Origin of the sequence: Pseudomonas piscis, assembly GCF_009380155.1 — a bacterium.
Classification (GTDB): Bacteria; Pseudomonadota; Gammaproteobacteria; order Pseudomonadales; family Pseudomonadaceae; genus Aquipseudomonas; species Aquipseudomonas piscis.
The window spans coordinates 115,344-230,348 of the sequence record NZ_WHUV01000004.1 but is presented as its reverse complement, the minus strand read 5'-3'; the positions used below and the strand labels follow the sequence as shown (position 1 = coordinate 230,348).

The window sequence follows — 115,005 nt, the reverse complement described above, 5'->3', positions numbered from 1 at the left end:
TGCGGGACAACGTCGACCCCAGCGTGGCGGCCATTTCCGTGCTGCTGATCAGCCTGACCCTGCTGGTGCTCGTCGGCCGCCTGGTGCTGCAGTACTACGCCCAGCGCCGCGCCCGTTCCTGACCCACCTTCTGGTGGCGGGGGCGCTTGCTCGCGCTGGCTGGCAGCGCCGGCCCGATACCTGAGTCCCGGTTCCCAACGACGCGCCGCGGACCCAGGTTCTACGGCCGCTGCGCGCCCGAGGGGAAGCAAGCTCCCTCGCTACAACCGCCTCCGATCACCCGGATTATTCGGCCAGGAACTGACCGAAGTCACTTCTGGCCCCATGGGTTTGGTTCCATAGTGCGCGGCTCGTCCCACGGGCTTGCGCCGTCTCTTCTAGACTCAATGGATAGTCGCTTTCGGAACCGAGCAAGTCGCTTTCGTGCGGAGCAATCAGAGGCAGCGTGTCAAGCTGCCCTTTATGCCCTGAACAGGTGCGGCGACGACCGCACCGGGTACGACAAGATACCCATTCAGGGTGCATGGCTACCGGCCGGATCGCCGCGCTACCGTGACGTGGCAACCAGGGCCGCAGCCGGGACTTTCGGACAACCGACAACCACCAGGTATGTCCGTGACCGTGAGGAATGCTGTATGCCTGATGAATCGCTGCACCTGCCTGTGATCCATACCCTGCTGGAGCGCTACAAGGATGTTCCCGGGGCGCTGCTGCCGCTGCTCCACCAGATCCAGGAAGAGCTGGGCTACATCCCCGACGTGGCCATCCCCGCCATCGCCCATGGGCTCAACCAGAGCCAGGCCGAAGTGCGCGGCGTGATCAGCTTCTACCACGACTTTCGCACTGCGCCGCCCGCGCGGCACATCCTGCGCCTGTGCCGCGCCGAATCCTGCCAGAGCCGGGGCGCCGAGCAACTGGCGGCGCAACTGCGCGAGCGCCTGCAACTGGACGACCATGGCAGCAGCGCCGATGGCCGCATCAGCCTGCGGCCGGTGTACTGCCTGGGGGCCTGCGCCTGCTCGCCGGCCCTGGAGCTGGACGGCCAGCTGCATGCCCGGCTCAGCGCCGAACGCCTGGATGCACTGCTCGACAGCTGCCGGGAGGATGCGTGATGAACCTCTACCTGTCCTGTGACTCCCTGGCCCGCGCCGTGGGCGCCGACCAGGTGGCCGATGCCCTGCTGGCCCGGGCCGGCCAGCGCCAACTGCCGCTGCAACTGCAACGCACCAGTTCCCGTGGCCTGTACTGGCTGGAACCGCTGCTGGAAGTCGATACCCCCGAGGGCCGCCTGGGCTTCGGTCCGCTGAGCGTGGCCGACGTGCCGGCGCTGCTGGACGCCCTGCAAGCCGATCCGGCCAGCCACCCCTTGGCCCTGGGCCTGGTGGAGCAGATTCCCTACCTCAAGAGCCAGCAGCGCCTGCTGTTCGCCCGCGCCGGCATCACCCGGCCGTTGTCCCTGGAGGACTATCGGGCCCACGGCGGTTTCGCCGGCCTGGAGCGCGCCATCGCCCTGGGCGGCGAGCAGACCGTAGCCGCAGTGCTCGACTCCGGCCTGCGGGGCCGGGGCGGCGCGGCCTTCCCCGCGGGGATCAAGTGGCGCACGGTGCGCGAGACCCCGCCGCAGCAGAAGTACGTGGTGTGCAACGCCGACGAGGGCGACTCCGGGACCTTCGCCGACCGCATGCTGATGGAGGGCGACCCCTTCCTGCTGATCGAGGGCATGGCCATCGCCGGCATCGCCGTCGGTGCCAGCCAGGGCTATATCTATGTGCGCTCGGAATATCCCCAGGCAGTGGCCACCCTGCGCGCGGCCCTGGACCTGGCCCGGGACGCCGGCTACCTGGGGGCCGATGCCGGCGGGAGCGGCCAGCCCTTCGACCTGGAAGTGCGGGTCGGCGCCGGGGCCTACATCTGCGGCGAGGAAACCGCGCTGCTCGACTCCCTGGAAGGCAAGCGCGGGATCGTCCGCGCCAAGCCGCCGATCCCGGCCCTGCAAGGCCTGTTCGGCCAGCCGACCCTGGTGCACAACGTGCTGACCCTGGCCTCGGTGCCGCTGATCCTGGCCAAGGGCGCGCCGTTCTATCGCGACTACGGCATGGGCCGCTCCCTGGGCACCATGCCCTTCCAGCTAGCGGGCAATGTCCGCCATGGCGGCCTGGTGGAACGGGCCTTCGGCCTGACCCTGGGCGAGCTGCTGCATGACTACGGTGGCGGCACCGCCAGCGGCCGGCCACTGAAGGCGGCCCAGGTTGGCGGCCCCCTCGGCGCCTGGGTCCCGCCCGCGCAGTTCGACACACCGCTGGACTACGAGGCCTTTGCCGCCATGGGCGCGATGCTCGGCCACGGCGGCGTGGTGGTGGCCGACGACAGCCTCGACCTGGCTCACATGGCGCGCTTCGCCATGCAGTTCTGCGCCGAGGAATCCTGCGGCAAGTGCACCCCGTGCCGTATCGGCTCGACCCGTGGCGTGGAAGTCATCGACCGCCTGCTGGCGGCTCCCGGCCCCGAGGAGCGCCAGCACCAGGCGCTGATCCTCAAGGACCTGTGCGACACCCTGCAATACGGCTCGCTGTGCGCCCTGGGCGGCATGACGTCCTACCCGGTGGCCAGCGCCCTCAAGCACTTCCCTGCCGACTTCGGTCTGCACACCACGGAGGCCGACCAATGATCACGCTCTTCGACCCCGCCAAGGACATCGACCTCAACGCCGTGGACCTGGGTACCCCGGCCCGCGACAGCCAGGTACAGGTCAGCCTGAGCATCGACGGCCGCAGCATCAGCGTGCCCCAGGGCACCTCGGTGATGCGCGCCGCCGCGCTGCTGGGTACCAGCATTCCCAAGCTATGCGCCACCGATAGCCTGGAGGCCTTCGGTTCCTGCCGCATGTGCCTGGTGGAAATCGACGGCATGCGCGGCTACCCGGCCTCCTGCACCACCCCGGTCAGCGAGGGCATGGTGGTGCATACCCAGACGCCGAAACTCTCGAGCCTGCGCCGCAATGTGATGGAGCTGTACATCTCCGACCACCCGCTGGACTGCCTGACCTGCTCGGCCAACGGCAACTGCGAGCTGCAGACCGTAGCCGGCCAGGTGGGCCTGCGCGAAGTGCGCTATGGCTATGACGGCGCCAACCACTTGAGCGACCAGAAGGACAGCTCCAACCCCTACTTCGACTACGACCCGAGCAAGTGCATCGTCTGCAACCGCTGCGTGCGCGCCTGCGAGGAAACCCAGGGCACCTTCGCCCTGACCATCAGCGGCCGGGGCTTCGAATCCCGGGTCGCGGCGGCCGGCGGCGACAACTTCCTGGACTCCGAATGCGTGTCCTGCGGCGCCTGCGTGCAGGCCTGCCCCACCGCGACCCTGATGGAGAAAAGCGTGGTGGAAATGGGCCAGCCGGACCGGGCGGTGATCACCACCTGCGCCTACTGCGGCGTGGGCTGTTCGTTCCGCGCCGAGATGAAGGGCGAGCAGCTGGTGCGCATGGTCCCGGACAAGAACGGCCAGGCCAACCACGGCCACTCCTGCGTCAAGGGCCGCTTCGCCTGGGGCTATGCCACCCACCCGGACCGCATCACCAAGCCGATGATCCGCAAGCACATCAGCGACCCGTGGCAGGAGGTCAGCTGGGACGAAGCCGTGCAATACGCTGCCAGCGAGCTGCGGCGCATCCAGCTCAAGTACGGTCGCGACTCCATCGGCGGCATCACGTCCAGCCGCTGCACCAACGAGGAAACCTACCTGGTGCAGAAACTGGTGCGGGCGGCCTTCGGCAACAACAACGTCGACACCTGCGCCCGGGTCTGCCATTCGCCCACCGGCTACGGCCTCAAGCAGACCCTGGGAGAATCCGCCGGGACCCAGAGCTTCGATTCGGTGATGCAGGCCGACGTGATCCTGGTGATGGGCGCCAACCCCAGCGACGCTCATCCGGTGTTCGGCTCCCAGCTCAAGCGCCGCCTGCGTGAAGGGGCGCGGCTGATCGTCATCGATCCTCGGCGCATCGACCTGGTGGACTCGGTCCACGCCCGCGCCGAGCTGCACCTGGCCCTGCGCCCGGGAACCAACGTGGCCATGCTCAACGCCCTGGCCCACGTGATCGTCACCGAGGGCCTGGTGGACCAGGCGTTCGTCGAGGCCCGCTGCGAGCCCGAGGCCTTCGCCCTGTGGAGCGCCTTCGTCAGCCGTGCGGACAACTCGCCGGAGGTACTGGGCGCCATCTGCGGGGTCCCGGCAGCCGACATCCGTGCCGCCGCCCGGATCTACGCCACTGGCGGCAACGCGGCGATCTACTACGGCCTGGGCGTCACCGAGCACAGCCAGGGCAGCACCTCGGTGATGGGCATCGCCAACCTGGCCATGGCCACCGGCAACATCGGCCGCGAAGGGGTCGGGGTCAACCCGCTGCGGGGCCAGAACAACGTCCAGGGTTCCTGCGACATGGGCTCCTTCCCCCACGAGCTGCCGGGCTACCGGCACATCTCCAACCAGACCGTGCGCCAGGAGTTCGAGCAGGCGTGGAACGTCAGCCTGCAACCCGATCCGGGGCTGCGTATTCCCAACATGTTCGAGGCGGCCCTGGGCGGCAGCTTCAAGGGCCTGTACTGCCAGGGCGAGGACATCGCCCAGAGCGACCCCAACACCCAGCACGTGACCGCCGCCCTGTCGGCCATGGAATGCGTGGTGGTGCAGGACATCTTCCTCAACGAAACCGCCAAGTTCGCCCATGTGTTCCTGCCCGGGGCCTCGTTCCTGGAAAAGGACGGCACCTTCACCAACGCCGAGCGCCGCATCTCGCGGGTGCGCAAGGTCATGGAGCCGCTGGGCGGCAAGGCCGACTGGGAAGGCACCCTGGCCCTGGCGGCGGCCCTGGGGTATCCGATGCACTACGAGCACCCGTCGCAGATCATGGACGAGATCGCCCACCTGACCCCGACCTTCACCGGCGTCAGCTATGCCAGCCTGGACCGTCACGGCAGCCTGCAATGGCCGTGCAACGCCCAGGCCCCGGACGGTACGCCGACCATGCACATCGATGAATTCGTACGCGGCAAGGGGCGCTTCATGCTCACCGGCTACGTGCCCACCGACGAGAAGGTCAACAGCCGCTATCCGCTGCTGCTGACCACCGGGCGCATCCTCAGCCAGTACAACGTCGGCGCCCAGACCCGGCGCACCGACAACGTCGCCTGGCACGCCGAGGACCGCCTGGAGATCCACCCCACCGATGCCGAGAGCCGGGGCATCAGCGAAGGCGACTGGGTCGGCATCGGCAGCCGCGCCGGGCAGACCGTGCTACGCGCCCGAGTGACCGAGCGGGTAGCGCCGGGGGTGGTCTACACCACCTTCCACTTCCCCGAGTCGGGCGCCAACGTGATCACCACCGACAACTCCGACTGGGCCACCAACTGTCCGGAGTACAAGGTCACGGCGGTGGAGGTCAGCCGGGTCTACCATCCGTCCGAGTGGCAGAAGCGCTACCAGGCCTTCAGTGACGAGCAGCAGCGCTTGCTGCAAGCCCGCGACCGGTCCCGGGGCCACAAGGCGGAGGTGCGCCGATGAGCACCGCCAACCTGGTCAAGATGGCCAACCAGATCGCTTCGTACTTCGCCAACGAGCCGGACCAGGCCCAGGCGGTAAGCAGCGTGCGCAACCACATGCAGCTGTTCTGGACCCCAGCCATGCGCCAGGAGCTATTGGCCTGGCACCAGCAGCAACGGCAAAGCGAGCTGCATCCCTTGGTGTGCCAAGCCATCGACGCCCCCGGCAAGGCCACCTAGCCCAGACGCGCCCGGGCCTGCCATCACCGCAGGCCCGGGCGTCATCCCCTCACCGGCCGGAACAGCGCTGCTGCGCCGGCGCGCTGGTCTGCAACGCCAAAGGCATGCTGGCCCCCGGCTTGCTCAGGGGCAGCAGCTGGTACACGGTGAATACGCACAGCGCCTCCACCTCGCCGCCGGCCACCGGAATGTAGTTCAGGCCGGCATAGGCCTCGTAGCTCTTGCCCGGCTCGAACACCACCACCTTCTGTACCTGCGGGCAGGTGCGGTAGGCATTGCCGGTCCCCCCGGCCGCCACCCCGCCGCCCTCCAGCAGGAACGGGCGCCCGGCGGGTACGCGGTATTCGGTGGCGATCTCGGAGTATTCGCCTTCACCGCGGCGAATGGCTCCGGGGTAGTCCGGCAGCTTCGGGGCGAATCGCGGCAGCATGTCGATCTGCCGCGGGGCCTCGGGAAACTGTGGATAGTTGACGTTCGCCCGGTGCTCGCTGCCAAAGCGCCCGGCCTTGGCCAGGCGCTGGTTGTCGCCGATGCAACCGGCATAGGCCCCACCGCGCACTTCACCGTTGGTGATCACCCGCAACTGCGCCACCGATGCGCCCAGGGGCGGCTCCGAATAGGGCTCCACCGGCTTGACGCTGCACGCGCCAAGCGAGCCCAACAACGCCACCAGGGCCAGACTTCTGACATTCATCGCTACTGCTTCCTTTGACTGATTGCGCCTCGTGGCCCGGGCAGGCTATCGGCCGGGATTGCGCAGACTTCATGGCGGTCCGGGCAAGACCACGCCACCGGGCCACTTGCGTGAAAACACAAGCCAGCTTGCGCCTGCCGGGATGTATCCCGGCCAATCCACGATCTACCCTGCGCTCATCTGCCTGCACAACAAGAACAACCAGGGAGCACCCGTTATGGCACTCGATTATGCGGTCATGTTGGTCTACGTCCTGCTGATGGCCGGCCTTGGCTGGTGGGGCATGCGCAAAGTGCGCAACCAGGACGATTTCCTGGTGGCCGGGCGACGCCTGGGCCCGGCGCTGTACCTGGGCACCCTGTCGGCGGTGATGCTCGGCGGCGCCTCCACCATCGGCTCGGTACGCCTGGGCTACAGCTACGGAATCTCCGGGTTGTGGCTGGTGTTCATGCTGGGCCTGGGGATCATCGTCCTGAGCCTGGTGCTGTCCCGGCAGATCGCCCAGCTGCGGGTGTTCACCGTGACCCAGATCCTCGAACAAAGGTACCAGGCGTCGTCGCGCCTGATCGGCGGCTGCGTGATGGTGGCCTACGACCTGATGGTGGCGGTCACCGCGACCATCGCCATCGGCTCGATCACTGAGGTGGTGTTCGACATCCCGCGCATCCCGGCGATTCTCTGCGGCGGCGCGCTGGTGATCTTCTACTCGGTGATCGGCGGCATGTGGTCGCTGACCCTCACCGACATCATCCAGTTCGTGATCATGACCCTGGGCATCTTCTGCGTCCTGCTGCCCATGAGCGTCGGCCAGGCCGGCGGCCTCGAAGCCATGCAGGCGAGGTTGCCGGCGGGGTTCTTCGAGTGGGGCAACATCGGCCTGGATACCATCCTCGCCTACTTCCTGCTGTACTTCTTCGGCGCGCTGATCGGCCAGGACATCTGGCAGCGGCTGTTCACCGCCCGCAGCGAACGGGTGGTGCGCTACGCCGGCCTCGGCGCCGGGGTCTACTGCATGTTCTACGGCGCCGCCTGTGCCCTGGTGGGGGCCGCTGCCAAGCTGCTGCTACCGGACCTCTCGGTGGCCGAGAACGCCTTTGCCGAAGTCACCCGCAACGTATTGCCGGCCGGACTGCGCGGGCTGGTGGTGGCGGCGGCCCTGGCCGCCATCATGTCCACCGCCAGTGCCTGCCTGCTGGCCTCGGCGACGGTGCTCAAGGAAGACATCTACAGCCGCTTCCTGACCCGCGGCCGGGAAAACCACCTGGCCAGCAGCCGCTGGATCACCCTCGGCCTGGGGGTGGCGATGCTGCTGATGGCCTGCCTGGTCAACGACGTGATCGCCGGCCTGAGCATCGCCTACAACCTGCTGGTGGGCAGCCTGCTGGTGCCGATCATCGGCGCCTTGCTGTGGCGCCGGGCCTCGGCTGCCGGGGCCATCGCCTGCATGGTCAGCGGCGGCCTGACGGTGATCGTCTGCATGGCCCGCGACGGCATCCTGGCCAACACCCCGATCTACTACGGCCTGGGCGTCAGCCTGCTGACCTTCGTCGCCGTCAGCCTGGTGAGCCAGCCGGCACCAGCCCTGCGCAGCACCGCCGATTGATCCCTGAATCCACAACGAGGAATCGCCCATGTCCCAGTCTTTCCCGCAGCCGATAGACGCTGCCCTGGTCCCGCGCTTCGCCGGTATTCCAAGCTTCATGCGCCTGCCGCTGTTCGACGACCCGGCGCAGGTGCAGATCGCCCTGGTGGGGGTGCCCTGGGATGGCGGCACCACCAACCGCGCCGGGGCCCGTCATGGCCCGCGCGAGGTGCGCAACCAGTCGAGCCTGATGCGCAAGGTGCACCACGTCAGCCGCATCGCCCCCTATGACCTGGTGCGGGTCGGCGACCTGGGCGATGCCCCGGTCAACCCCATCGACCTGTTGGACTCGTTGAAACAGATCGAGGGTTTCTTCAGCCAGCTGCACCAGGCCGGCGCGGTGCCGCTGTCGGTGGGTGGCGATCACCTGGTGACCCTGCCGATCTTCCGGGCCCTGGCCCGCCAGCGGCCGATCGGCATGGTGCACTTCGATGCCCATTCCGATACCAACGACCGCTACTTCGGCGACAACCTCTACACCCACGGCACGCCCTTTCGCCGGGCCATCGAAGAGGGCCTGCTGGACCCCAGGCGCACGGTGCAGATCGGCATCCGCGGCTCGATCTACTCGGCCGACGACGAAGACTTCGCCAAGGACTGTGGGATCCGCGTGATCCACATGGAGGAATTCGCCGACCTGGGCGTCGAGGCGACCCTGGCCGAAGCCCGGCGCGTGGTGGGCGCTGAGCCGACCTACATCAGCTTCGACATCGATGTGCTCGACCCGGCCTTCGCCCCCGGCACCGGCACCCCGGAAATCGGCGGCATGACCACCCTGCAGGCCCAGCAGCTGATCCGCGGCCTGCGCGGCCTGAACCTGGTGGGCGCCGACGTGGTGGAAGTCTCGCCACCCTTCGACCTCGGCGGCGCCACCGCCCTGGCCGGCGCGACCCTGATGTTCGAGCTGCTGTGCATCCTGGCCGAGTCGGTGGCGAATCGGGGTTGAAACGCGCCCATGAAAAAGCGCCTTGCCCGGCGACGAGTGATCGCCGCCGGGCAAGGCGCCTTGGGTGCCGCGATCAACCTTGCAGGGCTTGCTTGAGCGCTGCCAGGCCATCGGCGTAGATGGTGGTGAACAGCTCGATGGCTTGTTCGTCGCTGATGCCGGCTGGCACGAACGAGCCGGACCACTCGACGCGCGAGCCCTTGCCGTTCTCTACCACGCGCAGGGTCGACTGGTAGTCGCGCACGGGGGCTGGCCCCTGGAGGATGGTGTAGCTGTAGCTGCGACCGGCTTCGTTGAAGTCCAGCAGGCGCTCGATGATGGTGTCGCCTTCGGCGCTCTTGAGGCTGCGGACCCGGCCGCCTTCGCTCAGGGCGCTCTGGGGGATGAAGGGCAGCCAGTCGGGCAGCGAGTCGAAACCGCCGATCAGTTGCCAGACGCGCGCAGCGTCGATGTTCAGTTCGATGGAAGCTTTGGCCTGGGCCATGATGATTTCTCCTGGGGCTACAGCCCCTTCAATAAGGTCGTAAACGCTTGCGACAGGGCCGCCAGGCGGCCCCGCGCGGGTAGGATCACTGGGCTGGAACAGGCGCCACTGGGTTGATCAGGCCCTGCTCGCGCAGGTTCTGCCAGAAGGCGGCCGGGATCACCGCGCTCATGGCGGCGTGGTCTTCATTGGCGTGCAGTGGGCGGGTCGAACCGGGGATCACCGAAACCACCGCCGGGTGAGCCAGGGCGAACTGCAGGGCAGCGGCCTTGACGTCCACATCGTGGGCACGGGCCACGGCGCGGATGCGCTCCAGCTTGGCCAGCACTTGCTGATTGGCCTTCTGGTACTCGAAGTGCTCGCCACCGGCGGTGACACCCGAGCTGTACGGACCGCCGACGACGATGCCGACACCTTGCTCCACCGCTTGCGGCATGACCCGTTGCAGGGCGCGGTCGTGGTCCAGCAGCGAGTAGCGGCCGGCCAGCAGGAAGCCATCGGGACGTGGTTCGTCCAGGTCCAGGGTCAGTTCGATCGGCTCGACGCGGTTGACGCCCAGGCCCCAGGCCTTGATCACACCTTCTTCACGCAGGCGGGAAAGCACGCGGAAGGCGCCGGTACGGGCGATTTCGAACTGGGTCAGCCATTCGTCGCCGTAGAAGTCCTGGGCGATGTCGTGGATCCAGACGATGTCCAGGTGGTCGGTGCCCATGCGCTTGAGGCTGTCTTCGATGGAACGCAGGGTGGCATCGGCGCTGTAGTCGTTGACGATGCGGTTGCGGTTGCCGTGTTCGAACAGGCCGCTCTTCTCACCCAGTTCACGGGCGGCAGGGTCTTCCAGTTCGTCGAGGATGATGCGGCCGACCTTGCTGCTCAGTACGTATTCGTTGCGTGGACGCTTGGCCAGTGCGGCACCCAGGCGGCTTTCGGAGAGGCCGGCACCGTAGAAGGGTGCGGTGTCGAAGTAACGCACGCCGTTGTTCCAGGCGGCGTCGACGGTGGACTGTACTTCTTCGGCGGATACGGCGCGGAACATGTTGCCCAGTGGGGCGCTGCCGAAACCTAGGCGGGTTGGGATCAAGGATTTGAGGCTCATGGATTGCTCCTGGTTGGGGGGAGTCGCTTGTGAACTCCAGTGAGCGCATCCTAAAACCAGCCAACCGAGACCGTCCAAGTCATAATTCGACAGACTTAAGACCAAACAGGTCCAATCGCTCTAGGACCGCTTCCCGCCCCCATCCAGGTCCCTTCAATTTCAGCTTGCCGCCCCTGCCAGCACCATCTCGCGGAAATCCCCGACTATCGGCCGCAGGTCGACACGGTGCCAGGCCGCCCACAGGCCGGTGCTCTGCTGCAACCAGGGCAGTTCACGCAAGACCACGTTCGGATTGCCTTCACCATTGATGCTCTGCTGGATCAGCGCCAGGCCCAGGCCGGCGGATACCAGGCCCAAGGCACTCAGCGGCTCGGCGGCTTCCAGGCGGATCTGCGGGGTGAAGCCCGCGGCCACGCAACTGGCCAGGAAGCGCTCGCGCCGGCTGGGCTGCAACTGGCCTTCGACCATGATCCAGTCCTGCTCGTGCAGATCGGCCGGCTCGATGCTGGGCTTGTCCGCCAAGGGATGCCCCAGGGGCAAGGCCAGGCGCAACGGGTCGTCGAACACCCGGGCGGCCAAAAGCTCCGGATCGTCGGTGGCCGGCGGTTCGCAGACCAGGGCGATGTCCAGGCTGCGTTGGCGCAACCCTTCGAACTGCTCCTGGGCCGACAGGTTGTACAACGCGATATGGATACCCGGGCGCTCCTCGCGCACATGGCGCAAGGCACCGGGCAGCACCCCGGCATGGATCGCATGGCTAACGTAGCCGATGCACAACCCACCCGTCTCGCCACGCCCCAGGCGCCGGCCCAGGGATTCCAGGCGCTCGGCATGCTTGAGCAGGGCCCGGGTCTCGTGGAGGAAGGTGCGACCGTCGGACGTCAGGCGCAGGCGTTGTTGGCTACGCTCGAACAGTTGCAGGCCGAGGCGCTCTTCCAGCTGGGCGATCTGCCGGCTCAGCGGCGATTGGGAGATGTGCAGTTGCTCGGCCGCCTTGCCGACGTGCTCGACTTCGGCGACGGCAACGAAATAACGCAATTGTCTAAGATCCAGCATATGACCCTCAGGGACTCAAGTATGACAAATTAAGTCATATACGATCTTACTGGCGTTCAATAGGATGGCGCCATCTCGAATCGATCACCGGCACAGGTCTTGTGCCCCCCAAGATGAGGAATCCGAACATGCAAATCGATCTGGGCGGCAAGACCGCCATTATCAGTGGCTCCACCGGCGGTATCGGCCTGGGCATCGCCCGTAGCCTGGCGGCCTCCGGCGCCAGTGTGGTCATCGTCGGCCGCAACGCGGCCTCGGTGGCAGAAGCCGTCGCCGGCATCCACGCCAGCAACGGCAGCGCCCGTGGCGTGGTCGCTGACCTCGGTACTGCGGCCGGCGCCGATATCCTGTTCGCCGCCGAGCCCCAGGCCGACATCCTGGTGAACAACCTGGGCATCTACAACGATGTCGACTTCTTCGACACCGACGACCAGCAATGGATGGATTTCTACGAAATCAACGTGCTCTCCGGCGTGCGCCTGTCCCGCCACTACACCCCGGGGATGGTCGAGCGCGGCTGGGGCCGGGTGATCTTCCTGTCCTCGGAATCGGGCGTCGCCATCCCGGCGCAGATGATCAACTACGGCGTCACCAAGGCCGCCAACCTGGCCGTCTCCCATGGCCTGGCCAAGCGCCTGGCCGGCACCGGCGTGACCGTGAACGCGATCCTGCCGGGCCCGACCTTCACCGAAGGCGTGGCCAACCTGGTGGCCGACGCGGTGCGCCAATCCGGCCGCAGCCCGCGGGAAGAAGCCGACGCCTTCGTGCGCCGCGAGCGCCCCAGCTCGATCATCCAGCGCGTGGCCGAAGTCGAGGAAGTGGCCTCCCTGGTGACCTACATCGCCTCGCCATTCTCCTCGGCCACCACCGGCGCGGCCCTGCGCGTGGACGGCGGCGTAGTGGACAGCCTGGCGATCTGAGTCGCCACACCAGGCGCCTAGCCCGCAACCACCACAGGTTGCGGGGCCACCCGGCGCCGAGGCCCGGGCAAAAATAGTCAGTTTTCAGGGGTTTACAGAACCCCGCCAATCGCTATAATCGTCGCCCTAACACGCCGGTATAGCTCAGTTGGTAGAGCAACTGACTTGTAATCAGTAGGTCCCGGGTTCGACTCCTGGTGCCGGCACCATATAAAACGAAGCCCTCGCAGCGATGCGAGGGCTTTGTCGTTTCTGGCATCTGCTCCAAGCTCCCCATCCAGACACGCTTCGTGCTCCAATAGCCGCCGATTCCAGCGCTACCCAGGCACAACATGAAACCCATCGCTGCATCCATCCTCGCCCTGTTGCTCCACTCCATGCTGTTCAGCGCCCCGGCTGTGGCCGGCGATGCCGAAACCGGAGCCAAGTTGTTCAAGCGCTTGTGCAGTGGTTGCCACAATATTGGGCCTTCGGTGCGCAGTTCGTTCGGGCCAGAGCTCAACGGCATCATCGACCGCCCGGCCGGCAGCGCCCAGGACTACCAGTATTCGACGGCGATGAAGTCCTCGGGCATCGTCTGGACCCGGGACAAGCTCACCCAGTACCTGCAAGATCCCAAGGGCGTGGTGCCCGGCACCCGGATGATTTTCTGGGGCTTGAGCGACGAAGAGAAAATCGACAACCTGCTGGCCTATCTACAGACCTTCCCCAATCCCTGATCCCGTTTCGCTTCCCTACAAGGATGTTTCGATGAAGCTTTCCCTGCTGTCCCTGGCGACCGCCGGCCTGGCCCTGGCCGTGCTCGCGCCGCAAGCGGGCGCCGCTGGTTTCGACTGTGCCAAGGCCTCGACCTCGGTCGAGAAGGCGATTTGCAACGCGCCGAAGCTCTCCGCCCAGGACGATGAATTGAATCGTCGCTACAACGGACTCAAGCACCTGCAGGTGTTTCGCCTGCTGCAAGTGCGCTGGCTGCGCGAGGTTCGCGATACCTGTACCTCGGACGACTGCCTGGAGGGGGCCTACCGCGCCCAGTTGAAGATGCTCGCGCCGCTGCCGATCCCCCCGGCCCCGGGCAAGAACCAGTTGCTGCCCATGGACCCGACGCGCCAGTACCGTCTGGATGAAGCCGAGCACTGGCAGCGCTTCCCACTGGCTTCCTTCCCTGCCGTAGCGCCTCGGGGCGACAAGCAGATCGTCGACGCCCAGGTGATCGATGGCGTGTTGCGCGTGGTGCTGTTCACCGGCCTGTACCAGCAGGAGCAAGGCGGCTTTGTCGGGACCCTGTATGAATATGCCGATGACCAGCCGGGCCTGTACCCCATCGCCCGGGACATCGCCTTCACCGGCTGGGCCGCCCAGGGCAACAACGACCAAGGCCTGCGCTTCGCCGGGTTCGACGGTGGGTTGCTGTACTACCGCCAGCGTATCGGTGGCGACTTGCAGCAAAGCATGACCTACCGCCTGGGTTCACGCAGCGCGCCCGAGGCCAGCCTGAAGTCCTACCAGACGCCCTCCAATACCCTGCGCCATGCCCGGGCGCGGGTGGGCCAGGACTTGAATGTGGATAACTACAGCCTGTCCCTGGACTACGACCAGCAGAGCCACAATACCTACAGTGAAAATGTCACCGCGCACAACGACACCGAGGAGGGCTGGAGCATCGTCAACCCGACCTGGAGCGCTACCCGCCCGATCATGTACTTCGACAACGAAGGGCCGCGGGCCTGCATCTGGCGAGTCGACACGCAGTACAAGACCTTGTTCAAGATCGTGCCCGAGCATGAAGCCGTCTCGGCACGCCCGATCGACCTGCATGGCCGCGAGGCGGTGGTCTACCTGGAAGGTGACCAGCTGAAGTTCGCCTTCAAGTACGACGACTGAGGGCAAGTGCCAGGCCATGAACAAGCCTCGCCCATGCCGATCAGTCAAGGCACTGGCAGGAGCGAGGCTTGCCCGCGATGGACTTCAAAGCGCTGCGTTTACTCCGTAAACCACCGCTACCCGACCATCGCAAGCGATCGAGTGTCGACCGGCTGCTCCTACAGGAATCACCTGGCTTCAAGTGAACGGCACTGCGCCAGGCGAGCTGTTTCATGGTGCGACCCGCATCTGCCTCAGGGCAGGCTGATCTTGTACTGGGCCAGCTTGGCCTGATGCTGGGGCTCGACGTACTTCTGGTTCACCAGCTTGGCGAACTTGCTGAAGTCGCTGCGGGCATCGTCGGTCAGGCCCAGTTTGTCGTAGGCAAGACCGCGGTGATAGAAGGCCCAGGCATAGTCTGGCTGGCGTAGCAGGCCGGTGCTGTAGGCTTCGGCGGCCTCGCGGTATTGCCCCAGGTCGTAGAGCGTCTGGCCCAGATGGTAGTAGGTCGGCATGTTGAAGCCGCCGCCCTTGCCCGTCTCGCCCAGGTTGGCGTCGAGGTTGGATTGCACCAGCTCCAGGGACTTCTGCGGGTTGCCCGCCTCACGATACAGGCGGCTCAGGTCCAGCACCGCGCGGGCATCGGGCTTGCCTTCCAGGGCGATGGACTTTTCCTTGGCGGCAATCGCTTGCGGATAGCGCTTGAAGCTGGCGTAGGCATCGGACTTGAGCCAGTACACCAGGCTCTGCATGCCCGGCGGCAACTGGTTCTTCTCCAGGCACAGGTCGGCCTGTTGCAGCACCACGTCGAATTTCTCGGCCTTGGCGGCCTGGCCCACCATGCGGCAATGGGCATAGTTGATCTGGTCCTGGCTCTGCAGGCCGGCACAACCGGTCAGCAGCACGGATCCCAGGAGCAATAGCGCTCCACGAACAGACGATGAAGGCATGGCTTTCAATCCAGCAGATGGGCGTTGAGGTCAGGGCGATAGACTTGCAGCAACGGCGCGGTGACGGTGCCCTGCAAGCTGCAGAAGATCGTGGTGCGGCCGGCGATCGGCTCCTTGTCGATACCTTTGTCGATACTCAGGACCCGCTCGACGAAACCGAACGGCGTAGCCACGCCACCACCGGCCTGGCCCTGGGTCCGCCATTGCAGGATCGGATCGCCGACCCGGCGAATCTCCACTCGGCTGAAAGCACCGCGGTCGTCCTTCAACCGGGCGTTATCCGTTAGCAGCGGCTTGAGGCGCGCGGCCACGTCCTGGGGCGTGCCCTCGGCGACGAAACCCCAGAACAACATGTTGCCCACCGACTTCATCGACATGGCTTCGTTGTAGTAGCCCACCAGGCGCACGCCCTTGACCACCAAGGGCTGCGCGAACGGCTGGTAGCGACCGCCTTCTTGCAGCGGGTTCATGACCTGGGGCGCCTTGACCGCGCCGTACTGGGCCAGGCTCAAGGTGCCGGCCGGCAGTTGGGTGGTGTTCAGGCTCTGGAAGAACTGCGCGTCGCAGCGGGAGAAATCACTCAGCAACTGCTCGGGCGAGGTCGCTTGCTGGCCCTGGGCGATGCTGGCGACACCCAGCAGGCACAGGCCGGACAACAGGGAACGGAACATCAAGATCATCCGTGAGGGGGAAAGTGGGGACGGAATTTAGCAAGATCGATATCAAACGGCCACAAGTCGTCCGCGACCTTATAGGCATGAAAAAGCCCCGAACCAGTCGGGGCTTCTTGCATTGCGCCACCTGTCGCCAGGTGGTGATCAGGCGTTCATCAGAACACGTTGATCGGGTAGTCGACGAATACGCGCAGTTCGTTGCCACCCACGTTGTAGTCGGAAGACTTCTGCGATACGCGCAGGACCGAACTGCGAACCTTCACACTCAGGTCCTTGGCCGGGCCGCTCTGTACCACATACTTGAACTGGTTGAAGATTTCGCGCTCGCTGCCGCCGGAAGACGTAGCGGTGGTGATGTTGTCGCCACGTACATAGGCCACGTTGTAGGTCAGGCCCGGTACGCCGAAGGCGCCGAAGTCCAGGCCGTAGCCCAGCTGCCAGCTGCGTTCGTCTTCGGCGTTGAAGTCGGACCAGTAGGAGTTGGCCAGGTAGATGGTATTGCCGCCATCGCCCACGCGACCTTGATCACGCTGGTAGCCGCCATAGGCATAACCCAGGTGGCTGTCGCCGGTGCTGCGCTGGTGCGCCAGGGTGAAGGAGTGCGGACCAGTGGCGTAGGTGGCCGCCAGGCTCCAGATCTTGTTGTCCTGGCCGCCGGCCTTGGCCTTGTTGGCGTAGGACTTGTCCAGCTTGGTGCGGTAGCCGTTGAAGTCCAGGGTCAGGGACTGGTCGGTGGCCAGCGGGAACACATAGTTCAGGTTCATGTACTGCTTCTTCAGCACGTCTTCGACGTCGGAAGCGTACAGGGCGCCCTTGAACTGCTCGGTGAACTGGTAGCTACCACCCAGGACGTTGATGGACTTCAGGCCACCGCTATCACGACCTTCGTCGCTCTTGCGCGATTCGGCGGTGAAATGACCGGCGTTCAGCTCCAGGCCCTTGATCTCCTTGGAGGTGATCAGGGTGCCGGTGTAGCTTTCCGGCAGCAGGCGCGCGTTGTCGTAGTTCAGTACCGGCAGGGCCGGCATCTGGTCGCCGTAGGTCAGCACGGTGTTGGAAATGCGGAACTTGACCGCGGCGCCGGCCTTGGCCAGGTCGTTGGCGGCCTTGCCGCTGTTGTCTTGCTTGAAGAAGTCGATGCCGCCGGCACCGCTGCGACCCTTGCCGCCGTCCAGGCGCAGTGCGTACAGGCCAAAGGCGTCAACGCCCACGCCCACGGTGCCCTGGGTGAAACCGGAGGAGAAGGTACCGATGAAGCCTTGGCCCCACTCAGCCTTGTCCTTGTTACCGTCTTTGTAGTCACGGTTGATGTAGGCGTTGCGCAGCAGCACTTTCAGGCTGCTGTCTTCAACGAAGCCCTTGGCGTCGGCCTGGCCGTCGGCCATGGCTTGTGTAGCGCTCAAAATCCCCAGTGCAATCAAGCAGATCCGCTGTTTAGACATTTTATTTTCCTTATTACGGTTTGATGACGCGCTGTGAGCTTGTGCGGCTATGGCGCTTGAACGCTCTTCTACCGTCGAAACAAAAAGCCCGCCGACATGGGATAGTGGCGGGACTTTTATCATTCTGAAATATGGCTCTTAGCCACAGGCGTTGGGGCGAATCCTATCTGCGCCCTCAACAACGTGTCAATTTCGTGAATCGTCTTTAAATAGCTGAAAATGTTCTAAGAATAGCGGGCTAGAGCATCGCCAGCTGCACGCTATGACTGTCCACGAACTGCTCGAAATGAGTCACCTTGCCATCCTTTAGCGTCCACAGGTGGGCTACCCGCACATCGATAGGTTTGCCCGAGGCATTATAGATGCCCCGGTAGTTGCCATAGGCGAAGACCTTGTCGCCCTGGGCCACATAGTTCTCGACCTTGAAGGTGAAGTCCTGCCACTCGCTGCCAAGGCGCTTGAAGACATGCTCCAGCACTTCTTCGAAACCGATGTAGGTACCGGCATAGGGAAAGCCCGCCGCTTCGGTCCAGCGCGCGTCGGGGGCCAGGGCCGCCGCGGTGTTGCGCGCGTTTTCCTGGGAGTTGGCGCCTTCGTAGGTGCTTTTGATCAACGCAAGGTTATCCATGGGTGACTCCACTGGGTTCAGGTGAATTCAGGGTGTGCAACCGTCCAGGCCACAGGTTGGGAGCGCACCGGCGCGCACGCCGCTGTCCAGGCCCAGTGAATCCTGCAGCCATCGGGCGAAGGCCTCGGGCTTGCCCAGCCAGGGGCTGATGTCGAGCAACTGGTAGCGCCCGTCGCGCTCCAGGGCCAGGGTCGGGAAGCCCTGGCCGCCAACCTCGGACAGCAGTGCCCGGCTGGCCTTTATATGTTCGTCCACCTCGTGGGCCAGCGCCTGGTCGAAAGCCGTGGCAAAAGCTTCCCGGGAAAAACCCAAGGTTTGCGCCAGCTCCAGCAGCACCTCAGGCTCGGCAATCCGCCGCCCCTCCACGTAGTGGGCGGTTTGCAACCGACCGAGCATTTCCAGGCCTCGGCCAGCCAGGGCCTGGGCCGCCAGTACGGCAGCAATCGGCGGCGCCGAGTCGAAGACCGCCGTGTGATCGCGCAACAGACCTTCGAAATAGGCCTCGCCGAACGGCTGCCCGGTGTACTCGGCAATGCGCCGATCATGGGGCATGACGTAGTCGCGCAATTGCGGCGATACCGGCTGGCGGTTGCGACCGGTCATCATGCCGCCACCATGGGCCACCACCGGCAGCACTGCCTGGGCGGCCTGGACCAGTGGCTTGGCGCCATAGCACCAGCCACACAGGGGGTCGTGAATGTAATGAAGGGTGGCCGAGGACATACGGGGGCTCCAGCAGGATCTTGAAAATTCGACAGGTGCAGCCTATGCCCCAAAGGCCAGGGGAAAAACCTCGAAATGCCTTCCAGACTGTTTCAGGATCCGGTCGAATCGCGCCGCTAGATGCCCATGAATGGACAGGCGGATGCCAGGAGATGAACCGTTACAGTTTTGACATAATTAGAAACAATAGAAGCGAAAGAGTTTTAGCAAATAGTTAACACAAGCAAATAGCAACCATTACCATTCGCGCCTTCCCGAATCACCCCCTCTCGGATGCGCGACAAAAATGCCTGCCCATTTCCGCCTCACTCCCCTGTCCCTGGGACTTTGCACCCTGCTGGCCGCCGGTTTCGCCTGCGCCGCCGGTACCACCCTGCCGACGACTTCCATTCGTGCCCAGGCAGAGTCCGACCCCGATGATCCGCGGGTCAGGGAAGTCAGTACCGCGACCCGCACTTCGACTCCCGCACGCTACGTGCCCCAGGCCATCGACACGGTCAAGACCGCCAACCTGCGGGATTACGGCACCAACGACCTGGGCAGCGCCCTGAGTGGCATCCCCAACGTCAGCAGCGGTGCCGACACCCGCTTCGACAGCGTGCGCATCCGTGGTTTCGACGCCAGCAACGACTTCTACCTGGATGGTGTCCGCGACGACAGCCAATACGTGCGCGACCTGCACAACATCGAGCGGATCGAAGTACTCAAAGGTCCTGCGGCAGTGCTCTATGGCCGTGGCAGCCAGGGCGGCATCATCAACCGGGTGAGCAAGCTGCCCGAAGCCGGCCGCCGCTCCAGCGTCGAAGTCCAGGGCGGCAGCCAGGACCTGCGCAGCCTGTACGCCGATCTCAGCGCCGACCCGACGGACAACATCAGCCTGCGCCTGAACCTGGGCAACGAGGACAAGAACAGCTTTCGCGATGGCATCGACGGCAATCACCGCCAACTGTTCGCCCCCTCGATGAGCTGGCAACTGACACCGGAGCTGAACTGGCTGGTGCAGTACGAGTACAGCCGCTACGACCGCACCCCGGATCGCGGCATCCCGGGCAACCCGCTGACCGGGCGCCCCGCCGACGTCAGCCGCAAGACCACCTACGGCGATACCCAGCGCGACTACATCAACGACCGCGCCCAATCGCTGCGTTCGCGCCTGAACTATGAGCTCAACGAGCAGTGGCAACTGCGCCATACCTTCAGCCTGTTCAAGCTGGAGAGTGACTTCGACAATACCTACCTGACCACCTACAAACCGGCGACGGGCCTGGTGGACCGCCAGCGCTGGCAACAGGACCTGAGCACCCGCAACCTGTACAACACCGTCGAGCTCGAAGGCCATGTCCAGACCTACGACATCGAACACACCTTGCTGGTGGGCCTGGAGATGGGCGAGCAGCGCCGTCACTCGCTGCTCAACCAGGGAGTGGGCGTGCCCTCGGTGCCATTGAGTGGTTCCACGCCAGGTGCCCAGCACAATGGCGCGATGAAAGTGTTCAGCAACAACCTGACCCAGGTCGACAGCACCGGCCTGTACCTGCAAGACCAGATTCGCCTGAACGATGAGTGGCAACTGCTGGCCGGCGCACGCTTCGACCGGTTCGAAGTGGACACCACCAGCAGGCTTTCAGGCCTGCGGGAGAAGCAGGACAGCACCAGCACCAGCCCGCGCGTGGGCGTGGTCTACACCCCCTGGAAAGATCACTCGTTCTACGCGTCCTGGAGCAAATCCTTTGCCCCGGTCGGTGGCGGCCTCATCGGCATCACCCCGGGGGCCAAGGGCAACACCAACCAGACCGATCCGGAGCTGACCCGGCAGAAGGAAATCGGGGTCAAGAGCGAATGGCTCGACGAGCGCCTGAGCACCACCCTGGCCCTGTACGAAATCGAGTTGTACAACCGTCGCACCGAGGATCCGCTGAACAAGGGGACCTACCTGATGACGGGCCTGCAGCGCTCGCGAGGCATCGAGCTCACCGCCACCGGCAATGTGATCGGCAACTGGTATGTGCGCGGCGGCATGGGCCTGCAGGACGCGACTATCGTCAAGGACGACAACGGCAACCAGGGCAATCGTGTCAATGATGTGGCCAAGCGCAATGCCAGCCTGTTCGTCACCTGGAAGCCGGAACTGGGCTGGTATGCCGAGACCGGCCTGACCCTGGTAGGCGACCGCTATGCCGATCCGCAGAACAAGTTCGTACTCCCCGGCTACGGCCGCTGGGATGCCCTGGCCGGCTACCGGCACAAGGACTGGGATGTACGCGCGGCACTGAACAACATCGCCAACCGCGACTACTACAGCTCCGCCACCAGCGCTTCCCAGATCCAGCCGGGCGATCCGCGCAGCCTGGTGGTCACCGGTACCTACAGCTTCTGATCCACCCGGATCATCGGCGAAAAAAAAGCGCTGCCATCCCGGCAGCGCTTTTTCACGATCCTTGTCTTTCTATCCTTTCACCACGTCCCACAACGCTTGCAATTCCGCCTCGCTGAGCAAACCAGCGGGGTAACGCTCAATGATGATCCGGCGCGGATCAGGTTCCCTGATCTGACGCGTTCCATTGGATTTCAACCATTGCACCAGAACTTGCAGCGCTTCATTGCTCATTGCCAAGGGATGCGATGCCCGCTCGCTGATCATATTCATTCCAGCGCTCTCTCCCGGTTTCTGAGCGGCCTAACTTATCCAAGGTTTATGACAGAACATCAGAGTTCCACATGTCTCAGAATCACTACCAGGCAGATACAAGAGCTATGCCAATGTGCCTGGCGCGCCGATGTGCGGCATGAAAAAGCCCGCGGCCCATCTGGGCCGCGGGCTGGCTGGAAGACCCCGGGGCAGGCCCGGGGTCGAGGCCGTCGAACAGGCGACAAGTTCTGTTACAACGGCACTCAAACCCGGCGCGGGGCGGGCTGTTGTTGGGTAAGGCAGTGGATATTGCCGCCGCCCAGTAACAGTTCGCGCCCAGGCACCATCACCACTTCGTGCTCGGGAAACAATTGCTGCAGGATCGCCTTGGCTGGCGCGTCCATCGGATCATCGAAACTCGGGGCGATGATCCCGCCATTGACGATCAGGAAGTTCACGTAGGAACCGGCCAGGCGCACCGATGGGTTGCGCTCCTGGCTGCCGGCCACCACATCGACCCCGGCGCACTCTTCTTCGGTGGCGAACAGCGGGCCGGGAATCGGCATCTTGTGCACCTTGAAGGTGCGTCCCTTGGCGTCACGGGTGTTTTCCAGGACCTGCATGGCCGCCTGGCAACGCGGATAGTTCGGGTCCTGTGGGTCGTCGGTCCAGGCCAGCAGCACTTCACCCGGGCGCACGTAGCAGCAGAAGTTATCCACATGGCCGTCGGTCTCGTCGTTGTACAGGCCATCGGGCAGCCAGACGATCTGCTCCACCGCCAGGTGATCGCGCAACACTGCTTCGATCTGCTCGCGGGACAGGTGTGGATTGCGGTTGTGGTTGAGCAGGCATTCCTCGGTGGTGATCAGGGTGCCTTCGCCATCGACGTGGATCGAACCACCCTCGAGCACGAAGCCTTCGGTGCGGTATTCCTGGCAACGCTCGATCTCCAGCACCTTGCTGGCTACCTGCTCGTCGCGGTTCCACGGCGCGTACAGGCCGCCCTCGAAGCCACCCCAGGAGTTGAAGCCCCAGTGCACGCCACGCACTTCGCCGGCGTCGTTGATGACGAAGGTCGGGCCGGTGTCGCGGACCCAGGCATCGTCGCTGGACATCTCCACCACACGGATGTTGGGTACGTCCAGGCGCGCCCGGGCGTTTTCATATTGAGCCGCGGAGACTGCCACGGTCACAGGTTCGAAGCGGGCGATGGCCTTGGCCACCGCGGCGTGGGCCGCCTGGGCCGGCTTGCCGCCCAGGCGCCAGTTGTCCGGGCGCTCGGGCCAGATCATCCAGGCCTGGGTCTGGGGGGCCCACTCGGCCGGCATGTAGAAACCGTCGGCGCGCGGCGTGCTGTGCAAAGTACTCATAGTGTTCAGGACTCCAGGGAACCGTCGAGGGTTTTCAGGGCGCCATAGAGGTTCGGACGGCGGTCACGGAAACTGCCCCAGGCGCTGCGGATGTGCTCAAGCTCGTCGAGGTCGAAACTGTGCACAAGGATACCTTCTTCGGTCTGGTTGAGCTCCTGGACCTTCTCCCCGAACTGGTTGGCGATGAAGGACGAGCCGTAGAAGGTGATGTCGTAGCCGTCCTGTTCCTCGTTGCCGATGCGGTTGCTGGCCACCAGCGGCATCAGGTTGGCGCCGGCATGGCCCTGCTGCACCCGCTGCCAGTGGTCGCGGGAGGAAATGCTCGAATCATGAGGCTCGCTGCCGATGGCGGTGGGGTAGAACAGGATCTCTGCCCCCTGCAAGGCCATGCTGCGTGCGCACTCGGGGAACCACTGGTCCCAGCAGATGCCCACGCCGATCTTGGCGTAGCGGGTGTTCCATACCTTGAAGCCGGTATCCCCCGGGTTGAAGTAGTACTTCTCGTGGTAACCGGGGCCGTCCGGGATATGGCTTTTGCGATAGATCCCAAGGTTGCTGCCATCGGCATCGATGATCGCGATGCTGTTGAAACGCGCCCGGCCGGCCAGCTCGAAGAAACTGACGGGCAGCACCACCTGCAGCTCCCGGGCAAGCTTCTGGAAATGCGCGATGGCCACATTGGACTCGGCCGCAGCGGCCAGTTGCAGATAGTCCGGATTGGGTTTCTGGCAGAAGTACGGGGTCTCGAACAGCTCCTGGACCAGGATGATCTGCGCACCCTTGGCGGCGGCTTCGCGCACCAGCTTCTCGGCGGTTTCGAGGTTGGCCTCAAGGTCCCAGGAACAGGCCATCTGGGTAGCGGCGACGGTAACGGTACGGCTCATGGATCAACTCCTGGACGAATGGACGCAGTCGATGACGACGGTAATGGGCAGGACACAGCAGTGCGGGCCCGATAACGGCCATTTTATATCCGATAAAAATCGACTTTAGAAGCCTATAAATCAGTCTGTTAAATAAATAATTAATAAAACACAGATATAAATCGATTTTTTGAGTCGCATAATCGGCGGATAAAACATTTGGCCGGCCTCCTCTCCCGCAGGCAGGATGCTGCGGGCGGATGGCCGGCCAGGAAAGGACCGGGATGGGCAAGGATCCTAGAGGTCCTCGTCGAGCACCTTGGACAGCATGTCGACAAAGAAATCGACGCTCTGCCGGGTGGTTACCATCGGCGGCTTGATCTTGAGGATGTTGAGATAGTCGCCGGTGGGCTGCATGAAGATCCCCAGCTCGCGCAAGCGCTCGCAGAGCAGGGCGGTTTCCTCGGTGGCCGGTTCCAGGGTCTGGTGATCGCGAATCAACTCCAGGCCCAGGTAGAACCCCGAGCCATGCACCGCGCCCACCAGCGGATGCCGCTCCTTGAGCGCTTCCAGGCGCTGGCGGAAATGCTCGCCTACTACCCGCGCGTTGTCCCAGAGCCCTTCGTCGCGCATCACATCCAGCACCGCGATGCCGATGCGGCAACTGACCGGGCTGCCGCCGGACGAGGAGAAGAAGTACCCCTCGGCCTCCAGCGCCTCGGCGATCTCGCGCCGGGTAATCACCGCGCCCAGGGGCTGGCCGTTACCCATGCCCTTGGCCATGGTGATGATGTCCGGCACCACGCCTTGCTCCTGGAAGCCCCAGAAGAATTCGCCCATGCGGCCATAACCCACCTGGACCTCGTCGGCGATGCACACCCCGCCCCGCTCCCGGACCCGCTGGTAGACCTCGTGCAAGTAGCCCCGGGGCAACGAGATGCCGCCGGCGTTGCCATATACCGGCTCGCAGATGAAACCGGCCAGCTGGCGGCCCGTCTCGTCGAGCTTGGCCAGTTGCTGGTCGACACTGCGCAGGTACTGTTCCGTGGTGTCCGGGCCACGGAATTGGCCGCGGTAGGTGTTGGGCGCGGTCACCGGATGGACCCAGGCCGGACGGCTGTCCAGGGCCCGGGGGTTGTCGGCGATGGAGGTGGAGACCGCATCGGCGGCTACCGACCAGCCGTGGTAGGCCTCCAGCACGCTGAGCATGTCGCGGCCGCCGCTGTAGGCCCAGGCCAGGCGGATCGCCAGGTCGTTGGCCTCGGTGCCGCTGTTGACCAGGAACACCCGGTCCATGGAGTCCGGGGCCAGGGCCAGCAGGCGCTCGGAAAACTCGGCGATGGCCGCGTAGTGAAAGCGAGAGTTGGTATTGAGCAACGACCACTGGCGCGCCGCCTCGGCGGCCATGCGCGGGTGGCCATGACCGAGCACCGCGACGTTGTTGAGCATGTCCAGGTAGGAACGCCCCTGCATGTCGATCAGGTGGTTGCGCCAGCCACGCTCGATCCGTGGCGGATCGACGTAATAATGCTTCTGGGTACGGGCAAAGCTGGCGTCGCGCCGGGCCAGCAGGGCTTGGGCGTCCATTTCCGGCTCGGCATCGCAGGCCAGCCCCAGCAGCGCTGCCGGCGACGGACACAGGGCCTGCCAGGCCGGGGCCCATGAAGGGCTGCAGAACATCGGCGGCGCGAGCTCGGCACTGCGGCAGAGCTGGACCTTGAGCCGGCCGTCGGCGGCCACTGCTCCCAGCACCTGGCCCTTGACCAGCGCCGCCCCTGCATGCACCGAGGCCTCGACGCCCCACAGGCGCAGGCTCGAGCCCGGGCCGTCCAGGCGTAGCAAGCCATCCGCGGCCGCGTGCAGGACGCCGGCGAACGGCGCCTCCACCGTTGTGCCCGCAGGCACTTGCAACTGCACATGCAACGGGCAGGTCTGGGGTTCGTGCGCGCAGTCGGGCTGGGTCCGGGACAAGCGGTACTGACCGTAGCGGCTGGCGGCCAGGCCATGGGCAGCCCCGGCTTCGGCCAGCAAGCGGTCGTCGATGCCTGGCTGCTCCCAGTTGCCCGCCTCGAAATGCGGGCTGAGCACCCCCAGGTCGATCAGGGCGAACTCACGCCCCACCAGGCTCGGCAACAGCGGAACGAAGCCTTCGCTGGCAATGGCCGGCAGTGCCTGGCCGACGGCGCTGAGAATGGCCGCCTCCATCAGCTCGAACGGCACCGAGGCGGCGACCCGGAAGATCTCCCACTCATGGTTCAAGTTGGCGCGGCTGTATTGGTTGTCCGGGTCGATAGCCAGCTGCTGCTCGCCACTGAGCACCAGCACTGCGGCCCGGGCCACGATCAGCGGCCAGAGTGCCAGCAGTTCCGCCCGTTGCAGCGGATTGACCCGGTGATAAGCCTGGATCGCCGGCAGGATGCGCAGTGGATCGCCCTCGGCATGGTGCAGCAGCGAGGCACAGGTCACCGACAGGTCGGTGATGCGCCAGGTACGGACCAGGTCGCCGAAGTCGATCACTCCCTGCACCTGCCAGTGGCGCGCCACATCACGCTGCCAGACCACGTTGTCATCGGTGATATCCATGTGGATCGCCTGCACTGGCAACTGCTCGACCAGCGGGCGCAGGCGATGCTCGGCGCGCTGGGCGGCAGCGGCGAGCTGGGCACGCTGCTGGGGATCCTCGATGACCGGCAACAGGTGTTCGGTCAGGGTCTGGGCATGCCGGGCGTCCCATTGCAGGGTGCGCTCCAGTCCTGGGTGCTGGAAATCCGCCAGGGCCAGGTCCATCTGCCCGCAGAGCCGACCCAGGCCGGCCACCAGTTCCACCCCCAAGTGCGGCAAGTGGGTCAGGGAGCGGCCGTCTATATAGTCGAGCAGGCGCACATGCAGGGCTTGCCCGGCAATCTCCAGGGTCAGCAGTTCTTCGCCGTTGCTGGCCGGGATGACCCTGGGAACCCGTAGCCCGGGATATTGGCGCAAATGCCTGAGGCCCTCGTGCTGGGCTTGCAACTCCAGGGCGGCATAGTCGCCACGGCAGATCTTCAGGACAAAACGGCCATTGGCAGTGTCGACGCGGTAGTTGAGGTCCTGCTGGCTGCCCAGGGACTGCACGGTGCCGTACAGCCCATAGTGGGCCTGCAGCAACTCCAGCGCCTGCTGCGCCGTGACCTGTGGACTGGGCAGGCTGGCACGATGGATCAAGGTGGCGAGCAACATACGACGACCCCCGGAAATTGTCATTGGCCGCCTATATCGCCACTGGCCGGGGCGTTGCGCAACCCCCGGTCCGTCGAGCGGACGTTGGTTCCGACCGCGTCCCCGGGATATTCAACGCGCCAGGGATGTAATCGATGGGCAGCGCCCTATTGCACCACGGGCTTCGTGCCGACAAGCTATGCTGCATTTTCCGCAGTAAATGATCTTTCAAGGACACAGGCCCTTACACATGCGCATTCTTGTCACCGGCGGAGCCGGCTTTATCGGCTCGGCCCTGGTCCGCCACCTGATCCGGCACACGGAACATGAAGTCCTGAACCTGGACAAGCTGACCTATGCGGGCAACCTGGAATCGCTGCATAGCATCGCCAGCAACAGCCGCTATGAATTCGTCAAGGCCGACATCGTCGACCAGGCCACCGTCAGTGCCGTGCTGGCCCGCTTCCAGCCCCACGCCATCATGCACCTGGCAGCCGAGTCCCACGTGGACCGCTCCATCGACGGACCGTCGGACTTCATCCAGACCAACATCGTCGGCACCTACAGCCTGCTGGAAGCGACCCGCGCCTATTGGCACCGGTTGCCCGAAGCGGAAAAAGCCGCCTTCCGTTTCCACCACATCTCCACCGACGAGGTCTACGGCGACCTGCATGGCGTCGACGACCTGTTCACCGAAACCACGCCCTATGCCCCCAGTTCGCCCTATTCCGCGAGCAAGGCCGCGTCCGACCACCTGGTCCGCGCCTGGCAGCGCACCTACGGCCTGCCGGTCCTGATCACCAACTGCTCCAACAACTATGGCCCGTTCCACTTCCCCGAGAAGCTGATCCCGTTGGTGATCCTCAATGCACTGGCGGGCAAACCACTACCGGTCTATGGCAATGGCCTGCAAGTACGGGACTGGCTGTACGTCGAGGATCATGCCCGGGCTCTGTTCAAGGTGGTTACCGAAGGCGTGGTGGGCGAGACCTACAATATCGGCGGTCATAACGAACAGAAGAACATCGACGTGGTGCGCGGCATCTGCAGCCTGCTGGAAGAGCTGGCCCCACACAAACCCGAGGGCGTGGGCCACTACGCCGACCTGATCACCTTCGTCCAGGACCGTCCCGGTCACGATCTGCGCTATGCCATCGACGCCGGCAAGATCGAACGCGAACTGGGCTGGGTGCCCGAGGAGACCTTTACCAGTGGGCTGCGCAAGACTGTGCAGTGGTATCTGGAAAACCTCGAATGGTGCCGTCGGGTACAAGACGGCAGCTACCAGGGCGAACGCCTGGGCTCCACCGACATCAAGGATCTGATTGCATGATCAAGGGCATCGTATTGGCAGGCGGGTCCGGCACCCGTCTACACCCCATCACCCTCGGCGTTTCCAAGCAGCTGCTGCCGATCTATGACAAGCCGATGATCTACTACCCGATCTCGGTGCTGATGCTGGCTGGTATCCAGGACATCCTGATCATCTCCACTCCCCAGGACCTGCCTCAGTACCGCAACCTGCTGGGCGACGGCAGCCAGTTCGGCGTGCGCTTCAGCTACGCCGAGCAGCCTTCGCCAGACGGCCTGGCCCAGGCCTTCCTGATCGGCGAGCAGTTCATCGGCGATGACCCGGTGTGCCTGATCCTGGGCGACAACATCTTCCACGGCCAGTATTTCGGCGAGCAATTGCGCACGGCCGCCAAGCGCTCCAGCGGCGCCACGGTGTTCGGCTACTGGGTCAAGGATCCCGAGCGATTCGGAGTCATCGACTTCGACAAAGAAGGACGGGCCCTGTCCATCGAGGAAAAGCCCAAGAAACCCAAGTCCAGCTATGCCGTCACCGGCCTGTACTTCTATGACAACGACGTGGTGCAGATCGCCAAGCAGGTCAAGCCTTCGCCACGGGGCGAGCTGGAGATCACCGACGTCAACAACGCCTATCTCAAGCGCGGCGACCTGCATGTGGAGCGCTTCGGCCGTGGGTTCGCCTGGCTCGATACCGGTACCCACGACAGCCTGCTGGAAGCCTCGCAATACGTGCAGACCATCGAGCACCGCCAGGGCCTGAAGGTCGCCTGCCTGGAAGAGATCGCCTACGAAAACCGCTGGATCAGCCGCGAGCATCTGCTCGAGCGCGCGGCCTATTTCGGCAAGACCGGCTACGGCCAGTACCTGTTCACCCTGGCTGGAGAAAACCAATGAAGGTCATTGCCACCGAACTGCCCGGCGTGCTGATCATCGAGCCCAAGGTATTCGGCGACGAACGCGGTTTCTTCTACGAAAGCTTCAATGCCAAGGTCTTCGCCGAAGCGACCGGACTGGACGTTCAGTTCGTCCAGGACAACCACTCGCGCTCGCAGAAGGGCGTGCTGCGCGGCCTGCATTACCAGTTGCAGAACACCCAGGGCAAACTGGTGCGCGTGACCCAGGGCGAAGTGCTCGACGTCGCCGTCGATATCCGTCGCAGCTCACCGCACTTCGGCCAGTGGGTGGCGGTACGCCTGTCGGCGGCCAATCACCGCCAGCTGTGGGTACCCGAGGGTTTCGCCCATGGTTTCGTGGTGCTAAGCGATTTCGCCGAATTCCTCTACAAGACCACCGACTACTACACGCCATCGGCAGAGCGCAGTATCCGCTGGGACGACCCGACGCTGGCCATCGGCTGGGAGCTCCGCGAGCCCCCGCAACTCTCCGCCAAGGACCAGGCAGGAAGCCTGTTGACTGAGGCCGACCTGTTCCCATGAACACTCCACTGAAGATCCTCATCAGCGGCCAGCACGGCCAGGTTTCCCGCGAACTGCAGAAGCGCCTGGGCGACCTGGGCGAACTGCTGGTCCCGGGTCGCGACCAGCTGGACCTGAGCCATCCGGAGCAGATCCGCCAGCAGGTGCGCACGCTGCGCCCCGACCTGATCATCAACGCCGCCGCCCACACCGCGGTCGACCAGGCCGAAAGCGAGGCAGAACTGGCCTACGCGATCAACGCCACCGCGCCCGGGATCTTCGCCCAGGAGGCCTTCGAGCTGGGCATCCCGTTGATCCACTATTCCACCGACTATGTGTTCGACGGCAGCAAGGGCAGCCCTTACATCGAAGAAGACGAGCCCCATCCGCTGAGCGTCTATGGCCAGAGCAAGCTGGCCGGCGAACGGGCCATCAACCTGGTACAGGGCCAGCACCTGATCCTGCGCACCAGCTGGGTCTATTCCAGCCATGGCAAGAACTTCCTGCTGACCATGCAGCGCCTGCTGCAGGAGCGCCCGGAACTGCGCGTGGTAGCCGACCAGGTCGGCGCCCCGACCTGGGCCGGCACCATCGCCAATAGCACCCGGGCCCTGATCGAGCGCTGGCAGGCAGGAAACCCCGGAGCCTGGGGCACCTACCACCTGACCGCCCATGGCGAGACGTCCTGGTTCGGCTTTGCCCAGGCCATCGGCGAGCAGTTGTTGGCCATGGACAAGCCTTGCGCGGTACTGGAGGCCATTCCCTCCAGCGCCTATCCGACCCCGGCGCCACGACCGCTGAACTCGCGCCTGGACTGCAGCCGCCTGGAGCGGGAGTGGGGCGTGATCCAGCCGGACTGGCACACCGCATTGCGCGAGTGTCTTGCCGAGCAGGGCTAGGCATAATGCGCCTGTAACCACAAGCGCCGTTCCCATGACCCCACCCCTTCCCCGTCGTCCCCGCTGGCGCAGCCTGGCCCTGCTGGCGCTGTGCCTGGCTCCACTGCTGTGGCCGCTGCAGCACCTGGCGGAACGCTACTACCGCAATGAGCTGGCCGGGCAGAATCGCCAGACCCTGGACCTGTACGTGGCCAACCTGCTGGGCACCCTGCACCGCTACGAGGTGCTGCCGCAGATCCTCGGCGACCTGCCCGCACTACGGGCGGTACTGGGCGCCCCGGACGATGGCGTGACCCAAGGCAACGCCAACCGCCTGCTGAAGAACATCAGCGCCCAGACCGGTGCCGAGGTCATGTACCTGATGGACACCAGCGGCAATACCCTGGCGGCCTCCAACTGGGACAAGCACGACAGCTTCGTCGGGCGCAACTTCGCCTTCCGCCCCTATTTCAGCGAAGCCATGGCCGGGCGCCTGGGGCGCTTCTTCGGCCTGGGCACCACCTCGGCCAAACGTGGCTATTTCTTCGCCGCCGCGGTGCGCGACGGCGAGCGCATGCTCGGCGTGCTGGTGGTCAAGGTGGACCTGGACCACACCGAGAGACTCTGGGGCAAGACCCCGGAGCAGTTGCTGGTGACCGACCACAATGGCGTGGTGATCCTGACCTCGCGCCAGGAATGGCGCTTTCGCGCGACCCGGACCCTGAGCGAGCAGGAACACCAGGCGATCATCGCCATCCAGCCCTACCCGACCCGCGACCCGCGCCCACTGAACCTCAATCCCGATGCCTGGCTGACCCAGACCCAACAGATCGAGGAGACCGGCTGGAGCGTCAGCATCCTCGCCCCGCGCACGCTCATCGACCGTCCAGTACGAACCGTGGTGGCGGTGGGCGCCGCCGCGCTGCTGGTGCTGATGCTGCTGCTCGGGCTGATGATGCAGCGGCGCCGGCACTACCTGGAACGGATCGCCTTCGAAGGCAAGGCGCGGCGCGAGCTGGAGATGCGCGTGGCCGAACGCACCAGCGACCTGGAAAACCTCAACCGACGCCTGAAACAGGAAGTGCTGGAGCGTGAGAACGCCCAGCAGGATCTGGTGCGCGCCCAGGACGATCTGGTCCAGGCCGGCAAGCTCTCGGCACTAGGCACCATGTCCGCCAGTATCAGCCACGAACTCAACCAGCCCCTGGCGGCGATCCGCAGCTACGCGGAGAACGCCGAGGTGCTGCTGGATCATCAACGCACCGACGACGCCCGGGGCAACCTCAAGCTGATCAGCGAACTGACCGGGCGCATGGCCTCGATCATCACCCACCTGCGGGCCTTTGCCCGGCGCGATCACCACGCACCGGAGAGCGTCGCCCTGCAGCCGGCCCTGGACGATGCCCTGGCCCTGCTGGCCAAGCGGCGCCGGGCCATGGATGTGGAGCTGATCCGCGACCTGCCGGCCGCTACCCTGTGGGTCCAAGCCGGGGAAACCCGCCTGCGCCAGGTGCTGGGCAACCTGCTGGCCAACGCCCTGGATGCCCTCACCGAAAAAGGCCCGCCGCGCAAACTGTGGCTGAGTGCCGAATCCACCGCCACGGGCGTCAACCTGTGCATTCGCGATAACGGCCCGGGCTTCTGCATGGAAGCCCTGGGCCGTGCTGGCGAACCGTTCTACACCACCAAGACGCGCACCCAGGGCCTGGGGCTCGGACTGGCGATCTGCGACACCCTGATGCGGGCCTTCGGCGGCGAGCTGTCGTTCGCCAACCACCGCGAAGGCGGTGCGCTGATCACCCTGCGCCTGCGCGCCGGGGCTCCGGGCGTCAGCCCGCAGCCGTCCGAGGATCGCGGAGTATGAGACACGGCGCAGCCCGCAAGCCGATAATCCATGGACCGGCCTGGCATGGCCGGCCACGACACGATCTGGAAAGCCACCGATGACCCGTCCCGACAGCCTCAACCCCCAGTTGCAAGTGGTGTTGATCGACGACGATCCGCACCTGCGCCAGGCCTTGAGCCAGACCCTGGACCTGGCCGGGCTCAAGGTCTTGTCCCTGGGCGAGGCCCAGGGCCTGGCCGAGCGCCTGGAGCGGGATTGGCCGGGGGTGGTGGTCAGTGACATCCGCATGCCCGGCATCGACGGCATGGAACTGCTGAGCCAGTTGCATGCCCAGGACCCGGAACTGCCAGTGCTGCTGATCACCGGGCATGGCGACGTGCCCCTGGCGGTACAGGCGATGCGCGCCGGGGCCTACGACTTCCTGGAAAAACCCTTCGCCAGCGATGCCCTGCTGGACAGCGTGCGCCGCGCCCTGGCCTGGCGCCGCCTGGTGCTGGACAACCGCAGCCTGCGCCTGGCCCTGAGCGATCGCCAGGAACTGAGCGCCAGGCTGGTGGGACAGTCGGCTTCCATCCTGCGCCTGCGCCAGCAGATCGGCGCCCTGGCGGCGACCCGCGCCGATGTGCTGATCCTCGGCGAAACCGGGGCCGGCAAGGAGGTAGTGGCCCGGGCCCTGCACGATCTGTCAGGAAGACGTAACGGACCGTTCGTCGCGATCAACGCCGGGGCCCTGGCGGAGTCGGTGGTGGAGAGCGAGCTGTTCGGCCACGAACCTGGAGCTTTCACCGGCGCGCAGAAGCGGCGCATCGGCAAGTTCGAGTTCGCCAATGGCGGCACGCTGTTCCTCGATGAAATCGAAAGCATGAGCCTGGATGTCCAGGTCAAGCTGCTGCGCCTGCTCCAGGAGCGAGTGGTGGAGCGCCTGGGCGGCAACCAACTGATCCCGCTGGATATCCGCATCATCGCCGCGACCAAGGAAGACCTGCGCCAGGCGGCGGACCAGGGGCGTTTTCGCGCCGACCTCTACTACCGCCTGAACGTGGCGCCACTACGGATTCCGCCACTGCGCGAGCGCGGCGAGGATGTGCTGATGCTGTTCCAGCACTTTGCCGATGAAGCCAGCAGCCGCCACGGCCTGCCGGCCCAGGAGCTGCAACCCGGGCATCGGGCCCTGCTGTTGCGCCACGCCTGGCCGGGCAACGTGCGCGAGTTGCAGAACGTCGCCGAGCGCTTCGCCCTGGGCCTGGAATTGGCCCTGGACAACGGCGATCCGGGACAGGCCCCGGCCGCGACCGCACCGCTGATCAGCGGCGGCCTGAGCGAACAGGTCGAGCATTTCGAGAAATCGCTGATCGCCGCCGAAATGTCCCAGCCCCACAGCTCGCTGCGCAGTCTCGCCGAGGCCTTGGGCATCCCGCGCAAGACCCTGCACGACAAGCTGCGCAAGCATGGCCTGAACTTCGCAGACAGCGGCGCCGGACAACCCGGCGACGAATCGGAATGAACCACTCCCAGCCAACTCCCGACCCCGAGGCCCATGCATGAACCGCGACAGTCGATACCTGGAATCCATCCTCCACCATGACATTCCCCTGACTCGGGAAATGGGCCTGAAGGTGCTCGACTGGCAGGCGCAGCAACTACGCCTGCAATTGCCCCTGGAAGCCAACGTGAACCACAAGAGCACCATGTTCGGTGGCAGCCTCTATTGCGGCGCGGTACTGGCTGGCTGGGGCTGGCTGCACCTGCGGCTGCGGGAGGAGGGAATCGAGGACGGGCACATCGTCATCCAGGAAGGGCAGATCAGCTACCCGCTGCCAGTCACCGGTGACGCCCAGGCGATATGCGCGGCCCCCGAGGACAAGGTCTGGAAGAAATTCCTGTCGATGTACCAGCGCTACGGTCGGGCACGCCTGACCCTGCACACCAAGGTGGTGAATGCCGGCAGCGAAGAAGACGCGGTACTGTTCGCCGGCCAGTACGTGCTGCACCGCTGAAATCGGCCTGCCCCGGGACTTTACCCGGGGCTCGGCTCGCCTGTGGTATCAGCGCTGCCCGTCCTGGGCGCCACAGAGTTCCAGCAGCCTGGCCCGCCAAGGGGCCTTGGCGGGCAATGCCACGAAGAAATCGTTGAGCAGCGACTCCCGAGGCGGATAACAGAACGGCGCGCCGGCAAGATCCAGCACCTCGCCCCCGGCGCCTTCGAGCACGCCCTGGGCCGCCGCCGTGTCCCATTGCGACGTGGGCGCCAGCCGTGGATAACAATCCGCCGTCCCTTCGGCCAGCAGGCAGAACTTCAACGAGCTGCCGATGTTGGCCAGTTGCAGCTCACCCAGGGTAGCGCTCAAGCCACCGAGCAGGCGTTCTTGCGCCGGGCTCGAATGGCGCCGGCTGGCCACCACGGTGAAGGCCTGGCCCACCGGCTGCTCACGTACGGCGATCGCCTGCAGCGCCTGGCCACGCTCGGCACGCCAGGCACCCAGGCCGGCGCCACCCAGGTAGCAACGGCCATTGGTGGGCATCGCCACCACGCCGAACACCACGCGCCCCTGCTCGATCAGGGCGATGTTGACGGTGAACTCTTCGCTACCGGCAATGAACTCCTTGGTGCCGTCCAGCGGGTCCACCAGCCACCAGCGCTGCCAGCTGGCCCGGGTCGCCTGGGGAATGTCGGCGTCTTCCTCGGACAGCACCGGGATGTCCGGGGCCAAGGCCTTGAGGCCGGCGACGATCAGGTGGTGCGCGGCCAGGTCGGCCGCCGTCACCGGGGATTCGTCGGCCTTGTGCTCGACCGCCACATCGGCGCGCCAGAACGGCAGGATGGCGTCGCCGGCACGCAGCGCCAACTCCATTACCGGAGCCAGGAAAGGATGGGGAAGCGTCATCGGTATCTCACTCATGCTTGAAAGACCCCGCGCTGGCTCAGCAGGTCGCGGGCCAGGTACAACGCGGCCAGGGCCCGGCCTTCGCTGAACTGGGGATTCTGCGCCAGGCCGGACAACTCTCGCAGGTTGACCTTGTCGACCCGCATCGGCTCGGGTTCATCGCCCTCCAGGCGCTCTTCGTACAGGTCGGTGGCCAGCACCACCTGGATCTTCTGGCTCATGTAGCCCGGGGACAACGACAGCTCGGTCAGGTGCTCCAGCTGCCGCGCCCCGAAGCCGGCTTCCTCCTTGAGCTCACGCTCGGCCGCCGCCAGCACGTCCTCGCCAGGCTCGATCAGGCCCTTGGGCAGGGACAGCTCGTAGGCATCGGTGCCGCCGCAGTATTCCTCCACCAGCACCGCGTGCTCGGCATCGAGCATCGCCACGACCATCACCGCACCATAACCCGCGCCCCGCCCCACCAACCGCTCGTAGGTACGTTCGGCACCATTGGCGAACCGCAGTTGCAACTGTTCGACACAGAACAGGCGACTGGAAGCGACGATCTCTCGGGCAAGTACGGTGGGTTTCTGACGCATGGCGGGCTCCTTGGCGATAGCGGGTTACTATACAGCCTGTTTGAAAGTGACTGGGTTGCAGATTGCGGCAGCGCACAGGCGCTGCGAGACCTATTGTTTACTGCATGTGATCGCCCCTGCCGGGGTGTTTTTTTACGCCGGGTGCATGGCCTTGGCCCCTCCCGCTTCGTCGGCCCTGCCGGTCGACCGTTTTCCATTGGAGAAGTAGTCAATGGCCCTGATGCCCTGGCGCGATATCGATACCGTCCTGCTGGACATGGACGGCACCTTGCTGGACCTGCACTACGACAACCATTTCTGGCTGGAGCACCTGCCCCAGCGCTATGCCGAGCTGCACGGGGTGAGCCGGGCCATGGCGGAGCTGGAACTGCGCCCGCTGTTCGAGCGTAACGCCGGTCGGTTGCAGTGGTATTGCCTGGACTTCTGGAGCACCGAACTGAAGCTGCCGGTACGCGAGCTGAAGCTGGAGACCGCCCACCTGATCGCCCTGCGTCCGGACGCCGACACCTTCCTCGCAGCACTGGGACGCGCCGGCAAGCGGGTGATCCTGATCACCAACGCCCACCGCGACTCCCTGTCGTTGAAGCTGGAGCGGATCGAGCTGGCGCCCTACTTCGAACGCCTGATCAGCTCCCACGACTACGGTTTTCCCAAGGAGGACCCGCAATTCTGGGAAGCCCTGCAGGCCGATATCCGCTTCGATCCGACCCGCAGCCTGTTCATCGACGACACCTTGCCGATCCTGCGCAGCGCCCGGGACTTCGGGGTCGCGCAATTGCTCGCGGTCAGCCAGCCGGACAGCCGCAAGGGACCGAAGGACACGGCGGAATTCGCCGCGGTAGGGGATTATCGGGAGTTGCTCGACGGGTTGGCCGAGTAACAGGCCCGCATCCATGCGGGCCTGTTGGCAACCCGGGCTATCGGCTCACTCGGGAATGCGCAGGACCTGGCCCGGATAGATCTTGTCCGGATGGGACAACAGGGGCTTGTTGGCCTCGAAGATCTTGTTGTACTTGTTGGCATCGCCGTATTGCGCCTTGGCGATGGCGCTCAGGGTATCGCCCTTCTTCACGGTGACGAAGACCGCCGTAACCGCGACCGGGCCGCTGACGGTGATCTGGTCCTCGACACTGCCGACACCGGCGATGTTGCCCAGGGCCAGGAGGATCTTTTCCTTCTCTTCCTGGCTCGCCACTTCGCCCTTGACGATGACCTTGTCGCCTTCCACCGTCGCCTGGACGTTGGGGTTGCCCAGGCCGACCTTGGCGATGTGCTCCTTGAGCTGCTCACTGGCGTTGGCGTTACCGGGGGTCAGCAGGTCGATCAGTTTCTCGCCCGCTTCCTTCACAAAGCTGAAAATGCTCATGTCGCACACTCCTTGGTTGATAGATCCAGATGCGAAAGACTAGACCAGCCCGGCCGATCGAGGTTCCCGGCCGACCACTGACCAAGGCCGCGCCGGCACGGTAGAATCCCGGCCTTTTGTCGCACCGGAGCGAAGATGGACATCAAGCAGCTGAAATTCCTCATCGCCCTGGACGAAACCCGCCACTTCGGCCAGGCCGCCGCGCGCTGCCATATCACCCAGCCGACCCTGTCGATGCGCCTGCGCAACCTCGAGGAAGAGCTCGAGCTGCCGCTGGTCAACCGTGGCCAGCGTTTCGAAGGTTTCACCGCACCCGGCGAGCGCGTCCTGGCCTGGGCCCGCACCGTGCTCACCGCCTATGACGGGCTGCTGGCCGAAGCCGCTGCCTGCCGCGGCAACCTGGTGGGCACCCTGCGCCTGGGAGTGGTCCCGTTGTCGAGCTTCGACCCGCAGCCACTGATGCAGCGCCTGCACGCCGAACACCCGCACTTGCGCTTCGAACTCTCGTCCCTGAGCTCGGAACAGATTCTCGAGCAGTTGGCGAGCAATCGCCTGGACCTCGGGGTGTCCTACCTGGAACGCCTGGACGGCGAGCACTTCGACTCCCTGACCCTGGCCCAGACGCATATGGGGCTGCTGTACGACCAACGGCATTTCAGCTTCGGCGAGCAACCGCTGAGCTGGGAGGCGCTGACCGAATTGCCCCTGGGCCTGCTGACCAGCGGCATGCATTTTCGCCAGTCCATCGATCACAACTTCCATATCCGCGGACTGCACCCTCGCCCCGTCCTGCAGACCGATGCCGTCCATCAGCTGGTGCAGATGGTCCACGGCGGCCTGTGCTGTGCGGTGATGCCCCTGGACAGCGGCCTGGAAGCCATGACCGAACACCTGCGCCTGCAGCCGATAGAAGATGCCCAGACCCTGGCCCGCCTGGGCTTGATCATGCGCCGCAGCGCGCCACGCTCGGCCCTGGCCGAGGCCTGCTTCGCCCTCTACCGCAAACTCCTCGACGGTCTTTGATCGACGCCATCTATCAAAGGATCAGTACTAGCAATTAGACGCGACACAATGCCGCGCTTAGGCTTGGCCACCAGTACGCCGCTGATCCCCCGATGAACGCCAAACGCCCGCCCTGCGCAGCGCCAGCTCCTGCGAGGCCCGCCCCCGTGCTCGCTTCTCGAGCTTGCGCCACACCCGGCAAGGGCCGCGTCATCACCGTCACTACCTTGTCCACCTGCCGCATCGCAGCGCACTGCGGCCCGACAGCCCCGCGATGGAGAGTCGCCCGTGAGTACACATAACCAAGCCGACCAGAAACCCGTGGCCCGCTACAAGCCCTACAAGGGACCGGCCGGCGGTTGGGGCGCCCTGATCAGCGTGGCCCAGGCCTGGCTGACCAGCGACAACGCCCTGAAGAACATCCGCATGATGCTCAAGACCAACCAGAACGGTGGCTTCGACTGCCCGGGCTGCGCCTGGGGCGACTCGCCGGAAAGCGGCATGGTCAAGTTCTGCGAAAACGGCGCCAAGGCAGTGAACTGGGAAGCCACCAAACGCCGGGTGGACGGCGCCTTCTTCGCCAAGCACAGCGTCAGCTCCCTGTTGGAACAGAGCGACTACTGGCTCGAGTACCAGGGCCGGTTGACCGAGCCGATGAGCTACGACGCCGAGACCGACCGCTATCGTCCCATCAGTTGGGAAGACGCCTTCAGCCTGATCGCCCGGCACCTGCTGAACCTGCCGAGCCCGGACATGGCCGAGTTCTACACCTCGGGCCGGGCCAGCAACGAGGCGGCCTATCTCTACCAGCTGTTCGTGCGGGCCTACGGCACCAACAACTTCCCCGACTGTTCGAACATGTGCCACGAAGCCAGTGGCGTGGCCCTGGCGCAGAGCGTCGGGGTGGGCAAGGGCACGGTGACCTTCGACGACTTCGAGCACTCGGACGCGATCTTCGTCTGGGGCCAGAACCCCGGCACCAACCATCCGCGGATGCTCGAGCCCCTGCGCGAGGCAGTGAAGCGCGGCGCCCAGGTAGTGTGCGTGAACCCGCTGAAAGAGCGCGGCCTGGAACGCTTCCAGCACCCGCAGAACCCCCTGGAGATGCTCACTAACGGCAACCGTCCGACCAACACCGCGTACTTCCGCCCGGCCCTGGGTGGCGACATGGCGTTGCTGCGCGGCATGGCCAAGTTCCTCCTGCAATGGGAACGCGATGCGCAAAAGGCCGGGACCGCGGCCGTGTTCGACCACGACTTCCTCAACACCCACACCGCCCAGGTGCTGGAATACCTGGGCACCATCGATGACACCCCGTGGGAGCAGATCGTCGAGCAGTCGGGCCTGACCCTGGTGGAGATCGAGCAGGCGGCGCGCATGTACGCCAAGGGCAAGAACGTCATCATGTGCTGGGCCATGGGCATTACCCAGCATCGCCATTCGGTGGCGACCATCCAGGAAATCGCCAACCTGATGCTGCTGCGCGGCAACGTCGGCAGGCCAGGCGCCGGCCTGTGCCCGGTCCGCGGCCACAGTAACGTCCAGGGCGACCGCACCATGGGCATCAACGAGCGGCCGCCGGTGGCCTTCCTCGATTCCCTGGAGCGGCGTTTCCAGTTCAAGGTGCCCAGGGACAACGGCCATAACGTGGTCGAGGCGATCCACGCCATGCTCGAAGGCCGCTCCAAGGTATTCATCGGCCTTGGGGGCAACTTCGCCCAGGCCACTCCGGACAGCGAGCGGACGTTCCAGGCCCTGCGCAACTGCGACCTCACCGTGCAGATCAGCACCAAGCTCAATCGCAGCCACCTGGCCCACGGCAAGGATGCGCTGATCCTGCCGTGCCTGGGCCGCACCGACATCGACCTGCAGGCCGGCGGCCCGCAAGCGGTGACCGTGGAAGACTCCTTCAGCATGGTCCACGCCTCCAACGGCCAGTTGCAGCCGCTGTCGGTGCACATGCGTTCCGAACCCTGGATCCTCGCCGGCATCGCTTCGGCCACCCTGGGCAACCGCCCGGTGGACTGGAGCTGGCTGGCAGCCGACTACGGGCGCATCCGCGACCTGATCGCCGACACCATCCCGGGCTTCAAGGAATTCAACGAGCGGCTCAAGCACCCAGGCGGCTTCTACCTGGGCAACGCCGCCGGCGCCCGCCAGTGGAACACCTCCTCGGGGCGCGCCAACTTCCGCGCCAACCTGCTGCCCAGGGACCTGATCGACGAACGCACCCGGGCCAGTGGCCAGTTGCCGGACCTGATCCTGCAATCGATGCGCTCCCACGACCAGTACAACACCACCATCTACGGCCTCGATGACCGCTACCGTGGGGTCAAGGGTCAGCGCGACGTGCTGTTCGCCAACGAAGCGGACATCATCCGCCTGGGTTTCAAGCCGGGGCAGAAAGCCGACATCGTGTCGTTGTGGAACGATGGCCGCGAACGGCGGGTCAAGGGTTTCACCCTGCTGGCCTTCGATATCCCGGCCGGCCAGGCCGCGGCCTACTACCCGGAGGTGAATCCGCTGGTGCCGCTGGAAAGCACCGGCGACGGCAGCCACACCCCGACCTCCAAGTTCATCGCCATCCGCCTGGAAGCTGCCAGTGACAATGGCCTGATCATGGCCCGCTCGGCCTGATCCACTGCGCTTGCAACAGCGTTGCCCCAGGCACGAAAAAGGCCGCCCCTGCATGCAGGGAGCGGCCTTCGTCAAGTAACCGTAGACCTGCGAAAATCACTTAAGTTCCCCATTAAAAACAATAAGTTACGCGATTGTGTACAACTCGTGCTATTCGTCGGATTTCGTTTGTAAGCCTCGCGGTACAGCCTCAGGATCGCGCCGTCATCCCTTTGAGGCTCATGTATGAAGTTCTCCTCGATTCTCTTGTTGTCCCTTGGCCTGGTCAGCGGCGTCGCCTCTGCCGGTGGCACCACTGAAGCAGGTGTGGGCGGCGCATTGGGCGGGGTTCTAGGCTCGGTGGTCGGCCAGCAGCTGGGCGGCAATACCGGTTCGGCCATTGGCGCGGCCATCGGCGGTGCGGGCGGCAGCGCGGTCGGCGCCGACAAGCGCAGCCGTGGCCAGGCAGCCATCGGTGGCGCCTTGGGTGCGGCTGGCGGCAACGTCGTAGGTCGCAGCATGGGCGGCAACACCGGCAGCCTGATCGGTGCGGCGGCCGGCGGTGGTGCCGGCGGCGCACTGGGTAACTACATGGGTAACGAAAGCGCCCGGGAAGATCGCGAATACCGCCGCGATCGCGACCGCCGCTACTACCGCGACGGCCACCGTGGCCGTGGCCATGCCTATGGCCACCGCAAGCATCGTCATCACGACTGATCGACCCGGTACCTCGTAGCCGCTACCGCTCACTGGGCGCGAGGCCAAGGGCCTCGCCAGACCAGGGGCTGCAGTGCTGACCCCGAGGAAGGCCAGGCCTCTGCTGCGGCGCCGATCCCAGCCTGCGGCAGCGGCTACGGGTCCTGCAGTGCAATCAGGTTTCGAGACTCAGGCCACCAGCAGCTGTTCCAGGGCTGCGCGCAGGACCGCCGGAATCGGCACCGGAAGGTTCGACGCCCGATCCACGAACACATGGACGAAACGCCCCGCCGCGCACGGCTCCCCCTCCCCCAGCTTGAATACCGCCAGCTCGTATTGCACCGAGCTGTTGCCCAGCTTGCCGACCCGCAGGCCGACCTCGATACGTTCGGGATAGGCGACGGACGCGAAGTAATCGCAAGCCGAGCTGACCACGAACCCCACCACCTCACCATCATGGATATCCAGGCCACCCTGCTCGATCAGGTAGGTGTTCACCGCCGTGTCGAAGAAGCTGTAGTAGGTGACGTTGTTCACGTGGCCGTAGACATCATTGTCGTGCCAGCGGGTGGTGATCGGCTGGAAATGGCGGTAGTCGCTGCGTTGTGGCACAGGCTCGGACATCAGGACGGTCTCCCATGGGTTGAGCGATTGGTCGCCGGGCATTTCACCCCAGGCGACTAAGCCTGGGCAAACCCTTTTCCTGCACCAGCCAGATCCTCGATCAACTGCGCCGGCCGCCAATGGGCACCATGCTCGGCTTCCAGGCGCAGCAACTGGCGCCGGACCTGCTCCAGGCCCTGGTTATCGGCCCAGCTCATCGGCCCGCCCCGCTCCTTGGGAAAGCCATAACCGTTGAGATAGACCAGGTCGATGTCATGGGCCGAGCCGGCAATGCCTTCCTGGAGGATCTTCGCCCCCTCGTTGACCAGCGCCAGCAGGCAGCGCTCGAGGATCTCCTCGGGGCCGATGTCCCGCCGCTGGTAACCCAGGCCCTCACTGACCTGCAGCACCAGCGCATCCACTTGCGGGTCGTGTTCGGCCTGGCGGCTACCGGGCTCGTAGTGGTAATAACCATCGCCGCTTTTCTGACCGAAACGGCCCAGTTCGCACAGGCGATTGTCGACCTGGACCTGCGGCGCGTCCTGCCCGGCACCGGCCAGTTGCCGGGCACGCCAACCCAGGTCGATGCCCACCACGTCGTACATGCGAAACGGCCCCATGGCAAAACCGAATCCCTGCAAGGCGCCGTCCACCTGATAGGGAAAGGCCCCTTCCAGGAGCATCTTGCGGGCCTCGAGGACATAGGTGTTGAGCATGCGGTTGCCGATGAACCCGAAACAGTTGCCAGCCACCACGCTGACCTTGCCCATGCGCTGGCCCAGGGCCAGAGCCGCATCCAACACCGTCGGCGCCGTCCTGGCCGCGCGTACCACCTCCAGCAGCTTCATGATGTGCGCCGGGCTGAAGAAGTGCATTCCCAGCACCTGGGGCGCCCGTTGGGTGACAGCGGCAATGGCATCGATATCCAGCGCCGAAGTGTTGCTGGCCAGGATCGTCGATGGCTTGAGGGCGGCGTCCAGCTGGCGAAAGATCTGCTGCTTGAGCTCGAGGTTCTCGTACACCGCCTCGATCACCAGATCCACCTCGGCTAGCTGTGGATAACCTTCGGCAATGCCGATCCGTGCCAGCCGCGCGTCGGCTTCGGCCTGCTCGATACGGCCCTGGCGCACATTGTGGGCATAGGTCTGGGCCACCGCCGCCAGCGCCTGCTGGAGCATCTGCGGATCCTTGTCCAGCCACAGTACCGGCAGGCCGGCATTGGCCAGGCACATGGCGATGCCACGGCCCATGGTGCCGGCGCCAATCACCGCGGCGCGCTGAATATCGAATGCTGTCTGGCTCATGGCGGCTCTCCTTCCTGTAGGTGATCCTGGCTCAGGCACCACCATAGTCAGGCGAGCATCATTTTTGAAATTTATTCCTGTGATGCCCAACATTCAGCAGATGGATCGCCATAAGGAACAAGGCACCCGGCTTCAGGCCGGCAAATGGCTCTCGCACCATTGCCGTACCTCGGCGTAGGGGTAGTCCTCCAACGCGGCGAATCCCGGGATACCACGGACCTTGAGCTTGGTGAACAACGGCACGCTGATGCCACAGAGAAAACGCGTCAGGCGCTCCGCCCCGGGAAGAACCCCGGTGTGCTGCTGGTGCCTGTGGATAAAGTCGCCACACAAGCCGGCGAAGTTCTTATCCACAAGCGCAGGCAGCTCGGGTGGCTCGGGCAAGCGCGCCACCTGGCCCCGGCACACCGAACAATGCCCACACTGCCGAGGTGCCTGCCGGTCACCGAAATACTCCGCCAACCGATGCCCCAGGCACTGCTCGCTGGCGAACAGGTCGAGCATGGCGTGGATCCGCGCGATCTCGCCAGCCTCATGGCGGGTGAAGTAGGCGTGCAGCTCGGCACTTAGCGCCGGCGCATCGAAGTCGCCCTGCAGCAGGCTGTAGACTTCGGTCATCTGCTTGCTTTCCAACTCCACCCAGCCTTTTTCCTGGAAGTAGTCCAGGGCCTTGACCACCCGTTGGCGCGGTGCCTGGCAGTGGTCGTAGAGTGCGTCGAAATCCACCGTGGCCCAGGTCCGGGCGCGGCTGGAGGTGTGCAGGATGGCCTCGACGAAGTCCCGCCGTTCACCTTCGAAACGCCCCAGCAGATCAGCCGGCTCCAGCAGCAACTTGAAGCGGTATTCGGCGAAGTAGGCATAGCGCGGAGCGATCAGACCGCGCAGTTCCAGTTGCACCAGCAAGGTCTTGAGCGGCAACTGGCGAATGTTGCTCTGGTCCGCCAAGGGGCCCAGCAACAGTTCCCACTGCCCGGTGGGCGCTGCGGCCAGCAACTCATCGAGCACGCAACGGATCCCGCTCAGCTCCGGGGTATCGCCATAAACGAAGTTCTCCAGCACGTTGAGACTGTCGCGGTTGGCCAGCACCAGGCAGTCCGAGGGTTGCCCATCGCGCCCGGCGCGGCCGATTTCCTGGCTGTAGTTCTCGATGGACTTGGGCAGGTCGAAATGCACGACGTTGCGGATATCGCTCTTGTCGATGCCCATGCCGAAGGCGATGGTGGCGACGATGCACTGGCTGTGTCCCTGCATGAAGCGGCGCTGGATCGCCTCACGCTGCTCATGGGGCAAACCGGCGTGGTAGGCCTGGGCGGCAATGCCCTGCTGGCCCAGGTACTCGGCGACCTGCTCGGCGGTCTTCTGCAAGGTCACGTAGACGATGCTCGGCTGCCCATTCCGCTCGCCCAACCACTGCACCAGGCGCCGGCGTTTGTCGATCCCGGCGACCGGCTCCACCAGCAGGTTGAGGTTGGATCGATAGAAACCGGTGGTCACCACATCGGTGGCGGCGATGGCGAAGCGCGCCTGCATGTCGGCGATCACCTGGGGAGTGGCCGTGGCGGTCAACAGCAAAGCCTGGGGGATATTGAACTGGCGCTGGTAGTCCGGCAGCTTCAGGTAGTCGGGCCGGAAGTTGTGCCCCCACTCGGAAATGCAGTGGGCCTCATCCACCACCAGCAAGGAGATGGGCACCTGCTGCAGGAAGTTGCGAAAGCGTTCGTTCTTCAGGCGTTCCACCGAGATCATCAGGATCTTCAGTTCCCCGGAGCGGGCGCGGGCCATCACCTGGTTGGCCTCATCGCGACCCTGGGCCGAATCGATGCTCGCCGCGGCGATGCCATGGCGCTGGAGAAAGGCCAGCTGGTCCTGCATCAAGGCCAGCAGCGGCGACACCACCAGGGTCAGGTGCGGCAGCAGCAGGGCCGGCAGCTGGTAGCACAGGGACTTGCCGGAACCGGTGGGAAAGATCGCCGCCGCCGAGCGCCCGGCCAGCACCGCGCTGATGGTGGCCTCCTGTCCTGGGCGAAAGCCTGGATAACCAAAGACCTGTTCGAGGGTGCTGTACATGGGAGTCACTCCTTTGACCGCTGACCGTCGTTGAAGACTAGCGCGGTGGGTCGGCGGATCGAGGAAAGGTCGTGGAGCAAAGCGCTACCGGATGATACCGGCACACCAGGGCGGTGGCCGGTTCATTGGCAAGCAGTGGCTAGCGCAGGCTGCGACAGTCCAGCCATTGCACGCCATTGTGCTGGTTGCCCTCGACCAGCAGCGGTACGGCCTGGGCCGCCTTGGGATGGACGTCGTGGAACAGCACGATGCCGCGCCGCCACAACAGCATCAGCGTCTGTACCCGCTGGGCGGCGGCCTGGGCACTGACCTTCTTGCTCCAGTCCTGGGAATCGATGTTCCACAGCATCAGTTGCAGGCCGTGGCCCTTGAGGAAAACACCAGCGTCGGCGCGACGTTGCCCATAGGGCGGGCGAAACAACGGCAGGTATTCCCCTTCCAGGGAATGGCCGACCAGGCTGGCGCTGTCGACCAGGGAATCCTGCCACCGGCTCCAGGAGGCATGGGACTTGTGTTCCCAGCCATGCAGGCCCACGCATTGACCGTTGTAGAGCTCGCGCAACTGCTCGGTCGAGGTCCGCTGCAAACGCGCCTGGAACGGCGCCCCCAGGACGAAGAACAACCCATGCAGGTCATGGGCCTGCAGCACCGCCGCCAGCTCGTCGCTATGACCACCGCGCGGGCTGGGACCATCGTCGAAGGTCAGCAGGAATTGTCGGTCAGCCAGTTCGTCGCCCAGTCTTTCCGCCGGATCCATTCGCTGGATCTCGCTGCTGACCGTGGGAAACAGGGCCGCCAGGCGCAGTTGCTCATGCAGGTACTGCTGGTGGAAGCGCGAACTGGCCTGGGCCCAGGCATCGTAGGTGTCCTTGCTCTCGCCGGTGAAGCCGGCCACCAGCTGGCGCAACTCGGCGAGATTGCGCACGGGCTGGCAGAACGGTGCGCTGTCACAGTCGTGGCTGGCCAGACGATAGTTGACCAGCAGCAACTCCCAGAAGCGCTGGCGCACCCGGTCGATGGACTTGAGGTCCAGCTGCCGTACCCCGAGACGTTGCTTCAGGGCTCCCTCATCCAGGCTCTCACTGGCCAGCAAAGCCTTGCCGAACATCAGGATTTCCGCCCGGGAGGCGGTGTCGAAGTCCACCGAACTGGTCAGGGGCGCCGGCCAGCCACTGCGGTCGATGGTGGCGAACACCAGAGGGCCTGCCGCCTGGACCGAGACGCTGCACAGGCACAACGCCAACAGCCAGGGGAAAACAGCATTGCGCATATCAATCTCCATGGATGCACGGGACGCTCCTGCCAGCGCGCCGCGCAAAAACAACGTCCAGCCTGGGGCTCAGGGTTTTTGCAGCCGCTCTATGGCCTGGTCGTACACCGGGCTGGCCTTCTGCTCGCGGGCCTTGCGGTAATTCTCCAAGGCCATGGCCAACTGCCCGGCCCCCTCGAAGACTCGACCCATGTCGTAATAGGCACTGGCCCGGATCGTCGCCGCCGCCGGACCGCTGGCCAGCGCGATGGCCTGACGGTCGGCGCGTATGGCCTCGTCGGGCCGGCTGTTCTTGCGCTGGCTCAAAGCCAGGTTGCTGTAGGCCTGGGCAAAACCCGGCGCCATTTCGATAGCTTCGCGGTAATAGATACCCGCCCCGCCGAAGTCGCCCTTGCGGTAGGCCTCTTCGCCCTTGCGGTTGAGCGCCTTGGCTTCGGCTGGGCCCATGTCCGCAGGCACTTGCTGGTCGCTGGTGCGCATCTGCTCGAGCAACGAATTCAGGTCGCTGTAGGTGCCGTTCGGTTCGCTGCTGGTCTGCGCCACCCGGTCGATATCTTCCATCTGGCCATCGGCATTCAGGCGGAACACGGCCCAGAGGTTGCCCTGGCGCTGCTCCGGTACCCGATAGCTACGAATGAGGCTGGCGCCACGGTAGACGAAGACCTGGGCCCGGCTGCGGCCCAGGTGCAGGGACTCGGGATGGTTGCCATGGGTGAAGTCATGCACGGCATACAAGTAGGCCTCGCCGGGCAAGAGCTCATCGATGGTGATGGTCTCCGCGCCCTGATGGTCGTCGCTGGTTCTTTCCAGGCGCGCCCCGGGCCCTTGGCTGGCAACGAACGACAAGGCCTTGCGGGAATAGATCAGCCGGGCATCCAGGTCTTCGCCCGGGGCATCCCAGGTCAGCACCACCCGCAGGCTGGAGGGTTTGTCCATTACCGGACTCAGGGCGTAGACCAGGCCCTGGCAGGGGCATTGGGTTCGCAGGTCGGCGTAACCGGGCTGGCGGATCAGCAGCCCGCCGGCATCGCCAGGGACGTCCAGCACCGCTCGCCCCTGGGCATCGGTAGCCCCCGCGACCAGGTTCGTACCCCGCTGCAACTGCACCTGGGCCTCGGCCACAGGCGAGCCCTTGGCCACGGCGTCCAGCACCTGGATCGACAACGGCTGGGCGTGCACCACGCTTATCACCATCCCTAGCCACAACACCGCCAACAGGCGCATACAAGCCATAGCAAAATCCCTGTAAACGAATCTGGCCGCAGCTCGAACGCGGCCTATCAACCAGCGGCGCACCATACACATTTTCGCCCGCCAATGCTCGACCCAGGGCTGGAAAATACTGCGCAATGGGATGCAGTCGAAAGTTCGCAGGGACTGGTGCGGATCTGCTGCGAGGGGCTTGAAAAACCACCATCGGATCGCCTTACACTCCATTCCTTCCAAGAGCCGTAGCGAATCGCGACCATGCATCTGGCCCCCGGTTTTCCCGACGACGCGAACATGCGCCAGCTGATGCAGTTGCTGCATGAGGAGATCGGCCTGCCCGAGCGCAAGGCCTTGCATCTGAAGACCGCGATCAACCTTGACCTGGGTTGCGATGGTGCCGATGCCCGGCATCTGTTGCTGGCCCTGGAAGAACAGTTCGAGCTCGACCTCGCCGACTTCGACAGCTATCGCTACTTCCAGCCCGAAGGTTTCGATCCACACCTCAAGCGCCGGGCCAAGGGCCGGGGCGACAAGCTGCCATTGACCATCGGCATGCTGTACCAGGCGATCAGGCTGCGCCGCTGGGACACCCGGGCGCTGGAAAGCCTCTAGGACCTACAACAATAAGACAAGGAAGAAACCGTGGATGTACTGATGGGGCTGCTCGCCGCCGTGCTTTGGGGCGGCACCGACTTTCTCGTGGGCCTGAATGTCCGGGCCGTGGGCGCCAAGCGCGCCGTGTTCTTCAGCCAGACACTGGGCGTGATCCTCATGAGCCTTTTGCTGGCACTCTTCCCCGCCTTCCTGTTCAAGGCCCTGGCCGCGCCGCTGGATGTCTGGCTGATGGGCATGCTCGCCGCCTGCTTCACCCTCTCTGGCGCCCTGGCCCTGGGCAAGGCCTTCGCCCTGGGCAAGGCCGCCATCATCGCCCCGCTGGTGACCTCCTACGGCGTGGTCACCACCCTGCTGTCATGGGCCAGCGGCGAGCACATCAGCCTGGTCCAGTTGCTGTGCATCCTGGTCTGCGTGGTGGGGGTGATTCTCTCCAGCATTCATTCGGGCCCCAAGCTGCCGCAGAACACCGATGCCAGTCGCTCGATCGTCTATGCCCTGCTGTCGGCCTGCCTGTACGGCACCAGTTTCTGGTTGCAGGGGCGCTATACCCTGCCGCAACTGGGCCCGGTCAGCATGCTGTGGCTGGGTTACGTGGTGGGATCGAGCGTATCGCTGCTGATGATGCTCAAGGTCCCGGACGGCTTGAAGCTGCCCCCCCTGAAGAGCTGCGGCACCCTGGCCAGCTCCAGCCTGATGAACCTCGGAGCGTTCTTCGCCTTTTCCTGGGGCGCCATGCACGGCTCGGTGTCGGTGGTGACGGTGATCAGTACCTTGTCCGGCGGCATCGCCGCGGTGCTCAGCTACCTGTTCTTCAAGGAACGCCTGTCCAAGGTGCAAGTGACAGGAGTGGCGCTGGTGCTGCTGGGCGCGCTGGCGCTGCACTTGAAGGGCTGAGCCAGGGGTTAAAGCCAGGTAAACGTCCGCACCCGGAACACCGCCCTGCCGATACGCCGCGCACAAAAAAGCCGCCCCGAACGGCGGCTTTTTCATGGCAGGTCGAGGCTTACAGCTTCGGACCGGCAGCCTTGATGGCGTCGCTCACTTCGAACTTCTTGAAGTTCTCGATGAACAGGCCAGCCAGGGCCTTGGCGGCTTCGTCGTAGGCAGCCTTGTCAGTCCAGGTGTTGCGTGGGTTGAGCAGCTCGGTATCGACACCCGGAACGGCTTTAGGCACGTCCAGGTTGATGATATCCAGGTGTTCGGTCTCGGCACCGACCAGGGCACCGCTCTGGATCGCTGCGATCACGCCACGGGTGGTCGGGATGTTGAAGCGCTTGCCGACGCCGTAGCCACCGCCGGTCCAGCCGGTGTTGACCAGGTAGACCTTGGAGCCGAAGCCGTTGATGCGCTTGATCAGCAGCTCAGCGTATTCGCCCGCCGGACGCGGGAAGAACGGTGCGCCGAAGCAGGTGGAGAAGGTCGACTTGATGCCGCCGCCCGAACCCATTTCGGTGGAACCGACCAGCGCGGTGTAGCCGGACAGGAAGTGGTAGGCCGCCTGCTCGTTGTTCAGGATCGACACCGGCGGCAGGACGCCAGTCAGGTCGCAGGTCAGGAAGATCACCGCGTTGGGCTCGCCACCCAGGTTGTGCTCGGAACGCTTCTCGACGTGTTCCAGCGGGTAGGCGGCGCGGGTGTTCTGGGTCAGGCTGGCATCGGCGTAGTCGGCGCGCTTGGCATCGTCCAGGACCACGTTCTCCAGCACGACGCCGTGCTTGATGGCTTTCCAGATGACCGGCTCGTTCTTCTCGGACAGGTCGATGCACTTGGCGTAGCAGCCACCTTCCATGTTGAACACCACGCCCTCGCCCCAGCCGTGCTCGTCGTCACCGATCAGGTAGCGGCTTTCGTCGGCCGACAGGGTGGTCTTGCCGGTACCCGACAGGCCGAAGAACAGGGTCACGTCGCCTTCTTCGCCGATGTTGGCGGCGCAGTGCATCGGCAGTACGTCGACAGCCGGCAGCAGGAAGTTCTGCACCGAGAACATGGCCTTCTTCATTTCACCGGCGTAGCGCATGCCGGCGATCAGCACTTTCTTCTGGGCGAAGTTGAGGATGACGCAGCCGTCGGAGTTGGTGCCGTCACGCTCGGGCACGCACTCGAAGTTGGCGACGTTGAGGATCTGCCACTCTTCGCGACCAGCCGGGTTGTACTGCTCCGGGGTGATGAACAGGCAACGGCCGAACAGGTTCTGCCAGGCGGTCTGGGTGGTCATCTTGACGGCCAGGTAGTGCTCGGCGGCAGCCCCTACGTGGACGTGGGAAACGAAGTGTTCCTGGGCGTTGTTGAACGCCTCGACGCGAGCCCACAGGGCATCGAACTTGTCGGCCGGGAACTTGCGGTTGATCGAGCCCCAGGCGATCGCATCCTGGGTGGAAGGCTCTTCGACGATGAAACGGTCCGCCGGCGAACGGCCAGTGCGGTGGCCGGTCTTGACCGTCAGCGCGCCAGTATCGGCCAACTCGCCTTCACCGCGGGACAGCGCTTCTTTTACCAGCTCATCGACGCTCAGGTCGGTGTACACGGTGTTCTTGGCTTGCGTCATGAGGTTCCCCGTCGTCGGCCAATGGCCGATTGCTCAAACGTTTTGTAGTAGAAACTCGCGCACTACTACCGCGAAAAAAGTGCGCCGGATTATGCCAGAAAAGCCCGAAAATAGTAGGGTCCTCCCGTCAGCATGGCGTAATTCCGGCGTTCGCTAGGTGATTTACCTTCGCTGAAACGTTTTAGTGACGAGTATCTGACGGTGACTCGACGCCCGCACCGGCGAACAATTGCGTGATGTCGGCTGCGTCGAACAGATAGCGCTGGTTGCAGAACTGACAGTCGATCTCGACGCTGCCGCCATGTTCGGCCACCAGTTGCTGCGCATCCTCCAGCCCCAGGCTGACCAGGGCATTGCCCGAGCGCTCGCGCGAGCAGCTGCAGCGAAAGCGCAGCGGCTGCACGTCGAACAGGCGCACGGCCTCCTCGTGGTACAGGCGATGGAGCACGGTTTCGTTGTCCAGGCTAAGTAGCTCATCGGCAGTCAGGGTGCTGGCCAGGGCGGTGAGGTGCTGCCAATTGGCATCGCGCTCCTCGGGATCGCGCAGGCGGTCGGCCGGCAGTTGCTGCAGCAGCAGGCCACGGGCATTGCGGCCGTCGGCGTAGAGCCAGAAACGAGTGCCGGTCTGCTGCGACATGACGAAATAGTTGGTGAAGCATTCGGCCAGGGTGGCGCCGTCCAGGTCGACGATCCCCTGGTAGCGCTGGCCCTGGGTCGGGTCCACGGTCAAGGCCAGGACGCCATTGGGCATCATGTCGGCCAGGGTCGCATCCGCAGCGATCTGCGCCGCGTCGTAGCGGGCCAGGCCACGGATCTCGCGCTCGCTGGAGCACTCGATCATCAGCAGGGGAACCGGGCCTTCGGAGCGAGCCTGGAGAATCAGCAGGCCGTCGAACTTCAAGGTGCCGACCAGCAACGACGCCGCCGCCATCAGCTCGCCCAGCAGTTGTGCCACCGGCTCGGGATAGGCGTGCTTGGCAAGGACTTCGGCGTAGCTGCGCTCCAGCGTCACCAGTTCGCCACGGGCGTCGCTCTCATCGAAGATGAAGCGTTGGGTGAAGTCGGTATCCGGCAAATCAGTCATAGGTCTGGGCATCTGAAAGGTGACAAAAAGGTTACAAGCACCGAAAATTGCAGCTTTGCACCATGAGGGTGCAGTTTTTGCGGTGATTGGAGATATTTTATGAACAATCCGGGTTTGTTCCAAGCAAGGTGGAACCTCGGCAAGCTGGTTCTGTGCAATGTACTCCCTTTGGCCCTGCTGGGTTTCTGGTTGTGGCCCACCGGGCAGATGCTTTGCACGATGTTCGACGAGTGGCTGTTTCACCTGCTCAACGCTCCCCTCGCCAACAACTCTACCTGGCTGCATATCTGGGCAGTGGCCAGCCTGCGGCCGTTCGACGTGGTGGTGGGCCTGATCATGCTCGGCCTGCTGATCCGCGGTGACTGGGTCTTCAAGGCGGTGGACGTACGCCGCGCCTTCTTCGGTTTCCTGTCGATCCTGATCCTGATGGTGGTGATTCGCGCGCTGTTTTCCAAGCTGGTGGCCGTGATGAACTGGCAGCACAACAGCCCGTCCATGGTGCTCGAAGGTGCCGTGCACATGAGCGACTACTTCCCGGGCTGGGAAAAGACCTGGGAACTCAAGGACCGCTCCAGCCAGAGTTTCCCTGGCGACCATGCCTCGGTGTTGCTGATCTGGGGCCTGTTCATGGGAGTGTTCAGCCGCAGCGTCGGCCAGTTCCTGCTGGTCTGGGGCCTGACCCTGCTGTTCATGCTGCCGCGCCTGGTCGCCGGAGCCCACTGGGGCCAGGATGACTACATCGGCGGTGTGCTGCTGGCCGTACTGGCCCTCGGCTGGGGCTACTACACCCCCTACGCGGCACGGATGTCGAACTTCCTGCTGCGCCTGACCCATCCGCTGTTCAACCTGATGAGCCGGATGCCGGTGCTGTCGAACATGAGCGTGGTTCGCGCCAGCAGCCTGCTGCGCTAAGCCAGCCGCTGTGGCGAGGGCAGCCTGGGCAGGCTCCCTCGCCCTCCATCACTCATGGCTGCTGCCATGGAACTTGAATAGATCCCGACGCTGTTTCTTGGTGGGCTTGCCCTCGGTGCTCACGCCCAGGGCGCCTGCCTTGCGCTGGGCTGCGGCGGTCTCGCGCTTGGCGATGCTGGCCGGGGTCTCGACATAAAGCGCCTGTGCCTCGGGTGCGCCACGACGCACGATGGACAACGCCTGGACCACGACCGTGCGCTCGTCGAAACCGGTACGCAGCTCATACTCGTCGCCAACCCGCGGCTCCTTGCCCGGTTTGCAACGCTCGCCCCGGTGGTGCACCTTGCCGCTTTCAATGGCCGCCTTGGCCAGGGCCCGGGTCTTGTAGAAGCGTGCTGCCCAAAGCCACTTGTCCAGGCGGACCTTGTCCTCTTCTTCCTGTTGCTGCTTTTGCGCCACGGTGATTCCTCTCGATGAAAAATATCGCAACGGTACGGCTCGCAGACGAGCTCTCGAAAACCTGACCGCTCACCTAAAATACCTCAGGTTGCCCGAGGGATCGTCATGGAGATAACTATCGCCATTTGCCGCCGATTCTGCGTGAATACCGCGGTCTCGGACCAAGACCCGGGACAGGCCGGGCGAACGTCCGGGAGATTGTCACAATCTATGCGGAGTCGGCAGTTAGAGTCGTCGCCGAGAAGGCACGTCAGCCGCGCTCGGCGTGCCCCTCCCGGCAAGCGTGGAGTCCACCTGGCGCAGGCTCGCCCCGACGCCCGGCCCGTATCAGAACCCTGGTCCGGAAAGACCAATTACGGATGTTCCTTTATTGAAGACCTTTGATCATTTGACCGTTGTCGGTCTACGCGAGTGGGTGGCGCTTCCCGACCTGGGAGTGGCCGGCTTGCGCGCCAAGATCGACACCGGCGCCAGCACCTCCAGCCTGCATGCCACCGAGATCGAGCCGTTCGAGCGCGATGGCCAGCAGTGGGTGCGTTTCAACGCGCACCTGGGCAGCGTGGTGCAATTGCGTCACCGGCGTTGCGAAGCGCCGCTGGTGGCGATGAAGACCATCAAGAGCTCCAACGGCCAGGCCCAGGTCCGCTATGTGATCAGCACCACCCTGGCCCTGGGCGATCACGTGTGGCGGGTGGAGTTCACCCTCGCCTGCCGCAAGGCCATGCGCTATCGGTTGCTGCTGGGCTCCAAGGCCCTGATCGATGGCCAGCTGGTGGTCAATCCCGGCCTCAAGTACGTACAAGACAAACCGGTGTTCCCGGTATCCACTACCTCTGCCACAGGTGTTGCATGAAGATCGCCGTGCTGTCGCGTAATCCGCGTCTGTATTCCACTCGCCGCCTGGTCGAGGCCGGCACTGAGCGTGGCCATGAAATGGTAGTGATCGACACCCTGCGCGCCTACATGAACATCGCCAGCCACAAGCCGCAGATCCACTATCGCGGCAAGCCCCTGGAAGGCTTCGATGCGGTGATCCCGCGGATCGGTGCCTCGGTGACTTTCTATGGCTGCGCGGTGTTGCGCCAGTTCGAAATGATGGGGGTATTCCCTCTCAACGAATCGGTGGCCATCGCCCGCTCCCGGGACAAGCTGCGCTCGCTGCAACTGCTGTCGCGGCGTGGCATCGGCTTGCCAGTGACCGGTTTTGCCCACTCCCCGGACGACATCCCCGACCTGATCGAGATGGTCAACGGCGCTCCGCTGGTGATCAAGGTGCTGGAAGGCACCCAGGGCATCGGCGTGGTGCTCTGCGAAACCGCCACCGCGGCGGAGTCGGTGATCGAGGCATTCATGGGCCTGAAGCAGAACATCATGGTCCAGGAGTACATCAAGGAAGCCGGCGGTGCCGACATCCGCTGCTTCGTGGTGGGCGACAAGGTGATCGCGGCCATGAAGCGCCAGGCCAAGCCCGGGGAGTTCCGCTCCAACCTGCACCGTGGCGGCAGCGCCAGCCTGATCAAGATCACCCCGGAAGAACGCATGACCGCGCTGCGGGCGGCCAAGGTCATGGGCCTGAGCGTGGCCGGGGTGGACATCCTGCGCTCCAATCACGGGCCGCTGGTGATGGAGGTCAACTCCTCCCCGGGCCTGGAAGGCATCGAGACCACCACCGGCAAAAACGTGGCGGGGATCATCATCGAGCACATCGAGAAGAATGGCGGGCCGAACATGACCCGCACCAAGGGCAAAGGCTAAAGGCAGCTACAAGCGGTGAGCTTCAAGCGGCAAGATAAGAGCTTGCAGCTTGAAGCTGGCTTCTGCCGCTAATCCGCATCACGTGGCAACAGCAGGCCCAACGGCAGGCGCACCCGCGCCTCCAGCCCGCCGTCAGGGCGGTTGCGCAGCTCGACATTACCGCCATGCATGGCGGCGATCCGCTTGACGATGGCCAGCCCCAGGCCAGTGCCCTTGCCGCCCCGGGCGCGATCGCCCCGGGTGAAGGGGTTGAAGATCGCTTCCAGCTCCGAAGGGTCGATCCCCGCGCCACGGTCCATCACGCTCAGCACCACATAGGGCGCGTTGACGTCGCCCGACAGGTGGGCGGCGACTTCCACGTCCGTCCCCGCATGGTTCAGGGCGTTGCCAATCAGGTTGTTGAGCAGGCGCTTCATCGAGACCCGGCGCAAGGGGAACGCCTGGATCGGCTCCAGGCGCAGGTGCACCCGCTCCTGACTCTGGTTGTAGGGCGCCGCCACTTCCCGCACCAGGTCGTTGAGGTCCACCTCCTCCACCGACTCGTCGCGACCATCGCGGATGAAGGCCAGGAACTGATCGAGGATGGCGTCCATGTCTTCGATGTCGCGCACCATGTCGTCGGTCAGCTCGGTGTGATCGCCCATCAGTTCCAGTGACAGGCGCAATCGGGTCAGCGGCGTACGCAAGTCGTGGGATACCCCGGCCAGCATCAGCTCGCGCTCGCGCCCGGCCTGTTCCACATCTTCGGCCATCTGGTTGAAGGCGCGGTACACCTCGGTCATCTCGCTCGGAGTATCGCTGATGGGCAGGCGCACGCTACGCCCCTGGCCCAGTTGCCGGGCGGCGTAGACCAGGCGCTTGAGCGGCTGGTTGAGCTGGCTGACGAAGATCCACGCCGACGCGGTGGACAGCAAGCCGATGGCCAGGAACCAGCCCAGCACGCTCCAGATCTTCTGCCCGCGCAACGGGTGTGGATACAGCGGTACCTTGAGCCAGCCATCGCCCAGGCTCGGCGCCCGGACCCAAAGCGCCGGCGGCGCATGCATGCGTAGCCGCACCTCGGTGTCGGCCCCCAACTCGGCCTGCATCTGCCGCTGGTAGATCTCGCTGTAGGGCCAGTGCTGCTCGCCGGCAGGCACGCCGCTGCCCACCACCTTGATCAGGCCGGCGGCCTCGGCGATCTGGTCGCGGTTGGATTCATCGGCGGCCCAGTAGGCGCGCAGGGTGAGGGCCACGCCATGGCTGTACTGCCGGTCCACCAGCACGTCCTCGTTCATCAGCAGATAAACCAGGGTCAATGCCTTGGAGAACAGCACCACGATCAGCACCAGCCACAGGGTGCGGGAGAAGAAACTCTGGGGGAACCACAAGGGGGTTTTCATGACAGCCAATACACACTTTGCAGGAGCGAGTCGCGCTCGCAGCGTTGCGGAATGCGAACGCCCGGGTCAGGGCCCGGGCGCTCGCTCCTACAAATCACCGATCACTTGGTCGCTGTGCCATCCGGCACGAACACATAACCCACGCCCCAGACGGTCTGGATATAACGTGGCTTGGAAGGATCGGGTTCGATCATCCGGCGCAGGCGGGAGATCTGCACATCGATGGAGCGCTCCAGGGCGTCCCATTCGCGGCCCCGGGCCAGGTTCATCAGCTTGTCGCGGGTCAGCGGCTGGCGCGCGTTCATCACCAGCGCCTTGAGTACCGCGAACTCACCGGTGGTGAGCATGTGCACCTCGTCGCCGCGCTTGAGCTCGCGGGTGGCCAGGGACAGCTCGTAGTCACCGAAGGTCACGCTTTCGTCTTCGCTGCCCGGGGCACCAGGGACAGGTGCCGACTGGCGACGCAGCACGGCCTTGACCCGGGCCATCAGCTCGTCGGGGTTGAACGGCTTGGCCAGGTAGTCGTCAGCGCCCAGCTCCAGGCCCTTGATACGGCTCAATTCGTCACCCTTGGCGGTGAGCATGATGATCGGGATCTGGTTGTTCGCGCCACGCAGGCGGCGGCAGGCGGTCAGGCCGTCTTCGCCGGGCAGCATCAGGTCGAGGACGACCAGGTTAAATACCTCGCGACCCAGCAGGCGGTCCATCTGCTCGGTGTTCGGGACCGCGCGGGCACGGTAGCCCTTGCTGACGAAGAAACGCTCCAGCAGGCTGCTCAGCCCCGGGTCATCGTCAACAATAAGAATTTTTTCGCCTTCAGCAGTTTGTGCAGTGCTGCTCATTGGATGCTCCTCTAATCTCGGTGCGCATTATGGCGTAGCTGCCGCTATGCGCACCGTGTGCATTGTTAGCAGATTTTTCCTCCATAGCCAGCAAACCCGCTGTCGGCCTGAGGTCGGCGATCGCTTCACAGCTGGGTATAATGCGCCGCCTTTTGTGTCGGGCAACCCTTGATCAGTACCCAGCTGTCGCTTTGTTTTTTTGCCACGACCGGCAGCATTTCCACTATTTCACGGGTCAACAGCCAGCCTTTTGATCCAGGTGGCGGCGCGTACCAGGCCGCTCAACCAGACTCGCCGGGCTTTTTCGTCGTACCCGCGAGCCTGCTTTCACACATTTGCCAGGTGGTTTTATGGACAGCATCAACAGCCGCATTGCCGAGGAACTCGGCGTACGCCCACAACAGGTCGAAGCGGCCGTCGCCCTATTGGATGAAGGCTCCACCGTGCCCTTCATCGCCCGTTACCGCAAAGAAGTCACCGGCAGCCTCGATGACACCCAACTGCGTCATCTGGAAGAGCGCCTGCGCTACCTGCGCGAACTCGACGAGCGCCGCGCCAGCATCCTGGCCAGCATCGAGGAACAGGGCAAGCTGACCCCGGAACTGGCTCGCGAAATCAAGCTGGCCGACACCAAGACCCGCCTCGAAGACCTCTACCTGCCGTACAAGCAGAAGCGCCGCACCAAGGGCCAGATCGCCCTGGAAGCCGGCCTCGGCGAGCTGGCCGATGGCCTGTCCAACGACCCGAGCCTGGCTCCGGAAGCCGAAGCCGCACGCTTCGTCGATGGGGAAAAAGGCGTGGCCGACATCAAGGCCGCCCTGGAAGGCGCCAAGTACATCCTCATGGAGCGCTTCGCCGAAGACGCCGGCCTGCTGGACAAGCTGCGCAACTTCCTCAAGCAGGAAGCCACCCTCAGCGCCCGCGTGGTGGCTGGCAAGGAAGAGGAAGGCGCGAAGTTTCGCGACTACTTCGAACACGACGAACCGCTCAAGAGCATGCCGTCGCACCGCGCCCTGGCGATCTTCCGCGGGCGCAACGAAGGCATCCTCAGCTCCGCGCTGAAGGTCGGCGACGAGCTACCAGGCACCATGCACCCCTGCGAAGGCATGATCGGCCAGCATGTGGGCATCCAGAACCAGAACCGTCCGGCCGACAAGTGGCTCGGCGAAGTGGTGCGCTGGACCTGGAAGGTCAAGCTCTACACCCACTTGGAGACCGACCTCTTGGGCGAGCTGCGCGACGGCGCCGAGACCGAGGCGATCAACGTCTTCGCCCACAACCTGCACGACCTGCTGCTGGCCGCCCCGGCCGGCCCGCGCGCCACCCTGGGCCTGGACCCGGGCCTGCGGACCGGCTGCAAGGTGGCGGTAGTGGACGCCACCGGCAAGCTGCTGGACCACGCCACCGTCTACCCCCACGTACCGCACAACAAGTGGGACCAGACCATCGCCACCCTGGCCGCCCTGTGCGCCAAGCACTCGGTGGACCTGATCGCCATCGGCAACGGCACCGCCAGCCGCGAGACCGACAAGCTGGCCGCCGACCTGATCAAGAAGTACCCGGCCATGCGCATGACCAAGGTCATGGTCTCCGAAGCCGGCGCCTCGGTGTACTCGGCCTCGGAACTGGCGGCCAAGGAATTCCCGGACCTGGACGTGTCGATCCGTGGCGCGGTCTCCATCGCTCGCCGCCTGCAAGATCCGCTGGCGGAGCTGGTGAAGATCGATCCGAAGTCCATCGGTGTCGGCCAGTACCAGCACGACGTCTCGCAGCTGAAACTGGCCCGAGGCCTGGACGCGGTAGTGGAAGACTGCGTGAACGCCGTGGGCGTCGACGTCAATACCGCCTCCGTGGCCCTGCTGGCGCGGATCTCCGGCCTCAACGCGACCCTGGCGCAGAACATCGTCAGCCACCGCGACGAACACGGTGCCTTCAAGACTCGCGCCGCCCTGAAGAAAGTCGCCCGCCTGGGTGAAAAGACCTTCGAACAGGCCGCCGGCTTCCTGCGTGTAATGAACGGCGACAACCCGCTGGACGCCTCGGCGGTGCACCCGGAAGCCTATCCGCTGGTGCAGCGCATCGCCGCCGACACCGGCCGTGACATCCGCTCGCTGATCGGCGACAGCGGCTTCCTCAAGCGCCTGGAGCCATCGAAGTTCACCGACGAGACCTTCGGCCTGCCCACCGTCACCGACATCCTCCAGGAACTGGACAAACCCGGCCGCGACCCGCGCCCCGAGTTCAAGACCGCCGAGTTCCAGGAAGGCGTCGAAGACCTCAAGGACCTGCAACTGGGGATGATCCTCGAAGGCGTGGTGACCAACGTCACCAACTTCGGTGCCTTCGTCGATATCGGCGTGCACCAGGACGGCCTGGTGCACATCTCGGCGCTGTCGGAGAAGTTCATCAAGGACCCGCGTGAAGCGGTGAAGGCCGGCGACGTAGTCAAGGTCAAGGTCATGGAAGTGGATATCCCGCGCAAGCGCGTGGGCCTGTCGATGCGCATGAGCGACACCCCCGGCGAGAAGATCGATGGCGCCCGCGGCAGCCGTCCGGGGGCGAGCCCGCGCTCTTCCCAGGGCAATGCCCCGCGCAAGGAAACCGCCACCGCGGCACCGGCCAACAACGCCATGGCCTCGCTGTTCGCCAACGCCAAGCAGTTGAAGAAGCGCTGATGGAGATTCCAGCCGGCCTGACCGAAAGCGCCTTCAGCCAACTGCTCGGCTGCCGCCTGCAGCGCCTGGAGGTCGGCGAGGCGGACGTGGCCCTGGAGCTGACCCCGCAATTGCGCAATCGCGGGCAAAAGCTCCACGGCGGGGCGATCTTCAGCCTGGTGGACATCGCCATGGGCCTGGCCTGTTCCAGTACCCATGGCTTCGACCAGCAGAGCGCCACCATCGAGTGCAAGATCAACTACATCCGCGCGGTCGCCGAAGGTGAGGTGTTGTGCCGGGCCAGGGTGATCCACCCCGGCCGCCGTACCCTGGTGGTCGAGGCAGACGTGATCCAGGGCGAAAAACTGGTCGCAAAAGCGCAAGGCACCTTCGCGGTCCTATAGCTGCCCGTCATCGAATTGGGTTAATTTCGGCGCTGCGAAAGCGGCGTCGGGGTTTTCCTGCCCACGCTAGAGCCAGATTCAGGGACGGAGCACTGGCGTTTTCAGGTGAGTCGGCTTGACTCAGGAACCAGGCGAAAACGCCAGTTTTAACTCCACCCTTGTAGACCGTCCTGCCCACCCCCATATTGGGGCGACTGACGCGTGAAGGAATCCAACTTGAGCGAACTTCTCAACCGCCGCCTGGCCTTGCTCGGCGAGCGCGCTAACCTCTCCCTGCTCGAGCAGTGCCTGCACGGCATCGAACGTGAATGCCTGCGGGTTACCGGCGAAGGCCGCCTGGCCCAGACCCCGCATCCGGAAGAACTGGGTTCCGCGCTGACCAACGAACAGATCACCACCGACTATTCCGAGTCGCTGCTGGAGTTCATCACCCCGGCCCTCAAGGACCCGGCGGACACCCTGGCCAGCCTCGACAAGATCCATCGCTTCGCCTACAGCAAACTCGGCAACGAGTACCTGTGGAGTCCATCGATGCCGTGCCCACTGCCGGCCGAGGAAGACATCCCGATCGCCTACTACGGCACCTCCAATATCGGCCAGCTCAAGTACGTCTATCGCAAGGGCCTGGCCCTGCGCTACGGCAAGACCATGCAGTGCATCGCCGGCATCCACTACAACTTCTCCCTGCCCGAGCCGTTGTGGCCGCTGCTCAGGGAGGCCGAGGGCTTCGTCGGCACCGACCGTGACTACCAGTCCGCCGCCTATATCGCCCTGATCCGCAACTTCCGCCGCTACAGCTGGCTGCTGATGTACCTGTTCGGCGCTTCGCCGGCCCTGGATGCGGGTTTCCTGCGGGGCCGCTCGCACCAGCTGGAGCAGTTCGACGCCGAGACCCTGTACCTGCCCTACGCCACCAGCCTGCGCATGAGCGACCTGGGCTACCAGAGCAAGGCCCAGGCCGGCCTGACCCCTTGCTACAACGATCTGAACAGCTACACCGACAGCCTGCGCAAGGCGGTGGCCACGCCCTATGCACCCTACGTGGAGGTCGGCACCCACAAGGATGGCGAGTGGGTCCAGCTGAACACCAACATCCTGCAGATCGAGAACGAGTACTACTCCAACATCCGTCCCAAGCGCGTGACCTACACCGGCGAACGGCCGATCCAGGCCCTGATGGCCCGGGGCGTGCAGTACGTGGAAGTGCGCTGCCTGGACATCAACCCGTTCCTGCCCCTGGGCATCGACGTGCAGGAAGCCCGCTTCCTCGACGCCTTCCTGCTGTACTGCGCCCTCAACGACAGCCCGCTGCTGGAGAACACCGAGTGCGGCAACGCCACCTCGAACTTCCTCAGCGTGGTCAAGGAAGGCCGGCGTCCGGGCCTGCAGTTGCAGCGTCGCGGGCAAGCGGTGGACATGAAGGAATGGGCCGCCGAGCTGCTGGAGAACATCGCCCCGCTGGCCGCCCTGCTGGACCAGAGCCACGGTAGCGATGAGCACAGCAAGGCGCTGGACGCCCAGCTGGCCAAGGTCAAGGATTCGTCCCTGACGCCATCGGCCCAGGTCCTGGCGGCCATGACCGAGCACAAGGAGAGCTTCAGCCAGTTCTCCCTGCGCCAGAGCCTGGCCCACGCCGAGCATTTCCGTAGCCAGGCCCTGGCCAAGGAAGAGCAGGCGGCGTTCGAAGACGCGGCGCGCAAGTCCCTGGAACAGCAGGCCGAACTGGAACAGAACGAAGTGGGGGATTTCGACGTCTTCGTCGGTGCCTACCAGGCCAGCATCCTGGCCATCAGCAACTGATAGATACACCGCGCTGCATGCATCGCGAGCAAGCTTCGCTCCTACACGGCACCGTCCTGTAGGAGCGAGCGGGCGACGATCCGACTTGCCAGCGATGAAGCGCGACGCGCTTCCCCTCTTCAACTCGTTCTCTCTTTCTAAGCTAATTCTAAAACGTTATTTATTTTATAATTCTTAGATCATTTAGGCTCCTCCCACGCCGATCAACGGCCGCCTATGAGGAGCTTCATCGTGAAACTGCATTTCCCCCTTCGCCTCCTGGCGGCCGCCTCCCTGGCCGCAGCGAGCTTCCTTGCCCAGGCGGCCGATTTCACCGTCGCCTACCAGACCACCGTCGATCCGGCCAAGGTCGCCCAGGCCGACGGCAGCTACGAAAAAGCCACCAAGGCCAGCATCGACTGGCGCAAGTTCGACAACGGCGCCGACATCATTGCCGCCATCGCCTCCGGTGACGTGCAGATCGGCTACCTGGGCTCCAGCCCCCTGACCGCAGCCGTCACCCGCAAGGTGCCGGTGGAAACCTTCCTGATCGCCACCCAGATCGGCGCCGCCGAGGCCCTGGTGGCCCGCGACGGCTCCGGGATCAACACCCCCCAGGACCTGGTGGGCAAGAAGATTGCCGTGCCCTTCGTCTCCACCGGCCACTACAGCCTGCTGGCGGCCCTCAAGCACTGGAACATCGACCCGGCCAAGGTCCAGGTACTCAACCTGGCGCCGCCGGCGATCATCGCCGCCTGGAAGCGCGGCGACATCGACGCCACCTACGTCTGGGACCCTGCCCTGGGCGTGGCCAAGGAAAACGGCAAGGTGCTGATCACCTCGGGCGAGCTGGCCAAATCCGGCGCGCCGACCTTCGACGCCTGGATCGTGCGCAAGGATTTCGCCCAGAAGCACCCGGAAATCGTCAGCGCTTTCGCCAAGGTGACCCTGGATGCCTACGCCGACTACCGCAAGGACCCGCAGGCCTGGCTGGCCAACCAGGGCAACGTCGACAAGCTGGTGAAGCTCTCCGGAGCCAAGGCCGGCGACATCCCCCTGCTGCTGCAAGGCAACGTCTACCCGCTGGCCGCCGACCAGGTCGCAAGCCTCGGCGCGCCGACCACCAAGGCCATCACCGACACTGCGGTATTCCTCAAGGAACAAGGCAAGGTCGAAGCCGTGCTGCCGGACTACGCCCCCTACGTCAGCGCCCGGTTCATCAGCAACTAAGGCTGCGCGTTCGCAAAGGAGACAGCCGTCATGGCTTTGCTACAACTGGAGCGCATCAGCGCACAGTACCCCGGCGCCGCCGAACCGGTGCTGGCCGATATCTCCCTGACCCTGGGGCCACAGCAACTGCTGGTCGCCCTGGGGCCCTCCGGTAGCGGCAAGACTTCGTTGCTCAACCTGATCGCCGGTTTCGTCGAGCCCAGCGCCGGGCGCATCAGCCTCGATGGCGTACCGGTGCAAGGCCCTGGCGCCGAGCGTGGCGTGGTGTTCCAGGACGATGCCCTGCTGCCCTGGCAGGACGTACTGGCCAACGTCGCCTTCGGCCTGGAGCTGGCTGGCGTGCCGCGTGGGAAGCGCGAAGCCCGGGCCCGGGAAATGCTCGCCCTGGTGGACCTGGCCGGTTTCGACAAGCGGCGCATCTGGCAGCTCTCCGGGGGTCAGAAGCAACGTGTCGGACTGGCTCGCGCCCTGGCCGCCGATCCACGGCTGCTGCTGATGGACGAGCCTTTCGGCGCCCTGGACGCCTTCACTCGCGAGCAGATGCAGGAACTGTTGCTGCAAGTCTGGCGACGTACCGCCAAGCCAGTGTTCCTCATCACCCACGACATCGAGGAAGCGGTGTTCTTGGCCACCGACCTGATTCTCCTGGCGCCCAACCCGGGCCAGATCGTCGAGCGCCTGCACCTGGACTTCGGCCAACGGTATGCCGCCGGCGAGTCGGCCCGAGCGATCAAGTCCGATCCACGCTTCATCGAAACCCGCGAGCACGTGTTGGCGCGGGTGTTCTCCCAACGCAGCAGCCAGCAGCAGGAGCGCCCATGAGCAGCTACGAGATTCCCGCCACCGCCAGCCACGAGACCCACTCCAGGCCGTTGCCGGCGCGGCGCAGTCTGAGCACCCGCTGGATCAGCGTGCTGACCCTGGTCGGCCTGCTGGCGCTGTGGTGGGCGGTCACCGCCAGCGGCCTGGTGGAACCGCTGTTCCTGCCCTCGCCTGGGGCCGTGCTGCAAAAGGGCTGGTTGCTGGCCACCAGCGGCTACATGGACGCCACCTTGTGGCAGCACCTGGCCGCGAGCCTGCAACGTATCGGCCTGGGCCTGGGCCTGGCGGTGCTGACGGCGATCCCGGTGGGCATCGCCATCGGCGCCAACCGCGTCGCCCGGGGCGTGCTCGACCCATTGATCGAGTTCTACCGGCCGATCCCGCCTTTGGCCTACCTGCCCTTGATCGTGATCTGGTGTGGCATTGGCGAGCTGTCCAAGGTGCTGCTGATCTACCTGGCGATCTTCGCCCCGATCGCCATCGCCACCGCCACCGGCGTGCGCACCGTCGACCCGGCCAAGCTGCGGGCGGCGCAGTCCCTAGGGGCGACCCGGGTCCAGCTGATCCGCCATGTGATCCTGCCCAGCGCCTTGCCGGACATCCTCACCGGAATCCGCATCGGCCTCGGCGTGGGCTGGTCGACCCTGGTGGCCGCCGAACTGATCGCCGCCACCAGCGGCCTTGGGTTCATGGTGCAGTCCGCCGCGCAGTTCCTGGTCACCGATGTAGTGGTGCTGGGGATCCTGGTGATCGCGGTGATCGCCTTCGCCATGGAGATGGGCTTGCGGGCCCTGCAGCGCAAGCTGGTGCCCTGGCATGGCCAGAGCCATTGACTGGCGCCTGCCTTGCGTCGACCGCGTTACTTGCTGCGTCGGCTGTCTGTAGCCGCTGCCGAGCTCTGGCGAGGCTGCGTACGGCTGCGCAGCAGACGCCAAGCCATGCACCGCGGCCTGCCTGGCTGATCGCTGCGAGAGCTACGCGCTCGATCGCAGCCTCGCCATGGCTCGACAGGGGCCACCAGGCCCATGCAAGCCAGCAACATTCAGATCGATACAGATAAAACCTAATCCGACCACGCCGACCGTTCGGCGCCGCACACGAGAACCAGCATGAGCCTGACCATCACCCCCTTGAGTTCCGCCCTTGGCGCGCAGATCGACGGCATCGATATCAGCCAGCCCCTGGACGACAAGCAGCGCGACGCCATCGAGCAAGCCCTGCTCGAGCATCAGGTACTGTTCTTTCGCAATCAGCCGATCACCCCGCAGCAGCAGGCGCGTTTCGCCGCCAACTTCGGTGACCTGCATATCCACCCGATCTACCCCAACGTACCGGAACAGCCTGAAGTACTGATCCTCGACACCGCCGAGACCGATGTGCGCGACAACGCCATCTGGCACACCGATGTCACCTTCCTGCCGACCCCGGCACTGGGCGCGGTGCTCAGCGCCAAGCTGCTGCCCAAGTTCGGCGGCGACACCCTGTGGGCCAGCGGCATCGCTGCCTACGAGGCGCTGTCGGAACCGATGAAGAACCTGCTGCAAGGCCTGACCGCCACCCACGAGTTCATCAAGTCCTTCCCCCTGGAGCGCTTCGGCAATACCCCCGAAGACCTGGCGCGCTGGGAAGAGACCCGGCGCAAGAACCCACCGCTATCGCACCCGGTGATCCGCACCCACCCGGTGAGCGGGCGCAAGTCGCTGTTCGTCAACGATGGCTTCACCACCCGGATCAACGAACTGTCGGACAGCGAGAGCGAAGCCATTCTCAAGCTGCTGTTCACCCACGCCACGCGCCCGGAATTCACCATTCGCTGGCGCTGGCAGGAAAACGACGTGGCGTTCTGGGACAACCGCGTGACCCAGCACTACGCCGTGGATGACTACCGTCCACAGCGCCGGGTAATGCAGCGCGCGACCATTCTCGGGGATGCGCCGTTCTTCCGCTGAAACGCGACGGCGCTGACAGGTCCCGGCCCCGCTGAATCACGGGGCCGGGCACGGCTCGCTAGTTGACGCTGGCGGCCGGTTTCTTCTTGCGGTTGCCGATGTGGATGGCGTGGCCATTCACCGACAGCGCCGCCTCATGCAGTGCCTCGGACAGGGTCGGATGGGAGAACACCATCATCCCCAGGTCTTCGGCGCTGGTGCCGAACTCCATGCCGATGGCGCCTTCCTGGACCAGCTCTGCGGCGCCGGGCCCGATCACATGCACGCCCAGCACCCGGTCGGTGCCAGCATCGGCGATCACCTTGACCAGCCCCGCAGTGTCGTTGGCCGCCATGGCCCGGCTGCTGGCGGAGAAGGGGAAGGTGCCGATGTTCAGCTCGACGCCCGCGGCCTTGAGCGCCTGTTCGGTCTGGCCGACCCAGGCGATTTCCGGGTGGGTGTAGATCACCGAGGGAATCAGCTCGTAGTTGAGCGGATGCGAATGCCCGGCAAGGCTTTCGGCGACCATCACGCCCTCTTCCGAAGCCTTGTGCGCCAGCATCGGCCCGCGCACCACGTCACCGATGGCATACACCCCGGGAACGCTGGTCAGGCACTGGCCGTCGACATGGATGAAACCCCGCTCGTCCAGTTGCACGCCGCTGTCGGCGGCCAGCAGGTCGGTGGTCAAGGGACGCCGGCCAACGGCAACGATCAACCGGTCGAAGGTCTGCTGCTTGTCCTCGCCAGCCTCGGTCAGGCTGACCTTGACGCTATCGCCTTGCACCTCGGAAGCGGTCACCCGGGCGCCGAGGCGGATATCCAGGCCCTGCTTGCCGAGGATCTTCTGCGCTTCCTTGGCGATCTGCGCATCCACCGCCGGCAGGAAGCTGTCGAGGGCTTCGAGTACCGTCACCTCGGCTCCCAGGCGGGCCCAGACCGAACCCAGCTCCAGGCCGATGACCCCGGCGCCGATGACCCCGAGGCGCTTGGGCACGCTGGTGAATTCCAGGGCGCCGGTGGAGTCGACGATCACCTCCCCGGTCAGGGGCGCTGCCGGGATGTCGATCGGCTGCGAACCGGGGGCCAGGATGACGTGCTCGGCGCTGATGCGCTGGGTGCTGCCGTCGGCGGCAGTGACCTCCACTTCCTTGTTGGCCAGCAGCTTGCCGTGGCCTTCCAGCACCGCCACGCCATTGGCCTTGAACAGCGAGGCGATGCCGCCGTTGAAGTTGCGTACCACGTTGTCCTTGCGGGCCAGCATCGTCGCCACGTCCATCTGCGGGTTGCTGATGCCGATGCCGTGCACCTCGAAGCCGTGGCGCGCCTCATAGTAGTGATGGGAGCTGTCGAGCAGCGCCTTGGAGGGAATGCAGCCTACGTTCAGGCAGGTACCGCCCAGGGCGGTCTTGCCGTCCTTGCCCTTGTAGCGCTCGATACAGACCGTCTTCAGTCCCAGTTGCGCCGCGCGGATCGCGGCTACATAACCACCGGGGCCCGCGCCGATAACGATCACATCGTAACTTTCACTCATAGGTTGCCGTCCTTTGCACAGACAAAATCGACCACGGCTCCCATGGTCGCCCTGTCCTTGAGAATTTTCAGATGACCAAGCCCGCGGGTCTGCAGGACCTGCCGGTGCCGCAACCCCTGGGCGAAGGATTGCAGGTCGTCTGCCGGAACCTCCTGGTCCTGCTGGTCATGGACCAGCAGCACCGGGATGTCTACCTGTTGGCCGTAACGGCTGACCGCCAGGCTGCCCATGTCTTTCTGATAGCGTTGCTCGACCAGGCGTTGCATGCGCCGCCTGACGTCGTCGTTGATCCAGAGGAACGCCGCGAAACGCCGGACAACGTTTTCAATGTCGGCCGGCGCCGCCACCAGCACCGCGCGCTGGAAACCCTTGCCGATGTCGGTGCTCAAAGCGTAGCCCGCTGCGGCGCCACCCAGGGAATGACCGATCACGGTATCGAAGGGGCCCAACTGCTGCTGGACCTGGTCGAGCATGCTGACGAAGGTCGGCAGCGACGCCTGCCGGCCACCGCTGCCGCCATGGCCGATGCAGTCGAAGGACAAGACTTCGCAGCCTTGCTCCAGCAATAGCGGGATCAAGTACTGCCACTGGGTACTGGCACCACTCCAGCCATGTACCAGTACCACCCGGCGCCGAACCTGCGAAGGCGTCCAGCGGAAGCAGCGCAAGCGCCCGTCCCCGGTTTCCAGGTCTTGCACCGTGGCACTGGGCAGCGTCTGCGGGAAATGCTGGCGCAGCCGCTGTGGCGTGGTGAAGATCTTCAACGCCCGCTGCGCAGCCCGCTGCGGAAGAAGCCGCGACTCAATCCAGAAGCTGCAGCGCAGCGCGCCCAGGACCGTGTTGTAGATGCCCTTGAACAGCATCTTCCTGAAACTGCTGCGCCGGGCCCTGGCCGCCACCGGCGGGTGTTCTTGAGTCGCCATCTTCCTTCCTCATCGACTACAGATTTCAAGCGTCGGGTTACAGCTTCACCATGTTGAAGTCCAGTTTGCCCACGCCGCATTCAGGACAGGTCCAGTCATCGGCGATGTCGTCCCAGGCAGTGCCCGGAGGCACCCCCGAATCCGGATCTCCCAGCCGTTGGTCGTAGATCCAGCCGCAGATCAGGCACATCCACAGGCCGGACTCGGCCACAGCGTTTTCAGCATAGGTCGTCATATCGTTCTCATGCGCTGGCCTGGGCCACTTCGGCCACCTTGATGTTCTCCGCGAGGAACCGCGCCACCTGCTCCAGCACCGCGGCGTCGGAGAGGATCCGCACATGGCCGAGGCCGGATACCGGCTCCAGCTTGGCCCACGGCATCAGCGTGGTGATCTGCTGCGCCTCGCAGAACGGCACGGTCGGGTCCTCCTGGTCGTGCAGCACCAGCATCGGCAGTTGCAGGGCGTTGCCCAGCGCAGGGATGTCCCAGTGCTGGACCGGCACGCCATTGCGCTTCCACAGCTCGCGGTGCATGGCCTGGACGATCTGCGGCTTGAGCTGCAGGTAGCCGTTGGCCCAGCGATCGATCACCACCGGCAGGTTGGCAGGCGAACCCAGGAGGCACATGGCCTTGATCCGATGGGTCTCGGCCAGCTCGGCCAGGGCGCCGGTAGCGGCGATACCGCCCAGGGAATGGGCGACGATGCCCACCACGTCACCCAGGGCGACGATGGCGGCTTTTACCGCGTCCTTGAACTCGGTCATGGTGCTCAGCGAGCCCGGCGAGATGCCGTGGGCCGGCGCATCGAAGGTCGCGACCTTGAAGCCCTGGCGCTGCAGTACCCGGGTGAAGGAGTACATGCTGCGGCTGTCGGCGCCCCAGCCATGGACCAGCAGGATGGTCTGCTCGCCCGTGCCCCACTGGTAGCCATGGGGAACGCCGGGGATGCCCTTGATGTGGAAGCGCTGGGCTCCCAGGGGGCTCATTTCCTTGTCCGGCTGCTTGATGTATTCGCGGGTGTAGCCGAACAGGTCGGTGGCCCGGGCACCGGCGCGATCGGGGGCCAGCGAGCCCAGCACGCTCATGTAGCTGCGCAGGGCCTGCTGCTTCATGGTCAGCGGACCGCTGTAGCCGGTGCGGGTGTCGCCTGCTGCCGGCGACCGATCGAAGGACTCGTAGAAGCCGTTGACCGGATCGTACAGGTGGCAATGGCGCGCCACATGCCAGACGTCCTGCACGGTCAGGGGTTTTTCCCGGACCATCCCGGGGAAGGCGGACTTCAGCGCGGCCTGGGCCTCGGGCAGGTTGTAGTGGGGAATGATCGGCGCCACGTGGTGGGCGGTGTGCACCGAGATGTAGTGGGTCAGGAACAGCAGCCACTTCGGATACATGTAGTCGGTGGTCAGCAGCAGGCGGCTGCTGTTGAAGCTCCAGTGCTCCTTGGTCAGGAACGGAGTCTCGTCACTGATGTGATGCATCATGGTGGTCAGGCTGAACCAGGCGTGGATCGCCAGCCACGGGGCGACGAAGTACAGGAACAGACCGGTGAAACCGGTGAAGTACACCAGGGTCGGCAGGTAGATCACCGCGGCCACGGCCATGAACAGGATCGAACGACGCACTTCGTTGCGCGCCTCGAGCTTGGGGAACATCTCCGGCCGGAATCCCGAGTGCCGCTGGTAGTTCACCGTCCCCAGCCAGAACAGCCAGGTGCGGGTGCTGCTGTAGACCAGCTTGTCCCACCAGGGCATGGCGTCATATTGCACGCGCAGCACCGGGCGCCAGTCGACGTCCATCTCCAGGTTGTTGGTGTTGGCGTGGTGCATGTTGTGCATGTGGCGCCAGCCGTGGAACGGGTACAGCAGGGGCAGCAAGGCGATGTGCCCCAGGATGTGGTTGAAGCTGCGGTTGCGGGAAAACGAGTTGTGGCCGCAATCGTGGGCCACGCAGAACAGGCCCCAGCCCCCCAGGCCGGCAATCAGCCACAGCGGCAGGTAGAAGGCCCAGTGCACATGGGCGACCGCCACCACCGCGCCGATATAGAGCGCATAGCTGACGACGAAGCTGAGCATCCCGCGCCAGACGCGGGGCGTATACAAGTGCTTGGGAATGGCGTCGGTCAGACGCAGGCCCTCGATCTCCTGTGAACGTCGGAGCAGCTCGTTGAATTTGTCCGTTTTTTGCGTGGGCATCTGTACAAAGGCCATGGCCTAGCTCCTGCGAAGTCAAACTTCGGATGTGGTCAGTTCACTGGCCAGGTATTTGGACAGGTCATCGATGCTGGAGTATTCGAACAGCAACGCCGGCGACAGGCGTTGTTCCATGAACTTCTCCAGGTCGCCCGCCACCTTCACCGCCACCAGCGAATCCAGGCCATAGGCCTCGAAGGTGCGCGCGGTATCGACCTGCGACGGCTCGATCTTCAGCAGGGTCGCCATGCGCTGCACCAGCCAGTGCTTGATGTTTTCCTCGTTGAGTTCCACCGGAGCCTGTTTCTTCTCCGAAAAACTCAAGGTGCTCAGCAAATTGGAAATGAAGTTGGACATAGGTTTCTTCCTTGATGAGTGGGGTGTTGTACGACCTGGGAATCCCGCTGTTCAGGATGAGGCCTGACGCTTACGGACCTTGTCGATCATTGCCTGGGATGGTGAACGCAGGTCTGAGACCAGTCTCAGCTTGCCCATTAACGCCAGTGTCCAGCCCGACAGGTCGGGCTCCCACCAATGCACGCCATGCCGGTACCAGGCAGGAAATGCGTGGTGATTGTTTTGCAGCCCCTCGCCGAAGGTGAGGAACGCGATGAACCAGTTGTTGGTGCTCTGGTCGTGTGTCACGAACGGCCGGCTACCATAGCGATGGCAGACCGAGCCCACGCACCAGGCCGCCTGGTTGGCGATGAACAGCCGGGCCAGGCCACCGAAGATCAGGCCGCTCCAGGCGCCCTCCCAGCTCTGGGTGACCAGGCCGCCGATCGCACCGGGCAGCAGCACGCCCAGGACCACCCAGAGCAGGTAGGTCTGGTTGTAGAAGAACAGCCGCCGGTCACGCAGGATGTCGGGAGCGAAGTAGTTCCAGCTGGAGATGTCCGGGGTCAGCATCCACGGCATGTGCGCATGCCACAGGCCCTTGGCCCGGCCCCAGCGGTCCTCGCCCAGCAGGTTGGGCGAATGCGGATCGCCCTGCTGGTCGCTGTAGGTGTGGTGGCGCCGATGGGTGGTGACCCAGAACAGGATCGGCCCCTGGGCCGCCATCGAGCCGGCGATCAGCATCAAGCCGCTCATCAGCCGCGAGGTCTTGAAGGCCCGGTGCGCCAGGTAACGGTGGTAACCCATGGAAACCCCGAACATCTGCACCGCGTAGAACACCCCGAAGAGGATGAAGTCCAGGGCATGGGCCTGGCCGGTGACCCACAGGCGGATGGCCTCGAAGGTCCCGAACAGCGGCACCAGCATCACGGCCAGGGCGATGCGCGCCTTGGTTTTCGCCGCCTGGGGGCTCAGTTGGGCAACCCCGCCGATCTCGGGAGTAGCCGTGGTTGAAAGTATTTCGTCCATGAATAGCTTCCTGTGAGGTGAGTACCGACTATCAGCTTTCTGAAGGTTCCGCCGCCGCGCTCGGGCCAGGGCGCTTCACGTCCCAGACCAGCCCGCACAGCGCCAGCGTCTCGATGAACAGCCCACCGATATCCAGCTGCCAGGGCTTGAGGCCGGCATGGGCCAGTGCCGGGAAGGCATGGTGGTTGTTGTGCCAGCCGCCCCCGACGGTGGGGATCGCCAGCCAGAACACGTTGCGGCTGGTGTCCCGGGTCTTGTGATCGCGGCCGCCGACCTTGTGGGCGAAGGAGTTGATGCACCAGGTGGCGTGGTCCACCAGGAAGATCCGTACGAAGCCACCCCACAGCAGGCCGCTCAGGGCGCCTTCCCAGCTACGGGTGATCAGCCCGCAGACCAGGGTCGGCAGCAATAGGCCGAGGATGATCCACAGGTAGTAGCGCTGGTTGATCTGCATGACCAGGCGATCGCGCAGCAGGTCGGGGACGAACTGGCTCCAGTTCTGCTTGCGCAGGCTGAACAGCCAGCCCAGGTGGGCATGCCACCACCCCTGGAGACTGCCGGCCAGGCCTTCCTTGAGGGCGCGCGGCGAGTGTGGGTCGCCCTCCTTGTCGGTGAACGCATGGTGCTGGCGATGGGTCGCGGCCCAGAACAGGATCGGCCCCTGGGCCGCCATCGACCCGGCGATCCCGAAGAGCGCGGTGACCACCGGGCCGGCCTTGAACGCGTGGTGGGAGAAGAAGCGGTGCATCCCCACCTCCACCCCCAGGGCAGTCAGCAGGTACATGCTGGCCAGGGCGCCGACTTCCAGCCAGCTGATCCCCTGGTGCCAGGCCAGGACCAGGGCGACCACGGTGCCGACCGCCGGTACGCCGACAGTCAGCCAAGCCAGTTGGCGCTCGCGCTGGCCAGTACGATCGACAGGAGGATTCATCGCGGTCATGACAGGGCATCCGTAGCAGTTTTGAGAGGTTGTGCCGCCGCACGTCCGGCGCCGTACCGCGCCAGGCTGCCGTCGAGCAGGGCCTTGCGGGTGGCCTGGCGCTGGACCTTGCCGCTGGTGGTCAGCGGAATGCCGCCCATGGGCGCCAGGTGAATGCGCGCCGGAGCCACGCCGAACTGGCTGACCAGGGCGCTGGTGAGCACCTGGCGCAGTTGTTCCTGCTGGGCCTCGTCGAGCTTCTCGCTGCGCTTGATCTCGGCCACGATCGCCAATTGCTCTTGCTGGCCGTTATCCAGGCCCACCGCCACGCAGCCATTGCTGCGAATGCGCGGGTCGGCGCTCTCCACCGCCAGTTCCAGGTCCTGTGGATAAAGATTGCGCCCGGCGATGATGATCAGGTCCTTGAGGCGCCCGGTGACGAACAGCTCGCCCAGGTGCAACGCGCCCAGGTCGCCGGTGCGCATGAAGTGCCCCTCGACACCCGGCAGGCGAGCGCGGAACACCTGCTCGCTCAGTACTTCCTTGCCCCAGTAGCCGGCGCCGACATTGCCGCCCTGGACCCAGATCTCGCCGACCTGGCCGTCCGCCACGGGTAGCAGGCTGACCGGGTCGACGATCGCCAGGTGCAGGCCCGGCGCCACCCGGCCACTGCTGACCAGCGGCAGGGCCAGGGCATGACCGGCCTCGACCACCGCCAGGGTGCCGGTGGCCAGTTGGTCGCGGTCGACCTGGACGCCGAATGCCGGTTCGTCATGGGGCTTGCCCGAGACCAGTACCGTCGATTCGGCCAAGCCATAGCAAGGCCCCAGGGCCGCCGGATCGAAACCAGCGGCGGCGAAACGCTCGGCGAAACGCGCCAGGGTGCCTTGCCGGACCGGTTCGGCCCCGCAATAGATGGCCTTGAGCTTGCTCAGGTCGAGCGCGGCCAGCTCGGCATCGCTGATGTTGTCCACGCACAAATCGAAGGCGAAGTTCGGCGCGATGGTCACGCTGGCGCCGAAGCGCGACACCGCATCCAGCCAGCGCACCGGCCGCTGGACGAAATGCCCGGGGCTGATGAGCACAGTCGGGAAAGCGTCGTAGATCGGTTGCAGGATCCCGCCCATCAGGCCCATGTCGTGGTAGGGCGGCAACCAGCTGCAACCCACCCGCTGCTGCGCCGGGCCCATCCACTGACTGGCACTGCGGCAATTACTGTAGAGATTGGCGTGGGTCAGCATCACGCCCTTGGGTGCCGAGGTGGAACCCGAGGTGTACTGCAGCAGCGCCAACTGGCCGGGAGGGATGTCCCGGGCGCCCCAGGCCGAATCCGTGGCGGCCAGTTGCTCCGGGTCGACCCATTGCGGCGCCGGCAGCTCGCCGCTGAGCAGGGCGTTCACCCGTTCCTGGGAACGCATGAAGCGTGCGCTGGTGAGCACGATCTGCGGATGCGCATCGGCACAGATCAGCGCCAGCCGCTCCAGCCCCCGGGTGCCCACGGGCGGGAACGCCGGGATCGCCACGGCGCCGGCCAGGAACAGGCCGAAGAGGGAAACGATGTAGTCGATGCCGGTTTCGAACAGCATCAGCACCCGCTTGCCCCGGGGTTCGAAGATCTGCAGCGCACCCGCCAGTTGTTGACTACGCTTCCAGAGTTCCGCGTAGCTGATGGCGACCTGCTCCTGCTCGCCGTCGAGCAGGTGGATGAAGGCTATTGCCTCGGGTTGGCGCCAGGCGCGGTAGGCCAGCACTTCGGTAACCGAACTTAAACATTCGATACCCAGGTTTGCAGCCAGCGACTGATCATCGGCTGCTAGTTGTGCTGAGAAAGTCTGATTGACATCGCTTAGATAGTCACTAGGCACGGCGTAGTTCATTCAAAATCCTTTTTAAATGGAGAGCCTTATATCGACCTGATGGTCACTTATTATTTTCAGCACTAAGGAACCGAACAAACACCCCCTCAACGACAGGGAGCTATTACAGAGGCAGTAGTTAAGATGTCATTTTGCTGACAGAACAACGCAATCACTTGGTGACTGCATATTTTTATGTCCCGCGACAACTAACGCGGGCAGAGATAGTGAAACCTGGATGCGTTGTGAAGTCTGCCACCGGCTTGTATATTTTGCTAATGCGCAAATGGACAGTTACAGGGAGAAAATGGACATGGATGTGCTCACTCTTATCGCACTGGAAGGAGCTATGGGGTCGAGTGTCGCGATCACGCTGGACGTGTTGCGCACCGCCAATCAGGTCGCCGAAGTCATGGGGCGGCCCACCATCACCTGGCAAATCATCGGCAGCAGCGAATCGGTAAGAATGAGGAACGGCATGCGTCTGGATGCGCAGCCCCTGGAGCGCGTCCAGGCCATCGAAGGCAGTATGCTGGTCATCCCCGGGCTGGGCCTGGAGAACACCCAGGAGCTGAATCTGTTCGGTTGCCGTACGGAAAAGCGCCAGCCAGGCCTGAGTCTGTCCACGGAGCTCCTCTCCCGGCTCGACCATGGCGACATCCACAAGCTGAGCAAGCTGGTCCGCGAACACCACCTGCGCGGGCAGCAGACCGCGGCCTCCTGCTCGGCGGTTTTCGTCCTCGGCGAAGCGGGCATCCTGCAGGACCGGACCGTCACTACCCACTGGCAACTGTATGACACTTTCAAGCAGCGTTATCCCGAGGCGATACTCGATACCAAACGCATGCTTATTCATGACGGAAATATGATTACCGCCGGGGCCGGCATGTCGCAAATGGACTTGATGCTATATATCCTGCGCAACAATATGGGCAATCAAGTTGCTGAGCTGACCATGCGCTACTTGCTGATAGATGGGCGCCCCGCACAATACCACTACATGGCTTTATCGAACTTGCAGACAGAAAATCGCGAAGTCCTGATGCTGGAAAAGTTTATCGAAGACTGCCTGCCAAACGTTCCTCCGCTGAGCACTATCGCCGAACATCTGCGAATCACCGAGAAAACCTTGTCCCGCAGGATTCGCAGCGCCACAGGTAAACCGCCCATGGCTTTCATCCAGAAAGTTCGCCTGCAACATGTCCAGAGCTTATTGGAAACAACCAATATGAGTATTGAAGAAGTTGCTTTCAAAGTGGGCTATGCCGATTCCACCGCACTGCGCCGGCTGATGTGGAAAAACATGGGCTGCACCCCCAGCCAGCTGCGCAAGGCCAGGTCCGGCCCGCCCATCATGTAGCCCTGCTCACCGTTCCTCCTCGGCCGCGGGGGCGGCCGGGGGCACCTTGCACAGCGGCACCAGCAGCAGCGCCACCACGAACATCATGGCCATCAGCCGGAACACGTCGCCAAAGGCCAGGGTCAGGGCTTCGCGCCCCACCAGCCGGCCGAGGATGCCCTGGGCCATGAGGAAGCCATGGCTGGGGTCCGGGGTGTCGGCGGCGATCTTCAGCGCCAGCTCGCTCATCAGTTCCTGGGCTGCCACCGCCTTGGCGCCAAGGGACTCCGACAGGTGCAGGACCTGGGTCCGCGCATCGTCCTGCAGCCAGGTGTTGACCGTGGCGATACCGATGGCCCCGCCCAGGTTGCGCATCAGGTTGAACAGGCCGGACGCCTGGCGCAGCTCCACCCCCTGGAACGAACTCAAGGCCATGTTGACGCTGGGCACGATGCACAGCATCAGGAACAGGCCACGCGCCACCTGGGGCACCAGCAACTCGTCGAAACCCCAGTTGGAAGTGATCCGCGAGGTCAACCACAGGCTCAGGGCCAGGCCCAGGAACCCCACCGAGATGATCAGGCGCCGGTCGACCTTCTCCGAGGCCCGGGCAGCGATGATGGTGCTGAACAGTTGCCCGATGCCCACGACGAACACCGTGGTGCCGATCTCCAGGCTGTCGAAGCCGCGCACCCGGCCCAGGAACACCGGCACCAGGTAGGTCGAGGAGTACAGGCCGAAGCCGATCACCAGGTTGAGCAGGCAGGCGATGGAAAAGGTCCGATCGCGAAACGGTCGCAACGACACGATGGGGTTGTCCGAATACAAGGACCGCTCGATGAACAACCCGAAGGACACCAGGGACACCCAGGCCGAGATGACGATCCCGGTATCGCTGAACCAGTCCTTGCGCGGCCCCTCCTCCAGCACGTATTCCAGGCAGCCCAGGGCCAGGGCCATGGCCGCGAAATGCAGCCAGTCGATGCGCCGCAGCATGGGCAGGTCGGGACGGTCGACATCGATCAACAACGCCGCGCCGATGCAGATCACCAGGCCCGGCAGCACGTTGATGAAGAAGATCCAGCGCCAGTCCAGGTAGAAGGTCACCAGCCCGCCCACGGTGGGCCCGAGGGTCGGCGCCAGGACCGCGGTCATGCCGAGGATGGCCGGGACCATCGCCCGCTGCTTGCCCTCGAACAACACGAAGCCGACGGCGAACACCGTCGGCACCATGGCCCCGCCAGTGAAGCCCTGCAGCGCCCGCAGCACGATCATCGACTCGATGTTCCAGGCCATGCCGCATCCGACGCTGAACAAGGTGAAGAGCGCCGCGCTGGTCGCGAACAGCCAGCGGGTGGAAATCGCCTGGGCGAGGAAGGCCGAGAAGGGAATCATGATCAGTTCGGCGATCAGGTAGGCGGTCTGCACCCAGCTCACTTCATCGGGACCGGCGCTCAAGCCGGCCTGCACGTCGTTGAGCGAAGCGGCCACGATCTGGATGTCGATCAGGGCCATGAACATGCCGAAGGCCATGATGGTGAAGACCAGGAACTTGCGTCGCAGGGTCGCTTGAGCCGGCTGCTCGCCCGCGCCAGGGAGGTCGGATGCGCTTGTCGTCACGTGGTTACTTCCCTGTAGTATTGCGGTCGTCATGTGAATATTATGATCGTAATTCAAAACCGCATGGAGCTTCAACATGGAGCAGAGCACCCAGACCCAGAACGCTATCCTGCAAGCCGCCCAGGACACGGAGAAGCCGCGCAAGCGCTCCAAGCGGCCGCTGATCGCCGGCGCCGTCGCCCTGACCCTGGTGGCGGTTGGAGTGGGTTGGGTGCTGATGGCGCCGTCCACCGAATCCACGGACGATGCCTATATCGCCGCCGACGCCACCTCGGTCGCACCACGGGTCCACGGCCTGGTGACCGAGGTGCTGGTCAAGGACCACCAGAGCGTCACCGCCGGCCAGCCCCTGGTGCGCATCAACAGCGAAGAGTTCGACAGCCGGGTCACCCTGGCCGAAGGCGACCTGGCCGATAGCCTGGCCCAGGTCGCCCTGGCCCAGGCGGCGCTGACCATCCAGGACGCCGAGCAGCGCCTGGCCAATACCCGGGTACTCGCGGCCCGCACCTCGATCCGCACCACCCAGGCCGAATCCAAGCGCGCCGGGGACGAGCGCAACCGCTTCGACACCCTGGTCACCACCGGCGCCGTGGCGCGCAACGAAGTGGAGAAATACAGCACCCAGGCGATCTCCGCCGAGCAGAACCACGCCCATGCCCAGGCCATGCTGCAAGTGGCCGAGAACGACCAGGCCGTGACTTCAGCCCAGCGCGAACGCCTGCAAGCGCAATTGCAGATGGCCAAGGCCAAGGTGGTGACCGCCAAGGCCCGGCTGGAGCTGGCGCAGCAGGACCAGAGCCACGCCACCATCTATGCCCCCATGGACGGCACCGTGGGCAATCGCCAGGTCCAGGTGGGCGACTACGTACAGCCGGGCTCGCGCCTGCTGACCCTGGTCCCGCTGCACGAGCTCTACGTCCTGGCCAACTTCAAGGAAACCCAGACCCAGCACATGCTTCCCGGCCAGCCGACGCGCATCAAGATCGACGCCCTGCCGGGGGTCAGCATTACCGGCACCGTGGAAAGCCTGGCCCCGGGTTCGGGCTCGACCTTCGCCCTGCTGCCCTTCGAGCCGGGCACCGGCAACTTCACCAAGATCGTCCAGCGGGTGCCGGTGCGCATCCGCTTCGATGCCGACCAGCCAGGCCTGGAACGGCTGCGTCCGGGCCTGTCGGTGATCGCCAAGGTCGACCTGGACGAACCCCAGCAGCGCAACGCAGGCGGTACCCACTCCGAGCTCAAGGTCAGCGCCAACAGCCAGTGAAGCTCGCGCCCACTGCCGGTCGCCATGCTCCAGGCGACCGGCAGGCTCCGGGCGCCAGGACCATGGCCCTGGCGGCGGTACACACTACTCGGCGGTGGAGGGTTTTTCCCACAGGTTGATCCGCCCTTCCCGGGCGAAATGATCGATTTCCGCCAGCTCCTCCACGCTGAAGCCCAGGTTCTGCAAGGCCCCGACGTTCTCGACGATCTGCTCCGGCCGGCTGGCGCCGATCAGGGCCGAGGTCACCCGCGAATCGCGCAGGGTCCAGGCCAGGGCCAACTGGGCCAGGCTCTGCCCACGGTTCCTGGCGATATCGTTGAGGGCCCGCACATGGGCGATGTTGGTCTCGGACAAGTGGGAGGCCTGCAATGATCCGCCGCCAGGACGGTTGACCCGCGCATCCTCGGGAATGCCGTCCAGGTACTTGTCGGTGAGCAATCCCTGGGCCAGCGGGGTGAAGGCGATCACTCCCACGCCGAGCTCCTCGGTGGTCTCCAGCAGGTCCCTTTCCACCCAGCGATTGAGCATGTTGTAGGCCGGTTGGTGGATCAGCAGCGGCACCTTCCACTCCTTGAGCAAGGCGACCATCTCCCGGGTCTTCGCTCCGGAGTAGGAAGAGATACCGATGTACAGCGCCTTGCCCTGCTGCACCGCGCTGGCCAGGGCGCTGGCGGTTTCCTCCAGGGGCGTGTCCGGGTCGAAGCGATGGGAGTAGAAGATATCCACATAGTCCAGGCCCATGCGCTGCAGGCTCTGGTCGAGGCTGGCCAGCACGTACTTGCGCGAGCCGCCGCCCTGGCCGTAGGGCCCGGGCCACATGTCCCAACCGGCCTTGCTGGAAATGATCAGCTCATCGCGATAGGCCTGGAAATCCTCGCGCAGCAGACGGCCGAAGTTGATCTCAGCGCTGCCATAGGGCGGACCGTAGTTGTTGGCCAGGTCGAAATGGTTGATGCCCAGGTCGAAGGCCGTGCGCAGCAAGGCGCGCTGGGTATCGATCGGCGTGCTGTCGCCGAAGTTGTGCCACAACCCCAGGGACAGGGCCGGCAGCACCAGGCCACTGCGGCCGACGCGGCGATAGGGCATGGAGTCGTAGCGATGTTCAGCAGCTGAATAAGTCATCGAATCCTCATCTGGACTGGGGCCACCTCTGGATGGCCGGTTCCGGCATGGCGGCTGGCGCAACGGCCAGCCTCCCCCTGTTGTTGTGAACCACCCGGTTCCAGGCAGTTCCGCAAAACTAAAACGATATGAAATGCCGTATTTCATACCGAATTCATACTTGTTTCCGTACTATAAAATCGCTGAAAAACAACCTTTTTCTCGGTTTTCAGCCCAAAAGTGCTGGCCCACAGGGCATCAGGCCCCAGGCTTCCTACAGCAGCGAGAAGCCCCGTATTTACTGGGTTAAAACCCCGTGATGGGCATTGAGCGAGGCGCAACGACTGGCGCTTCGTACCACGAAACCCAGATCGCACACTCTTGAAATCGACGGATCGAAGAATCGCGCCGAAAAGCACGACACGAAATATATTACGTACCACGTAGCACAATACGAAATCGTCCTTAGTAGCTAATGGCAATTTGCCTTTTCATCCCCTGGACGATGCTCAAAAGTGGCCACACCGGCCCCTGAGGCAAAAACCGCAACCAACACCGGTCCTGGAGAAATACCCAGGGCTCGCAGTCGCTGACACTTATTTGCAACGCGCAAAAAATTCGCCGAAAGCCATACGCCAGCCAGTCAAGCGAGTTGAGCTCCTGCAGGAGCAGCCGGTCGATGCCCGTTAACGGTTGCGCGTATTGACTGGAAAACACAGCGCCCTGGGTTCCATCGCGGGCAAGCCGCGCTCCTGCCATTGCCTTAACCGATCGGTATCAGGCAGGTCGCATCCATTGTTTATAGACGGCAAAAACCACTCCTGCCCGGGCCGTGGCAGCCACCGTCGGCAGGAAAAAAACAGCCCGTGACTGGCCTGTGAAAAGGAGCGCTCCAGGCGCCTGGAAGCGCGGGAGTGGGTCAGCCGGCTTCGGCGAAGACCCGGGCCAGCCAGTCGACGAACACCCGCACCCGTGGCGCAAGCTGGCGGTTATGGGGGTAGACCACCGATACCGGCATCGGCGGTGGCGGGGTGTCCACCAGGATCTCGCACATCAATCCCCGGGCCAGGGAATCGGCCACGTGGTAGCGCGGGCATTGGATGATGCCCAGCCCGGCCAGGGCCGCAGCGCCGTAGACCTGGGCGCCGGACACCGAGAGCGCGCCGTCGATGGCCAGTTCACGCCGCTCGCCAGCCACCATGAACTCGAAGGGCAACGGCCCGCCGGCACTGCGCGAGACATAGTTCACCGCCCGGTGCCGGGGCAGGTCCTGCAGGCTCCCTGGCTCGCCATGGCGCGCCAGGTAGGCGGGGCTGGCGCATGTCACCTGGGCCAGGCTCGCCACCCGCCGGGCGACCAGCGTTGAGTCGCCCAGGGTGCCGGCCCGCAGCACGCAATCCACCCCTTCGGCGATCAGGTCGACGAAGTGATCGGCCTCGCTGAGGGCCAGCTCGATCTGTGGATAACTCTGCATGAACTGCCCCAGGCGCGGGATCACGAAATGCCCTGCCAGGGTGCCATGCATGTCGACCCGCAACCGGCCCTTGGGCTGCACCGCCCGGAACGCCAGCTCGGCCTCTTCCAGCTGCGCCAGCAATTGCACGCAGCGCGGGTAATAGGCCTCGCCGTCCAGGGTCGGCCGCACTCGCCGGGTACTGCGCTCCAGCAGCCGGGTGCCGAGCCAGGCCTCGAACTGGTTGAGGGTGTGAGTCAGGGTCGCCCGGGGCAGGTTCAGGTCCTCGGCGGCCAGGGTGAAGCTGCTGCGCTCGTAGATCCGCACGAACACTTTCATTGCTTTGACTTGATCCACAGGCAGCTCCGCAGGCGAGATTGTTGGCGTTGCTTGAACAGTCAAGGCAACTCTGGCGCATTTATCCACAGGGGTAAATCGGTGAACCTGCGCCACATCCCGTCACCGCCACACTTGCCCAGGAATACTCGCCATGACCGTTCAACCCAGCAAAGTCGCGATCGTCACCGGAGCCTCGCGCGGTATCGGCGCCACCATCGCCCGCCAACTGGCCGCCGACGGCTATGCCGTGGCGATCAACTACGCCAGCAATGCCCAGGAGGCTTCGCGGCTGGTGGTGCAGTTGCGCCAGACCGGCCACCGGGCCATCGCGGTCAAGGCCGACGTGGCCGACGCCAGCCAGGTACGCCAACTGTTCGAAACCACCGAAACCCAGCTGGGCAAGGTCGATGTGCTGGTCAACAACGCCGGCATCCTCAAGGTCCAGGCCCTGGCCGAGCACAGCGACGAGTTGTTCGAGCGCACCTTCGCCATCAACACCCGGGGCACCTTCAACGCCCTGCGCGAGGCGGCCACGCGCCTCAACCAGGGCGGGTCCATCGTCAACTTCTCCAGCAGCACCGTAGGCCTCGACCTGCCCGGCTATGCGGTGTACATCGCCAGCAAGGCCGCGGTGGAATCCATGACCCGGGTATTCGCCAAGGAACTGCGCGGGCGCAACATCAGGGTCAACGCCGTGGCGCCCGGACCGGTGGCCACCGAGTTGTTCCTGCAGGACAAGAGCGAGGAGCAGGTGCAGCACTTCGCCAAGCTGCCGCCCCTGGAGCGCCTGGGCCAGCCACAGGACATCGCCGCCATCGTCGCCTTCCTGGCCAGTCCCGCGGCCGGCTGGATCAACGGCCAGGTGCTGCGGGCCAACGGCGGGCTGGTTTGAGACCTATGCTGGATAACAGGGCCGCCGGACTCTTTCCGGCCTGTCGGCTGGCGCCAGGAGATGCCCCTCATGCACACCACCATCGTCATTGCCTTCGGCCTGCTCCTGCTGGCCCTGGTGCTGTATATCGGTGAACGGCTGGGCTTTGGCCAACACACCCTGGGCTACGTCTTTTGCGGGCTGTGGCTGGCGTTGAGCGTGCTCAACGGTGCGGTGGGAGTGGTCAGCGCCAAGCAGCCCCTGGGTTCGGAACTGCTGGTCGGCTGCCTGGTGTTCGCCCTGCCGGTGGCAGCCCTGGGGCTGTACCTGGCCATGGGCGGAGCGAGGGCTTGAGCCGCAGGCCAGGGGCAGCAGCGCCCCCGGCCGCAAGACCCCGGATCAGCGCACCAGATGCAGGAACTGCATGTGGCGTTCGTACTGGTCGAGGATGTCGTTGATGATCTGCTCCTTGCTGTAGCCCATCAGGTCGTAGTCCTGACTACCCTCGGACAGATGCACCTCGGCACGGTAGTAACGGCGGTTGCGCAGCTCTTTCGGGCCCATGCCGCCCCGGGCGAAGGATGGGGTGAAATAACCGCGCATCTGCACCTGGTAGACGAACGGATGCTGGTCGCCGTGGCCGATTTCCAGGCTGACGCTGTCGTTGGCCGGATCGGGCTGGGTGATCACGTTCAGGCCCTTCTCGACGAATACCGCCGTCACCTCCTCGATGGCCGGGCGCACGGTCTGGTCGAGGAAGCGATACACCTCGTCCCGCGACGGGAAATGCACTGCCTGGCTCAAGCGCTGGCGCCAACCGCCCCGGCCCCGGCGCGAGGCCGATACCGGCGCCAGGGAATGCAGCTGGGCGATGCGCTTCTGCGACTCCATGTAGAACGCCTTGTGCAGGCCCCACATCATCAACAGCAGGATCAGCGAGAACGGCAGCGAGGTCAGGACCACCGCTGACTTCAGCGAATCGATGCTGCCGGCGAACAACAGCGCGCTGGTGACCAGGGCGGTCATCGCCCCCCAGAACACCCGCAGCCATTTCGGGCCGTCTTCGTCCGCGCTGCCGCCCCGCGCCGACAAGGTGGAGAGCACCACGGTGCCGGAGTCCGCCGAGGTGACGAAGAACACGAAGCTGATGAACACCGTGACCGTGATCACGGTCTTGCTCCAGGGGTAGGTTTCCAGCAGCAGGTAGAGGGTCATCGACGGATTGTCGATGGCCGACATGCCCAGGGCGCTCATGCCGTGGTTGAGCACCTGGTCGATGGCGCTGTTGCCGAAGATCGACATCCACGCCAGGGTGAAGCCCAGGGGAATCAGCAGCACGCCGAAGACGAATTCACGGATGGTCCGACCCCGGGAAATCCGCGCGATGAACAGCCCCACGAACGGCGACCAGGCAATCCACCAGGCCCAGTAGAACACCGTCCAGCCACCCAGCCAGTCGCTGGGCTTGTCATAGGCGTAGACATCGAAGCTCTTGGCCGGCAACGCGCCCAGGTAGTCACCCAGGTTCTGGATGAGGGTATTGAGCAGATGCTGGGTCGGGCCGGCGAACAGCACGAACAGCAGCAGCGCTACCGCCAGCAGCATGTTGATGTCGGACATCACCCGCACGCCCTTGTCGACCCCGGATACCGCCACGGTGATCGCCGCGCCCATCATCAGGGTGATCAACAAGACCTGGATCCACTGGGTGTGGGCGATGCCGAACAGGTAGTCGAGGCCGGAGTTCAGGTGCAACACGCCAAACCCCATGTCGGCGCCCAGGCCGAACACCGTGGCGATGATGCCGAAGCCATCCACCGCATAGCCGATGGGGCCATTGATGCGCTTGCCGATCAGCGGATACAGCGCCGAACGCAGGGCCAGCGGCAGGTTATGCCGGTAGGCGAAGTACGCCAGGGCCATGCCGACGAAGGCGAACACGCCCCAGCCATGCAGGCCCCAGTGCAGGAACAGCAACTGCATGCCCTGGCGCGCCGCCTCCACCGTACCCGCCTCGCCCTTGGGCGGCTGGAGCATGTGGGTCAGGGGTTCGGAAACGCAGAAAAAGAACAGGGTGATGCTGATCCCGGCGGCGAACAGCATGCCGGCCCAGGACAGGTAGCTGAACTCGGGCTCGTCGTGGTCGGCACCGAGCTTGATCTTGCCGTAGCCGGACAAGGCGGTGACCACCACGAAGACCAGGTACAGGGTCATGGCCAGCATGTAGTACCAGCCGACCGTATTGGCCGCCCAGTTCTGCGCGGCCAGCAGCCAGGCACCGGCCTGTTCCGGCAGGCTGATCACCACCACGCCGAAGATCAGGATGAAGCTGGCGGCGAAGTAGAACACCGGGGGATTCATGCGAACCAGGCTGTTCGCGGGGGTGGATGATGCACTCATGAATGGCGCACCTCGAAGGGGTGAAACATGGCTGAAATGTACGGACTCAGCAAAGGCAAGCCTCCTGTTGTGAGCGGGCAGCGAACCACCGGTTTAACTTGAACAAGCGTTCAAGTTAAACATGGATAAGGGGTTCAGGACCAATTGCAGGGCTCAGCGGTACTGTCAGTACGCTAGCTCAAGGAAGGGTATGACGTATGCCGGGCGCAATCGTTCAGCGCTGCGGCCGCATCGGAGGCGAGAAAGCCCGGCCGGCCCCGGAAGGCCCGGCCGGGCATGCGTAGCCGCTTCGTGTAGCCGCTGTCGCAGGCTGCGCACGGGCGCGCAGCGCCCGCAAATTGAGGGTGGCAGGGCCAACGGGCCGCGCAGGCCCGCCAGCGGCCACAGGTTACTTCTGCGAGCCGTCGTCGTGCTGCAGGTTGGCCTGGGTCAGGTTGCAGCCCGCCGGCACGCTGCGGGTCAGCCAGACGTTGCCGCCGATGGTCGAGCCCTTGCCGATGGTGATGCGTCCGAGGATGGTCGCACCGGCGTAGATCACCACGTCGTCCTCGACGATCGGGTGGCGCGGATGGCCCTTCTGCAACTGGCCGTCCTCGTCCGCCGGGAAGCGCTTGGCCCCCAGGGTCACTGCCTGGTAGATGCGCACCCGCTCGCCGATGATCGCGGTCTCGCCGATCACCACGCCGGTACCGTGGTCGATGAAGAAGCTCTTGCCGATCTGCGCCCCGGGGTGGATGTCGATGCCGGTGGCCGAGTGGGCGATTTCCGAGCTGATCCGCGCCAGCAACGGCAGACCGGCACCATACAAGTGGTGCGCCAGGCGATGGTGGATCACCGCCAGGATGCCCGGGTAGCACAACAGCACTTCGTCGACGCTGCGGGCCGCCGGATCGCCGTGGTAAGCGGCCAGCACATCGGTATCCAGCAATACGCGCAGGCCGGGCAGGGCCAGGGCGAAATCCTGGATCAGGCGAATCGCCCGGGCATTGACGTCGATATCGCTTTCACCGTTCTGCCGGGCCACGTAGCGCAGTTCCAGGCGCGCCTGGGCCAGCAAGGCGTTGAGCGCCGCGTCCAGGGTGTGGCCGACGTAGAAATCCTCGCTCTCCTCGCGCAGGTCCACCGGTCCCAGGCGCATGGGGAACAGCGCACCGCACAGGGCCTCGAGGATCTCCGCCATGGCCGCCCGCGACGGCAGCTCGCGGCCACCCTGCTCGCCGCTGACCCGACCGTTGCGGCTACGCCACTGATCACGGGCATCGCGCAGTTGACCGACGATGGTCTGCAATTGCCAATGGCTGGAACGCTCGCTCACGATAAGACTCCTAGACTCGGGCGGCCGGACTGTCAGGCCGCGCAAACGGCGATCACTTTACGCCCGGTCACGACCACCCCTAAGAACTAATTGTGTGCACATAAGCATTTTTTGGCATAAGCGATCGGCGGTTGCCCGGCCAAATATCGCTGCCTATAGTCGTTGCACCTTCCTTGTTCCGTGCGGACTCATGATCAAACAACAGCTCGCCCGTTTCGACCGCCTCGACCTGCTCGGCCACGCCACCGCCCTGGAAAAGCTCCAACGCCTGTCGGCCTGGACCGGCCGCGACATCTACATCAAGCGTGACGACACCACGCCCTTGGCTATGGGCGGCAACAAGCTGCGCAAGCTCGAATACCTGGCGGCCGATGCCCTGGCCCAGGGTGCCGACACCCTGGTCACCGCCGGGGCCATCCAGTCCAACCACGTACGCCAGACCGCGGCCCTGGCCGCCCAACTGGGCCTGGGTTGCGTCGCCCTGCTGGAAAACCCCATCGGCACCGACGATGCCAACTACCTGGGCAACGGCAACCGCCTGCTGCTGGAACTGTTCGATGCCAAGGTCGAGCTGGTGGACAACCTCGACCAGGCCGACGAGCAGCTCCAGGCCCTGGCCGCGCGCCTGCGCAGCAATGGCAAGAAGCCCTACCTGGTGCCCATCGGCGGTTCCAATGCCCTGGGCGCCCTGGGCTACGTGCGCGCCGGCCTGGAGCTGGCGCAACAGATCGAGGACAGCGGCCTGCGCTTCGCCGCCGTAGTCCTGGCCTCCGGCAGCGCCGGCACCCACAGCGGCCTGGCCCTGGGCCTGAGCGAAGCCTTGCCGCAACTGCCGGTGATCGGCGTTACCGTCTCGCGCACCGAGGAAGACCAGCGACCCAAGGTCCAGGGGCTGGCCGAGCGCACCGCCGAACTGTTGGGCGTGCCGTTGCCGCAAAGTTTCAACGTGCAGCTGTGGGACGAGTATTTCGCCCCGCGCTATGGCGAGCCCAATGCCGGCACCCTGGCCGCAGTCAAGCTCCTGGCCAGCCAGGAGGGCTTGCTGCTGGACCCGGTCTACACCGGCAAGGCCATGGCCGGGTTGCTGGACGGCATCGGTCGCCAGCGATTCGACGAGGGCCCGATCCTGTTCCTGCACACCGGCGGAGCCCCGGCGCTGTTCGCTTATGCCGGGGCCTTCAGCTGAAGATCAAAGCAAGGAAATACATCGGCAAAGGCGAGTGCCTTGCGCTCGTGCGCAGCCGGCGGCAGCGGCTGCAAGGGATGAATTAGATATTCTTTTAGGAAATATAAATGTGAATTTATATTATTTTTATATCTATAAAAGAGTACTTATAGTCGCGGCGCAGGCGAATTTGCCGGGAGACGCATACGCTGCATTTAGGGCAGGATGAAACCTGCATTCCGGCTCACCGTTCGACCCGCACCACCCACTCGCATCGTGCATAAGAAACCACAGGGGCTTGTCATGAATCTTTCCGTACTGCGTCGCAATCTGCTGATTGGCACACTGGGCCTGGCCCTCGGTGCCGGACTGATGGGGCAAGCGGTTGCCGGCGAGCAACTGCAGAAGATCAAGGACGCGGGGGTGATCAACGTCGGCCTGGAAGGCACCTACCCACCGTTCAGCTACGTCGACGAAAACGGCAAGCTGACCGGCTTCGAAGTGGAATTCTCCGAAGCCCTGGCCAACAAGCTCGGGGTCAAGGTCAAGTTGCAGCCGACCAAGTGGGACGGCATCCTCGCGGCCCTGGAATCCAAGCGCCTGGACGCCGTGGTCAACCAGGTGACCATCTCCGAGGAGCGCAAGAAGAAGTACGACTTCTCCACCCCCTACACCGTCTCCGGCATCCAGGCCCTGACCCAGAAGAAGGACGAGGGCAAGTTCAAGACCGCCGCCGACCTGGCCGGGCACAAGGTCGGGGTGGGCCTGGGCACCAACTACGAGCAATGGCTGAAGGAAAACGTGCCCAACGCCATCATCAAGACCTACGACGACGATCCGACCAAGTACCAGGACCTGCGAGTAGGCCGTATCGAAGCCATCCTGGTGGACCGCCTGGCGGCCTTCGAGCTGATCAAGAAAACCAAGGACACCCTGGTGGTCTCCGGCGACCCCTTCTCCCGCCAGGAGTCCGGCGTGGCCCTGCGCAAGGGCGAACCGGAACTGCTGGCCGCAGTGAACAAGGCGATCGAGGAGCTGCGGGCCGATGGCACGCTGAAGAAACTCTCGGAAAAATACTTCAACGCTGACGTCACCCAATAATGGAAGCAGGCCTGCAACTGGCGCTGGACTCGGCGCCATTCCTGCTCAAGGGCGCGTACTACACGGTGATCCTGAGCCTGGGCGGCATGTTCTTCGGACTGCTGCTGGGCTTCGGCCTGGCCTTGATGCGCTTGTCGCGCTTCGCGCTGGTGAGCTGGATCGCCCGGATCTACGTGTCGTTCTTTCGCGGCACGCCGCTCTTGGTGCAGCTCTTCGTGATCTACTACGGCCTGCCGCAACTGGGGCTGGAGCTGGACCCGCTGCCTGCGGCGCTGATCGGCTTCTCCCTGAACATGGCGGCCTACGCCTGTGAAATCCTCAGGGCCGCCATCGGCTCCATCGAGCGTGGCCAGTGGGAAGCCGCCGCCAGCATCGGCATGACCCGGGCCCAGACCCTGCGCCGGGCGATCCTGCCGCAAGCCATGCGCACCGCCCTGCCGCCCTTGGGCAACAGCTTCATCTCGCTGGTCAAGGACACCGCCCTGGCCGCCACCATCCAGGTCCCGGAACTGTTCCGCCAGGCGCAGCTGATCACCGCCCGGACCTTCGAAATCTTCACCATGTATCTTGCCGCCGCTCTGATCTACTGGGTCCTGGCCAGCGTGCTCGCGCACCTGCAGCACCGTCTGGAAGAGCGGGTCAATCGGCACGACCAGGAGTCTTGAAGCCATGATCGTGGTGGAAAAACTGACCAAGCAGTTCAAGGGCCAGACGGTGCTCAATGGCATCGACCTGGAGGTCAAGGAAGGCGAGGTGGTGGCCATCATCGGCCCCAGTGGCTCGGGCAAGACCACCTTCCTGCGTTGCCTGAACTTCCTCGAGGAACCCACCAGCGGCCGGGTCCGCATCGGCGACATCGCCATCGACAGCAATGTCCCGCTGAGCCAGCAGCAAGGGCGGATCCGCCAACTGCGCCAGCAAGTGGGTTTCGTGTTCCAGAACTTCAACCTGTTCCCCCACCGCACCGCCCTGGAGAACGTCGTCGAGGGCCCGCTGGTGGTGAAGAAGACCCCACGCGAGCAGGCCCTGGCCCTGGGCCGCAAGCTCCTGGCCAAGGTCGGCCTGGCGGGCAAGGAAGACGCCTACCCCAGACGCCTGTCCGGTGGCCAGCAGCAGCGGGTGGCAATCGCCCGGGCCCTGGCCATGGAACCCAAGGTGATCCTGTTCGACGAACCCACCTCGGCCCTGGACCCGGAGCTGGTGGGCGAGGTGCTGGCGACCATCCGCGGCCTGGCCGAGGAGAAGCGCACCATGGTCATCGTCACCCACGAGATGAGCTTCGCCCGCGACGTGGCCAACCGGGTGATCTTCTTCGACAAGGGGGTGATCGTCGAACAGGGCGAAGCCAAGGCCCTGTTCGCCCACCCCCGGGAAGAACGCACCCGGCAGTTCCTCAGCAAGTTCCTCACCTCGGCCTGACCCACCCCAAGAACCCCAAGGCCGCTACGCAACCTGCGGCAGCGGCCACGCCAAACGCCACCCTCGCCTGTAGCCGCTGCCGAGCTGCGCCAAGGCCCGCAGGGCCTTCAACCCCCAAGACCCACAGCCGCTGCGCACCCATGCGCAGCCTGCGGCAGCGGCTGCACAAGCCCCAATACCCACACGCCCAATGCCCCCGCCTGACGTATACGTAACCCTCTTCTATACATATTCCTATAAGTTAGTTTATTTAATTTTTATCCACGTTTAGGGTATATGCCACCGGACCACCGGACATTCTTGATCCTGATTTCGCCGCATGACGCGGCCTATCCAAAGATGTGAGGTAGGTATGGTTCGGAACACAATCACCCCAGTGCAGATCGCCAGGGCATTGCGTGCAGCCAAGGAGTGGCACTGATGTCCAGTCTGGTAGAAGCACAGGTCCAGAGCGACCTGGACATTGCCCCCCTGTTGTTGCCCGCACAGGTCTTGCGTAACGACGCCGAGGCCCTGCAAGCCGCCCATGAACTGGCCGACGTGGCCCGCCAGCAGGCCGCCCAGCGCGACCGCCAGCGCAAGCTGCCCTGGGCGCTGGTCGAGCAGTTCACCCGCAGCGGCCTGGGCAGTATCGCCATTCCCCGGGCCTATGGCGGCCCACAGGTTTCCTACGTGACCGTGGCCGAGGTCTTCGCGATCATTTCCGCCGCGGACCCGGCCCTCGGGCAGATCCCGCAGAACCAGTTCGGGATCCTCAACCTGATTCTCGGTTGCGGCACCGAGCGCCAGAAGAAACAACTGCTGCAAAGCGTCCTGGAAGGCTGGCGCATCGGCAATGCCGGGCCCGAACGCGGCACCAAGAACACCCTGGAGCTCAAGGCGCGGATCAGCGCCGACGCCGACGGCCATGTGCTCAATGGCCAGAAGTTCTATTCCACCGGTGCGCTGTTCGCCCACTGGGTGGCGGTCAAGGCGCTCAACGACGACGGTCGCCAGGTCCTGGCCTTCGTCCGCCGTGGCACCCCGGGGCTGCGCATCATCGATGACTGGTCGGGCTTCGGCCAGCGCACCACCGCCAGCGGCACCATCTTGCTGAACAACGTGCGGGTGGATTCCGAGCTGGTGCTGGACAACTGGAAGATCAACGAGACCCCGAACATCCAGGGCGCCGCCTCGCAACTGATCCAGGCCGCCATCGACGCCGGGATCGCCCGCGAAGCCCTGGCCGATGCCATTCGCTTCGTCCGTGAACGCTCGCGGCCGTGGATCGACGCCAACGTCGAACGGGCCAGCGACGACCTCTATGTGATCGCCGACATCGGCAAGCTGCAGATCGAACTGCACGCCGCCGAGGCCCTGCTGCGCAAGGCCGGCCAAGTACTGGACCAGGTCAGCGCGGCACCGGTCACCGTCGAGGCCGCGGCCCGCGCCTCCATCGCCGTGGCCGAAGCCAAGGTGCTGACCACCGAGATCTCCCTGCAAGCCAGCGAGAAACTGTTCGAGCTGGCCGGTAGCCGCGCCACCCTCGCCGAATTCAACCTTGACCGTCACTGGCGCAACGCCCGGGTGCACACCCTGCACGACCCGGTGCGCTGGAAGTACCACGCCGTGGGCGCCTATCACCTGAACGGCACGCTGCCGGCCCGTCATTCCTGGATTTAACCGACCAGAACGCTTTTGACCAGATCTCTGGAGAAACACATGTCTCTTTCTCAACACGTCGCGGTCATCACCAGCGACGAGCAAGCCCTGATTGTCGCCAGCGACCTGGCGGAAGATTTCAAGCGCGACAGCGCCCTGCGCGATCGCGAGCGGCGCCTGCCGCACCCCGAGCTGGAAGCCTTCAGCCGCTCCGGCCTGTGGGGCATCAGCGTACCCAAGGAATACGGCGGCGCTGGCGTCTCCAACGTCACCCTGGCCAAGGTCACCGCGCTGATCGCCGAGGCCGACGCCTCCCTGGGCCAGATCCCGCAAAACCATTTCTATGCCCTCGAAGTGCTGCGGGTGAACGGCAGCGAGCAGCAGAAGCAACGGCTGTACGCCGAGGTCCTGGCCGGCCGACGCTTCGGCAACGCCCTGGCCGAGCTGGGTACCAAGACCGCCCACGACCGCACCACCCGCCTGAGCCGCGACCGCAGCGGCCAGGGCTACCGCATCGACGGGCGCAAGTTCTACGCCACCGGCGCCATCTACGCCCAGCGCATCCCCACCTCGGTGGTGGATGAGGACGGCATCCAGCAACTGGCCTTCGTCCCCGCCGACAGCCAGGGCCTGAACGTGATCGACGACTGGAGCGGCTTCGGCCAGCGCACCACCGGCAGTGGCTCGGTGGTCTTCGAAAGCGTGGCCGTGGACGCCGCCGACGTGGTGCCGTTCCAGAGCGCCTTCGAGCGTCCGACCCCGGTCGGCCCCCTGGCGCAGATTCTCCACGCCGCCATCGACACCGGCATCGCCCGCGCCGCCTACGAAGACGCCCTGCGCTTCGTACGGACCAAGAGCCGGCCGTGGATCGATTCCGGCCACGACAAGGCCACCGACGACCCGCTGACCATCAAGAGCTTCGGCCACCTGAGCATTCGCCTGCACGCCACCGAGGCCCTGCTGGAACGGGCCGGGGAATTCCTCGACCGCGCCCAGGCCCAGACCAACGCCGAGACCGTGGCGGCCGCCTCCATCGCCGTGGCCGAGGCCCGGGCCCTGAGCACGGAGATTTCCCTGGCCGCCGGCAGCACCCTGTTCGAACTGGCCGGCAGCCAGGCGACCCTGGCCGAGTACGGCCTGGACCGCCACTGGCGCAATGCCCGGGTGCACACCCTGCACGACCCGGTGCGCTGGAAGTACCACGCCGTGGGCAACTACTACCTCAACCAGCAGAACCCGCCACTGCGGGGGACCATCTGATGAGCGCCCTCGCCCCCACCAAGAAGAAGATCCTGCTCAACGCCTTCAACATGAACTGCGTCGGGCACATCAACCACGGCCTGTGGACCCACCCACGGGACACCTCCACCCAGTACCAGAGCCTCGAGTACTGGACCGAGCTGGCCCAGTTGCTGGAGCGCGGACTGTTCGACGGGCTGTTCATCGCCGACATCGTCGGGGTCTACGACGTCTACCAGGACTCGGTGGACGTGACGCTCAAGGAGTCGATCCAGCTGCCGGTAAACGACCCGCTGCTGCTGGTCTCGGCCATGGCCGCGGTCACCCGCAACCTGGGGTTCGGCCTCACCGCCAACCTCACCTACGAGGCGCCCTACCTGTTCGCCCGCAGGCTTTCCACCCTCGACCACCTGAGCCGTGGCCGGGTCGGCTGGAACATCGTCACCGGCTACCTGGACAGCGCCGCCCAGGCCATGGGCCTCAAGGAGCAGATCGAGCACGACCGCCGCTACGACCAGGCCGACGAATACCTGGAGGTGCTGTACAAGCTCTGGGAAGGCAGCTGGGAAGACGACGCCGTGGTCAACGACCGCGAGCAGCGCATCTATGCCCGGCCGGACAAGGTGCACAAGGTCGAGCACCAGGGCGAGTTCTACCAGGTCAGCGGTTATCACCTGTGCGAGCCCTCGCCCCAGCGCACCCCGGTGCTGTTCCAGGCCGGCAGTTCGGAGCGCGGCCTGGTGTTCGCCGGACGCCACGCCGAATGCGTGTTCATCAGCGGGCAGAACAAGGCCGCGACCAAGGCCCAGGTGGACAAGGTCCGCGCCAGCGCCGTGGCCGCCGGGCGCAACCCCGAGGACATCAAGATCTTCATGGGCCTGAACGTGATCGTCGGGGCCACCGAGGAGCTGGCCTGGAAGAAGCACGCCGAGTACCTCAGCCATGCCAGCGCCGAGGCCGGGGTCGCGCACTTCTCCGCCTCCACCGGCATCGACTTCGCCCAGTACGAGCTCGACGAACCTATCCAGTACGTGAAGAACAACGCCATCCAGTCGGCCACCAAGCACCTGCAGAACAACGACTGGACCCGGCGCAAGCTCCTGGAGCAGCACGCCCTGGGCGGACGCTATTTCACCGTGGTCGGTTCACCGCAGCAGGTGGCCGACGACCTGGAATCCTGGATCGCCGAGACCGGCCTGGACGGCTTCAACCTGACCCGCATCGTCACCCCGGAAAGCTATGTCGACTTCATCGACCTGGTGATCCCGGAGCTGCAACGGCGCGGGTCCTACAAGACCGCATACGAGACCGGGACCCTGCGCGAAAAGCTCTTCCACCAGGACCGCAAGCTGCCCGCTCGCCACACCGGCGCGGCCTACCGCCGCTAACGGCATCGCGGGCAAGTCGGACCGCCGCCCGCTCGCTCCTGCAGAGGCATGCGCAGGAGCGAGGCTTGTCCGCGATAAGACCGTAATACCCCAAAAACCTCGATGCACTGACTGGAACCCAAGACCATGAACACCAAGCTCCCGCGCCATCCGGTCAAAGCACTGGCCCTCGCCCTCGGGCTCTTCGCCGGCAGCGTCTTCGCCGCCGAACCGCCACTCAAGGTCGGCACCACCGCCGCCTTCGCCATTCCCCTGGAGGCCGCCGTCGCCGAAGCCGGCAAGCAAGGCCTGAAGGTGGAACTGGTGGAGTTCAGCGACTGGATCGCGCCCAACGTCAGCCTGGCCGCCGGCGACATCGACGTGAACTACTTCCAGCACATCCCGTTCCTGGAAAACGCCAAGGCCGCCGCCGGTTTCGACCTGGTGCCCTTCGCCCCGGGGATCATCAACAACGTCGGCTTGTACTCGAAGAAGTACAAAAGCTTCGACGAACTGCCCCAAGGCGCCAGCGTGGCCATCGCCAACGACCCGATCAACAGCGGTCGCGGCCTGCAGCTGCTGGCCAAGGCCGGGCTGATCGACCTCAAGCCCGGGGTCGGCTACAAGGCCACCGAGGACGACATCATCGCCAACCCGAAGAAGATCAAGATCCTCCAGGTCGAGGCTGTGCAACTGGTGCGCGCCTACGACGACGCCGACCTGGTCCAGGGCTACCCAGCCTACATCCGCCTGGCCAAGACCTTCGATGCCGGCTCGGCGCTGCTGTTCGATGGCCTGGACCACAAGGAGTACGTGATCCAGTTCGTGATCCAGCCCAAGAGCAAGAACGACCCGCGACTGATCAAGTTCGTCGATATCTACCAGCATTCGCCCGCCGTGCGCGCCGCCCTGGACCAGGCCCACGGCAAGCTCTACCAGGCCGGTTGGGAAGGTTGAGATGACAGTCGCCACACGCAAGCTCCCGCTCCCCGAACCCGAACCCCAGAGCGCCGAACGGACCGAGCTGCATCCGGACCTGAACCGCGCCCAGGTGCGCTTCATCGGCCTGGGCAAGACCTACCAGGGCCAGCAGGGTCCGGTCCAGGCCCTGCACGGCATCGACCTGGCGATCCAGCGCGGCGAGGTGTTCGGCATCATCGGCCGCAGCGGCGCCGGCAAGTCGTCGCTGATCCGCACCATCAACCGCCTGGAACGCCCCAGCAGCGGCCGGGTGCTGATCGACCAGGTGGACATCGGCGAATTCGACGAAGACCGCCTGGTGGCCCTGCGCCGACGCATCGGCATGATCTTCCAGCACTTCAACCTGATGTCGGCCAAGACCGTGTGGCACAACGTCGAGTTGCCGCTGAAGGTGGCCGGGGTGCCCAAGGCCCAGCGCCAGCGCAAGGTCCGCGAACTGCTGGAACTGGTAGGCCTGAAGGACAAGCACCAGGCCTATCCGGCGCAGCTGTCCGGCGGCCAGAAGCAGCGGGTGGGAATCGCCCGGGCCCTGGTCCACGACCCCGAGATCCTGCTGTGCGACGAGGCCACCTCGGCCCTGGACCCGGAGACCACCCAGTCGATCCTCGGCCTGTTGCAAGAGATCAACCAGCGCCTGGGCCTGACCATCATCCTGATCACCCACGAGATGGCGGTGATCCGCGATATCTGCCACCGGGTGGTGGTCCTGGAGCGTGGGGGGATCGTCGAGCAGGGCCCGGTGTGGAAGGTCTTCGGCGACCCACAGCACGAGGTCAGCAAGACCCTGCTGGCGCCCTTGCAACATGAACTGCCCGAGGAGTTGCGCCAACGCCTGCGCAGCCATCCCGAGAGCGCCGCAGCGGCCGTGGTACTGAGCCTGCGCTTTACCGGCGCACAACGTGACGAGCCGGACCTGGCGGCGCTGTTCAACGCCCTGGGCGGGCGCGTGCGGCTGCTGCAAGGCGGGGTCGAGCGCATCCAGGGCCATGCCCTGGGCCAGCTGCTGCTGGCGGTGCAGGGCTCGTCCCTGGGCGCCGAGGAACTGCGCCAGCGCGCCAGGCAATGGGCACAACAGGTAGAGGTGCTGGGTTATGTGGTTTGAACGTTTGCTCCAGGGCGTCCTGGATACCCTGCTGATGGTCGGCGTGTCGTCGTTGATCGCCCTGCTGGCGGGGATTCCCCTGGCGGTGATCCTGGTCACCAGCGGCAAGGGCGGGATCTACCAGGCTCCAGCGCTGAACCGGGCGCTGGGGGCCTTCGTCAACCTGTTCCGCTCGATCCCGTTCCTGATCCTGATGGTGGCGCTGATCCCCTTCACCCGGCTGATCGTCGGCACCACCTACGGGGTATGGGCGGCCGTGGTGCCGCTGACCATCGCCGCCACCCCGTTCTTCGCGCGGATCGCCGAAGTCAGCCTGCGCGAGGTCGACCATGGGCTGATCGAAGCGGCCCAGGCCATGGGCTGCCGACGCTGGCACATTGTCTGGCACGTGCTCTTGCCCGAGGCCCTGCCGGGCATAGTCGGCGGCTTCACCATCACCCTGGTGACCATGATCAACTCCTCGGCCATGGCCGGGGCCATCGGGGCCGGCGGGCTGGGAGACATCGCCTACCGCTACGGCTACCAGCGCTTCGACAGCCAGATCATGCTCACGGTGATCGTGTTGCTGGTGCTCCTGGTGGCGGCGATCCAGCTCGGCGGCGACCACCTGGCCCGGCGCCTCAACAAGCGCTGAGCCGCTTCGCGCACCTGAAGTGGCGCAGCCTCGCAGGCTCGACAGCGGCTACAAGCGCGTACCCACAAGACCCACTTCGTGTAGCCGCTGCCGCAGGCTGCGTACGGGCGCGCAGCACCCGCCAACCTTGCCTTTGCACAGGTGTATATTGAGCCGGTCCCCATCACGCCATCCTGCCGCCATGAAACTTGCCCCCGACGATCTCGATACCATCACCGCCACCACCCTTGGCCACTACAACCAGGTGGCCGAAGGCTTTCGCGAAGGCACCCGCGACCACGACGTCAGCCAGAACATCGACGCCCTGCTGCGGCATATCCAGGGCACCGCGCCCTTCACCCTGCTGGACTTCGGCTGCGGCCCGGGGCGCGACCTGCGCACCTTCACCCGCCTGGGCCATGTGGCCATCGGCCTGGACGGCAGCCAGGAGTTCGCCCGGATGGCCCGGCAAGACAGCGGCTGCGAAGTCTGGCAGCAAGACTTCCTCAAGCTCGACCTGCCAGCGGCACGCTTCGACGGGATCTTCGCCAACGCCGTGCTGTTCCACGTTCCCGGCCAGGAACTGCCCCGGGTGCTCAAGCAACTGCACGGCACCTTGAAGCCCGGCGGCGTGCTGTTCAGCTCCAACCCCAGGGGCGACAACCAGGAAGGCTGGAATGGCGCCCGCTACGGCGCCTACCACGACCTCGCGGCCTGGCAGGCACTGCTCACCGCCGCAGGTTTCATCGAACTGGAGCACTACTACCGCCCCGCCGGCCTACCCCGGGAACAACAACCCTGGCTGGCCAGCGTCTGGCGCAAGGCCTGAGGCCACAGCCTGCCGCCGGGCGGCTCAGGGCTGGAGCGCGACCTGATACTCATGCACCTCGCCGTCCGCCAGCAGCGCCTTGATGCTCTGCCCCGGCAACCTCACGCCCTGCACTTCACGGGCTTGGGCATCGAAATTCGCCAGCAGCCGCGAACCGTCGGCAAAGGTGACCTGCTGCACCTGGCGGTCCGCCGTCAGCCAGCGAAAATCCGTGAGGGCCTGGGTGCCCAGGCGCTGGTGCAAAGGCCGGAAAAATGCATCCTGGCGGACCATCGGCGGCAGGCGCTGGCGCAACGTGGCGGCACTCAGGTGATACAAGGGCGGCACGTTGTAGAGCAGTTGGGCCAATTCGTTCTCGACCCGCACATTGCTCAATTTGAGGCTGTCGAACAGCCAATGGTGGCTGGTCACCAGCGACCCGTGGAACACCGCCTGGTACAACGGCACACGTGTCGCCGGCGCGAAATACACCGTGCGGTAGGGCTCCTTGAGCGGCGCGCTCTTGAAGAACACCGCTGGCTGCTCCGGCGGGTACCAGTTGCCCAGGTAGTAGGGAGACTTCACCTCCTTGCTCATCTGCTCATCGCCCCAGCCCATGACCGGGGTCTGCATGCCATGGGCGAACAGCACGCCGCCGGCCGTCACCCCATTGCCGTCTTCGGAACCGCTGACCAGTTGCTGCTGCTCGGCAATCCAGCGCGAAGCATCGATATTGCCCTCGGCGTTCTGCGCCTGGGTCATCGGCCTCTCGGCGCGGTAGCTGTCGAACAGCATGCCGGTGGCGTAGGCATCGAGGAACCAACTATTGAACCCGACCCGGGCCTGCACGGCCTTGACCCGGGCCTCCAGCAGTGGCCTGACGCAACGTGGGTCGGTGTAATGCCCGGACTGCTGGAAACCGCTTTTGAACTGGCCGTTTTCCAGCACGATCGCGCACTCGCGGTTGGCCCGCGAGCCCAGGTGGGCGGTACTCCAGTCGGGGTTTTCATTGCTGCGCAACGCGGTCTCGTAGGAGTCGTAGGGTGCCACCAGATAACCCGCGGCCACCCCGGCCCGCACCGCTTCGGGGTGCCATAGCCCGCCCTCCCAACCTTCGCCGAGGCCCAGCCACAAACGGCTCAGCCCGGCCGCCTGCAAACGCTCCATGGTCGCCAGCGACAGGCTGCTGCCCCAACGCGCCGGGTCGGTGTTCAAGGCCTTGGCGAAGACCTTGGCCATCTGCGTGCGCAGCTCGCCGTAACCCTGGGCCAGGGCTTGCATGTCGGGCTCGTCCGCGCCCTGCCAGCCCAGACGGGCCTGCTGGTTCAGCGCGCTGTTGAGGCTGCGCAGCAGGGTGGTGCGCTGATAGGCATCCAGGTTGGCCGCGGGCGCCTTGAGGATCTTCGCGCTGTCCTTGTCCAGGCCGGCCCGCAGCTTCATCGCCAGCGGCTCGTTACCCTGCAAGTCCTGTAGCAACTGCGGCCAGTTGCGCACATCGGCGTCCCCCAGCAGATCGTTGCCCCACAGATAAACATGACTGGCCCCCAGCAACCTGCTGCCTTGCGGCGTGCGCGCCAGCTTGGCCTCCAGGGTCTCGTAGCGCCCGTTGTCGATCAGCCATTGGCGATAGCGCTTGGCGCCCGCCAGCAGGTCGGCGTCCCCCAGGTACAAGGTCATGGTCAGCGGCGCATCGGGTTCCAGGCGGGTGAACTGATGCTGCCCCGTCAGCGCCATGGCCGGCCCTTCGGCGCTCAGGCTCAGGCGGTTGTTATAGGGTCGGGTCAGCAGCCAGCTCAGGGTGAAGGCGCCGTGATCCAGGGTCCACAGCGGCAGGCTCAGGTCCTGGGTACTGTTGACCTCGCCCTGGTCCAGTAGAAACCGTTGCCAGCGCAGGTCCCCCGTCGGTACGTAGTGCCCCTCGGCCAAAGGCCAGACCAGCCCCCTGCCCATGGCGCTGGCCGGCTGGCGCAGGAACGTCAGCGAGCCCGCCTCCCGGGCCTGGATGGAGAACACCAGGTCGCGCTGGCGCAGGGTCGCGCTAAGGCTCCAGGCGCCATCGTCCCATTGCCAGCTGAGCTGCTGCGGCGTCTGTTGCAAGGCGCTGACCCGGTGGCTGTCCACACCCGCCGAGGCTTGCACGGCCGGCTGACCGGCAGGGGTGACGCGAATCGCCAGGGTCGCCGGATCGATCTCGACCTGCCACAGCGAGTTTTCCAACAACGGCTGGGCCAGCGCCCAGGGCGACAGCAGCAGGGCGGCGGCGAGTAACAGGCCACGAAGAGGCCGGGCAACGCAGGACATGAGCAATCTCTTCTCGAATGAATGGCCAGAGTGTAAAGCCAAGCGCAGCCCGTCCCGCCGGCATCCGGGAAAAACCCTGTGCGCAACACGCGCAGGGCCCTGCCTCAACCGGCTTCTTTCTGCGGTTCGCGAATCCTGTACCAGGCCACGTACAGCGCCGGCAGGAACAGCAGGGTGAGCAAGGTGGCGACGATGATGCCGCCGATCATGGCGTAGGCCATCGGCCCCCAGAACACTTCCCGGGCGATGGGGATCATCCCCAGGCTGGCCGCCGCGGCGGTCAGCAGGATCGGCCGCCGCCGGTGGTGGGTGGCTTCCAGTACCGCATCCCAGGGGTCGTAGCCGGCCTGCTCGTACTCATCGATCTGGGTCACCAGGATCACCGAGTTGCGGATGATGATGCCGATCAGCGCCAGGATCCCGAGGATCGCCACGAAGCCCATGGGCGTCCCCGTCGGCACCAGGGCCAGGACCACGCCAATCAGCCCCAGGGGCGCGACACTGGCCACCAGGAACATCTTCTGCACGCTGTGCAGCTGGATCATCAGGAAGGTCGCCATCAGGAACAGCATCAGCGGCACCACTTTGGCGATCGGCCCCTGGGCCTTGCCGCTCTCCTCCACGGTGCCGCCGGTGGCCACCGAATAGCCGGCCGGCAGGCCGGAAGCGAACCTGTCGATGGTCGGCTTGAGCTGCTTGACCAGGTCGGTGGGCTGGATCCCATCGCGCACCGCCGCCTTGATGGTGATGGTCGGCTTGCGATCGCGGCGCCACACCAGGGGCTGCTCCAGTTCGTAGCGCACGCTGGCAAAAGCCAGCACCGGGATCGAGGTGCCGCTGGGGGTGACGATCTGCAGGTTCTGCAAGGTATCCGGCGAACCGCGCTCGCTGTCGTCGGCGCGGCCGACCACCTTGATCAGGTAGATGTCGTCATGCACCTGGGTCACGGTGGAACCGCTGACGATGCTGTTCATCAGCTGCGCCACGTCTTCCGAAGACAGGCCCAGTTGCCGCGCCTTGTCCTGGGCGATGTCGATGCGCAGCACTTTGCCCGGCTCGTTCCAGTCGTAGATGATCTCGCCGACGTGGGAATTCTTGTCCAGCTCGGCCGCCAGGGCGATGGCGTGCTTGCGCACCTGGTCGATGTCCTTGCCGCTGACCCGATACTGGATCGGCCGGCCCACCGGCGGCCCCATCTCCAGGGCCTGGACATAGCTGCCGATGCCGACGAAGTCCTGGCGCAGGCGTTTTTGCAAGCGCTCGATCAAGGCCCCGCGCTGCTCCAGGCCCTTGCTGACGATCACCAGCTGGGCGTAGTAGGGGTTCTGCAATTGCTGGTCCAGCGGCAGGTAGAAACGGATCGCGCCTTCGCCGATGTAGGTGCTCCAGCGCTCGATGTCAGGATCGTCCTTGAGGGTCGCCTCCAGGCGATCTACCGCCTTGCGGGTCTCGTTGATCGAGGCGTTCTGCGGCAGGTTCAGGTCCACCAGGATCTCCGGCCGATCCGAGGACGGGAAGAACTGGTTCTGCACCAGGCCCATGCCGAACACCGAGGCAACGAACAACAGCACGGTGATGCCGATGGCCCACCAGCGGTTGCGCATGGCCCACAGCAAGCCATTGTTGAAAGCCCGGCCGATGCGGCCTGGCTCCTCGGAGTGGGGTTTGACGTCGGAGCTCAGGATATGCACGCCGACCACCGGGGCGAACAGCACCGCGACGACCCACGACACCAGCATCGCCACCGCGATCACTGCGAACAGGGTGAAGGTGTATTCCCCGGCGGAGCTGGCGTTCAGGCCGATGGGCACGAACCCGGCCACGGTCACCAGGGTCCCGGTGAGCATCGGGAAGGCCGTGGAGGTATAGGCGAACGTCGCCGCCTGCTCCTTGCTCTCGCCCTTCTCCAGGCGCGTGACCATCATCTCCACGGTGATCATCGCGTCATCCACCAGCAGGCCCAGGGCGATGATCAAGGCTCCCAGGGACACTCGCTGCATGGTGATGCCGCTGTACTCCATGAACAGGAAGACCATGGCCAGCACCAGCGGGATCGAGCAGGCCACCACCAACCCGGCACGAAACCCCAGGCTGATGAAGCTCACCACCAGGACGATCACCACCGCCTCGAACAGGGCGCTGGTAAAGCCGCTTACCGCCTCTTCCACCACCTCGGCCTGGTCGGAGACCTTGTGCACGCCGACGCCCACCGGCAGGTCGGCGGTCAGCTGGTCCATGCGCGCATGCAGAGCCTTGCCGAAGTCCTGGATATTGCCGCCCTTCTTCATGGCGATGGCCAGGCCAATGGCCGGCTGGCCGTTGAAGCGGAACATCGGCGTCGCCGGATCGACATAGCCACGGCTGACCTCGGCGATATCCGCCAGGCGGTAGAAGCGGTCGTTGAGCCGCAGGTTGACCGAGGCCAGGTCCTTCTCCGAGGCGAACTGCCCCGAGGTGCGCACCGAGATCCGCTCCGGCCCGGCCTCGATCACCCCGGAGGGGGTCACCGCGTTCTGCGATTGCAGGCTCTGCAGCACCTGGCGCTGGTCGATCCCCAGGGCCGCCAGCTTGCGGGTGGAGAAGTTCAGGTAGATCACCTCGTCCTGCTCGCCGACCATCTCCACCTTGCCCAGGTTCGGCACCTCGCGGATCTGCGCCCGCACCTGCTCCACGTAGTCGCGCAGCTGGCGCATGCTCAGGCCATCGGCGGTGAAGGCATAGATGGAACCGAACACATCGCCGAATTCATCGTTGAACCCGGGCCCCTGCAAACCCTGGGGAAAATCGCCACGGATGTCGTTGATCTTCTTGCGCACCTGGTACCAGATGTCGGGGATGTCCTTGCCGCTGGTGGTGTCGCGCAGGTAGACGAACACCGTCGACTCGCCGGGGCGGGTGTAGCTCTTCACGTAGTCCAGGGAGTCGAGTTCCTCGAGCTTCTTCTCGATGCGGTCGGTGACCTGCTTGAGGGTTTCCTCCTGGGTCGCGCCGGGCCAGCGGGTCTGGATGACCATGGTCTTGATGGTGAAGGACGGGTCTTCCTCGCGCCCCAGGTTCATGTAGGAGAACACGCCCATCAACAGCGCCACGAACATCAGGTACCAGACGAAGGATTGATGCCTGATCGCCCACTCGGACAGGTTGAAGCTCCCTTTGCTGGCGGGCGTCATTGTGCGCGGTCCTCATCGATTTTGACTTTCTGCCCCGGCTTGAGGCTGTTGACGCCGGCGCTGACGATCCGCTCGCCGGGCTGCACGCCCTGGCTGATCAGGATCGAATCGTCATCGCGGCTCAGTACCGTCACCTCACGGGGCGAGACGGTCTGGGCCTTGGGATCGATGACCCAGATCCGGCTCTTGCCATCCACCTGTTGCAACGCACTCAACGGCAGCTCGGTGCGCGGCGCGATGGCCGAGCTCAGGGTCACGCTGATGGCGGTGCCCAGGCGGAATGCCTCGGGGGTGTCCTTGAGGGTCAGGCGGGCCCGGCGGGTGCGGGTCGCGCTCTGGGCCTGGGGTTCGATCTCGCGCACCGTGGCGCTGGTGCCGATGCTCGGGTCCAGTTGCGCCGCGACCTGGAACACCACGTCCGCCGGCAGCTGGTCCACCAGGTTCGCCGGCAGGTCGATCACCGCTTCCTTGACCTCCGGCCGGGCCAGGGTCACCACCTGCTGGCCGGCGCTCACCACCTGCCCGGCCTCGGCCTTCCAGGCGGTGACCACGCCACCGTGATCGGTGTGCAGCTCGCTGTAGCCGAGCTGGTCCCGCGCCTGCTGCACCGAGGCCTTGGCCTGGTCGAGGGAGGCGCGGGTGGTCTTCATGTCGGTCTGGGCCAGGTCCAGCTGGGCCTGGGCCCCGACCCCACGGTCGAACAGTTCCTGCTGGCGCCGGGCGTTGGCCTGGGCATTGATCCACTGCGCCTGGACCCGGGCCAGGTCGCCCTGGGCCGCCCGCAACTGGTTCTGCTGGTCGGTGGGGTCCAGGGTCGCCAGCAAGTCCCCGGGGGCCACCTCGGCCCCGACGTCGACATTGCGCTTGGCGATGCGCCCCGGCACCCGGAAGCCCAGGTTGGTCTCATAGCGCGCCTGGATATTGCCGGCAAAGCGCCCCAGGCTTTCCTCGGACTGCGCCGTCACCTGGATCCACAGCACCGGGCGCACCGGTTCCGGCGGCGCGTCGTGCTTGGAGCAAGCAGGCAGCAGCACAGCAGCGCACCACAACAAGGCCAGGCGCTTCATGGCTGCTGCTCCTGGCCGGTGGTCTTGCCGGCGATCTCCACCGGCACTCCCGGATACAGCAACTGCCCGCCGGCCACCACCACCTGCTCGCCGCCCTCGAGGCCCTCGCTGATGATCACCTTGCCGGTCAGGTAGCGCCCGACCTTGACCTTGTGCAACTGCGCCTTGCCATCAGCGTCCACCAGCCATACCGCCGGATCGCGCAAATCCTTGGCCAGGGCCGACCAGGGCAGCACCACGCTGGCCTTGGCATTGGCGCGAGCGGTGGCGCTGACCACCGAGCCCAACTCCATGCCCGCCGGCAGCGAATCGAGCCTGACCTTGACCTGTACCGTGCCGCTCTGGGCCGAGACCACCGGGGTCACTTCGCGGACCTTGCCGGTGGTGGTCACCTTGGGGTTGTCCAACAGGGCGATGTGGATGGTTTCCTGGCCCGGTGGCTGCATCACCAGAGACTCATAGACGTTGAATACCGCATCGCGCTCGCCGTCCTGGGCCAGGCTGAAGATCGGCTGCGTCGCCTGCATCACCTGGCCGACCTCGGCCTGGCGGGCGGTGATCACCCCCGGGACCTCGGCCACCAGCGCGGTGTAGCCCAGTTGCTCGCGGGCGTTGGCCAACTGGGCCTGGGCCGCGCTCAAGGCACTCTGGCTGCTGCGCAGGGCGGCCTGGGCCGAGTCGTATTCGCTCTGGCTGGTGTAGCCCTTGGGCAAGAGTTTCTGCTGGCGGACGAACGCGGCGCTGGTCTGCTTGACCCGTGCCTGCTCGGCGAACACCGCGGCATTGGCCGAGTCGACGTTGGTCTGCAGGTCCTTGGGGTCGAGCCGGGCCAGCACCTGGCGGGCCGCGACCCGGTCGCCGACATCCACCATGCGCTGGATGATCTTGCCGCCAACGCGAAACGACAGGTCGGTCTGGACCCGTGCCTGCACGTCGCCGGTGAGGGTCACCGACGCCGCGAACTCGCTGCTCTGCACTTGCTGGACCCGTACCCGAGGATGATTCTTTTCCGTGGGTTGCTCCGCCCCGCAACCAGCGAGCAAGGCCAACAGGCAAAGCCCCACTACCCACTTCGTATCGAGACCAGCCATGCAGGCTCCTTTTGCTTGATCGATGCGCCGTGACGTTTACGACTGTGAGCTTAGAACAGGGTTCCACCCTTGCACTGCCGGGCCTGGACATCGCGCACTTGAAGGCCCTACTGGCCTTGGCGCAGCCTCGCAGGCTCGACAGCGGCTACAGGTTCGCTTCGTGTCGCCGCCGCAGGGATGGCGCGACAAGAGCCATGGGGATTGGGCACACTGCGCGGCACGCAAAGGAGATCCGGCATGCTCAAGACCCTGGCGGTGGCCAATTACCGCTCCATCAACAAACTGGTGATTCCCCTCGCTCGGCTGAACCTGATCACCGGCGCCAACGGCAGCGGCAAATCCAATCTCTACCGTGCCCTGCGCCTGCTGGCGGAAACCGCCCAGGGCGGGGTGGTCAACGCCCTGGCCCGGGAGGGCGGGCTGGACTCGACCTTCTGGGCCGGGCCGGAAACCATCAGCCGACGCATGCGCAAGGGCGAGGTGCCGATCGAGGCCGGCGTGCGCTCCTCCAGCAAGCGCCTGCGCCTGGGATTCTCCGGCGAGGACTTCGGCTATGCCATTGCCCTGGGCCTGCCGGAACCCAGCCGCTCGGCATTTGCCCTGGACCCGCAGATCAAGAAGGAATGCATCTGGTCCGGGCCTTTCTATCGCCCCGCCAGCCTGCTGGTAGACCGTGACGGCCCGTTGATCCGGGCGCGCCAGGGCCGGGCCTGGGACGTACTGGCCCAGCACACACCAGAGTTCGACAGCCTGTTCGACCAGGTGGGTAGCCTGCGCACGTCGCCCGAGGTGCTGCACCTGCGCGAGTCCATTCGCCGCTGGCGCTTCTACGATCATTTTCGCTGCGACAGCGAAGCCCCGGCGCGCCAACCGCAACTGGGTACCCGCACCCCGGTACTGCACCACGACGGCCGCGATCTGGCAGCCGCCTTGCAGACCATCCGCGAGATCGGCGATCCCCAGGCCCTGCAAGCGGCCATCAGCGATGCCTTCCCCGGAGCCCGCCTGGAGATCGACGCGCAACCGGGCGGGCGCTTCGCTATCGAGTTCTATCAAGAAGGCTTGTTGCGCCCACTGTCGGCGGCGGAACTGTCGGACGGCACCCTGCGCTACCTGCTACTGGTGGCGGCCCTGCTGACCCCGAGACCGCCAACGCTGATGGTGCTCAACGAACCGGAAACCAGCCTGCACCCCGACCTGCTGCCGGCGCTGGCGCGCCTGATCATCCGTGCCTCGGAGCAGTGCCAGGTGTGGGTGGTGTCCCACGCCCGGCGCCTGATCGCGGCCCTGCAGGAAGACCCGGAGTGCAACTGCATCGTGCTGGAAAAGGAGCTGGGCCAGACGGGCATCGTCGGCCAGCGTCTGCTCGACGAGCCCGCCTGGTACTGGCCCGATTGAGCAGCCCCAAAAGCATCACGGGCAAGCTCCGCTCCTAAGGTCTGCGTAGGAGCGAGGCTTGCCCGCGATGGCGTGCTCAAGAGCGCCTCAAGCGCCCGGGGCGGATCACCCCTGCCACTTGCCGCCTTCGACGATCACGCTGTCGGGGTTGGTGTCGTCGCTCAGTTCCTTGCGCACGTACTGGTCGTACAGCTTGAGCAGGTACTTCTGCTCGCCCAGCTTGGCCAGCTCGGCGTTGACCCAGTCACGCAGCTCGGTGTTGCCCTTCTTCACCGCCGGGGCGATCGGCGCCTGCTCGCCCAGGGTCTGGGGCAGTACGCGGTAGCCCGGGTTCTGCTTGGACCAGCTGAACAGGATCAGGTTGTCCTGGGCGTAGGCATCACCACGGCCATTGGCCAGGGCCTGCAGGGACTCGGTGTTCTTCTCGAACTTGAGCAGCTTCCAGTCCGGGTGGTTCTGGGTCAGCCAGATATCCGCGGTGGTGCCGGTGGTGACGATGGTGGTGCGGCTCGCCAGGTCATCCAGGCTCTGCACCGGGCTGCCCTCGGGCACCAGGGCCTGGACCGCGACCTTGAGGTTGGGGTTGGTGAATTCCACCGCTTCCTTGCGCTCGGGGGTCACGGTCATGTTGGCCAGGATCAGGTCGACCTTGTCGCTTTGCAGGAACGGAATGCGGCTGGCCGGCTCCACGGCGACGAACTCCACCTTGTTCTCGTCGCCCAGCAGGTCCTTGGCGAACTGCCGGCCGATATCGGTATCGAAGCCCACGTAGCGGCCGGCCTCATCGACGAAACCGAACGGCGGCTTGTCGGTGAACACGCCGACGATCAGCTTGTCCCGGGCCTTGATCTTGTCCAGGTAGCTGGCCGCCGGCGCAGCGCTGGCGGCACTGGCCGCAGGCTTGGGGGCCTCGGAGGATTTATCGCAGCCGGCCAGCAGGGCCAGGCCGAACAGTGGCAGCAACAACAGTGAAGACTTGACGGTTTTCATAAGAGCTCCAGTTCCTTTCTAGGGGCTTTCTTGGGTAATGCTTCGACGAACGAGAACTTCTCCAGGAACTGCTGCGCACGGACGGTCTGCGGGTTCGTGAAGAAAGCCTCGGGGGTGTTCTGCTCGAGGATGCGGCCAGCGTCCATGAACACGATGCGGTCGGCCACGGCCCGGGCGAAGGCCATTTCATGGGTGACGATCAGCAGCGTCATGCCGTCCCGGGCCAGGCCCTGGATCACCTGCAGCACTTCCTTGACCATCTCCGGGTCCAGCGCCGCGGTGACCTCGTCGAACAGCATCACCTGGGGGTTCATGCACAGCGAACGGACGATGGCGATGCGTTGCTGCTGGCCGCCGGACAGCTGCCGGGGAAACGCCTGGCGCTTGTCCGCCAGGCCGACCCGCTCCAGCAGCGCCTCGGCCTGGGCCTGGGCCTCGCGGCGCTGGCGCTTCTGCACCTTGAGCGGGCCGAGGAGGATGTTGTCCAGCACGTTCATGTGGGGAAACAGGTGATAGCTCTGGAACACCATGCCGATCTGCTGGCGTACCTCGCGCCAGTCGGTGGCCGGGTCCAGCAGCTCGCGGCCGGCGAAGCGCAGGTGGCCGCCCTGGGCGCTTTCCAGGCCGTTGAGGCAGCGCAGCAGGGTGCTCTTGCCGCAGCCGCTGGGGCCGAGGATGACGATCACCTCGCCCGACGCCACGCTCAGGTCGATGTCGCGCAGCACCTGCTGCGAGCCGAAGAACTTGTTGAAACCCTGGAACTCGATCAATGCGCTCATGCTTGCGTCCAGCGCCGCTCCAGCACGCGGGAGGCGGCCGATAGCGGGTAGCAGATGAAAAAGAAGAACAGGAACAGGACGCCGTAGATCAGCACCGACTCGTAGGTGCGCTCGATGATCTGCTGGCCGACCTTGATCACGTCCACCACGCCGATCAGCACCGCCAGGGAGCTGGTCTTGATGATCCGCGTGTAGACGTTGATGGTCGGCGGCGTCATGCGCTTGAGGGCCTGGGGCAGCAGCACGTGGCCATACAGCTGTAACGTCGACAGGCCGATGGACAGCCCCGCCTCACGCTGGCCCCGGGGCAGCGAACGCAGCGCCCCGCGCACCACCTCGCCGACCTCGCTGGCGCCCCACAGCGACAGCACCAGCACCGCACAGGTGAAGCTGGGAATGCTGATACCGAAGAAGATCGGGAAGCCGAAGAACAGCAAGTACAGCCAGACCAGCACCGGGATCGCCCGGAACAGCTCCAGGTAGATGCGCAGCGGTACATCCAGCACTCGCCGCTGCAGGCTGCGCAGCACGCCATAGAGCACGCCGCCCAGGGTGCTGAAGACGATGCTCAGCAAGGAGATCGACAAGGTCTGCTCGGCGCCCCGGGCCAGTTGCGGCAGGGACACCAGCAGCAGCTCAAGACCCGAACTGGCCATGTTGCAGCCTCCTTTCCAGGTAGCCGAGCAACAGCGACAGTGGCAGGAACAGCAGCACGCAGATCAGCGTCAGCACCGCCAGCATCTCGTAGGTCTTGTAGTACAGGGCGATGTAGCTCTTGGTGGTGTAGAGGATCTCCGGCACCGCCACCGCCGAGACCACGGTGGTCTCCTTGAGCAGGAAGATGAAGTTGGCGAACAGCGACGGCAGGCTGAGGATGCCCGCCTGGGGCAGGATCACGTAGCGCAACAGCTGCCAGCGCGACAGGCCGATGGAGCGCCCCGATTCCAGCTGCGCCAGCGGCACCGCCTCGACCCCGGCGCGCAGCACCTCGGTGAGATAGGCACCGCCCAGAAAGGTCATGGTGATGATCGCCGCAGTGAACCCGGAGACCTTGACCCCCAGGGCCGGCAGGGCGAAGTAGACGAAGAACAGCTGGATCAGCAACGGCGTGTTGCGCGCCAGCTCCACGTACAGGCCGATCAGGCGGTGCACATAGGGTGTGCGGAACACCAGGAAGGCAGCGTTGATCAGCGCCACCAGCAGGGAAGTGCCGATGGCGATCAGGCCGACCTGCAGGGTCACCCCCACGGCCTTGAGGAACGCCGGCAGGGTGCTGAGGATGAAAGCGTAGTCGAGGGTCATTGAACGTCCTGGACGTCGCCGGGATACGGCGACGGTGATGCAGTCCATGGGGCGATGGGTAATCGCCCGGCTGAGCGCGACTTTAAAGCTATAAAAAGCAGAATTTAAATACCGTTAAGGCATATTGATATCACCCAAAAACCTAACCCGCGGATTTGCCGGGCTGGCGTCGAGCGACTACCTTTTTGCCTGCCTGCCGGGTTCATGAGGACCGGGGCATTTCCCAGGACGCGCAGCTTCACAAGGACGATGACCATGGCCAATGAAAAGACTCCGCAACCGCTCGATCCCCATGACTTGCTTAAATGGCTCATGGCCTTGCGCCGGGCCATGCAGCCGGCAGGCTGACGCTGGCCAAAAATTGCGGGCAATAAAAAACGCCGACGCTGGCCTAGCCGTCGGCGTTCGAACCTTGAAGGGTTTGGTCCGGTGGACAGCCTAGCCCATCAGAAGGCCGGCAATACCGCGCCGCTGTATTTCTTCTCGATGAAAGCCTTCACTTCAGGGCTGGTCAGGGCCTTGGCCAGCTTCTGGATGGCCGGGCTGTCCTTGTTGTCCGGACGGGCCACCAGGAAGTTCACGTAGGGCGAGTCGGCGCCTTCGATCACCAGCGCATCCTTGGCCGGGTTCAGGCCGGCTTCCAGGGCGTAGTTGGTGTTGATCATGTCCAGGTCAACCTGATCCAGGACCCGTGGCAGCATGGCCGATTCCAGTTCCCTGAACTTGAAGTTGTGCGGGTTCTTGGCGATGTCCTTCGGAGTGGACACGGCGTTCTTCGGATCCTTGAGTTCGATCAGGCCGGCCTTGTGCAGCAGGATCAGCGCACGTCCGCTGTTGCTGCCTTCGTTGGGGATGGCGATGCTGGCGCCGTCCTTCAGTTCGGCCAGGCTCTTGACCTTCTTCGAGTAGCCGCCGAAAGGCTCGACATGCACGCCGATCACGGTCTCCAGGTGGGTGCCCTTGCCTTCGTTGAAGTTCTTCAGGTACGGCAGGGTCTGGAAGTAGTTGGCGTCCAGGCGCTTCTGGTCCACTTGCACGTTGGGCTGCACGTAGTCAGTGAAGACCTTCACTTCCAGGTCCACGCCTTCCTTGGCCAGGGTCGGCTTGATCAGCTCGAGGATCTCGGCGTGGGGCACCGGGGTCGCGGCGACGACCAGCTTCTCGCCGGCCTGGGCGATACCGGCGCCCAGGGCTGCCGCCAGTGCGGTGAACAACAGAACTTTTTTCATGCGATGTCCTTAGGTGTCGGGGTCCGACGACGGCTTCAAACAGGAAGTGGATCGGGATACTGGTGAAGTGCCACTTTTGGCGTGGATCGGACAATACCGAGATTTTTTATTCCCTAACAATATCTTTTTGGCAAGTGCTTATGCCTTTTTTATTGGTAGTGAGAGGACAACTGCCTAGCCTGCCGGTACGCCTGGTTGCTCCATTACACAACGCCTGCGATCTATCGCTTACCGATTTCAATGGCAACCTTGGTAATGACCGACATCAGTGCCTTCTCCAGCGCACCATCACCTTCCAGGCTGGCGTAAATGTCATACCTCACTTCATGCTTGGAATTCATCCAGCGCAACCCGGTCTTCCTGACCCCGCCCACTACTTTTTCCGACGTTTTCACCAAGGGCTTGCCGGGGTCTTGAGGCTTGGCGTAATCATCGTCGTAAACAACTACACGCTGTGCCAGCTCAGGTTCATAGTGGGTCTCGTAGGTGACGACATAATCATCGCCGCACGAGTAAAGAGACATGACACCGTTCAAACCGCCTTCCTTCATCTCGACACCGGAGGGGGCTTCTTTGGAAAATTGACATCTCAACTTTTCAATTGCCGCTCTCGACTCAGATTTGAACCTGACGGCTTGAGATAGCCTTTTATCGGTCATCTGAGCGAGTGTGACCATCGAACTAAATTGTTCGAAGCTCGGAAAACCCGCTTTTCTCTCCGCCTCCCTCCTGGGTGAGGCAGTTCCTTTATCAAGGATCTTTTGAATATGTGTATTACTACTTAGAGGGCGAATCTCCAACTCGGCGTCTGCCGAGAATGGAACGAGCAGCATGCTTAAGCAAATCATCGACAAGCGCATCATTACCACTCCGTCAGATTGCAAGAGGTGGCGTAGGTTTCGAGGCAGGGCGAGCCATCAGCCACACTTGGCGACCAGCCAGCAGTACAGACATTGACAAGAAGATGATCCTGCTGGGCCTTGTAGTCAGGGTCGCCATACTTCCCGTCCGCATAATGGAAACCGTAGACTTCCCAATCCATGCCACACAATCCACAACCTGCATAAGAGCGCCAGGTACTGTCGGATTTATCGTAAAACTCCCTGTAACTGCCATCCACCGTATTGTATTGCACAGACGATGTTTCTAATTTCCATGTATGTATCGTGTCCCAACTGACCGACTCGTTGAAACCGAAACAGTTGGCACGCGAAAACATCGCTAGTTCAGTGAGATACGCATAGGCGTTGGGGGCCAGGGCAGACAGAAAAAGCACTGTGCAAGATACTTTTCTCATAAAGATTCCTTCAATGCTTGAAGCAGATCTTCTTTTCGAGAAAAGCTAATGCAAATCATTTGCAAAAACAAGGATTGCTTTCGCAACAACTCGGGTGTTCGCTCCTCTCTACACCCCCAACCGCTGCGCAACCTTCTCCAGCACGGCCTTCAATCCGCTGCGCTCACTCTCACTTCCCCGCAGCAACACCTCGACTTGCCGCTCCAACTCACTTAGCGGTGACACTGTTTCCGGCAGGTTGAGGTGCTCCGGAAGGATTTCCCCACCATCGCTGACCAGCAGGGCGAAGTGCACCACGTTCTCCAGCTCGCGGGTATTGCCTGGCCAACTGTGGCGCTCCAGAACCTGTTGCGCGGCTTCGCTGATCAGCGGCACCGGCAGGTCCAGGCGCTGGCTGTAGATCCCCAGGAAGTATTCGGCCAACGATTCGATATCCCCCACCCGCTCACGCAGTGCCGGTAGCTCCAGCTGGCCCTCGCCCAGGTAGCGGTACAGGCGCTCGTGGAACTTGCCCGCCGCCACCGCCTGGGCCAGGTCGATGCTGGTGGCCGCCACCAGGCGCACATCCACCGGGCTTGGCTGCTGCGCACCGACCCGGGTCACTTCGTGGTTCTCCAGGGCCGCCAGCAGCTTGGTCTGGATCGGCAGCGGCAGGTCGCCGATCTCGTCCAGGTACAGGGTCCCGCCATTGGCCGAGCCGAACCAGCCGGCCCGGCTGCTGGCCGAGCCGCTGAAGCTGCCCGCGGCGTAACCGAACAGCTCGGCATCGGCATAGGTCGGGCTGATGGCCCCGCAGTTGACCGAGACGAACAACCCACCACGATCGCTGGCGCGGTGGATATGCCGGGCCAGCAGCTCCTTGCCGGTGCCGGTCTCGCCACGGATCAGTACCGAGGTCGAACGCGGCGCCAGTTGCTCCAGCTCCTCGCGCAGCTGGCGCGAACGCGGATCGACGAACACCAGCGCCTTGGCGCGGATGCTCAGGGGGCTTTTCTCGGCATCGGGAAAGGTCAGCAGCGGCTGGCCGAAGGGGGTATGCGAACTCATGGCTGGCTCCCGCCCCAAGGCGCCTGGAGGCGGGGGCGTTTAAACGAAAGAAGAAAATTCAGGCACGACGCAGGGCGTGCTGTTCCATGCGGTTTTGCAGGCGGTAGAGATAGGCGAAACCCTGTTCCCAGCGATGGTGGCCGGACTTGACGTTGATATGCCCGGCACCGGCCAGGATCCCGGCCTCGGCGCCCCAGTCCCGGGCCAGCTCCAGGGCTCGCGCCGCGCTGACCGCGCTGTCGTTGTCCGAGCTGACCACCTGGCTGGGGAACGGCAGCAGGCCCCGGGGGATCGGGGCAAAATTGCGCAGCGCCGGGGCACAGGCCGGACGTTCCACATCCGCCGGCGCCACCAGCAGCGCGCCACGTACCTGGCGCAGGGCGGCCAACGGCGCCCGGGCTGCCCAATGGGCCACGGTGACGCAACCCAGGCTGTGGGCGATCAGGATCACCGGGGTGTCATCGGCGGCAATGGCCTCGGCCAGCGCAGCTACCCAGTCTTCCCGGCGCGGCGTCAGCCAGTCGGCCTGCTCCACTCGCGCACTGTTGGGCAGGCTGCGCTGCCAGTGGCTTTGCCAATGATCTTCTGGCGATCCTTGCCAGCCCGGCACAATCAAGTAGCGAATGGATTCGTTGCGCATGGGGAACTCTCCTGCTGCGTGTCTGTTCCCGAACGAGTATAGGGAGGGGATTTATATTGGTTAAGGAATAAGAAGCTATTTATTAAGACTCATAAAGAATATAAACCCGCCCTGCTCCACCTTGTGCAATCGCTGCCGCAGGCGCGCAGCGACCGCCAGGGAGCCCGTTCGGCCGCACACTTGAAGTGCCCTGCGGGCCTTGGCGCAGCCGCGCAGGCTCGACAGCGGCTACAGCGCCACAACAAAAAAAAGGCCGCACCCTGCCAAGGAGACGGCCTGAAAAGTCGTGGCTTTGTTGCTCGGTATCAGCGGGCGGTGATCACCGACAGCTTGGTGATGCCCGCACGCTCGATGGACGCCA

The 115,005-nt window shown here is 64.7% G+C and carries 103 protein-coding genes and 1 tRNA gene (2 of these 104 running past the window's edge); 51 read left to right on the top strand and 53 right to left on the bottom strand.

What is annotated here, in order from left to right; all coding sequences use genetic code 11:
• The 5 genes from GDH07_RS22950 to GDH07_RS22930 form a co-directional block, all read left to right on the top strand.
• Positions 1-122 carry the final stretch of an ABC transporter permease gene (locus GDH07_RS22950; RefSeq protein ID WP_152899019.1) on the top strand. Its footprint begins 694 nt before the window's first position, so the window shows 122 of its 816 coding nt (coding positions 695-816); its start codon lies beyond the left edge, outside the window; its stop codon occupies positions 120-122.
• Positions 123-635: 513 nt separating this feature from the next.
• Positions 636-1,112, top strand: coding sequence for a formate dehydrogenase subunit gamma (locus GDH07_RS22945; RefSeq protein ID WP_022639215.1), 477 nt, complete (start codon positions 636-638; stop codon positions 1,110-1,112).
• Entirely contained in the window at positions 1,112-2,668 is a 1,557-nt protein-coding gene (locus tag GDH07_RS22940; protein ID WP_152899018.1) for a formate dehydrogenase beta subunit, read from the top strand. The genes GDH07_RS22945 and GDH07_RS22940 overlap by 1 nt, the downstream gene beginning before the upstream one ends.
• Positions 2,665-5,562: a formate dehydrogenase subunit alpha gene (gene fdhF / locus GDH07_RS22935; protein ID WP_152899017.1), complete on the top strand. Its 2,898-nt coding sequence runs from the start codon at positions 2,665-2,667 to the stop codon at positions 5,560-5,562. The genes GDH07_RS22940 and fdhF overlap by 4 nt, the downstream gene beginning before the upstream one ends.
• Positions 5,559-5,780 carry a formate dehydrogenase subunit delta gene (locus GDH07_RS22930; protein WP_053132601.1) on the top strand — a complete coding sequence of 74 codons (222 nt, stop codon included), beginning with the start codon at positions 5,559-5,561 and terminating at the stop codon, positions 5,778-5,780. Before fdhF ends, GDH07_RS22930 begins: the two co-directional genes overlap by 4 nt.
• A gap of 49 nt (positions 5,781-5,829) precedes the next feature.
• Here GDH07_RS22930 and GDH07_RS22925 read toward each other — a convergent pair whose 3' ends face one another.
• A complete protein-coding gene (locus tag GDH07_RS22925) occupies positions 5,830-6,474 on the bottom strand; it encodes an amidase (RefSeq protein ID WP_085595750.1) in 645 nt (214 codons plus the stop codon).
• Positions 6,475-6,691: 217 nt separating this feature from the next.
• Here GDH07_RS22925 and GDH07_RS22920 point away from each other — a divergent pair, with 217 nt between their 5' ends.
• Both GDH07_RS22920 and speB read left to right on the top strand, forming a co-directional pair.
• Entirely contained in the window at positions 6,692-8,077 is a 1,386-nt protein-coding gene (locus GDH07_RS22920; RefSeq protein ID WP_152899016.1) for a sodium:solute symporter family protein, read from the top strand.
• Between the two features lie 28 nt (positions 8,078-8,105).
• A complete protein-coding gene (gene speB, locus GDH07_RS22915; protein ID WP_022639209.1) occupies positions 8,106-9,062 on the top strand; it encodes an agmatinase in 957 nt (318 codons plus the stop codon).
• A gap of 73 nt (positions 9,063-9,135) precedes the next feature.
• On the opposite strand, the gene GDH07_RS22910 is transcribed toward speB, so the two are convergent.
• The 3 genes from GDH07_RS22910 to GDH07_RS22900 all read right to left on the bottom strand — a co-directional run bounded on the left by GDH07_RS22910 (position 9,136) and on the right by GDH07_RS22900 (position 11,698).
• On the bottom strand, positions 9,136-9,546 hold the full coding sequence (locus tag GDH07_RS22910) for an SRPBCC family protein (RefSeq protein WP_022639208.1): 411 nt from the start codon (positions 9,544-9,546) through the stop codon (positions 9,136-9,138).
• Between the two features lie 85 nt (positions 9,547-9,631).
• Entirely contained in the window at positions 9,632-10,642 is a 1,011-nt protein-coding gene (locus GDH07_RS22905; RefSeq protein WP_103324651.1) for an aldo/keto reductase, read from the bottom strand.
• A gap of 159 nt (positions 10,643-10,801) precedes the next feature.
• Complete coding sequence (locus GDH07_RS22900) at positions 10,802-11,698, bottom strand: LysR substrate-binding domain-containing protein (protein WP_068589583.1); 897 nt, start codon at positions 11,696-11,698, stop codon at positions 10,802-10,804.
• 128 nt (positions 11,699-11,826) lie between these two features.
• Between GDH07_RS22900 and GDH07_RS22895 the strand changes: the two genes are divergently transcribed.
• From GDH07_RS22895 to GDH07_RS22880, 4 genes are all read left to right on the top strand, one after another.
• Complete coding sequence (locus GDH07_RS22895; protein WP_022639205.1) at positions 11,827-12,618, top strand: SDR family NAD(P)-dependent oxidoreductase; 792 nt, start codon at positions 11,827-11,829, stop codon at positions 12,616-12,618.
• Positions 12,619-12,751: 133 nt separating this feature from the next.
• Positions 12,752-12,827: transfer RNA gene (locus GDH07_RS22890), tRNA-Thr, on the top strand.
• A 123-nt stretch (positions 12,828-12,950) separates the two neighbouring features.
• A complete protein-coding gene (locus GDH07_RS22885) occupies positions 12,951-13,337 on the top strand; it encodes a c-type cytochrome (protein ID WP_022638841.1) in 387 nt (128 codons plus the stop codon).
• A 31-nt stretch (positions 13,338-13,368) separates the two neighbouring features.
• A complete protein-coding gene (locus GDH07_RS22880; RefSeq protein ID WP_152899015.1) occupies positions 13,369-14,499 on the top strand; it encodes a lysozyme inhibitor LprI family protein in 1,131 nt (376 codons plus the stop codon).
• 233 nt (positions 14,500-14,732) lie between these two features.
• Here the strand turns inward: GDH07_RS22880 and GDH07_RS22875 are convergent, their stop codons facing one another.
• The 5 genes from GDH07_RS22875 to GDH07_RS22855 all read right to left on the bottom strand — a co-directional run bounded on the left by GDH07_RS22875 (position 14,733) and on the right by GDH07_RS22855 (position 18,895).
• Entirely contained in the window at positions 14,733-15,398 is a 666-nt protein-coding gene (locus GDH07_RS22875) for a tetratricopeptide repeat protein (protein ID WP_022638839.1), read from the bottom strand.
• A gap of 35 nt (positions 15,399-15,433) precedes the next feature.
• Positions 15,434-16,099 (bottom strand): hypothetical protein, encoded by a 666-nt coding sequence (locus tag GDH07_RS22870; RefSeq protein WP_022638838.1) that lies wholly within the window; start codon positions 16,097-16,099, stop codon positions 15,434-15,436.
• Between the two features lie 158 nt (positions 16,100-16,257).
• On the bottom strand, positions 16,258-17,544 hold the full coding sequence (locus GDH07_RS22865; protein WP_031319892.1) for an OprD family porin: 1,287 nt from the start codon (positions 17,542-17,544) through the stop codon (positions 16,258-16,260).
• 238 nt (positions 17,545-17,782) lie between these two features.
• Positions 17,783-18,172: a nuclear transport factor 2 family protein gene (locus GDH07_RS22860; RefSeq protein ID WP_152899014.1), complete on the bottom strand. Its 390-nt coding sequence runs from the start codon at positions 18,170-18,172 to the stop codon at positions 17,783-17,785.
• Positions 18,173-18,199: 27 nt separating this feature from the next.
• Positions 18,200-18,895, bottom strand: a complete 696-nt coding sequence (locus tag GDH07_RS22855) for a DsbA family protein (RefSeq protein WP_022638835.1) — start codon at positions 18,893-18,895, stop codon at positions 18,200-18,202.
• Positions 18,896-19,181: 286 nt separating this feature from the next.
• On the opposite strand from GDH07_RS22855, the gene GDH07_RS22850 reads away from it, so the two are divergent.
• The gene (locus GDH07_RS22850; RefSeq protein ID WP_152899013.1) at positions 19,182-21,272 is read left to right on the top strand and encodes a TonB-dependent receptor; all 2,091 of its coding nucleotides are present in this window, start codon (positions 19,182-19,184) and stop codon (positions 21,270-21,272) included.
• A gap of 69 nt (positions 21,273-21,341) precedes the next feature.
• Here the strand turns inward: GDH07_RS22850 and GDH07_RS22845 are convergent, their stop codons facing one another.
• The 4 genes from GDH07_RS22845 to GDH07_RS22830 form a co-directional block, all read right to left on the bottom strand.
• Positions 21,342-21,542: a hypothetical protein gene (locus GDH07_RS22845; RefSeq protein ID WP_031319890.1), complete on the bottom strand. Its 201-nt coding sequence runs from the start codon at positions 21,540-21,542 to the stop codon at positions 21,342-21,344.
• Positions 21,543-21,787: 245 nt separating this feature from the next.
• The gene (aguA, locus tag GDH07_RS22840; protein ID WP_152899012.1) at positions 21,788-22,894 is read right to left on the bottom strand and encodes an agmatine deiminase; all 1,107 of its coding nucleotides are present in this window, start codon (positions 22,892-22,894) and stop codon (positions 21,788-21,790) included.
• Between the two features lie 5 nt (positions 22,895-22,899).
• On the bottom strand, positions 22,900-23,778 hold the full coding sequence (gene aguB, locus GDH07_RS22835; protein ID WP_152899011.1) for an N-carbamoylputrescine amidase: 879 nt from the start codon (positions 23,776-23,778) through the stop codon (positions 22,900-22,902).
• A gap of 276 nt (positions 23,779-24,054) precedes the next feature.
• Entirely contained in the window at positions 24,055-26,973 is a 2,919-nt protein-coding gene (locus GDH07_RS22830; RefSeq protein ID WP_152899010.1) for an aminotransferase, read from the bottom strand.
• A 229-nt stretch (positions 26,974-27,202) separates the two neighbouring features.
• Between GDH07_RS22830 and rfbB the strand changes: the two genes are divergently transcribed.
• The 7 genes from rfbB (at position 27,203) to GDH07_RS22795 (ending at position 34,399) form a co-directional block, all read left to right on the top strand.
• Positions 27,203-28,285 carry a dTDP-glucose 4,6-dehydratase gene (rfbB, locus tag GDH07_RS22825; RefSeq protein WP_152899009.1) on the top strand — a complete coding sequence of 361 codons (1,083 nt, stop codon included), beginning with the start codon at positions 27,203-27,205 and terminating at the stop codon, positions 28,283-28,285.
• Entirely contained in the window at positions 28,282-29,157 is an 876-nt protein-coding gene (rfbA, locus tag GDH07_RS22820; RefSeq protein ID WP_152899008.1) for a glucose-1-phosphate thymidylyltransferase RfbA, read from the top strand. Before rfbB ends, rfbA begins: the two co-directional genes overlap by 4 nt.
• Positions 29,154-29,699, top strand: coding sequence for a dTDP-4-dehydrorhamnose 3,5-epimerase (gene rfbC, locus GDH07_RS22815; protein WP_152899007.1), 546 nt, complete (start codon positions 29,154-29,156; stop codon positions 29,697-29,699). Before rfbA ends, rfbC begins: the two co-directional genes overlap by 4 nt.
• On the top strand, positions 29,696-30,577 hold the full coding sequence (gene rfbD / locus GDH07_RS22810; RefSeq protein WP_152899006.1) for a dTDP-4-dehydrorhamnose reductase: 882 nt from the start codon (positions 29,696-29,698) through the stop codon (positions 30,575-30,577). The genes rfbC and rfbD overlap by 4 nt, the downstream gene beginning before the upstream one ends.
• A 34-nt stretch (positions 30,578-30,611) precedes the next feature.
• Positions 30,612-32,420, top strand: a complete 1,809-nt coding sequence (locus GDH07_RS22805) for a sensor histidine kinase (RefSeq protein ID WP_152899005.1) — start codon at positions 30,612-30,614, stop codon at positions 32,418-32,420.
• Positions 32,421-32,499: 79 nt separating this feature from the next.
• The gene (locus GDH07_RS22800; RefSeq protein ID WP_152899004.1) at positions 32,500-33,906 is read left to right on the top strand and encodes a sigma-54-dependent transcriptional regulator; all 1,407 of its coding nucleotides are present in this window, start codon (positions 32,500-32,502) and stop codon (positions 33,904-33,906) included.
• A 37-nt stretch (positions 33,907-33,943) separates the two neighbouring features.
• Positions 33,944-34,399, top strand: coding sequence for a YiiD C-terminal domain-containing protein (locus GDH07_RS22795; RefSeq protein ID WP_022644228.1), 456 nt, complete (start codon positions 33,944-33,946; stop codon positions 34,397-34,399).
• Between the two features lie 48 nt (positions 34,400-34,447).
• On the opposite strand, the gene cysQ is transcribed toward GDH07_RS22795, so the two are convergent.
• Complete coding sequence (cysQ, locus tag GDH07_RS22790; RefSeq protein WP_152899003.1) at positions 34,448-35,287, bottom strand: 3'(2'),5'-bisphosphate nucleotidase CysQ; 840 nt, start codon at positions 35,285-35,287, stop codon at positions 34,448-34,450.
• A gap of 11 nt (positions 35,288-35,298) precedes the next feature.
• Positions 35,299-35,865: an ADP compounds hydrolase NudE gene (gene nudE, locus GDH07_RS22785; protein WP_053132652.1), complete on the bottom strand. Its 567-nt coding sequence runs from the start codon at positions 35,863-35,865 to the stop codon at positions 35,299-35,301.
• 211 nt (positions 35,866-36,076) lie between these two features.
• On the opposite strand from nudE, the gene yrfG reads away from it, so the two are divergent.
• On the top strand, positions 36,077-36,745 hold the full coding sequence (gene yrfG, locus GDH07_RS22780; protein WP_022644225.1) for a GMP/IMP nucleotidase: 669 nt from the start codon (positions 36,077-36,079) through the stop codon (positions 36,743-36,745).
• Between the two features lie 45 nt (positions 36,746-36,790).
• Here the strand turns inward: yrfG and lysM are convergent, their stop codons facing one another.
• Positions 36,791-37,231, bottom strand: coding sequence for a peptidoglycan-binding protein LysM (gene lysM, locus GDH07_RS22775; RefSeq protein ID WP_022644224.1), 441 nt, complete (start codon positions 37,229-37,231; stop codon positions 36,791-36,793).
• 135 nt (positions 37,232-37,366) lie between these two features.
• Here lysM and GDH07_RS22770 point away from each other — a divergent pair, with 135 nt between their 5' ends.
• The 3 genes from GDH07_RS22770 to GDH07_RS22760 all read left to right on the top strand — a co-directional run bounded on the left by GDH07_RS22770 (position 37,367) and on the right by GDH07_RS22760 (position 41,566).
• Entirely contained in the window at positions 37,367-38,254 is an 888-nt protein-coding gene (locus tag GDH07_RS22770; RefSeq protein WP_022644223.1) for a LysR family transcriptional regulator, read from the top strand.
• Between the two features lie 267 nt (positions 38,255-38,521).
• Positions 38,522-40,870, top strand: a complete 2,349-nt coding sequence (locus tag GDH07_RS22765) for an FdhF/YdeP family oxidoreductase (RefSeq protein ID WP_053132658.1) — start codon at positions 38,522-38,524, stop codon at positions 40,868-40,870.
• 225 nt (positions 40,871-41,095) lie between these two features.
• Positions 41,096-41,566 carry a YMGG-like glycine zipper-containing protein gene (locus GDH07_RS22760; RefSeq protein WP_022644221.1) on the top strand — a complete coding sequence of 157 codons (471 nt, stop codon included), beginning with the start codon at positions 41,096-41,098 and terminating at the stop codon, positions 41,564-41,566.
• Between the two features lie 168 nt (positions 41,567-41,734).
• Here the strand turns inward: GDH07_RS22760 and GDH07_RS22755 are convergent, their stop codons facing one another.
• The 5 genes from GDH07_RS22755 to GDH07_RS22735 all read right to left on the bottom strand — a co-directional run bounded on the left by GDH07_RS22755 (position 41,735) and on the right by GDH07_RS22735 (position 48,022).
• Positions 41,735-42,169, bottom strand: coding sequence for an acyl-CoA thioesterase (locus tag GDH07_RS22755; protein ID WP_031321646.1), 435 nt, complete (start codon positions 42,167-42,169; stop codon positions 41,735-41,737).
• Positions 42,170-42,225: 56 nt separating this feature from the next.
• Positions 42,226-43,452 (bottom strand): 3-hydroxyacyl-CoA dehydrogenase, encoded by a 1,227-nt coding sequence (locus GDH07_RS22750; protein WP_152899002.1) that lies wholly within the window; start codon positions 43,450-43,452, stop codon positions 42,226-42,228.
• Positions 43,453-43,584: 132 nt separating this feature from the next.
• Positions 43,585-45,519 (bottom strand): RecQ family ATP-dependent DNA helicase, encoded by a 1,935-nt coding sequence (locus tag GDH07_RS22745; RefSeq protein ID WP_152899001.1) that lies wholly within the window; start codon positions 45,517-45,519, stop codon positions 43,585-43,587.
• A 139-nt stretch (positions 45,520-45,658) separates the two neighbouring features.
• A complete protein-coding gene (locus GDH07_RS22740; protein ID WP_053132664.1) occupies positions 45,659-46,789 on the bottom strand; it encodes a polysaccharide deacetylase family protein in 1,131 nt (376 codons plus the stop codon).
• Positions 46,790-46,858: 69 nt separating this feature from the next.
• Entirely contained in the window at positions 46,859-48,022 is a 1,164-nt protein-coding gene (locus GDH07_RS22735) for a tetratricopeptide repeat protein (protein WP_152899000.1), read from the bottom strand.
• A 234-nt stretch (positions 48,023-48,256) separates the two neighbouring features.
• On the opposite strand from GDH07_RS22735, the gene GDH07_RS22730 reads away from it, so the two are divergent.
• Positions 48,257-48,610 carry a DUF1493 family protein gene (locus GDH07_RS22730; RefSeq protein WP_085598136.1) on the top strand — a complete coding sequence of 118 codons (354 nt, stop codon included), beginning with the start codon at positions 48,257-48,259 and terminating at the stop codon, positions 48,608-48,610.
• A 42-nt stretch (positions 48,611-48,652) separates the two neighbouring features.
• The gene (locus tag GDH07_RS22725; RefSeq protein WP_152899190.1) at positions 48,653-49,507 is read left to right on the top strand and encodes a DMT family transporter; all 855 of its coding nucleotides are present in this window, start codon (positions 48,653-48,655) and stop codon (positions 49,505-49,507) included.
• A gap of 109 nt (positions 49,508-49,616) precedes the next feature.
• Here the strand turns inward: GDH07_RS22725 and GDH07_RS22720 are convergent, their stop codons facing one another.
• Together GDH07_RS22720 and hslO are read right to left on the bottom strand one after the other, a co-directional pair.
• A complete protein-coding gene (locus GDH07_RS22720; protein WP_152898999.1) occupies positions 49,617-51,158 on the bottom strand; it encodes a phosphoenolpyruvate carboxykinase in 1,542 nt (513 codons plus the stop codon).
• A gap of 181 nt (positions 51,159-51,339) precedes the next feature.
• Positions 51,340-52,242, bottom strand: coding sequence for an Hsp33 family molecular chaperone HslO (hslO, locus tag GDH07_RS22715; RefSeq protein WP_022644213.1), 903 nt, complete (start codon positions 52,240-52,242; stop codon positions 51,340-51,342).
• Between the two features lie 99 nt (positions 52,243-52,341).
• Here hslO and GDH07_RS22710 point away from each other — a divergent pair, with 99 nt between their 5' ends.
• On the top strand, positions 52,342-53,154 hold the full coding sequence (locus tag GDH07_RS22710; protein ID WP_152898998.1) for a phosphatase PAP2 family protein: 813 nt from the start codon (positions 52,342-52,344) through the stop codon (positions 53,152-53,154).
• Positions 53,155-53,202: 48 nt separating this feature from the next.
• On the opposite strand, the gene GDH07_RS22705 is transcribed toward GDH07_RS22710, so the two are convergent.
• Positions 53,203-53,613: an RNA-binding S4 domain-containing protein gene (locus tag GDH07_RS22705; RefSeq protein ID WP_053132677.1), complete on the bottom strand. Its 411-nt coding sequence runs from the start codon at positions 53,611-53,613 to the stop codon at positions 53,203-53,205.
• Between the two features lie 370 nt (positions 53,614-53,983).
• Here GDH07_RS22705 and rimB point away from each other — a divergent pair, with 370 nt between their 5' ends.
• Positions 53,984-54,466, top strand: a complete 483-nt coding sequence (rimB, locus tag GDH07_RS22700; protein ID WP_022644210.1) for a retropepsin-like aspartic endopeptidase RimB — start codon at positions 53,984-53,986, stop codon at positions 54,464-54,466.
• Entirely contained in the window at positions 54,463-55,368 is a 906-nt protein-coding gene (gene rimK / locus GDH07_RS22695) for a 30S ribosomal protein S6--L-glutamate ligase (RefSeq protein ID WP_022644209.1), read from the top strand. Before rimB ends, rimK begins: the two co-directional genes overlap by 4 nt.
• 68 nt (positions 55,369-55,436) lie before the next feature.
• On the opposite strand, the gene GDH07_RS22690 is transcribed toward rimK, so the two are convergent.
• On the bottom strand, positions 55,437-56,750 hold the full coding sequence (locus GDH07_RS22690; RefSeq protein WP_031321644.1) for an ATP-binding protein: 1,314 nt from the start codon (positions 56,748-56,750) through the stop codon (positions 55,437-55,439).
• 101 nt (positions 56,751-56,851) lie between these two features.
• Complete coding sequence (gene ompR, locus GDH07_RS22685) at positions 56,852-57,592, bottom strand: osmolarity response regulator transcription factor OmpR (RefSeq protein WP_022644207.1); 741 nt, start codon at positions 57,590-57,592, stop codon at positions 56,852-56,854.
• Between the two features lie 350 nt (positions 57,593-57,942).
• Here ompR and GDH07_RS22680 point away from each other — a divergent pair, with 350 nt between their 5' ends.
• From GDH07_RS22680 to tauD, 7 genes are all read left to right on the top strand, one after another.
• On the top strand, positions 57,943-60,267 hold the full coding sequence (locus tag GDH07_RS22680; RefSeq protein WP_152898996.1) for a Tex family protein: 2,325 nt from the start codon (positions 57,943-57,945) through the stop codon (positions 60,265-60,267).
• Positions 60,267-60,650 carry a PaaI family thioesterase gene (locus GDH07_RS22675; protein WP_022644205.1) on the top strand — a complete coding sequence of 128 codons (384 nt, stop codon included), beginning with the start codon at positions 60,267-60,269 and terminating at the stop codon, positions 60,648-60,650. The genes GDH07_RS22680 and GDH07_RS22675 overlap by 1 nt, the downstream gene beginning before the upstream one ends.
• 216 nt (positions 60,651-60,866) lie before the next feature.
• The gene (gshA, locus tag GDH07_RS22670; protein WP_022644204.1) at positions 60,867-62,450 is read left to right on the top strand and encodes a glutamate--cysteine ligase; all 1,584 of its coding nucleotides are present in this window, start codon (positions 60,867-60,869) and stop codon (positions 62,448-62,450) included.
• A gap of 231 nt (positions 62,451-62,681) precedes the next feature.
• A complete protein-coding gene (gene tauA / locus GDH07_RS22665; RefSeq protein WP_022644203.1) occupies positions 62,682-63,659 on the top strand; it encodes a taurine ABC transporter substrate-binding protein in 978 nt (325 codons plus the stop codon).
• Positions 63,660-63,689: 30 nt separating this feature from the next.
• Positions 63,690-64,481, top strand: a complete 792-nt coding sequence (gene tauB / locus GDH07_RS22660; protein ID WP_085598131.1) for a taurine ABC transporter ATP-binding subunit — start codon at positions 63,690-63,692, stop codon at positions 64,479-64,481.
• Complete coding sequence (tauC, locus tag GDH07_RS22655) at positions 64,478-65,314, top strand: taurine ABC transporter permease TauC (RefSeq protein WP_152898994.1); 837 nt, start codon at positions 64,478-64,480, stop codon at positions 65,312-65,314. Before tauB ends, tauC begins: the two co-directional genes overlap by 4 nt.
• 276 nt (positions 65,315-65,590) lie before the next feature.
• On the top strand, positions 65,591-66,430 hold the full coding sequence (gene tauD / locus GDH07_RS22650) for a taurine dioxygenase (protein WP_152898993.1): 840 nt from the start codon (positions 65,591-65,593) through the stop codon (positions 66,428-66,430).
• 58 nt (positions 66,431-66,488) lie between these two features.
• On the opposite strand, the gene lpdA is transcribed toward tauD, so the two are convergent.
• The 8 genes from lpdA to GDH07_RS22610 are packed head-to-tail and all read right to left on the bottom strand — an operon-like array spanning position 66,489 to position 75,090.
• Positions 66,489-67,943: a dihydrolipoyl dehydrogenase gene (gene lpdA / locus GDH07_RS22645; RefSeq protein WP_022644200.1), complete on the bottom strand. Its 1,455-nt coding sequence runs from the start codon at positions 67,941-67,943 to the stop codon at positions 66,489-66,491.
• Positions 67,940-68,866: an alpha/beta hydrolase gene (locus tag GDH07_RS22640; RefSeq protein ID WP_178124108.1), complete on the bottom strand. Its 927-nt coding sequence runs from the start codon at positions 68,864-68,866 to the stop codon at positions 67,940-67,942. Before GDH07_RS22640 ends, lpdA begins: the two co-directional genes overlap by 4 nt.
• A gap of 37 nt (positions 68,867-68,903) precedes the next feature.
• The gene (locus GDH07_RS22635) at positions 68,904-69,101 is read right to left on the bottom strand and encodes a rubredoxin (RefSeq protein ID WP_022644198.1); all 198 of its coding nucleotides are present in this window, start codon (positions 69,099-69,101) and stop codon (positions 68,904-68,906) included.
• A gap of 7 nt (positions 69,102-69,108) precedes the next feature.
• Positions 69,109-71,073, bottom strand: coding sequence for an alpha/beta fold hydrolase (locus GDH07_RS22630; RefSeq protein ID WP_053132693.1), 1,965 nt, complete (start codon positions 71,071-71,073; stop codon positions 69,109-69,111).
• A gap of 18 nt (positions 71,074-71,091) precedes the next feature.
• Complete coding sequence (locus tag GDH07_RS22625; RefSeq protein ID WP_022644195.1) at positions 71,092-71,412, bottom strand: acyl carrier protein; 321 nt, start codon at positions 71,410-71,412, stop codon at positions 71,092-71,094.
• Between the two features lie 51 nt (positions 71,413-71,463).
• Positions 71,464-72,420 carry an acyl-CoA desaturase gene (locus tag GDH07_RS22620; RefSeq protein WP_022644194.1) on the bottom strand — a complete coding sequence of 319 codons (957 nt, stop codon included), beginning with the start codon at positions 72,418-72,420 and terminating at the stop codon, positions 71,464-71,466.
• Between the two features lie 31 nt (positions 72,421-72,451).
• Positions 72,452-73,360 carry an acyl-CoA desaturase gene (locus tag GDH07_RS22615; RefSeq protein WP_152898992.1) on the bottom strand — a complete coding sequence of 303 codons (909 nt, stop codon included), beginning with the start codon at positions 73,358-73,360 and terminating at the stop codon, positions 72,452-72,454.
• Positions 73,357-75,090 carry a fatty acyl-AMP ligase gene (locus GDH07_RS22610; RefSeq protein ID WP_343038315.1) on the bottom strand — a complete coding sequence of 578 codons (1,734 nt, stop codon included), beginning with the start codon at positions 75,088-75,090 and terminating at the stop codon, positions 73,357-73,359. The genes GDH07_RS22615 and GDH07_RS22610 overlap by 4 nt, the downstream gene beginning before the upstream one ends.
• Positions 75,091-75,508: 418 nt before the next feature.
• Here GDH07_RS22610 and GDH07_RS22605 point away from each other — a divergent pair, with 418 nt between their 5' ends.
• A complete protein-coding gene (locus tag GDH07_RS22605; RefSeq protein WP_246196017.1) occupies positions 75,509-76,555 on the top strand; it encodes a GlxA family transcriptional regulator in 1,047 nt (348 codons plus the stop codon).
• Between the two features lie 6 nt (positions 76,556-76,561).
• Here the strand turns inward: GDH07_RS22605 and GDH07_RS22600 are convergent, their stop codons facing one another.
• Complete coding sequence (locus GDH07_RS22600; RefSeq protein WP_343038314.1) at positions 76,562-78,154, bottom strand: DHA2 family efflux MFS transporter permease subunit; 1,593 nt, start codon at positions 78,152-78,154, stop codon at positions 76,562-76,564.
• A 76-nt stretch (positions 78,155-78,230) separates the two neighbouring features.
• Between GDH07_RS22600 and GDH07_RS22595 the strand changes: the two genes are divergently transcribed.
• Complete coding sequence (locus GDH07_RS22595) at positions 78,231-79,418, top strand: HlyD family secretion protein (RefSeq protein ID WP_152898989.1); 1,188 nt, start codon at positions 78,231-78,233, stop codon at positions 79,416-79,418.
• Positions 79,419-79,502: 84 nt separating this feature from the next.
• Here GDH07_RS22595 and mgrA read toward each other — a convergent pair whose 3' ends face one another.
• Entirely contained in the window at positions 79,503-80,540 is a 1,038-nt protein-coding gene (gene mgrA / locus GDH07_RS22590) for an L-glyceraldehyde 3-phosphate reductase (RefSeq protein WP_022644188.1), read from the bottom strand.
• A gap of 898 nt (positions 80,541-81,438) precedes the next feature.
• Entirely contained in the window at positions 81,439-82,329 is an 891-nt protein-coding gene (locus tag GDH07_RS22585; RefSeq protein ID WP_343038313.1) for a LysR family transcriptional regulator, read from the bottom strand.
• 133 nt (positions 82,330-82,462) lie between these two features.
• Between GDH07_RS22585 and GDH07_RS22580 the strand changes: the two genes are divergently transcribed.
• Complete coding sequence (locus GDH07_RS22580; RefSeq protein WP_152898988.1) at positions 82,463-83,203, top strand: glucose 1-dehydrogenase; 741 nt, start codon at positions 82,463-82,465, stop codon at positions 83,201-83,203.
• 69 nt (positions 83,204-83,272) lie between these two features.
• Entirely contained in the window at positions 83,273-83,536 is a 264-nt protein-coding gene (locus tag GDH07_RS22575) for a hypothetical protein (RefSeq protein ID WP_053132711.1), read from the top strand.
• Positions 83,537-83,581: 45 nt separating this feature from the next.
• On the opposite strand, the gene betT is transcribed toward GDH07_RS22575, so the two are convergent.
• Together betT and epsC are read right to left on the bottom strand one after the other, a co-directional pair.
• Positions 83,582-85,543: a choline transporter BetT gene (gene betT, locus GDH07_RS22570; protein WP_178124113.1), complete on the bottom strand. Its 1,962-nt coding sequence runs from the start codon at positions 85,541-85,543 to the stop codon at positions 83,582-83,584.
• A 427-nt stretch (positions 85,544-85,970) separates the two neighbouring features.
• Positions 85,971-86,897, bottom strand: a complete 927-nt coding sequence (epsC, locus tag GDH07_RS22565; protein WP_068580140.1) for a serine O-acetyltransferase EpsC — start codon at positions 86,895-86,897, stop codon at positions 85,971-85,973.
• Positions 86,898-87,087: 190 nt separating this feature from the next.
• On the opposite strand from epsC, the gene GDH07_RS22560 reads away from it, so the two are divergent.
• From GDH07_RS22560 to GDH07_RS22510, 11 genes are all read left to right on the top strand, one after another.
• Positions 87,088-88,083 (top strand): D-cysteine desulfhydrase, encoded by a 996-nt coding sequence (locus GDH07_RS22560; RefSeq protein WP_022644181.1) that lies wholly within the window; start codon positions 87,088-87,090, stop codon positions 88,081-88,083.
• 282 nt (positions 88,084-88,365) lie between these two features.
• The gene (gene tcyJ / locus GDH07_RS22555) at positions 88,366-89,163 is read left to right on the top strand and encodes a cystine ABC transporter substrate-binding protein (RefSeq protein ID WP_022644180.1); all 798 of its coding nucleotides are present in this window, start codon (positions 88,366-88,368) and stop codon (positions 89,161-89,163) included.
• The gene (gene tcyL, locus GDH07_RS22550; RefSeq protein ID WP_022644179.1) at positions 89,163-89,828 is read left to right on the top strand and encodes a cystine ABC transporter permease; all 666 of its coding nucleotides are present in this window, start codon (positions 89,163-89,165) and stop codon (positions 89,826-89,828) included. Before tcyJ ends, tcyL begins: the two co-directional genes overlap by 1 nt.
• A 4-nt stretch (positions 89,829-89,832) precedes the next feature.
• Positions 89,833-90,582: an L-cystine ABC transporter ATP-binding protein TcyN gene (gene tcyN, locus GDH07_RS22545; protein ID WP_022644178.1), complete on the top strand. Its 750-nt coding sequence runs from the start codon at positions 89,833-89,835 to the stop codon at positions 90,580-90,582.
• A 420-nt stretch (positions 90,583-91,002) separates the two neighbouring features.
• Positions 91,003-92,244, top strand: coding sequence for an SfnB family sulfur acquisition oxidoreductase (locus tag GDH07_RS22540; protein WP_152898986.1), 1,242 nt, complete (start codon positions 91,003-91,005; stop codon positions 92,242-92,244).
• Positions 92,245-92,283: 39 nt separating this feature from the next.
• Positions 92,284-93,483 (top strand): SfnB family sulfur acquisition oxidoreductase, encoded by a 1,200-nt coding sequence (locus tag GDH07_RS22535; RefSeq protein ID WP_085598116.1) that lies wholly within the window; start codon positions 92,284-92,286, stop codon positions 93,481-93,483.
• Entirely contained in the window at positions 93,483-94,850 is a 1,368-nt protein-coding gene (locus GDH07_RS22530) for an LLM class flavin-dependent oxidoreductase (RefSeq protein WP_152898985.1), read from the top strand. Before GDH07_RS22535 ends, GDH07_RS22530 begins: the two co-directional genes overlap by 1 nt.
• 126 nt (positions 94,851-94,976) lie before the next feature.
• On the top strand, positions 94,977-95,786 hold the full coding sequence (locus tag GDH07_RS22525) for a MetQ/NlpA family ABC transporter substrate-binding protein (protein ID WP_053132720.1): 810 nt from the start codon (positions 94,977-94,979) through the stop codon (positions 95,784-95,786).
• A gap of 1 nt (position 95,787) precedes the next feature.
• Positions 95,788-96,912 carry a methionine ABC transporter ATP-binding protein gene (locus GDH07_RS22520; protein WP_053132722.1) on the top strand — a complete coding sequence of 375 codons (1,125 nt, stop codon included), beginning with the start codon at positions 95,788-95,790 and terminating at the stop codon, positions 96,910-96,912.
• Positions 96,902-97,546, top strand: a complete 645-nt coding sequence (locus GDH07_RS22515; protein ID WP_152898984.1) for a methionine ABC transporter permease — start codon at positions 96,902-96,904, stop codon at positions 97,544-97,546. Before GDH07_RS22520 ends, GDH07_RS22515 begins: the two co-directional genes overlap by 11 nt.
• A 181-nt stretch (positions 97,547-97,727) precedes the next feature.
• On the top strand, positions 97,728-98,354 hold the full coding sequence (locus GDH07_RS22510) for a class I SAM-dependent methyltransferase (protein WP_152898983.1): 627 nt from the start codon (positions 97,728-97,730) through the stop codon (positions 98,352-98,354).
• A 24-nt stretch (positions 98,355-98,378) separates the two neighbouring features.
• Here GDH07_RS22510 and GDH07_RS22505 read toward each other — a convergent pair whose 3' ends face one another.
• From GDH07_RS22505 to GDH07_RS22490, 4 genes are all read right to left on the bottom strand, one after another.
• Positions 98,379-100,634 (bottom strand): glycoside hydrolase, encoded by a 2,256-nt coding sequence (locus GDH07_RS22505; RefSeq protein WP_152898982.1) that lies wholly within the window; start codon positions 100,632-100,634, stop codon positions 98,379-98,381.
• A gap of 104 nt (positions 100,635-100,738) precedes the next feature.
• Positions 100,739-103,804 carry an efflux RND transporter permease subunit gene (locus GDH07_RS22500; RefSeq protein WP_152898981.1) on the bottom strand — a complete coding sequence of 1,022 codons (3,066 nt, stop codon included), beginning with the start codon at positions 103,802-103,804 and terminating at the stop codon, positions 100,739-100,741.
• Entirely contained in the window at positions 103,801-104,871 is a 1,071-nt protein-coding gene (locus GDH07_RS22495; RefSeq protein ID WP_152898980.1) for an efflux RND transporter periplasmic adaptor subunit, read from the bottom strand. Before GDH07_RS22495 ends, GDH07_RS22500 begins: the two co-directional genes overlap by 4 nt.
• Positions 104,868-105,962 (bottom strand): efflux RND transporter periplasmic adaptor subunit, encoded by a 1,095-nt coding sequence (locus GDH07_RS22490; RefSeq protein ID WP_152898979.1) that lies wholly within the window; start codon positions 105,960-105,962, stop codon positions 104,868-104,870. The genes GDH07_RS22495 and GDH07_RS22490 overlap by 4 nt, the downstream gene beginning before the upstream one ends.
• A gap of 237 nt (positions 105,963-106,199) precedes the next feature.
• Here GDH07_RS22490 and GDH07_RS22485 point away from each other — a divergent pair, with 237 nt between their 5' ends.
• Entirely contained in the window at positions 106,200-107,360 is a 1,161-nt protein-coding gene (locus tag GDH07_RS22485) for an AAA family ATPase (RefSeq protein WP_022644165.1), read from the top strand.
• A gap of 105 nt (positions 107,361-107,465) precedes the next feature.
• Here the strand turns inward: GDH07_RS22485 and GDH07_RS22480 are convergent, their stop codons facing one another.
• From GDH07_RS22480 to GDH07_RS22435, 10 genes are all read right to left on the bottom strand, one after another.
• Positions 107,466-108,350 carry a transporter substrate-binding domain-containing protein gene (locus GDH07_RS22480; protein WP_022644164.1) on the bottom strand — a complete coding sequence of 295 codons (885 nt, stop codon included), beginning with the start codon at positions 108,348-108,350 and terminating at the stop codon, positions 107,466-107,468.
• On the bottom strand, positions 108,347-109,129 hold the full coding sequence (locus tag GDH07_RS22475; protein ID WP_152898978.1) for an amino acid ABC transporter ATP-binding protein: 783 nt from the start codon (positions 109,127-109,129) through the stop codon (positions 108,347-108,349). The genes GDH07_RS22480 and GDH07_RS22475 overlap by 4 nt, the downstream gene beginning before the upstream one ends.
• The gene (locus GDH07_RS22470; RefSeq protein WP_058438797.1) at positions 109,126-109,785 is read right to left on the bottom strand and encodes an amino acid ABC transporter permease; all 660 of its coding nucleotides are present in this window, start codon (positions 109,783-109,785) and stop codon (positions 109,126-109,128) included. Before GDH07_RS22470 ends, GDH07_RS22475 begins: the two co-directional genes overlap by 4 nt.
• Positions 109,766-110,431: an amino acid ABC transporter permease gene (locus GDH07_RS22465; RefSeq protein WP_152898977.1), complete on the bottom strand. Its 666-nt coding sequence runs from the start codon at positions 110,429-110,431 to the stop codon at positions 109,766-109,768. Before GDH07_RS22465 ends, GDH07_RS22470 begins: the two co-directional genes overlap by 20 nt.
• A 446-nt stretch (positions 110,432-110,877) precedes the next feature.
• Positions 110,878-111,660, bottom strand: a complete 783-nt coding sequence (locus GDH07_RS22460) for a MetQ/NlpA family ABC transporter substrate-binding protein (RefSeq protein ID WP_053132753.1) — start codon at positions 111,658-111,660, stop codon at positions 110,878-110,880.
• Positions 111,661-111,881: 221 nt separating this feature from the next.
• Positions 111,882-112,523: a hypothetical protein gene (locus tag GDH07_RS22455; protein ID WP_152898976.1), complete on the bottom strand. Its 642-nt coding sequence runs from the start codon at positions 112,521-112,523 to the stop codon at positions 111,882-111,884.
• Positions 112,523-112,957 (bottom strand): hypothetical protein, encoded by a 435-nt coding sequence (locus GDH07_RS22450; protein ID WP_152898975.1) that lies wholly within the window; start codon positions 112,955-112,957, stop codon positions 112,523-112,525. Before GDH07_RS22450 ends, GDH07_RS22455 begins: the two co-directional genes overlap by 1 nt.
• Before the next feature lie 108 nt (positions 112,958-113,065).
• Positions 113,066-114,004, bottom strand: coding sequence for a sigma 54-interacting transcriptional regulator (locus tag GDH07_RS22445; protein WP_152898974.1), 939 nt, complete (start codon positions 114,002-114,004; stop codon positions 113,066-113,068).
• A 58-nt stretch (positions 114,005-114,062) separates the two neighbouring features.
• Positions 114,063-114,644: an alpha/beta hydrolase gene (locus GDH07_RS22440; protein WP_085598102.1), complete on the bottom strand. Its 582-nt coding sequence runs from the start codon at positions 114,642-114,644 to the stop codon at positions 114,063-114,065.
• Between the two features lie 305 nt (positions 114,645-114,949).
• On the bottom strand, positions 114,950-115,005 hold the 3' end of the coding sequence (locus GDH07_RS22435; protein WP_053132759.1) for an ExbD/TolR family protein. 346 nt of this gene lie beyond the right edge of the window; only the last 56 of its 402 coding nucleotides appear in the window; its start codon lies beyond the right edge, outside the window; its stop codon occupies positions 114,950-114,952.

Coding starts and splice junctions, on each gene's coding strand:
- GDH07_RS22460 (WP_053132753.1), bottom strand. CDS start 111,660: ATGAAAAAAGTTCTGTTGTTCACCGCACTGGCGGCAGCCCTGGGCGCC.
- rfbA (WP_152899008.1), top strand. CDS start 28,282: ATGATCAAGGGCATCGTATTGGCAGGCGGGTCCGGCACCCGTCTACAC.
- GDH07_RS22745 (WP_152899001.1), bottom strand. CDS start 45,519: ATGTACAGCACCCTCGAACAGGTCTTTGGTTATCCAGGCTTTCGCCCA.
- GDH07_RS22445 (WP_152898974.1), bottom strand. CDS start 114,004: ATGAGTTCGCATACCCCCTTCGGCCAGCCGCTGCTGACCTTTCCCGAT.
- GDH07_RS22910 (WP_022639208.1), bottom strand. CDS start 9,546: ATGGCCCAGGCCAAAGCTTCCATCGAACTGAACATCGACGCTGCGCGC.
- GDH07_RS22510 (WP_152898983.1), top strand. CDS start 97,728: ATGAAACTTGCCCCCGACGATCTCGATACCATCACCGCCACCACCCTT.
- GDH07_RS22925 (WP_085595750.1), bottom strand. CDS start 6,474: ATGAATGTCAGAAGTCTGGCCCTGGTGGCGTTGTTGGGCTCGCTTGGC.
- GDH07_RS22630 (WP_053132693.1), bottom strand. CDS start 71,073: ATGGCCTTTGTACAGATGCCCACGCAAAAAACGGACAAATTCAACGAG.
- GDH07_RS22605 (WP_246196017.1), top strand. CDS start 75,509: ATGGATGTGCTCACTCTTATCGCACTGGAAGGAGCTATGGGGTCGAGT.
- rimK (WP_022644209.1), top strand. CDS start 54,463: ATGAAGATCGCCGTGCTGTCGCGTAATCCGCGTCTGTATTCCACTCGC.
- GDH07_RS22905 (WP_103324651.1), bottom strand. CDS start 10,642: ATGAGCCTCAAATCCTTGATCCCAACCCGCCTAGGTTTCGGCAGCGCC.
- tauD (WP_152898993.1), top strand. CDS start 65,591: ATGAGCCTGACCATCACCCCCTTGAGTTCCGCCCTTGGCGCGCAGATC.
- GDH07_RS22690 (WP_031321644.1), bottom strand. CDS start 56,750: ATGAAAACCCCCTTGTGGTTCCCCCAGAGTTTCTTCTCCCGCACCCTG.
- GDH07_RS22855 (WP_022638835.1), bottom strand. CDS start 18,895: ATGTCCTCGGCCACCCTTCATTACATTCACGACCCCCTGTGTGGCTGG.
- GDH07_RS22830 (WP_152899010.1), bottom strand. CDS start 26,973: ATGTTGCTCGCCACCTTGATCCATCGTGCCAGCCTGCCCAGTCCACAG.
- hslO (WP_022644213.1), bottom strand. CDS start 52,242: ATGACTGATTTGCCGGATACCGACTTCACCCAACGCTTCATCTTCGAT.
- rfbD (WP_152899006.1), top strand. CDS start 29,696: ATGAACACTCCACTGAAGATCCTCATCAGCGGCCAGCACGGCCAGGTT.
- GDH07_RS22900 (WP_068589583.1), bottom strand. CDS start 11,698: ATGCTGGATCTTAGACAATTGCGTTATTTCGTTGCCGTCGCCGAAGTC.
- GDH07_RS22525 (WP_053132720.1), top strand. CDS start 94,977: ATGAACACCAAGCTCCCGCGCCATCCGGTCAAAGCACTGGCCCTCGCC.
- GDH07_RS22720 (WP_152898999.1), bottom strand. CDS start 51,158: ATGACGCAAGCCAAGAACACCGTGTACACCGACCTGAGCGTCGATGAG.
- yrfG (WP_022644225.1), top strand. CDS start 36,077: ATGGCCCTGATGCCCTGGCGCGATATCGATACCGTCCTGCTGGACATG.
- aguB (WP_152899011.1), bottom strand. CDS start 23,778: ATGAGCCGTACCGTTACCGTCGCCGCTACCCAGATGGCCTGTTCCTGG.
- GDH07_RS22920 (WP_152899016.1), top strand. CDS start 6,692: ATGGCACTCGATTATGCGGTCATGTTGGTCTACGTCCTGCTGATGGCC.
- cysQ (WP_152899003.1), bottom strand. CDS start 35,287: ATGACGCTTCCCCATCCTTTCCTGGCTCCGGTAATGGAGTTGGCGCTG.
- GDH07_RS22505 (WP_152898982.1), bottom strand. CDS start 100,634: ATGTCCTGCGTTGCCCGGCCTCTTCGTGGCCTGTTACTCGCCGCCGCC.
- GDH07_RS22735 (WP_152899000.1), bottom strand. CDS start 48,022: ATGGCTTGTATGCGCCTGTTGGCGGTGTTGTGGCTAGGGATGGTGATA.
- GDH07_RS22560 (WP_022644181.1), top strand. CDS start 87,088: ATGATCAAACAACAGCTCGCCCGTTTCGACCGCCTCGACCTGCTCGGC.
- ompR (WP_022644207.1), bottom strand. CDS start 57,592: ATGAGCAGCACTGCACAAACTGCTGAAGGCGAAAAAATTCTTATTGTT.
- GDH07_RS22750 (WP_152899002.1), bottom strand. CDS start 43,452: ATGAGCCAGACAGCATTCGATATTCAGCGCGCCGCGGTGATTGGCGCC.
- GDH07_RS22800 (WP_152899004.1), top strand. CDS start 32,500: ATGACCCGTCCCGACAGCCTCAACCCCCAGTTGCAAGTGGTGTTGATC.
- GDH07_RS22540 (WP_152898986.1), top strand. CDS start 91,003: ATGTCCAGTCTGGTAGAAGCACAGGTCCAGAGCGACCTGGACATTGCC.
- mgrA (WP_022644188.1), bottom strand. CDS start 80,540: ATGACTTATTCAGCTGCTGAACATCGCTACGACTCCATGCCCTATCGC.
- tauC (WP_152898994.1), top strand. CDS start 64,478: ATGAGCAGCTACGAGATTCCCGCCACCGCCAGCCACGAGACCCACTCC.
- GDH07_RS22515 (WP_152898984.1), top strand. CDS start 96,902: ATGTGGTTTGAACGTTTGCTCCAGGGCGTCCTGGATACCCTGCTGATG.
- GDH07_RS22730 (WP_085598136.1), top strand. CDS start 48,257: ATGCATCTGGCCCCCGGTTTTCCCGACGACGCGAACATGCGCCAGCTG.
- GDH07_RS22795 (WP_022644228.1), top strand. CDS start 33,944: ATGAACCGCGACAGTCGATACCTGGAATCCATCCTCCACCATGACATT.
- GDH07_RS22940 (WP_152899018.1), top strand. CDS start 1,112: ATGAACCTCTACCTGTCCTGTGACTCCCTGGCCCGCGCCGTGGGCGCC.
- GDH07_RS22520 (WP_053132722.1), top strand. CDS start 95,788: ATGACAGTCGCCACACGCAAGCTCCCGCTCCCCGAACCCGAACCCCAG.
- GDH07_RS22860 (WP_152899014.1), bottom strand. CDS start 18,172: ATGGATAACCTTGCGTTGATCAAAAGCACCTACGAAGGCGCCAACTCC.
- GDH07_RS22530 (WP_152898985.1), top strand. CDS start 93,483: ATGAGCGCCCTCGCCCCCACCAAGAAGAAGATCCTGCTCAACGCCTTC.
- GDH07_RS22595 (WP_152898989.1), top strand. CDS start 78,231: ATGGAGCAGAGCACCCAGACCCAGAACGCTATCCTGCAAGCCGCCCAG.
- GDH07_RS22480 (WP_022644164.1), bottom strand. CDS start 108,350: ATGAAAACCGTCAAGTCTTCACTGTTGTTGCTGCCACTGTTCGGCCTG.
- GDH07_RS22440 (WP_085598102.1), bottom strand. CDS start 114,644: ATGCGCAACGAATCCATTCGCTACTTGATTGTGCCGGGCTGGCAAGGA.
- GDH07_RS22575 (WP_053132711.1), top strand. CDS start 83,273: ATGCACACCACCATCGTCATTGCCTTCGGCCTGCTCCTGCTGGCCCTG.
- aguA (WP_152899012.1), bottom strand. CDS start 22,894: ATGAGTACTTTGCACAGCACGCCGCGCGCCGACGGTTTCTACATGCCG.
- GDH07_RS22580 (WP_152898988.1), top strand. CDS start 82,463: ATGACCGTTCAACCCAGCAAAGTCGCGATCGTCACCGGAGCCTCGCGC.
- GDH07_RS22880 (WP_152899015.1), top strand. CDS start 13,369: ATGAAGCTTTCCCTGCTGTCCCTGGCGACCGCCGGCCTGGCCCTGGCC.
- GDH07_RS22635 (WP_022644198.1), bottom strand. CDS start 69,101: ATGACGACCTATGCTGAAAACGCTGTGGCCGAGTCCGGCCTGTGGATG.
- GDH07_RS22495 (WP_152898980.1), bottom strand. CDS start 104,871: ATGAAGCGCCTGGCCTTGTTGTGGTGCGCTGCTGTGCTGCTGCCTGCT.
- GDH07_RS22930 (WP_053132601.1), top strand. CDS start 5,559: ATGAGCACCGCCAACCTGGTCAAGATGGCCAACCAGATCGCTTCGTAC.
- GDH07_RS22640 (WP_178124108.1), bottom strand. CDS start 68,866: ATGGCGACTCAAGAACACCCGCCGGTGGCGGCCAGGGCCCGGCGCAGC.
- lysM (WP_022644224.1), bottom strand. CDS start 37,231: ATGAGCATTTTCAGCTTTGTGAAGGAAGCGGGCGAGAAACTGATCGAC.
- GDH07_RS22770 (WP_022644223.1), top strand. CDS start 37,367: ATGGACATCAAGCAGCTGAAATTCCTCATCGCCCTGGACGAAACCCGC.
- nudE (WP_053132652.1), bottom strand. CDS start 35,865: ATGCGTCAGAAACCCACCGTACTTGCCCGAGAGATCGTCGCTTCCAGT.
- GDH07_RS22885 (WP_022638841.1), top strand. CDS start 12,951: ATGAAACCCATCGCTGCATCCATCCTCGCCCTGTTGCTCCACTCCATG.
- GDH07_RS22710 (WP_152898998.1), top strand. CDS start 52,342: ATGAACAATCCGGGTTTGTTCCAAGCAAGGTGGAACCTCGGCAAGCTG.
- rfbB (WP_152899009.1), top strand. CDS start 27,203: ATGCGCATTCTTGTCACCGGCGGAGCCGGCTTTATCGGCTCGGCCCTG.
- lpdA (WP_022644200.1), bottom strand. CDS start 67,943: ATGAGTGAAAGTTACGATGTGATCGTTATCGGCGCGGGCCCCGGTGGT.
- GDH07_RS22805 (WP_152899005.1), top strand. CDS start 30,612: ATGACCCCACCCCTTCCCCGTCGTCCCCGCTGGCGCAGCCTGGCCCTG.
- betT (WP_178124113.1), bottom strand. CDS start 85,543: ATGAATCCCCCGGTGTTCTACTTCGCCGCCAGCTTCATCCTGATCTTC.
- tcyL (WP_022644179.1), top strand. CDS start 89,163: ATGGAAGCAGGCCTGCAACTGGCGCTGGACTCGGCGCCATTCCTGCTC.
- speB (WP_022639209.1), top strand. CDS start 8,106: ATGTCCCAGTCTTTCCCGCAGCCGATAGACGCTGCCCTGGTCCCGCGC.
- tcyN (WP_022644178.1), top strand. CDS start 89,833: ATGATCGTGGTGGAAAAACTGACCAAGCAGTTCAAGGGCCAGACGGTG.
- GDH07_RS22740 (WP_053132664.1), bottom strand. CDS start 46,789: ATGCGCAATGCTGTTTTCCCCTGGCTGTTGGCGTTGTGCCTGTGCAGC.
- GDH07_RS22725 (WP_152899190.1), top strand. CDS start 48,653: ATGGGGCTGCTCGCCGCCGTGCTTTGGGGCGGCACCGACTTTCTCGTG.
- GDH07_RS22845 (WP_031319890.1), bottom strand. CDS start 21,542: ATGAATATGATCAGCGAGCGGGCATCGCATCCCTTGGCAATGAGCAAT.
- GDH07_RS22755 (WP_031321646.1), bottom strand. CDS start 42,169: ATGTCCGAGCCTGTGCCACAACGCAGCGACTACCGCCATTTCCAGCCG.
- GDH07_RS22865 (WP_031319892.1), bottom strand. CDS start 17,544: ATGTCTAAACAGCGGATCTGCTTGATTGCACTGGGGATTTTGAGCGCT.
- GDH07_RS22500 (WP_152898981.1), bottom strand. CDS start 103,804: ATGACGCCCGCCAGCAAAGGGAGCTTCAACCTGTCCGAGTGGGCGATC.
- GDH07_RS22870 (WP_022638838.1), bottom strand. CDS start 16,099: ATGTTCCGTTCCCTGTTGTCCGGCCTGTGCCTGCTGGGTGTCGCCAGC.
- GDH07_RS22450 (WP_152898975.1), bottom strand. CDS start 112,957: ATGAGAAAAGTATCTTGCACAGTGCTTTTTCTGTCTGCCCTGGCCCCC.
- GDH07_RS22490 (WP_152898979.1), bottom strand. CDS start 105,962: ATGGCTGGTCTCGATACGAAGTGGGTAGTGGGGCTTTGCCTGTTGGCC.
- GDH07_RS22465 (WP_152898977.1), bottom strand. CDS start 110,431: ATGACCCTCGACTACGCTTTCATCCTCAGCACCCTGCCGGCGTTCCTC.
- GDH07_RS22620 (WP_022644194.1), bottom strand. CDS start 72,420: ATGGACGAAATACTTTCAACCACGGCTACTCCCGAGATCGGCGGGGTT.
- GDH07_RS22625 (WP_022644195.1), bottom strand. CDS start 71,412: ATGTCCAACTTCATTTCCAATTTGCTGAGCACCTTGAGTTTTTCGGAG.
- tcyJ (WP_022644180.1), top strand. CDS start 88,366: ATGAATCTTTCCGTACTGCGTCGCAATCTGCTGATTGGCACACTGGGC.
- GDH07_RS22455 (WP_152898976.1), bottom strand. CDS start 112,523: ATGATGCGCTTGTCGATGATTTGCTTAAGCATGCTGCTCGTTCCATTC.
- GDH07_RS22470 (WP_058438797.1), bottom strand. CDS start 109,785: ATGGCCAGTTCGGGTCTTGAGCTGCTGCTGGTGTCCCTGCCGCAACTG.
- GDH07_RS22615 (WP_152898992.1), bottom strand. CDS start 73,360: ATGACCGCGATGAATCCTCCTGTCGATCGTACTGGCCAGCGCGAGCGC.
- GDH07_RS22945 (WP_022639215.1), top strand. CDS start 636: ATGCCTGATGAATCGCTGCACCTGCCTGTGATCCATACCCTGCTGGAG.
- GDH07_RS22760 (WP_022644221.1), top strand. CDS start 41,096: ATGAAGTTCTCCTCGATTCTCTTGTTGTCCCTTGGCCTGGTCAGCGGC.
- GDH07_RS22485 (WP_022644165.1), top strand. CDS start 106,200: ATGCTCAAGACCCTGGCGGTGGCCAATTACCGCTCCATCAACAAACTG.
- GDH07_RS22535 (WP_085598116.1), top strand. CDS start 92,284: ATGTCTCTTTCTCAACACGTCGCGGTCATCACCAGCGACGAGCAAGCC.
- GDH07_RS22680 (WP_152898996.1), top strand. CDS start 57,943: ATGGACAGCATCAACAGCCGCATTGCCGAGGAACTCGGCGTACGCCCA.
- GDH07_RS22475 (WP_152898978.1), bottom strand. CDS start 109,129: ATGAGCGCATTGATCGAGTTCCAGGGTTTCAACAAGTTCTTCGGCTCG.
- tauB (WP_085598131.1), top strand. CDS start 63,690: ATGGCTTTGCTACAACTGGAGCGCATCAGCGCACAGTACCCCGGCGCC.
- rfbC (WP_152899007.1), top strand. CDS start 29,154: ATGAAGGTCATTGCCACCGAACTGCCCGGCGTGCTGATCATCGAGCCC.
- GDH07_RS22675 (WP_022644205.1), top strand. CDS start 60,267: ATGGAGATTCCAGCCGGCCTGACCGAAAGCGCCTTCAGCCAACTGCTC.
- GDH07_RS22850 (WP_152899013.1), top strand. CDS start 19,182: ATGCCTGCCCATTTCCGCCTCACTCCCCTGTCCCTGGGACTTTGCACC.
- fdhF (WP_152899017.1), top strand. CDS start 2,665: ATGATCACGCTCTTCGACCCCGCCAAGGACATCGACCTCAACGCCGTG.
- GDH07_RS22895 (WP_022639205.1), top strand. CDS start 11,827: ATGCAAATCGATCTGGGCGGCAAGACCGCCATTATCAGTGGCTCCACC.